Source organism: Anianabacter salinae (assembly GCF_019061145.1).
Taxonomy (GTDB): Bacteria; Pseudomonadota; Alphaproteobacteria; order Rhodobacterales; family Rhodobacteraceae; genus Anianibacter; species Anianibacter salinarum.
In genome coordinates this window covers 168,137-280,772 of record NZ_JAHQZS010000005.1, presented here as the reverse complement: position 1 = coordinate 280,772, position 112,636 = coordinate 168,137, and the positions used below count along the sequence as shown (strand labels likewise).

Sequence of the window (112,636 nt, the reverse complement as noted above, 5' to 3'; positions counted from 1 at the left end):
AAACCCAAGATAGGCGCGGTTGACGTCGCCCGCGTCCAGCGCAGCGAACCGCGTCTCCCATTCCGGGATCAGCGGATCGTCCGCGGCGAACTTGCGACCGACCGACAAGAAATAGCGGTGAGCGTCATTGCCCGCCTCGATCGCCAGCGCCTTGCGCAGCAACGGCTCCGCCTCGTCGAAACGTCCCAGCCGTTGCAGCGTCGCGGCCTTGCGGCCCAGCGGCACCCCGTGGCCCGGCGCCTTGGCGATGGCCTTGTCGTGAAAGCGCAGCGCCTCGGCGTCGCGCTGCTGTGCGCTGCGGGTCATCGCGGCATCCAGGAATAGACCGGCGCCGTGACGCTGTCCCTTGAGGCACCGCGCGAGCAGGCGGTCGGCAATGTCCATGCGGCGGGCGCGGATCAGATCCTCCAGCATCGCGGCGCGCGCGGCACTGTCCAGCCCCGCGACATCGAGCGCCTCGACCAACGCGGCGGCCCCAGCATCGTCCCGCGCCGCGACCAGCGCCCGCAGGCGGGCGACGGGTGCAGGCGGGGCAGAGGCGCGCAGCCCGTCGATGGCGCGCGCGATCTCTTGCCGTGGCGCATCCGGCAAGGCCGCACCCCTGGCGATCCCTTCAAGCGTGGCAAGCACCTCTGGCACGTCGTCCCGCCCCGCGACCCGGGGCAGCACCGCCTTCCACAGCGCGGGTTCCACCGGCTTAAGGCGCAGCGCGGCAAGGAAGCGTTCGAACGCCTCGTTCCCCTGCCCCTGCCGGACAGCGATCTGGCCAAGCTGGAACTCTGCCTCGGCGGTCTGCGGACGCACGGCAAGGATCTGCAGATACAGCGCGCGCGCCGCATCCAGTTGCCCGGCGGATTGCAGCGCCATCGCGTCGCCGTAGAGCTTTGGGATTTGCGCCGGGTTGACCGGGATCACGGGGAGCCTCGCCTCTCAAGGAGCATCGTCGATGCGTCTACCTAGCGTCCCATGCCCCCAAAAGAAAAGAGCGGGCCGAAGCCCGCTCTTTCCGTATCGAATGGTCCTGAATGGATCAGAACGACATCGCCATACCGAACGAGTAACGCTCGTTTCCGGCAGCCACACCACGTGTGGTGCCGTTCGCGTAGCCGGCCTGAAGAACCGCGCCGCCGCCGAGGTTGTAGTTCGCAACCAGCGCGTAGCCGTCCGAGTTCGCACCGGCTTCGTAGTTGTACGACCCGTAGTTCGCCGAAACGGTGATTGCGCCCATGGTGTATCCAAGGCCGAGCGCGTAGTGGCTGTAGTCAAACGCGCTGTTCACGCCGTTGCCGTCCAGACGCGAATAGTTCGCAATCGCGCGGAAGCCGCTGCCGAGTGCCGCGTCGATGCTCGCACCGTAGATGTTGATGTTACCCGAGCCCTGGTAACCGGCGCCGACGGTGATGTCGCCAGCCGAAATGCCAGAGAACGTGTACTTGGCACCAACGCCGATCACAGTCGTGCGAGCGCCCGCAGCAACAACGGTGTCGACCGCTGCAGCCGAGACAGCGAACGAGAAGCCGTTGAACGAGTAGTCATAGCGAGCGATTTGATCTTCGAAGCCGGGGGTGATCACGTAGCCACCGCCATTGCTGGCGTCGAGACCGGCGTTGCCGTTGTAGCCCGGGTGCGACGTGTGATCGTCGTTCAGCGTGCCGCCGATACCGACTTCGGACAGCGCCCAGTCGAACGCACCGTCGGTGTCACCCATGGTCAGGGTGCCGAACGAACCGGAGACGAAGATGGTCTCGCCGCCCTGTGTGGCAGGCGCAAACGCCGGCGAAGCGCCGACTGCGCCAGCACCGTCCGACTCGTCGAGATCGATCGACGCGCCGAAGGTCAGGCCACCGTCGGTGGTGCCCGACATGGTGAACGTGACATCGATGTCGGTGAAGAACTGCAGCGGGTTGTTCACGCCAGCGAAGTTACCTGCGCCACCGTAGACGCCCATTTCGGCCGAACCGGTGATGGCGACATCAGCTGCCGCGATGCCTGCGGAGCCGACCAGGGCCGTAGTAGCAAAGAGAACCTTTTTCATGGTTATCCCTCATTCATTAAAAGGTGCACCTCAACCCGGAGGCTCCGACTTGAGTATGATGCTGTGTCGCCCCAAGCGCCCCTGAATGCAAGAAAGGCCCCGGGGCGCTTGCCCGATGCCGCCGGAATTGATGCACCTATGTCACAGTAGTGCCACGCGCCTGCACCGGCTTTGCCATGAAAACTCCTTGTGGCAAAGGGTTGTGCGCGATACACCGACCCAACCTTTTGAAAGTGCTGGGGGCGCCTCATGCGGCAGAGCCTTACGATCAGACTCATGTGCGGGACGCTGGTTCTTGCGACTCTTGCGGGCTGCGGAGACCGGTTCGGTCTTCTGGAACGCTCGGACGATACCGGCGTCAGCGACGCGGTGCTGGAACAGCGCCGGAATACGCCGACAGAGATCCAGCGCCGCGAACGCGCGGAACGCGGGTCGATCTTCGATCTGTTCGCCAACAACGATGATCCCAACGTCACTATAGAAGTGAACAAGTATCTCTGGGCCGCGTCGCTGGAGGTTCTCGATTTCCTGCCCATCCAGTCGGCCGATCCGTTCTCGGGCGTTCTGGTCACCGGCTTTGGCGCTCCGCCCGGCGGCGGCACGCCTTACCGCGCGACGGTGCTGATCCAGGACCCCGCGCTGGATGCAAGGTCGCTGAACCTGTCGCTGCAGACCCGGTCGGGCGCGACGGCCAGTGCCCAGACGGTGCGTGCGGTCGAGGATGCGATTCTCACGCGGGCACGGCAGCTTCGGGTGCGCGACACCCGCCTCTGATCGCCGCACTGGACCCTTCGGGGTCCACCAAGTATCACCGCGCCGGGCCCTCTAGCCCGGCGTTTTCATGTCGTGAAGGACCACGAGGACAGATGAGCCGTTATTCCACCAAGGACATCGAACCGAAATGGCAGGCCGCCTGGGACGCGGCAGGCACCTTCACGGCGCGGCGCGATCCGGCCAAGCCCAAGTATTATGTGCTCGAGATGTTCCCCTACCCGTCGGGGCGCATCCACATGGGGCATGTGCGCAACTACACGATGGGCGACGTGGTGGCGCGCTACAAGGCGTCCTGCGGGTTCAGCGTGCTGCACCCGATGGGCTGGGACGCCTTCGGGATGCCCGCCGAGAACGCCGCGATGGAACGCGGCGGCCACCCCAAGGACTGGACCTACGGCAACATCGCCGACATGCGCGCACAGATGAAGCCGCTCGGCCTGTCCATCGACTGGAGCCGCGAATTCGCCACCTGCGATCCGGAATACTACGGCCAGCAACAGGCGATGTTCCTCGATTTCCTCGAAAAGGGCCTCGTCTACCGCAAGAACGCGGTGGTGAACTGGGACCCGGTGGACATGACCGTTCTGGCGAACGAGCAGGTCGAGAACGGGCGCGGCTGGCGGTCGGGCGCGCTGGTGGAACGGCGCGAGCTGACGCAGTGGTTCTTCAGGATTTCCGACCACGCGGGTGAATTGCTGGACGCCATCGACGGGCTGGATGCCTGGCCCGACAAGGTCAAGACGATGCAGAAGAACTGGATCGGCCGGTCGCGCGGGTTGCAGTTCGCCTTTGACGTGGTCGATGGGCCCGAGGGATTCGGACAGGTCGAGGTCTATACGACCCGACCCGACACCCTGATGGGCGCGTCTTTCGTCGGCATCTCGCCCGATCACCCGCTGGCGCGGCAGCTTGAGGCGTCGAACGCGGACATCGCGGCCTTCAACGCCGAATGCCGCCGCATGGGCACGTCCGAGGAAGAGCTGGAAAAGGCGGAAAAGCGCGGCTTTGACACCGGCCTGCGCGTGACGCATCCGTTCGACGAGACATGGCAGCTGCCGGTCTACATCGCGAACTTCATCCTGATGGATTACGGCACCGGCGCGATCTTTGGCTGCCCGGCGCATGACCAACGCGACCTTGAATTCGCGCGGAAGTATGAGTTGCCGGTCAAATCCGTCTACGTCCCCGCGATGGGCGAGGAAGGCACGTTCATCCTGCCCGAGGACGGCGGACCGGCCTACGTGCCGCCAAAGCCCGAAACCGTACGCTACATCAACGGCTTCGCGGGCGGAGAGGCGCAGACGGCAGACACCGCCATCGACGCGGCAATCGCCTTTTGCGAGGATCGCCAGATCGGGCAGGGCGTCACCAAGTTCCGCCTGCGCGACTGGGGGCTTAGCCGTCAGCGGTATTGGGGTTGCCCGATTCCCGTGGTGCATTGCGCCGATTGCGGCGTGGTGCCCGAGAAGAAGGAAAACCTGCCGATCGAGCTGCCCTATGATGAAGGCGGCACGCCGATCGACTTTTCCGTGCCGGGCAACCCACTCGACCGCCACCCGACGTGGCGCGACACTGCCTGCCCCGCCTGCGGCAAGCCTGCGCGGCGCGAGACGGACACGATGGACACCTTCGTCGATTCGTCGTGGTACTTCGCTCGCTTCACCGCCCCGCACGCACAAACGCCGACGGATAGGGCCGATGCCGACTACTGGATGAACGTCGACCAGTACATCGGCGGGATCGAGCACGCGATCCTTCACCTGCTGTATTCACGCTTCTTCGCGCGGGCGATGCACATCTGCGGCCACCTGCCGGAAAGCGCCATCGAGCCGTTCGATGCGCTGTTCACGCAAGGCATGGTGACGCACGAGATCTATCAGACCAAGGATGCACAGGGCCGCCCGGTCTATCACTTCCCCGAGGACGTGATCATTTTTAACGACGCCGATGGCGTACGAAGTGCGTTCCTTAGGAAGACAGTCGAAGACGCAGGAGTCGAGCCGACCGACGTGTTTCAACTCTCTATGCTTAAGGCGAGTATTTCCAACGAGTTCCATGCGTCGCAGGCACCTTCAACTTCATCTGCTTTGCTGGAAGTCATCCCCTCTGCCAAGATGTCGAAGTCCAAGCGCAACGTGGTGGACCCGGTGTCGATCATCGACGCCTACGGCGCAGACACCGCGCGCTGGTTCGTTTTGTCCGACAGCCCGCCCGAGCGGGATGTGGAGTGGACCGCGTCAGGCGCCGAAGCGGCGTTCAGGCATCTGGGCCGCGTTCATGCGCTGTGCTCGCGGATCAAGGACATGGAGGACGGCGCAGGCGACGGCGATGACGCGCTTCTGCGCGAGATGCACAAGACCATCCGCGACGTGACGAATGCCATCGACTCGTTCGGTTTCAACTCGGCCATCGCCAAGCTCTATGCCTTCACCGCGACCTTGCAGAAATCCAAGGCGTCCAAGGCAGCGCAGACCGAGGCGATCCGCACGCTGGCGCAATTGATGTCGCCGATGACCCCGCATCTGGCCGAGGAAATCTGGGCCGATCTGGGCGGCGAGGGGCTGATTGCAAACGCCCCATGGCCCAAGCCGGACGAGGCGATGCTGGTCGAGGATACGGTGACGCTGCCGATCCAGGTGAACGGCAAGCGCAAGTCCGAGATCACGGTGCCCAAGGACATGCCGAAGGAAGAGGTTGAAAAGCTGGCGCTGGCCGATGAAGCTGTCGTCAAGGCTTTGGACGGCGCGACGCCGAAAAAGCTGATCGTTGTGCCGGGCCGGATCATCAATGTCGTCATTTAGCCGCCGTATCGCCTGCCTGTCCCTGCTTGGCCTCGCCGCCTGCGGGTTCTCGCCGGTCTATGCGCCCGGCGGCAGCGGCACCGCGTTGCAGGCGTCTGTTGCGGCGCGCGATCCGGTGAACCGCAGCGAGTTCATCTATCTCGATGCGCTCGAAGCGCGGATCGGGCGGCCTGCAAGCCCCGAATACACGCTGGATTACGCCCTGTCGGTCACCTCGCAGAGCATCGGGATCACCGCCGCCGACGTGACGACCCGCTACACCCTGACCGGCGCCGCGCAGATCACCCTGCGCAACGAAGCGACAGGCGAAACGGTGCTTAGCGATACGGTCAGTGGCTTTACCGGATATTCCACCACCGGAACGCAGCTTGCCACCGCCTCGGCGGCGCGCGACGCGACAGAGCGGCTGATGACGATTCTCGCGGACCGCACGGTGAACCGGCTTCTGGCGCTCGACCTTCCGGGATGAAGCTGTCGGCGCGCGACGCGGGGCACTATGTCTCGAAACCCGATCCCGGTGCGACGGGCGCGCTGATCTATGGTCAGGACGCGATGCGCGTCGCGCTCAAGCGGCAGGAACTGATCGCGCGGCTGGTCGGCCCGAACGGCGACGAGGAAATGCGTCTGACCCGGATGCCTGCCGCCGAATTGCGCCGCGAACCCGCGCTCTTGCTGGACGCGGTGAAGGCGCAAGGCTTCTTCCCCGGCCCGCGCGTCGCCTTTGTCGAGGATGCGACAGACGGCCTGACCGACACCATTTCCGGGGCCCTTGCCGAGTGGAAGCCGGGCGATGCGCAGATCGTCGTCACGGCGGGCGCGCTGAACGCCAAGTCTGCGCTGCGCAAGGTGTTCGAACAGCACCGATCCGCCGTGGCCATCGGCATCTACGACACCCCGCCGACCCGCGACGAGATCGAGGCAGAGCTTGCCCGCGCGGGGCTGCGTGCGATTCCCGGTGACACCATGTCGGCGCTGACGGCACTGGCGCAGGCGCTCGACCCCGGAGATTTCCGGCAAACACTTGAAAAGATAGCGCTTTACAAGCTGAACGACAGCACGCCCTTGACCGTGGCCGAGGTGAACCTGTCCGCCCCCGCCACCATCGACGCCGACACCGACGACATGCTGAACGTCGTGGCCGAGGCGGAAACCGCAAGCATCGGCCCGTTGATGCAGCGGCTTGAGGGTCAGGGCGTTGCGCCCGTCACGCTTGTCATCATGGCGACCCGGCACTTTCGCGCGCTATACGCTGCCGCCGCCGATCCGGGCGGTCCCGCGGCGGGATTTGCGCGCGCCCGCCCGCCGGTCTTCGGACCCCGCCGCGACCGCATGATACGGCAGGCGCAACGCTGGGGCGTTCCGAGGCTGGAACAAGCGCTTCAGGTGCTGATCGACACTGACCTGCACCTGCGCTCTGCCGCGCAGCGCGCGCCGCAGATGGCGCTGGTCGAACGCAGCTTCCTGCGGCTGTCGGTGCTGGCGGCGCGCTGACGCACGACTGGACTCTTCGGGCGATCTCGCCTCACATCCCCAACATTCGGCAAACGGAGACGGCAATGTACAAGGTCATCGGCGGCAAGAAGAGCCGGACGCTTCGCGTGATGTGGATGCTCGAGGAGCTTGGGCAGACCTACGAGCATGTCGATGCCGCGCCCCGCTCGGACGAGGTTAAGGCACATCATTCGTCGGGCAAGATCCCGGTTCTGATGGTGGACGAGGTCGCGCTGACCGATTCGACGGCGATCCTGACCTTTCTGGCCGACAAGCATCAGGCGCTGACCCACGCGCCGGGCACGATCGAACGCGCCCGGCAGGACGGCGTGACGCAGTTCGTGCTGGACGAGATGGACGCGATCCTGTGGACCGCCGCGCGCCACAGCTTTATCCTGCCCGAGGATCGGCGCGTGCCCGAGATCAAGGACAGCCTGAAGTGGGAATTCGCCACCAGCGTCGAGCGCTTCATGGAAAAGCTGGGCGACAAGCCCTTCGTGATGGGCGACATGATGACCGTGCCCGACCTGATCGCCGCACATTGCGGATCCTGGGCGACAGGCGCGAAATTCCCCATCGAGAACGAGGCTTTCGCCGCCTATGTAAAGCGTCTGCAGGACCGCCCTGCTTTCAGGGCAGCGCTGGCGGCGTGAAGGGCTTTTCATGGGACTGATGCTCAAGGGCGAATACCTTGTCGATGATCCCAAGCCGGACACCGACCGCGAGGGCGAGTTTCGGCGGGCGTCCTCGGTCATTCGGCACTGGATCACGATGGATGGCCCGTTCCCTTGGGAAAAGGGGCGCTACCACCTTTACGCCGCGTGGAATTGCCCCTGGGCCCACCGCGCACTTCTGGCGCGCACGCTTCTGGGCTTTGAGGATGCGATCGGCGTGTCCTACGCCAAGCCTCGGCGCAGCGATCAGGGCTGGATTTACGACAAGCGCGGCCAGTATGCGGACCGCGCCTTGAGGGTTTCGGCCCTGCACGAGGTCTATGCCCGCCAGTCCCCCGCCTATACCGGGCGCGTCACCGTCCCGGTGCTGTTCGACAAGACCACGCAGCAGATCGTGTCGAACGAATCCGCCGATATCGTGCGGATGCTGGGCACGCTGTCCACGAAGATGGACCTGTTGCCCGCCGGGCTGGCGCCCGAGGTCGAGGACTGGAACCGGCTGATCTATTCCACCGTGAACAACGGTGTCTACAAGGCCGGGTTCGCGCGCACCCAGGACGCCTATGACCGCGCCGTCACCGCTTTGTTCGAGACGCTGGACAAGATCGAGGACCACCTTGCCACCCACGATTGGCTGGCAGGCGGCGTGTTTACCGAGGCCGATCTGCGGCTGTTCCCGACGCTGGCGCGCTTCGACGTGGCGTATCACTACGCCTTCAAGTGCAATATCCGGCGGCTGACCGACTATCCCAACCTCTGGCGCTATGCGCGGCGCATCTACCACATGCCCGGCGTCTCCGAGACGGTAAAATTCGACATCTACAAGTACGGGTATTTCTCGCCGTCCGAGCTGCGCAATCCGCTGGGCATCGTGCCGAAAGGGCCGGTGATCGACTGGTCGCTGGACTAGATCGTCGCCGAGATGCCGGTGGGCAGGCCGTCGATGCTGACGGTGTTCCGCTCTGACCAGTAGTCGCGCAGGCCGTCGTCGCCTTTCGTCTCGGCCCAGCGATCCAGCGTCGGACGATCCTCGCGGTAGTCCATGACGGGGACGCCATAGCCGCAGGACGTCTGCACGAGGTCGAAGTCGATCGTCACGATGGCGCGCGCGCCAGGGCGTTCGTCGAACTGCGGCACCAGCGCGGCGTAGCCGTCGCTGCCGCGCGCATGGACAGTGCCCCGGCCATAGAGCCGCAGGATGCGCGGCGGCCCGTCAAAGGCGCAGAACATCACCGTCAGGCGACCGTCGGCCAGCATGTGCGCTGCCGTCTCGTTGCCGCTGCCGGTCTGGTCCAGCCATCCGGCGCGGTTCGGCCCGAGAACCCGGAAATCGCGCGCTGGCCGGGGCGAGATGTTCACCCGGCTGTCCGCCGCCGCGCTGGCCGCAAAGAACACATGCTGGCGGCCGATCCAGTCGGTCAGGCCGTCGTCGAGCGCGGGAAATTGCTGGGCCATGTCAGTCTCCGGGATAGCTGGCGGCATGCTGCCCCGCCCAGCGCCCGGTCGCAAGACAGCCCGTGACAAGATAGCCGCCCGTCGGCGCCTCCCAGTCCAGCATCTCGCCTGCCGCAAAGACGCCGGGCAAGGCCTTGAGCATAAGGCGCTCGTCCAGCGCGCCCCATGCGACTCCCCCCGTGGTCGAGATCGCCTCGTCCATCGGGCGAAGGCCGGAATGGCGAAGGGGCAGCGCCTTGATCCGCGCCGCAAGCGCCGCGCCCTCGGGCAGCGGCCCGCCGAATTCACGCACAAGAGCGATCTTCACGGTATCAAGACCGGCCGCCTTGCGCAGCCAGTTGGTCAGCGACGCCTTGCCGCGCGGCCCCGCAAGACGTTCCGCCAGCTTCGCCTCGGTCCAATCGGGTTTGAGGTCGAGCGAAAGCGGTTGCCCGCCGCGCGCTTCCGGCGTGACCATGTAGACGCCGCCGCCCTCCAGCCCCTTCGACGACACGATGAACTCGCCCCGCTCGGTGCGGGTGCCGGTATGGATCGCAGCGCCCTTGACCGGCTGCCCGAAATGCCGCGCCATCTGCGGCGACCAGTCGACCGAAAGCCCGACATTCGAGGCGGCGAAAGGTGTCAGGTCCACTCCGCGGGCTGCCAGCCACGGCGCCCAGGTGCCATCCGATCCAAGCCGCCGCCAGCTTGCACCGCCCAGCGCCAGGACCGTGACGCGCGGGCGGATCAGGTGGTGCCCCTCCGGCGTGTCGAAGGCCAGCGCGTCGTCCTCGAACCCGGTCCAGCGCCAGCGGGTGCGGATCTCGACCCCCGCCGCATCCAGTCGCCGCAGCCATGCGCGCAGCAGCGGCGAGGCTTTCATTGCCGCCGGGAACACCCGCCCCGACGATCCGGTGAAGACGGGTTGTCCCAGATCCTCTGCCCAACGCATCACCGCATTCGCGTCAAAGCCCGTCAGCATCGGCAACAGCGCCGCGCGCGATACGCCGTAGGCAGCGGTCAGCGCGGCAAGCGGTTCATCCTTGGTCAGGTTCAGGCCCGACTTGCCCGCCATCAGGAACTTGCGCCCGACCGACGGCTTGGCCTCGGCGACGACCACGGAGCGGCCCGCGCGCGCCAACTCCTCGGCCGCCATCAGCCCGGCAGGCCCCGCCCCGATCACCAGCGCATCCGTCATGTGCATCTTGCCCTTATCCGTCTGAACACGGTGCGTGCTTCCGCCTTGCACAGGGCAAGACAGGCCTCCTTGCCACCCAGAAGGATCAGCACGTCATCCGCTTGATCGCCGCTACATGTGCCGGGTCGGCGGCAGCCGCGTCCGCCGTCAACTCGGCCAGCGTGGTCTCGAGGTCTTCGGTGATCCGGTCGATCAGGCCGAATGCCAGCGCTTCGGGTGCATCGAGCCGGGCGCCTGCCATCAGGATCAGCCGCGCGCGCGCCGGGCCGACCAGCGTCACCAGCCGTCCGGGATCCGACGGCTGCGGCAGGAACCCCAGTTTCATCACCGGGTAGAAGAAGCGGGCGGACGGCACCGCGATCCTCAGATCGCAGGCCAGCGCCATGCCGAAGGCGCCGCCCGCAAGCGTGCCGTTCAGCGCCGCGATGGAAAGCCCCGGAAAGGCTGCAACAGCCCCCGACAGCCGTTCCCAGACCGGATCGGTGGCCAACCCTTCGCGCGCCTGTTCCAGGTCCGCGCCCGCGCTGAACACGCGGCCCTCACCGGTCAGGATCAGCACCTGCGCCGCGCCCGCCGCGTCTTCGGCAAAGCCTGCCAGCGTCTCCAGCATGTCCCGGGTCAGGGAATTGGCCTTGTCCGGGCGGGTGATCCGCGCCGTCCAGACCGCGCCGTCGCGCTGACAGGCGATCACGCGGACAGGCCCAGCCGGGCGCGCAATCCCGGATCGCGCAGCGCCAGTTCCTCGCCCAGATGCGCGTCGGCGTCCGGGCCGCACATCCACACCAGCGCTTTCGCCACCCATTCAGGCGGAATGTGATCGGACCACTCCAGCCGCGATACCGGGTTGATGCCGGATGCCTTGATCTCTCGCTGCATCTGCGTGGCGACGGTGCCCGGCGACAGGCCCATCGCGCGCACGCCCGACGCGCGGTATTCGGTGTCCAGCATCCGGGTCAGCATCGCCGCCCCCGCCTTGGACGTGCAGTAGTGCGACCATCCCTCGACCGGGCCATGCGCGGCGCTGGATGACACTGTAAGCACCGTGCCGCCGCCCGCACCCAACATCACCGGCAGCGCGGCGCGCATCCCGTGATAGACGCCCTTGACGTTGATATCGAGAGCGTGCCCCCAGGTATCGGGATCGCTGTCCGCCATCCGCGCGATCGGTTCGATCACCCCGGCATTGTTCACCAGCACGTCGAGCCTGCCGAAGGTATCGACCGCGGCCTTGACCGCAGCCTCGACATCGCCAAAGCGGGACACGTCGCAGGGCACCGCAAGCGCGGTCTTGCCGATCCGTCCCGCAATCTCGGTGATGGCGCCTTCGCTGCGCGCGACCAGCACCACGTTCGCGCCCGCCGCTGCAAAAGCCTCGGCCGATGCCGCGCCGATGCCGCGGCTGGCCCCGGTGATCAGCACCGTTTTTCCGTTCAGGTCCGTCATGTCATCGTCTCCGCATATCGGTGCCACAGGTAACGCGCAAAGGCGGCCTGCGCCAGACGCCGCCCCTGATCCCGTGCCCGGGGTTGACCGGAATCGACATGCAACCGAAGCTGTGCGCGCTCGCTGCCCCTCAAAACCCAGGATCTGCCATGACCTATCGTCTTTTTCTCTGCGCCACGACCGCGCTTGCCGGTCTGTCCGCACCCGCCGCCGCCGATGTCTCCGCACAGGATGTCTGGACCAGTTGGCAAGAGCTGTCCGCCTCTGTCGGCCAGACCGTCGCCGCTGAAACCGAGGACATGTCCGGCGCGACGCTGACCGTGTCCGGCGTCACGATCACGCAAGACACCGACGACATGACGCTAGACGGCGCCATCGACGAGGTGACCTTTACCGAAAACGGCGACGGCACCGTCAGTATCGAGATGTCGCCGTCCTACACGATGCAGACCACGACCACCGTGGACGGCGAGACGCTGGAAACTTCCATCGCGATCGAGCAAAGCAACATGATGATGCTTGCCTCGGGCGATCCCGGCAGCATCGATTACGCGATCACCGCCGATGCGATCACCGCCAGCATCGTTCCACCGAACGAGGAAGACGGCCTGACTGATGGCCTGATCGAGTTCGGACTGACCGACGTCGACGCAGGCTACAGCACCGTTGCGGGCGATCTTACCGAACTTGCCGGAGAGATCACGGCAGGCGGCGCGCTCTTGTCCGTGACCGGCACCGATGACGGGAGCGAGTTTGCGCTGACGGGCGCCGCGGCGGACATCAACGTGACATCGGCCGCCGTGTTGCCGCAGATCGAATCGGATGACATGGCTGCGATGATCGACGCGGGGTTCGTGACGGAAACCCTCGTGACGCACGGAGAGGCGTCCTACGACATCGCGGCGACCGGGGACGAGGCGTTCCAACTGGCGGGCGCCGCCGCATCGGGCCGCTTCGAGCTGGCCATTTCGCAAGACGGGCTGGTCTATGACGTGTCCAACACCGCCGTCTCCATGACAGTATCGGGCGACGAGATTCCGTTCCCCGAGGTCACTGCCAACCTTGAGGAAATCGGCATCGGAATCTCGATCCCGGTGACCGAGACGGCAGAGCCGGAACCGTTCTCGGCGCTTGTGAACCTGTCCGGGCTGACCATCAGCGACATGATCTGGGGCGTGTTCGATCCCGCGGGCCAGCTTCCGCGCGATCCCGCGACACTGCTGATCGAGGTCAGCGGACAAGCGCGCTGGCTGCAGAACATCTTTGACACCGAGGCGATGGACGAGGCCGAAGTGCCCGGCGAATTGTCCGCGCTGAACCTCGACACCCTGACCCTGTCCCTTGCCGGTGCGGAACTGACCGGAACCGGCGGCTTTACCTTCGACAACTCGGACACCGAGACCTTCGACGGCATGCCCGCGCCGGACGGGCAGGTCGACCTGCAGCTTGTCGGCGGCGTCGCCTTGCTGGACACGCTGGTCGCCATGGGCTTTGTCCCGCAGGAACAGGCGATGGCCGCCCGCATGTTCATGGGCCTGTTCGCCCAGCCGGGCGAAGGCGAGGATACGCTGGTGTCCACAATCGAGGTGCAGCCGGACGGCAGCATCTTTGCCAACGGCCAACAGCTTCAGTGATCCAATGGGTGCCCCGAAACCGGGGCACCCGCACTCCCCAGGCCGACCACGCGTGCCAACGGCCCGTTCAGGCGTCCCCGGTTTCTCCGGCAATGGGCGCGCGTGTCGGCAGGGCCCCTGCCTTGCACGCGACCGTGGCACGGACTACCTCCACGCCATTGACCTTCCGAAAGGGCAGACATGGCCGACCGGCTGCAAGACCTTACCGCCGCACTTCTGGACGCGGCCCGCGCCGCGGGCGCCGACCAGGCAGACGCCATCGCCGTCGATGGAACGTCGCTGTCGATCGACGTGCTGAAAGGCGCGCTGGAACATGCCGAGCGGTCCGAGGGCATCGAGATCGGCCTGCGCGTGCTGATCGGGCAGCGGCAGGCCTGCGTCTCGGCGTCGGACACCCGCCCCGACACGATCCGCACCATGGCCGAACGTGCCGCCGCGATGGCGCGCGAGGCGCCCGAAGACCCGTATATCGGGCTGGCGGATCCCGGCCAGCTGTCCCGCGACTGGAACGTCGCCGCGCTGGATCTTGCAGACCCTGCGCCCGAGCCGAGCCCGGCTGATCTGGAAGACGAGGCGCGCCGCGCCGAGGCAGCCGCGCTGGTCGTGAAAGGCGTCGCGCAGGTGCAGGGCGCCTCTGCCGGGTATGGCCGCCGCAACATTTACCTTGCTGCCAGCAACGGCTTTGCAGGGGGGTATTCGCGCACCGACAGCGGGCTGTCCTGCGTCGCCATCACCGGCGAAGGCACGGGCATGGAGCGTGACTATTTCGGCGATGGCCGGATCTATCGCTCGGACATGCTGTCGCCAGAGGAAATAGGCCGCATCGCAGGCGAGCGCACCGCCGCCCGCGCCAATCCGCGCCGCCCGAAAACCGGCGCCTACCCGGTGCTTTATGACGAACGCATCTCGTCGGGGCTGATCGGGCATCTGCTGATGGCGATCAACGGCGCGTCCATTGCGCGCGGATCGTCCTGGGCGTCGGACCTGAACGGCGCGCAGGTTCTTCCCGCGCATCTGTCGCTGACCGAAGACCCGCACCGCACCCGCGCCTCGGGCTCGCGCCCCTTTGACGCCGAAGGTCTGCCGACCCGTGCCCGCGACATCGTAAAGGACGGCACGCTGACCGGCTGGGTGCTCGACCTTGCCACGGCGCGCAAGCTGGGCATGGACAGCACCGGCAACGCCGCGCGCGGGCCGTCGTCGCCGCCGTCCCCCAGCACTGGCAACATTGCCCTCACGCAAGGCACAGCCAGCCGCGAAGACCTGATGCGCGAGATGGGAACGGGGCTGCTGGTCACCTCGCTGATCGGCTCGTCGATCAACCCGACCACCGGGGATTATTCGCGCGGCGCCTCGGGCTTCTGGATCGAAAACGGAGAGATCGCCTATCCGGTCAACGAATGCACCCTCGCCGGGAACCTGCGGGACATGCTGAAGACGATCGTGCCCGCCAATGATGCACGCCTGCATCTGTCGCGCGTCGTTCCGTCGCTGCTGGTCGAGGGGCTGACGCTCGCCGGTGAATGACCTTGGCCTGCTCATCGCGGCGGCGCGCGCCGCCGCGCCGCTGGCGCTGGACCGCTGGAAGACCGACCAGACCGTCTGGCACAAGGACGACGGCGCCGGGCCGGTGTCCGAAGCCGACTATGCGGTCGATGCCGCGCTCAAGGCGCATCTGACAGCGGCGCGCCCCGACTATGGCTGGTTGTCCGAGGAAACCCCCGACGATGCCGCCCGCCTGTCCCGCCGCAGCGTCTTTGTCGTCGATCCCATCGACGGCACCCGCGCCTATGTCGCGGGCGAGGATACGTGGGCGCTGTCGTTGGCCGTCGTGACAGACGGCGTGCCGGTCGCTGCTGCCGTCTTCCTGCCCGCGAAGGACCGGCTGTTCTCGGCCGCTTCGGGTGAGGGGGCGATGCTCAACAACGCGGCGATCCGTGCCAGCACGCCGGACAGCCTGACCGGCGCCCGCGTGCTTGCCAACAAGGCCGCCTTTGAACCACACCACTGGCCCGGCGGCGTGCCGGACGTGAGCCGCCATTTCCGCCCGTCGCTTGCCTACCGCATGTGCCTTGTCGCCGAAGGTCGATACGACGCGATGATCACCTTCCGCGACGCCTGGGAATGGGACATCGCCGCCGGGGCGCTGATCGCCGCCGAGGCCGGGGCGGCGGTATCCGATCGCTTTGGCGCTGCGCTGCAGTTCAATTCGCCCGCCGCATTGACGCCCGGAGTGGTCTGCGGCGGCAAGGCAGTGTGGCAAGGCGTGGTCTCGGGGGCAAACGGCGCCTGACGGTCGATCCGGTGGTGCCCCGGCAGGGATATCCCGCGCAAGAGCCCCGCCGCGCCCCCTTTCCCCCCGGTGCGCGCTCGTCTAACGTCTTGCCCGAGCGGACCAGACCTGCGGAGCAGCCCATGACCCAGCGCCTACACCTCGTTTTCGGCGGCGAGCTTGTCGATCCCACGAAGAACCAGTTCAAGAACGTGGACGACATTCACATCGTCGGCATCTACCCGGACTATGCCACCGCCTACGATGCATGGAGAGGCGAGGCGCAGCGGACGGTGGACAACGCACACACACGCTATTTCATCGCCCACCTGCACCGCCTGCGGGACGAGGAAACGCCCGCCTCGCCCACCGAGGAGCTTGGCACCTGACGACCCCGCAGCGACCGAGCGGCCCGCTTGTCTGGATCCACACCGGGACGGTCGCCGCCCCGGGTGCGGTCGTGGAATACGCGGCGCGGCTGCGCGGTCTTCATCCCGAGATCACCGTTCTTCTGACCGGCCCGGAAGCTTCCCCCGTCGCTTTGCCGGATGGCGTCTTGTCTGCTCCGGTTCCGCCCGACAAGGACCGCGAGGTGCGTGCGTTCCTCGATACATGGCGCCCCGACATCGGGCTTTGGACCGAATGTGACCTTCGGGCCGAGTTGCTGACGATGGCGCATGACCGCCGCATTCCCCTGATCCTGGCCGACGCCCGCACCGCGCGCCCCGATCCCCGGCCATGGCGCTGGCGCAAGGGCACGGCGCGCGGGTTGATGGCAAGGTTCGCCCATATCCTGCCCGGCGACGACGCGGCGCAGGTGCTGATGAAGCGCATCGCGGGCGATGTGCCCGTGTCGCCCTCCGCAGGGTTCATCGAGGAAGGCCCGGCGCCGCTTCCGTGCAGCGACTCCGACCGCGACAGCCTGTCCCTGACGATCGCCGGGCGGCCCGTTTGGCTGGCGGCGGGTCTTGTCCCGTCCGAGCTGGACGCGGTGCAGCACGCCGTGCGCACCGGGCTGCAACGCAGTCACAGGCTTCTGACGATCATCGCCCCCGACATGGCCGGGACCGGCGCCGAGATGGCGGACACCCTGCGCGCGGCGGGCTGGGACATCGCGCTGCGCTCGCTGGGCGAAGAGCCGGACCGCGAGACCCAGATCTACATTGCCGACAGCGACGGCGAGATGGGGCTTTGGTATCGCCTCTCGCCCATCGCCTATATCGGCGGCACGCTGAGCGGCGAGACAGAGCGGCATCCCTTCGAGGCCGCCGCGCTTGGGTCGGCAATCATCCACGGGCCGAACGTGCGGGCGCACCGGCAGGCCTACAGCCGCCTTGCCGCGTCCGGTGCCACGCGGCTGGTGCGCAACGCACCGGAGTTCGGCGCGGCGGTCGAGGCGCTCTTGGCATCCGACGTCGCAGCGGCGATGGCGCAATCGGCCTGGCGTGTGGCGACCACCGGCGCGGAGCTGACGGACAGGCTCAACGATCTGATCCTGACCGCGCTGGAAGACCGCGGGGTCCTGTGAGCCCCGGGTTCTGGGACAGGCCGGGCGCGTGGCAAGCGCGAATGCTGGCGCCTTTCGCCCGCCCCGCGCCGCTGCGGCGGCTGAACGCTTCGGTGCCGGTGCTGGCCTTGGCGCCGCTTCGGGCGGGGGTCTCGCCGACGCTTCACGCTGCCGCGCTGAGCCTGCGCCTGACGATGAAGCGGCGGCGGCCCGGCGTGTGGTGGATCGCCAAGGGTCCGACGCGCCAAGTGTCCGACACCGATGCGGGTTTGCCCGATGCCGCGTTTCTGGCCGCGTTCGGCCCGTGCTGGATCGGCGCCGAGCCACCCGATGACACGATGGACCGAGATTGCCTGATCGCCGTTGCGCCGTCGGGCCGGATCAGTGGCACCGTGACGCTGCTGGCCGGGTCCGCCTCTGGTGCGGGGAACGGGCGAGTGCGCCCCGCGGGGCCGCTTTGGGCGGATGCCGACGCGCTGGCCGGGGCGGCGCACGGGCTGATCCTGTCATCGGGCGCGCGCCCTGTGGCGCTGCCGGACCCGCTGGCAAACTTGCCCGTGGCACAGGGGGTGCATCACCTGCTGCCGATGGGTGTGCCCTGGGCCGGGCGGCGGCTGCTCGCCTTTGCCGGAGGCGCCGAGGCTCACGCCATGTTCGCCGCCTTGCGGGCCGAGGGTGCCGACCTTGTCAGGGGCATCGCGGTTCCGGGTGACGGGCCGGTGCCGCCTGCCCTGATCCGGCGGCTGACCCGCGAGGCGTCACAGGCGCGCGCGCAGCTTGTCGCGCCCGAGCGGGACATGGTGCGCCTTTCGGCAGAGGCGCGGCGCGCGGTTCTGGCGCTTCCGGTGCGGTTGGATGTGGCGGACTGGTCGGCGCTCGACTCTATTCTGAGCGCGCTCTGATCTCGGCGCGGATCGCCTCGCCGTGCTCGTCCAGTTTGGGCGAGGGGCGGCCCAGCGCGATCTCGGCCTCCGAAAAGCGGAACGGAGGGCGCACCGAGGGCACGCCGCCGATCTCGACCTGCATCCCCCGGTGCACGACCTGCGGGTCGGCGAACACCTCGGCCATGTCGTTGATCGGACCGGCGGGCACGCCTTCGGCCTCGCAGGCGGCCAGAAGGTCGGCCTTGGTCCTTTGCAGGATCGCGGCGGACAGGCGCCGCGTCATGTCCTCGCGGTTGGCGATACGGTCGGCGTTGGTAAGGAATTCGGGGTCCGTCGCCATGTCCGGCAATCCCAGCAACCCGCAAAGGCGGCGATACTGGCCATCGTTGCCGGTCGCGATGATGATCCAGCCATCGGCACAGTCGAACACCTGGTACGGCGTGAGGTTCTGGTGCGCATTGCCGATCCGTTCAGGCGGGGTGCCGGTGGTCAGGTAGTTCAGGCCCTGGTTCGCAATGATCGCCGTCGCCACGTCCAGAAGCCCCATGTCGATGTGCTGGCCGCGCCCGGTCTCGTCGCGCTGCCGCAGCGCCGCGAGGATGCCGACGACCGAATAGACGCCGGTGAAGATGTCGGTGACGGCAACGCCGACCTTCTGCGGCTGGCCCGACGGATCACCCGTGACCGACATCAGGCCCGACATTCCCTGGATGATGTAATCGTACCCGGCGCGGTGCGCGTAAGGGCCATCCTGCCCGAACCCGGTGATCGAACAGTAGACCAGACGCGGGTTCACCTGCGACAGGGCGGGAAAGTCGAGCCCGTATTTCGCAAGACCGCCGACCTTGAAATTCTCGATCAGGACATCGGCATCCGCGACTAGGTCGCGCACGGTCTGCTGGCCTTCAGCCGTGCGGAAATCCACGCAGATCGACCGTTTGCCGCGGTTGGTGGAATGGAAATAGCTGGCAGAGCGGTCCTGTCCGCGCGTGATGAAGGGTGGGCCCCACTGGCGCGTATCGTCGCCAGCGGGGCTTTCCACCTTGATGACATCCGCGCCAAGGTCGGCAAGCGTCTGACCGGCCCAGGGACCAGCCAGCACGCGCGCCAGTTCGATGACCTTGAGGCCCGCGAGGGGTGCCGTCATTCGGCCTCGGCCAGCTCTGCGTTCAGAAGCTCGGCCATGTCCTCATAGCTCATGTTCTTGTAGGTGGTGCCGTCGATCACGAAGGACGGCGTCGCCTCGATCCCGTCGGCGTAGACGTTCTGCTGATACTTGGCGATCATCAGTTCGGCCTTGGCCTGATCGGACAGGCAGACATCGAGTTCAGCATCCGACAGGCCGGCAGTCTTGCCGATGGTGCGAAGATTGTTCTGGATGCCTTCCTCGTCGGCGGCGTCCAGCCAGTCGCGCTGTTTGGCGTAGATCTCGTCGACCAGCCCGAAATAGCGCATTTCGCCACCGCAGCGCGCGACCATCGCCGCCCAAAGCCCGTAGCGGTCAAAATAGACCTCGCGGTATTCCAGCTTTACCTTGCCGGTGTCGATATAGTTTTCCTCGATCTGCTTGAGCGCGCCATTGTGGAAGTTGGCGCAATGCGGGCAGGTGAACGACGCGTATTCGATCAGCGTCACCGGCGCGTCCTCGGCGCCCTTGGTGAATTGCTCGACCGACGAGGTGTCGATCGCGGCCAGTTCCGCGGGGATGTCCTGCGCGTTGGCCGCGCTGATCGGCGTGAATTCCGATGTGCCGGACGTGTTGCCCATGACGAAATAGGCACCTGCGCCGATGGCGACGACGGCGGCGGCGGTAGCGAGAAGTCTGTTCATGTGCTCTGCCTCTCCTTGGCTTTGCTGCGGGACAATACGTTCTGTCCCAGGGCTTCCAGTGCGGCCCGCAACCCCTCGTCCCTGACGGGGGCGACGGCGGCACGCGCGGTTTCGGTGACTTCGGGGTCAGGCGCCGGGCTGGCCGGAGCCTTGCGCGTCTCGAACGCGACCTGACCCTCGGCGAACCCGGTCGGCGCGGTTTGCGTGACCCGAACCCGGCTGATCGCGGCATAGCCGTAGCAGGCATTCACCCGCTCGCGGATACGCTCTTTCTGCATCTCGACGAGGGGCGCATCGGCACCGCGCACCAGCACGCTCAGCGTCGCGCCGAACCCGCCCTGCGCATAGCCGACCTTGACCGGCAGGGCCATGCGGGCAAGGTCTTCGCCGACGATCTCGGCCCAGTGCGTCAGCAGCCGCGACACCGCGAAGCCCCGCGTCTCGCCAGCCTGACGGATGCGGGTCTGCATCAGGCCCGAGGCCCGTTCCCATCCGCGCATCCGGCGTCCGCGTTTTTCCGTTCGCAAGGTCATGTCTGGCCTGTTCCGTGTTGCGGGTTAGTCTAGGGTTTGGCGGCGCCAAGGGCCAACGGAAAGCCGTGGAAAGGACCATAAACATTGCGTGACGCAGATTTCAGCACGGCACTTCTGGACTGGTATGATGTCCATGCCCGCGCGATGCCGTGGCGGGTTCCGCCAGATCGGCGCAAGGCGGGCGTTCGTCCCGATCCCTACCGCGTCTGGCTGTCCGAGGTGATGCTGCAACAGACCACCGTTGCCGCCGTGCGCGCCTATTTCCACCGTTTCACCGAACGCTGGCCGACCGTCACCGATCTGGCCGCGGCAGAGGACGGCGACGTGATGGGGGAATGGGCCGGGCTTGGATACTATGCCCGCGCCCGCAACCTGCTGAAATGCGCCCGCGCCGTGGCAGCGGATCACGGCGGTCGGTTTCCGCAAACGCGCGAGGCGCTGCTGACGTTGCCCGGGATCGGGCCCTATACCGCCTCGGCCATTTCGGCGATCGCCTTTGATGAGCCGTCCACGGTCGTCGATGGCAACGTCGAGCGGGTGATGGCGCGGCTGTTCGACATTCACACGCCGCTGCCGGGGGCCAAGCCGGACCTGACCGCACGGGCCGAGGCGCTTACCCCTGTGCAGCGCCCCGGCGACCATGCGCAGGCGGTGATGGACCTTGGCGCGACGATCTGCACGCCGAAATCGCCCGCCTGCGGCATCTGCCCGCTGCGCGATCCCTGCGCCGCCCGCGCCGCCGGAACCGCCCGCGATCTGCCCCGCAAGGACGCAAAAAAGCCCAAGCCCACGCGGCACGGCATCGCCTATATCGGCCGCCGCGCGGATGGCGCGTGGCTGCTGGAACGGCGCCCGGACAAGGGGCTTCTGGGCGGCATGCTGGGCTGGCCCGGCAGCGCTTGGACCGACGCGCCGGACCCCGCGCCGCCGCTGGCCGCCGACTGGCATGATCCGGGGGCCGAGGTGCGTCATACCTTCACACATTTCCACCTGCGCCTTGCGCTGCGGGTCGCCGACCTGCCGCAGGATGCCGCCCCGTCGTGCGGCACGTTCCTGCCGCCGCAGCAATTCCGCCCGTCCGATCTGCCGACCGTGATGCGCAAGGCCTACGATCTTGCCGCTGCGACGCTTGGTCGGAATTGAGCCGCCGGGTGCAAAGGCGTATGATCCCCCACGGGGCACAGTCGGAGAGCAGGCCATCATGATACCCGCCGCACAGGTCGCGCGCCTTCAGCGCGCCTTGCCGTTCTGGATGTCGCTTGCGCTGATCCCGCTGGCCCTGACAGGCGCGTTTGTCGGCGGCTGGACCGTGATCCTGCTGCCGCTGTCAACGTGGTGGCTGTTCGCCGCGCTGGACCAGGTGACGGGGCTGGAGCTTGAGAATGCCGATCCCGAGACGGGCGAGGATCATCTGTTCTGGTATCGCCTCATCACCCTGATCTGGGCGCCGCTGCAGTTCGTGACGCTGTTCTTCCTGATCTGGTATGTCCCGCAGGCGGATCACCTGGGCACGCTGGAACGGGTCGTGCTGTTCTTCGGGATGGGCGTCATCAGCGGGACGGTGGGCATCGTCTATGCCCATGAACTGCTGCACCAGTCCAACCGGATGGAGCGTTGGCTGGGCGATCTCTTGTTGGGGATGGTGATCTACGGGCATTTCCGGTCGGAACACCTGCTGGTCCATCACCGCTATGTCGGCACGCCGCGCGATCCGGTCACGGCCCGCTACAACGAAAGCTTCCACCGCTTCTTTCCGCGCGTTCTGGCGCAGTGCTTCCGGTCCGCGTTTCGGGCCGAAAAGGCGATGCTCGCCCGCAAGGGCAAGCCTTGGTGGGACCTGTCCAACCCGTTCTGGCGTTACTGGGGTCTTCAGGCGGCATTCATCGCGCTGGCACTGGTCCTTGGCGGCTGGACGGGCCTTGCGCTGTTCCTGTTCCAGGCTGTGTGCGCGATCTGGCAGCTGGAGTTGACCAACTACGTCGAGCACTACGGGTTGACGCGCAAGCATCTGGGCGACGGCAAGTATGAACACGTCATGCCGCGCCACAGCTGGAATGCGGCGCACAAGGCATCGAACTGGCTGCTCATCAACCTGCAGCGCCATTCCGACCACCACTACAAGCCCGACCGGCGCTTTCCGCTGCTGCAGAACTATTCGGAAACCGACGCGCCGCAGCTTCCCTACGGCTATCCGGTGATGACCGTCGCGGCACTGATCCCTCCGGTGTGGCGCCGCGTGATGAACCCGCGCGTGCGCAAGTGGCGGGCGATGTATTACCCCGAGATCACCGACTGGAAGCCCTACAGCCGCGCCGCGACCCCGATGCCCCGCTAGGCGCCGTTACCTTCGCATGTCGAAAAGCGCAAAACCGGTGTCCACTTTTGCGCGACATGCTCACGGGGTCACGGATCATCCCCCACGCGCACCAGCTGCTTGCCGAAGTTGCCGCCTTCCAGCATCGACAGGAAGGCGTCGGGCGCGTTGTCCAGCCCGTCCATCACCGTTTCGCGGTATTTGATGGTGCCATCCGCGACCATCGGGCCGACCTCGGACAGGAAGGCATCCAAGCGGTCGTAGCGGTCGAAGATCAGGAAGCCCTCGACACGCAGCCGTTTCGTCAGCACGTTGCGCCAGACCACCGGCAGCGGCGGCGCGGTGTCGGTGTTCTTGCCGTTGTACCAGGCGACCATGCCGCACACGGCGATGCGCCCGAACTCGGCCATGTTGCCGATCACCGCCGACAAAGTGCTGCCGCCGACATTCTCGAAATAGCGGTCGATACCGTCCGGCGCGGCCATCGCCATCTCGTCCCGCAAAGCGGGCGAGCGGTGGTCGAGGCACAGGTCGAACCCAAGCTCTTTCACAGCGAAATCGCATTTCTCGGGGCCGCCAGCCACGCCGATCACACGTGCGCCCTTGGCCTTGGCCAGTTGCCCCGCCATCGTGCCGACCGCACCGGTGGCCGCCGAGATCACCACCGTCTGACCCGATTGCACCTCTAGAAGGTCATTCACGCCCACGAAGGCGGTCAGCCCCGGCATCCCCAGGATGCCGAGGTAGCTTTGAAGCGGGGCGGGATTGTCCGTGGGCAGCTTGCGCAGGTCCGCCCCCGCGCTGACGCCGTGGCTGGCCCAGCCGATGCGGGCCTGCACCAGATCACCGGGCTTGAAGGCGTCATCGTGCGACTCCGTCACCTCGGCCACGACCTCTCCGGTCATCACCTCCCCGATCCCGGTGGCCGCCGCATAGGACGGGCCATCGTTCATCCGCCCGCGCATGTAGGGGTCCAGCGACAGCCAGACCGTGCGCAGCGCGACCTCGCCTGCGCCGGGCGCGGGCAGATCAAAGGATTCATGGCGAAAGTTGTCCGCCGTGGGCGCGCCCTTTGGACGTGATGCGAGAACGATGCGATGTGCGGTGGTCACGGGATGCTCCTTGCCAATGTCCAGCGCACCTAAGACCGGGGCGCAGACATGAAAAGGCCCCGCCGAACGGATCGGCGGGGCGAGGTAGGTGCCGTGAACGCAAATGGCCACAGGCACCGGCGGTAACTGGTGGGTGGCTCAGGTCATTTCCGAGCGGATCTGCTGGCGCAGAAGGTCGATGGGCACCGTCTTGCCCTCGCGGCGGAAGCACCAGTAGGTCCAACCGTTGCAGCTTGGCGCGCCTTCCAGCGCGGCGCCGACCTGATGGATCGACCCCTTGACCTTGTCGGCGATCAGCGTGCCGTCTGCGCGCACCTTGGCAGACTTGCCGTTGATCGAGGTCAGAACCTCGCCGGGGCGCAACATGCCGCGTTCGACCAGCTGGCCGAAAGGCACGCGCGGCTCGGCGCGTTTCGACGTGGACACCTCAAGCGCCGCCTTGTCGAACTTGCGCACATCGGCCAGCCGCCTGGTGGCGACCTCGATATACCCCGGATCGCGTTCGATCCCGATGAAATCGCGGCCCAGCATCTTGGCGACCGCGCCCGTGGTCCCGGACCCGAAGAACGGATCGAGCACCACGTCGCCGGGATTGGTCGAGGCGATCAGCACCCGGTGAAGCAGCGATTGCGGTTTCTGCGTCGGGTGCGCCTTGTCGCCGTTGGCGTCCTTGATGCGCTCGTGTCCTGTGCAGATCGGCAGCGTCCAGTCCGACCGCATCTGGATGCCGTCGTTCAGCGCCTTCAGTGCCTCGTAGTTGAAGGTGTATTTCGCCGCTTCGTCACGGCTGGCCCAGATCATCGTCTCGTGCGCGTTGGTCAGGCGCTTGCCGCGAAAGTTCGGCATCGGGTTCGACTTGCGCCACACCACGTCGTTCAGAATCCAGTAGCCTTGCGTCTGAAGCGCCGCACCGACCCGAAAGATGTTGTGATAGCTGCCGATCACCCAGATCGCGCCGTTCGGCTTGAGCACCCGGCGCGCGGCGGCCAGCCAGGCGTTGGTGAAGGCGTCGTAGGTCTCGAAGCTGGCGAAACGGTCCCAGGCGTCGTCCACGGCATCGACCTTGGAATTGTCGGGGCGGTGCAGTTCGGACTTGAGCTGCAGGTTATAGGGGGGATCGGCAAAGACCAGATCCACGCTGCCCTCGGGAAGACTGTTCATCATCTCGACGGAATCGCCGCACAGGATCTGGTTCAGCGGCAGCGCTTTGGCTGCACCGGTCATTGTCATCGTCATCTCTGCCTCTGTCCCTCGCGCCTTTAGCGGCACGTCTTGTTGTGGACAAAGATGAGTCAAAGGTGATTCGCGGTCAATTTCTTTTTGAATCAGTCGCTTGGAGAATGTTCTTGATACAAGATATTGTGGACCGGGCGGAACGATCGCCTATGACAGGGGGTGACACCTAGAGCCGCCAGTGCCGCGATGTGATCTTTCGTGGGATAGCCTGCGTTCCGCTCCCAGCCATAGCCGGGATGCTGTTGCGCCAAATCCACCATGATCCGGTCGCGCGTCACCTTTGCCACCACCGACGCAGCGGCGATGGACAGGCACAGCGCGTCGCCCTTCACGATGGCGGTGCCCGCGCAAGTCAGTCCCGGAGGCAGCCGGTTGCCGTCAATCAGGGCGTGATCGACCGGGGTGGCCAGCGCTTCGAGCGCCCGGCACATCGCCAGAAGGGACGCGTTGAGAATGTTGATCTCGTCGATCTCGGCCGGCTCGACGATGCCGACGCCCACATCGGCGCAGGCGGGCAACAGATCGAACAGCGCCTCGCGGCGCAGCGCCGTCAGCTTCTTTGAATCGTTCAGGCCGTCGGGGATCGCGGCAGGGTCCAGCACGACGGCAGCCGCGACGACCGGCCCGGCAAGCGGCCCGCGCCCCGCCTCGTCAACACCGGCGATCCGGCCAAGGCCGGAGGCGATCAGACGAGTCTCATGGGTGAAATCGGGAACCTCTTCCATGCCTTCCGGGATGCCGTGCCAGCGGCAAAGGGGCAAGACAAAACGGGCAGGCCGGGGTCGGGGAACCCTGGCCTGCCCTTGGCCCCCGTGACGACGGGACCCGTCACGGGGCTGCTCGGCCGGGGTCAGCCGAATTGATAGCCGCTGCGGCGCAGGCAACCGAGGCCAAAGCCGTTCGGCCCGCCGCGCACCTGGACGCGGCACTGGTTCGGCAGCGCGTTCACGCGGTAGCCCGAGTGGCGCAGGCAGGGCGCGGCGACATAACCGTTGCGGCCATGTCCGCGGATGCAGCGCGCGGGAAGAACGGCGGCGCGGTGCGGCCGCTGCGGTGCGACGTGCTGGCGCTGGGGGGCACGGTTGACGTGGCCGTAGTTGCCTTGGCGGCGCTGCTGCTCGTTCAGGATGGTGCCAAGCACGATGATCCCCGCAGCGCCAAGCGCGAAGTTGCGGAAGTTGTCATCCGCCTGCGCCGGGGTCGGGGCGACCGCACCCATCGCAAGCGCAAGCGACAGGGCGCCGGTGGCGATCAGGCGCGGGAGTTTGAAGGTCTTGAACATGGGGTTGTTCCTTTCTGGTGAACGCGGTCGGACAGGGACGTGTCCGTCATGGCGTTCAAGCTGGGCCGACCCCCGAAGTTAGGCAATAACGCCCCACTGCTATCGGATAACAAGCGGCCAAACCCCTTGCGATATTGAATATCCAGGCGGCACGCAGCATCTTCGTCGGCATGAAACATCGCATCCTCCTTCTCGCGCTTGGCCTTGCCCTCACGCTCAGCTCACCGGCCCACGCGGCCTGCATCGCGGCCTACAAGGCCAAGATGGACGACCCCCTGCGGCTCGACTACGGTGAGATGGCGGTGCCGTCGGAAACCTGCACGCGGGCCGATGTCCGGGACTATGTGGCCGGGCAACTGGCATCGCAGGGCTGGACGCTTTTGACCATCGTGTCCGTGCGAGAGGAATAGCGCGTGACGGGAGACGACATCGACACGGTGGCCACCCGCCGGTCCGCCGGGCGGATCGTGGTGGTCGGCATCGCGTCCATCGTCGCGCTGTTCGTGATCTCGGGCGCGCTTCTGTATCTCAGCCTGCCCGACGCGAACGTCTTCAACGAACGGGTCGAGCGGATCTTTGTCGAGAACGACAACCTGACCTCGGAAGCCGAGATCAAGCTGCTGGAGGTTCTGGCGCAGTCCGGCACGACCTTTGCCGAAGTCATCACCTCGTATCAGCTGGTTATCTTCATCCTGCTGGTGTTCGCGGCCGCGCTGCTGATCGCGACGCTGGTGTTTCTTCTGACCATCGTCACTCTCAACCGCCGCATGGGCGAGATCGAGCGGTCGGGCATCCAGGTGTCGTCGCTCATCATCAGCCGTGACGAGCGCAAGGTGTATCTCAACAACATGGAATTTGCCCTGACAGAGGCCGCCATCGAAACCCTCGCCGTGCTGGCCGAGGCGCGGATGGACGAGGATGTCCTGTCGGGCGCCGAGATCGAGTCGGTGATCTCCGGGCGGTCGGTCGTCGATTGCGACGAGGCGGCGGGCGCGACCCGGATCAAGCGGCTGCGTGACACGCTGGGAAACCAGATGGTCAGCGAATTGCTGATAAAGAACATCGCCCGGCGCGGCTACATGCTGTCGATCGACAAGGCCGTGATCCGCATGCTGTGACCTAGAGGGTCAGGAAATAGGGATCGACCTCGTGCCAGTAGCGCTGCAGGTCGGACACTCCGACCGGCGCGATCCCCGAGGCTTCGATAGCGTAGACGTCAGCGGCCAGGAGCGCGGCAAGCCGGTATCCGGTGCGCGCTGCGGCCCGCGATTCCGTTTCGCTGTCGAACAGGGTCTCGATCCGTGCCGCCGCATCCGTCAGTGCAAACACCAGCGCCAGCGCGCGCGTGTCGGGCCATGCCTTGGCAAGGTCGCGGACCACAGAGCGCGAGTCATCGCCGGACGACACAAGTCGTTCGACCACGAAATTCGTCCGCGCTTCGACCTCTGCGAAACTCATCGCTGTGCTGCACCCGGCCCCCGCTCGACGAATAGGTGACAAGCGGGGATTCCTCAAAAGGAAACTTTGCGGCTCGTTAACGTCGGCGGTCACACGTTGGCGCAGCGGCGGATGGCACGGTTCGTGCGTGCCGCGCACAGCGCCAGCCCCAGCACCGTCCGCGAGGCAGGCAGCCGCACCGAGGCATCTGCAATCGGCATGCGTTCGGCAGAGAAGTCATGCCGCGCGAAATCCGTCGAGCCCAGCACGACCAGAAGCTCGGGAGCCATCCGCCTCATGGCGGCAAGGTCGTCGATCAGGGATGCCCCGATGCCAAGGCCATCCACATCGACGGCGACCACACGGATCAAGCCCGTTGTCGGGCCGACAACCCTTGCGCAGTCCCCAAGGCTGTCCACGCGGCGCGCGGACCGGAACGCAGTGGAAAATTCGGTGCGGGGCGACAGGAACGGCGTGCCGCAGGGACCGACCACCGTAAGAGACGCCTGCGCCGTCCAGGGCGGCATCGGGCCGGTGTGCAGCAATGCTTGCTCTACGCCGCGCGTCGCAACTGCCTCGACCAGAGATCCGTTGTGACGGTCATGCTTTCGTGCGCTGAACAGCCCGGCAAGCGTCCGCGCCGAAGACGCAAGCTTCGATTGGTGCCGCACCGGCTCATCAAGGTAATCCTTCATTGTCTCGTCCCATTTCAAGCGCCCCCACGCTGAGAACCTTTTTTCACCCCATCGCGCCTTGGTCCCAATCCGCCGATGGGGGGGACAAACGGCCAGTCATACCGGAGGACTAAAGAAAAAACGGGCCGCCCGAAGGCGACCCGTTCCAAGGCGCGTGCGCCGCTGCGGGGTGGTTGGGGGGTATCAGCGAGCAGCTCGGGTAACGGAAGCCGCTGACACGTTCGCGGTCACTCGCCCTTGTCCGATGTCGAAGTTGCCGTTGTTGACCTGGGCACAGCGCGAGCTGCCGGTCACACTCGGGTTGGTCTGGAAGCGGAGGGCGGCAATCGACAACCCTCCCTGGATGACGGCGCCGGTGATGGTTCCAAGAACTTGGCCATCCGATCCGACAAGCGCCATGCCGTTGTAGGCGTCGGTGTTGCCACCGCCGCATCCGCCGATACCGCCGCCCATCGGACGCACGCCGTTTGCTGTGCGGAAGGGGTCTCCTCCAGTCCCGTTGAGACCGTTCATACCGGGCGTTCCAGGAGCACCGGGCGTGCCGGGAGCTCCAGGCGTGCCGGGATTACCCGGAGTTCCGGGGGTGCCAGGCGTGCCGGGAGCACCGGGTGTCCCGCTGGGCGACGTCACGTCGACATCGACCAGACCCTCAGGCCCGACGGCCTGAACACCGACGCCAAGGCCATCATCGCCGCCAAGATTGGCATTCACGTCGGCAAGGTTGCCGCTGCTGCTACCAACGTTCACGTCCGCGCCGACATTCCCGAGATCGACGCCCACGTTGAGCCCGTCACCCGTTCCGACCGAGACGATCCCAAGGTCGAGTCCACCACCGCCAAGCAGCTGTGCATCTGCCCGAAGGCCGAAGACAGCAGCCGAGGCCGCGACGCAACCAGCCAGAAGAAGGGTGCGCTTGTTGGGGAGCATGGAGCGCGCGGGGCCCCTGTTGCGAAAATCCAAAGTCATGTTCGTTTCCTCATTTGATAAGCTTCTCGCGCAGGCAAGCCCCCGGCCGGTCATGCCAAAAATCTCGGTGCGATAGTCAGTGATCTTTGGATCGAATGTTTTCCCGTTACCCACGCAAGATGAATACGATGCTTTTCAATGACCTATGGCCATCCCCCAAAGGTATGATTCACCCATAGGTATTATGAATCGTGATCAAATTAGTATTGTGCGAAAGGCTTCCCTAGGGAAAGGTGGGGATGGGGGTTGCGGTGCGCGACAGGAGCCGGGCCGATTTGGTCCGGTCAGGCTGCGCCCGCGCGAGAGAGGGAAAAATGCCACAGATGACGGGATACAGATCCATGGTCGTCTTCGCAGCGAGCCTGATGCTCGCCCCGATGGCGAAGGCGGATGACCGCCTCGATGCAACTCAGTATTGCCCCACCCCGACGGCCGAGTGCCAATACAGCTATCTGTCGATCATCGACGCCCTGGGGCGCGAGGGCTACCGGATCGTCAATGTCCGCAACACGCTGCTCAACCGGATCCAGGTCACCGCACAGAGCCCAACGGAACTGCGCGAACTCGTGATCCGCAAGTCCGATGGCAGCCTGTTGCTCGACCGGGTCACCAGAAGTCCCGATCCTTTCGAGAACACCGGCTGGAGCCTGTGGTGAAGGTGCGTGTGCCCACCTGGCCCGGCACCAGGAAAATAGCCTCTCGCAAGCTGAAATGCCGCTTGACCATCGGCGTGACGACCGCAGCGATGCTGGCCTTCATCACCGTGCAGCTCATCGCCGTGGCCGCGCTTGTCTATCGGCTTGTCGCGGACCTGTTCGTGCTGCCGTTCCCGGATGTGCCCTGGCGTCTGGTCGAGCTGATCGAGATCCTTGCCGTCATCGGCACCGTGTCCGGCCTCGCGCTCAGTAGCGTGCTGTTCTGGCTGACCGTGGCGCGGGGCAACCGCATCATGGACCAGCTGTCGGTTGCTTCGGGCCAGATCCAGGACCGCATAGACGACCAGTTCGAGATCTGGGCCCTTTCGGTCAGCGAGAAATCCGTTGCGCTTCTGATCATCAAGGGGTTCAGCAACAAGGAGATCAGCGAGATCCGGGGAACGTCTCCGGCAACGATAAAGAGCCAGATCTCGTCGATCTTCCGCAAGAGCGGATTGTCCACCCGGCAGCAGATCGTCACGTTCTTCGTCGAGGAAATCGTCGCGCAGCTGGACCTGCCGAACGTCGACACCGGGCCTGTCCCGCCGCCGCGCCGCCAGCAGGACCGTTTCGAGCTGAGCGAGGTCCCCGACGAGTGATCTGGTGACCCCGGCAGGACTTGAACCTGCAACCTATCCCTTAGGAGGGGATTGCTCTATCCAGTTGAGCCACGGGGCCACGCCGCCCTCTTTTCGCGGCTTGCGGGCGGTCTGGCAACCTCGGATTTCACGCGGCGCGCACGCAGGCGCCCGAGACCTTGGACAAGCCCGCGGCATGGCGGTAACGTCGCGCAATAAACATGCGGGATGACGCCATTGAACGACGAAACCGATCACCGCCCCCTCACCCTTCGTGACGTGTCCGAAGCGTCGGGCGTCAGCGAAATGACGGTCAGCCGCGTGTTGCGGAACCGGGGCGATGTGTCGGATTCGACGCGGCAGCGCGTGCTGGAGACTGCCAAGCGGCTAGGCTACGTGCCCAACAAGATCGCCGGGGCGCTGGCGTCGCAGCGGGTCAACCTTGTCGCGGTCATCATCCCGTCGATGTCGAACATGGTCTTCCCCGAGGTGATGACCGGGATCAGCGCGGTTCTGGACGAAACGCCCCTGCAACCCGTGGTCGGCCTGACCCATTACAAGCCCGAGCGCGAAGAGGCGGTGCTGTACGAGATGCTGTCGTGGCGGCCGTCCGGTGTCATCATCGCCGGGCTGGAACACACCGACGCCAGCCGCGCGATGCTGCGCGGCGCGGGCATTCCCATCGTCGAGATCATGGATACCGACGGCGAGCCGCAGGATGCGGTCGTGGGGATTTCCCACCGCCGCGCAGGCCGCGAGATGGCAAGGGCAATCATTGCGCAGGGCTATCGCCGGATCGGGTTCCTTGGCACCAAGATGCCGCTCGACCACAGAGCCCGCAAACGCTTTGAAGGGTTCACCGAGGCGCTGGCCAAGGAAGGCATCGAAGTCACGGACCAGGAGTTCTACGAAGGCGGATCGGCGCTCAAGAAGGGGCGCGAGATGACGGAAACGATCCTGACGCGCAGCCCGAACCTCGATTTCCTGTATTACTCCAACGACATGATCGGGGCGGGCGGGCTGCTTTACTGTCTGGATCAGGGCATCGACGTGCCGGGGCGCATCGGACTTGCCGCGTTCAACGGTGTCGAGTTGCTGGACGGCCTGCCGCGCCAGCTTGCCACGATGGACGCGTGCCGGGCCGAGATCGGGCGCAAGGCCGCCGAGATCATCGCGCGCCGCGCCCTCGACGCGGGCGGAGAGCCGCCGCCGGACCGCATCGTGTTGACGCCGACGCTCAGCTTTGGCGATACGCTGCGGCGCTAGGCTGCGTTCAGGGGGAATTGGCCCGTGACAAATGCGGCGCAGGGTGCTTTGACGCGCCGCGACATGACAAAAGACACCCCCATCACTGCGATCCCGGAACTGACGATCGTTGTGCCCACCTACAATGAGCGCGACAACGTCCGCCCGCTTGTGGCCCTGTTGGCAGACGCACTGCACGGTATCCGCTGGGAAGTCGTGTTCGTCGACGATGACAGCCCCGACGGCACCGCCGCCGAGGTTGCCTCTGTCGGGCAAGAAGACGGGCGCGTGCGCGTGCTGCACCGGATCGGGCGGCGCGGGCTTGCGGGCGCCTGCATCGAGGGGATGCTGTCCGCGATTTCGCCCGTTGTCGCCGTGATCGACGCCGACCTTCAGCACGACGAGCGCATCCTGCCCGCGATGTTCGACAAGTTCCGGGATCCCGGGACCGACCTTGTCATCGGCACCCGCAACGCCGAGGGCGGATCGGCGGGATCGGGCCTGTCGCCGCTGCGCAAGTGGGGCAGCGACATGGCGACCGGACTGGCGCGGCGATTCCTGCGGATCACCGCGACCGATCCGATGTCGGGCTTCTTCATGGTCCGCCGCGCGTCGTTCAACCAGATCGTGACCGGGCTGCAGACCGACGGCTTCAAGATCCTTGCCGACATGCTGTCGGCGTCGGGCGGCCGCTGGGGCGTCGAGGAGGTCGGCTATACCTTCCGCGAGCGCCAGCACGGCGAATCCAAGATGGACGCCGCCGTCACGCTGGAATTCCTTGGCCTCGTCGTCGCGCGGATGACCGGGGGGCTGCTGCCGATCCGGTTCATCCTGTTTGGCATGGTCGGGGTATCAGGCATCTTCGTTCAACTGCTGTTCGTGCGCCTCGGGCTTGCCGCCGATCTGGCCTTTGGCTGGGCGCAGGTCGCGGGGGTCTTCGCCGCGATGACGACCAACTTCTTTCTCAACAACGCGTTGACCTACCGCGACCGCGCGCTGCGCGGCTGGGGTGTCCTGCGCGGATTACTGAGCTTCTACGCGGTCTGTGCCATCGGCGCGGTGATGAACGTCGGCGTCGCCGAGGCGGTGTATTCGGCGGTGCCGCAATGGGCCCTTGCCAGCACTGCGGGGGCCATCGTCGGCGCGCTGTGGAACTTCGTCGCCTCGTCCTTTGCGACCTGGCGGGCACGCTAGGGGTATGGGTATCCCCCGCGCCGCATGGGTCCTGTTCGCTGCCCTGATGGCGGCGCGGGCGCTGCTTGCGTGGCTTTTGCCGCTGGGCTGGGACGAGACCTATGCCATCGCCGTCGCGCGCGACTATTCGCTCAGCTTTTCCGATCACCCGCCGCTCGGCTTCTGGGCGCCGGTGTTCGCCGCCGACCTGACGGGGATCGAACATGCGTTCGTCTACCGCCTGCCCGCGCTGGTGTTTGGGGCGGGGACGTTCTGGGGCCTCTACGGTATCGGCTATCGGCTGGGCGGCGACCGCGTTGCGCTGTGGACCGGCGCGCTGTTCGCGGTCACGCCGATCTTCACGGTGCTTTTCGGCTTCATGGCCGTGCCGGACAGCCCGCTCGGGTGCTTTGCCGCGCTGGCCGTACTCGCCCTGCTGACCCTGATCGAGCGTCCGTACGCTGGCCTCTGGCTGTGGCTCGCAGGCGGCGCGGCGCTGGGTCTGGCGCTGATGTCCAAGTATCACGCCGGGCTTTTCGCGCTGTCGATCCTTGTCTTCGCGCTGGCATCGCGCACCGGGCGCGGCTGTCTGGTGCGGCCCGGCTTCTGGCTGGCGGTGGGTGTCGCGCTGCTGGGCCTGCTGCCGGTTCTGGCGTGGAACATCGGCAATGACTGGGCCAGCTTCGGTTTTCATTCGGGGCGCACCTCGACCAGCTTTCAACCGGCGAACTTCAGCAAGATGCTGGCGATCCAGACGGTGATGCTGCTGCCGCCGGTGGCGCTGCTCTGCCTGCGCGGCCTGATCCACGCCGGGCGGCGGCGTGATCCGGCGCTTGGGCTGGTGGCTGCGGTGGCGCTGGGTCCGATCCTGGCCTTCAGCCTTGTCTTCGCGTTGACCCCGCTCAGCTTTGCGCACTGGACGATGCCGGGGTGGCTGTTCGCCATTCCCTTGGCTGCGCTGTGGCTATCGCATCAGGATACTGCGCGGGTGCGCCGGAACGCGCGCTGGGTCGCGGGCTTTGCGATCCCGTTCTGGCTGCTGGTGCCGGTCTTCCTGCTGCACGTCCACACCGGGCTTCTGACCCGCTTCACCCATGACACCGCGCCGCTGTGGGACGATACGCGCTCCGTGTTCGACTATGCCCCGCTGCGCGGCGCGCTTGCCGAACGCGGGCTGCTTGAGGGGACGGATGTGCTGGTCGCCCGTGAATGGATCGAGGGCGGCGTCTTTTCGACTGCGCTGCACGGTGCCTACCCGGTGCGCCTGATCGAAGGTGATCTGCACCACTTCCGCTATCTGCCGGGCATGACGGCAACGGGCGAGACACTGGCCCTGTCGGCGCACCTGATCCCGGATGCAGGCGCGCAGGCACAGGCCTTCCTGTCCAAGGTGCGCCAGCTTGACGCGGGCGCAACGCTGCACGAGCCGGTGATCCTGACCCGGGGCGGGCGCCCCTATCTGAACATCAGCGTCGTAAGCCTGACCCTGCGCTAGACCTCGCCTCGCTTGTCGGCGGCCTTGCGGCCCCGGTAGCGCACCGTCAGCTCCAGCGGCGCCTCGTCCTCGTCATAAACGCCCAGCAAGATGCCCTTGCGCGCGGCAGCGGTGCGCATTTCCTCAAGCTGTGCCTTGCTGCGGGTGGTGCGCTGCGACACGCGGCGCGTCCACTTGAACAGGTGCGCATACATCTCGTCGATGATGTCCGTGTGGTCGGGGCTGCCCCCAAGGTCCACCAGTTCGTCCGGGTCGTTCACCAGATCGAACAGGATCGGCCGGAACCCGCCCTCGGAATGGACCATTTTCCACTCTTTCGTGGCGACCATGAACAGCACCGCCTCGCGCACCGACACGCCAAGCCGTTCCGCCATCGGGGTGGCGGCGTAGTCGTATTCCGAGATCACGAAGTCATGCAGCGGGGCGTCTGCTGTGCCATGCAGGATCGGGCGCAGCGACTTGCCTTCGGCGACATGCGCGATCTCGTCGATGTGCCCGTCCGCGACCTCGTAGAACGTCGGCAAAAGGTCGATGCTTTGTACCAACTCGTCGCAGACCGTGCCGCGGGTGGCATCCGCCTCGGGCGATGGATCGTAGACGATCAGGGGCACGCGTGCCGAGGCGTCGTGGAAGAACTGCTTTTCGCCCATCCAGTGATCGCCCATGAAATCGCCGTGGTCCGCGGTTAGGACGATCATCGTGTCCTGCATCCGCCCGGTCCGTTCGAGCCAGTCGAACAGCACACCCATCTGGTCGTCGCACTGCTTGATGAGGCCCATGTAGGCGGGCAGCACGGCATTGCGCACGTCATCGCGTGAGAACGCCTGTCCGACCTTGCTGTCCATGAACGCCTTCATCACCGGATGCGCATTGGCGCGCTCTTCCTCGCTGCGCACCGGGCGCAGGAAATCCTGCGGGCCATACATCGAGGCGTAGGGCTCGGGCACGATGTAGGGCCAGTGCGGCTTGATATAGGACAGGTGGCAGCACCACGGCTGGTCGCCCTGCGATTCGATGAACGCCATGCCGCGCCGCGTCATGTAGGGCGTTTCGCTGTCCTCCTCGGCGATGTTCGCGGGCAGGTTGGAATTCTTCAGGAACCACGCCGACAACACGTTGCCGTCCTCGTCGATCCCTGAATTGGCATGGTCGTGCCAGGGATTCTCGCTCTGGTAGCCCTTGGATCGCAGGTAGTCGTTGTAGGCCAGCGCGCCGCCTTCGTCATACATGCCGTCCGGCCCCTCGGGGCGCATGCCGTCGTCCCTCTCGAACACGTCGAACCCGCATTCCGCGACGCGCGCGCCGATCACGCTGTCCGCCTCGATGCCCAGCCGCGCCATGCCTTCGGCATCCGCCATCATGTGGGTCTTGCCCACCAGCCAGCAGCCCATGCCCCGCGCGCGCAGGTGGTCCCCCATGGTCAACTCGCCGACCTTGAGCGGGATGTTGTTCCAGCTTGCACCGTGGCTTTGAACGTAGCGCCCCGTGTAGGTCGACATCCTGGATGAGCCGCAGATCGTGGATTGCACATAGGCCCGGTCGAACCGGACCCCCATAGCGGCAAGGCGGTCCATGTTCGGCGTCTGAAGGTGCGGATGTCCGTAGCAGCTGAGATAATCCCAGCGCAGCTGGTCGAACATGATGAACAGGATATTCTTCGCCTTGGCCATGTCGACCCTCCGCACGATGTCATTGCTTGGCGGGGCAGGCGGCACCGGACGCACACGCGTCAGTGGCTGACGCGGCGCAAAGGCTCCTCCCTCCGGGGCAACCACCCCGCCAGTGGTCACACTAGCGTGCAGGCCGCCGAGCGGAAGGCATAAATGCCCTGCGACACGCACGTCCAACCCGATCAGGAGAGATAGTGGTGAGCCGGTCGGGGCTCGAACCCGAGACCTACTGATTAAAAGTCAGTTGCTCTACCAACTGAGCTACCGGCCCACACTAGGCCGTCCGTCTAGAAAATGCGGAAACCCCCGTCAAGTGCATAACGCCCGGCGTGTTGCCCCGGTGCACAGAAAGAGGATTCCGAGCAGAAACGGCACCCTAGAAGACGAACTCGTAAGTCACACGGCCACCGATATCGGTGGTGTCGGACCGGACGCGCCCGGTGTCGAGATCTAGCGACAACGCCCCCCTGCCAACAGCCATCTGGCCGCCGACACCAAAGCGCGGGGCAAGGAACGTGTCCGTGCCGGCCAGCGTCGAACTGATCATCCGGTAGTCGAGCGCAAGGCTGACATACGGCACGATCCCGCCCGTGCCCTCGTTCGCCGTCGCGGTCAGTCGTCCGCCCATGGACAGCGTATAGCTCGTGATATCATTGGTTCCGACGGCGCCCGCCGTGCCGGTATAGGCAGGCTGCCCCTCGGTAAAGCCCTTGAACTGCGCGAAAGGTTCCAGACGGTAGAGACCGCGCTCGATCTCGCCCGTCAAATTCAGCGAGGCGGAATAGCGCGTCGCTGAAAAGCTGGCGCCGGGCACGATATAGTTGGGGAATGCAACGCTGAGATAGCCGTCGAGGTAGAGGTTCGTATCGAGGCGCGATGCGAAATACCCGCCAACCGCAGCCGCGTTCACGCTGGCCTGCGTTGTGGTCGTCGACAGCTCCATGTGGTTGTATGCCGCAAGCGCACCCACGATCATGCGCGAACCGATCAGGAAATCCACACCGCCGACAAGATCGCCGCTGAACCCGGTGACCGCGCCGGAATAGAACCGTCCCTCGGCCGAAATCCAGGCGTTGTAGTCGCTTCGCCCAACCTGGCCCGGTGTGCCTTGAGTCGAGAAGAACAGGCCGTCGCGCGTCACGGCATTCGCACCGCCGCCGCCAAGACGATTCTGGGTGTTCTTGTTGATCCCGACCTGAGTCGCGGTGGTCTGGCTGTTGCCGCTTAGAACACCCAGTGTGTTGCCCAGCGTCGTCGGGACATTCGCTGCCGCTGCCAGTTTTGGCGTACAGGTGATGACCGCATCAGTGCCTGAGTGATTGAGCTCTATTTGGCCGTCGACAGCCGCTGTTACGCTGAACGGAAGTTAGGGTGTCGAAGGTTGACCGTTGTTGACGCTGACTTCGACTGCCCCTCCTGCACCTGCGGCGCTGATAACGTCGCCCGTGCTGACATTGACCCGCAGAACTGCTAGGTTGGTCAGATTGAATGACCCGACATTCGCACAATTAAGTACTGTAAGACCAGCGGCTTGCGCAGGAGTAGCCACAACGTAGGCTGACGCACAGATGGCAAGGCTCGCAGCAAGGCGCGTGAGACGGTTCATGGCAGATCCCCAAGTCTTCGAAATGACGGCGCACGACGCCCCATCGAGTCAGCAGAATTGCGATCATCACTTGATGGTTTACGCCTGGGCAAGATCGACTTGATTGCGGTGCTGGATTCGCCCGCGATTGAGACGTATATGCCGCGGCATGCAGGAACGCGCTGACATATCAGGCCGCAGCTTCATGAAGATGCATGGGCTCGGCAATGACTTCGTGGTCTTCGACCTTCGAGACGGCGCGCCTGCGCCTTCGCTTGCCGTGATCCGTGCGCTCGGCGACCGTCACCGGGGCGTCGGATATGACCAGCTTGCGCTGATCGAGGCCGATTCCGAGGCCGCCGCGCGCCTGACCTTCTACAACGCCGACGGCTCGCTCTCGTCGGCCTGCGGCAACGCCACACGCTGCATCGCGCGGCACCTGATGGACGAGACCGGCGAGACTGCGCTGACCCTGCGCACGACCCGCGGGCTTCTGGCCTGCGAAGATGCGGGCGGCGGAATGACCCGCGTGAACATGGGCACACCGCTTTTAGACTGGCAGGACATTCCGTTGGCCGAGGCGATGGACACGGACGAATTGCCGATCGAGGGCGGCCCCGTCGCCACCGGCATGGGCAATCCGCATTGCACTTTCTTCGTGGACGATGCCGAGGCGATCCCGCTGCACCAGTTCGGCCCCCGCTATGAACATCACCCGCTCTATCCCGAACGCACCAACGTCGAGGTCGTGCAGGTGCTGTCGGACAGCGAGATTCGCCTGCGCATCTGGGAACGCGGCACCGGCATCACGCTGGCATCGGGGTCCTGTTCCTGCGCCGCCGCCGTTGCCGCCGCCCGGCGTGGCCTGACCGGGCGTCGCGTGACGGTGCACGTCGATGGCGGCACGTTGGAGATCGACTGGCGCGACGATGGCGTCTGGATGACCGGGCCGACGGCGCATGTCTTCACCGCCACCCTGACCGATGCCTTTCTCGGGGCGCTGTGACATGGACCGCGCCGTTCCCAAATTCACCACGCTCGGCTGCCGCCTGAACGCCTACGAGACCGAGGCGATGAAGGAACTGGCGACCGCCGCCGGTGTCGGCGACGCGGTCGTCGTGAACACCTGCGCCGTGACGTCCGAGGCGGTGCGCAAGGCGCGGCAGGAAATCCGCAAGCTGCGGCGCGAGAACCCGAGCGCCCGCCTGATCGTGACCGGCTGCGCCGCGCAGACCGAACCGGGCACCTTTGCCGCGATGCCCGAGGTCGATCTGGTGATCGGCAACACCGAAAAGATGCAGCCCGAAACATGGGCGCGCATGGCCCCCGACTTCATCGGGGATGCGCCGCAGGTGCAGGTGGACGACATCATGTCGGTCACGGAAACCGCCGGGCACCTGATCGACGGCTTCGGCACCCGCAGCCGCGCATATGTGCAGGTTCAGAACGGCTGCGACCACCGCTGCACCTTCTGCATCATCCCCTTTGGGCGCGGCAATTCGCGGTCGGTCGGGGCCGGCGTCGTGGTGGACCAGATCAAGCGGCTGGTGGATCGCGGCTATAACGAGGTCGTGCTGACCGGCGTCGATCTGACGTCATGGGGCGCAGATCTGCCCGGCACCCCGCGCCTTGGCGATCTTGTCATGCGCATCATGAGGCTGGTGCCCGATCTACCGCGCCTGCGGATCAGTTCGATCGATTCGATCGAAGCCGATGACAACCTGATGCAGGCCATCGCGACCGAGCCGCGCCTGATGCCGCACCTGCACCTGTCCCTGCAGCACGGCGACGACCTGATCCTGAAACGGATGAAGCGCCGCCACCTGCGCGACGACGCCATCCGTTTCTGCGAAGAGGCGCGGCGCTTGCGCCCCGGCATCACCTTTGGCGCCGACATCATCGCGGGCTTCCCGACCGAGACCGAGGCGCATTTCGAGAACGCGCTGCGGCTGGTCGAGGAGTGCCACCTGACCTGGCTTCACGTCTTCCCTTATTCCGCCCGCCCCGGCACCCCCGCCGCGCGCATCCCGTCGCGTGTCGATGGCAAGGTGATCAAGGTCCGAGCAGCCCGCCTGCGCGCGGCGGGCGCCGACGCGGAACGGCGCCATCTCGACGCCCAGGTCGGGCAGCATCATGCCTTGCTGATGGAATCGCCGCGCATGGGCCGGACCGAGCATTTCGCCGAGGTCATCTGCGACGCCGATCAGCCCGAAGGGCAGATCGTGCCCATGCGGATCACGGCGCGCGACGGGCGGCAGCTTTGCGGTGTGCCGGATGCATCCTAACCCCGCCTTCCGCACGGCGGGGGACCACCGGAACCTCGCCTTCGCCCGCTCGCGCGGCTTCGGGATGCTCGCTGTCAACGCGGCCTCCGGCCCGCTGCTGTCGCATGTCCCGTTCCTGCTCACCGAAGACGGCACCGCCGCCGACCTGCATCTGGTGCGCTCCAACCCCATTGCGCGCCTTCTGGACGCTGCAACGCCCGCCGTGATCGCCGTCACCGGCCCCGACGGCTACGTCTCGCCCGACTGGTACCGCGTCGACGATCAGGTGCCGACGTGGAACTACGTCGCCGTCCACCTGCGCGGCCGCCTCGAACGCCTGCCAGACACCGACCTGCGCCGCATCCTCGACGAGGTCTCCGATCACTTCGAGACGCGCCTCGCGCCGAAACCGGTCTGGAAGACCGCCAAGATGCCCGGCGACCTGATGGCGAAGATGATGCGCACGCTGGTGCCTCTGCGCCTGCACATCGAAACCATCGAGGGCACCTGGAAGCTGAACCAGAACAAGCCGGACGCCGTGCGCCTGTCGGCGGCCGATCACGTGGCGGCGGACGGTCTTGGGACGGACACGGCCACCCTTGCCGATCTGATGCGCGCTCCCCCCGCATAAGCCGCGCCTTCTCCATCTTTGGTCCCCAAATACCTCCGGGGGTCCGGGGGCAGAGCCCCCGGCGGGTCGGATCGCGTCAGCGATCCGAAACCGGGAATGGACGCCGCAGAATCCCCTGATACTGTCGCGCCGAACCCACCGAAAGGGACCGCCATGCTCACGCTTCACGACAACCCCGCCTCACCCTATTGCCGCAAGGTCCGCGTGCTGCTGCACGAATCCGGGCAGACCGATGATGTCGAGATCGCCTACGCGGTGGGCCACCCGCTGGCGCCCGAACAGATGCCGACATCGCAGAACCCGCTCGGCAAGATCCCGACGCTCGAGCGCGGCGAAGGACCGGCGATCTACGACAGCCGGGTGATCTGCCGCTATCTCGATGCGCGGGCCAAGGCCGGGCTCTATCCCGAAACCCGCCTCTGGGAGGTGCTGACGCTGGAAGCCACCGCAGACGGGATCATGGATGCGGCGATCCTGATGGTCTACGAATCGCGCTCGCGCCCCGAGGACAAGCGCTTTGACGGCTGGGTCGAGGCGCAGTGGGTCAAGGTTGACCGGTCGCTGCACGCGATCGAGGCGAAGTGGATGGTGAACCTCGCCGGACCGCTCGACATGGGGCAGGTCGCCGTCGGCTGCGCGCTGGGCTATCTCGACTTCCGCCACGCCGCGCGCGACTGGCGCAAGGATCACCCCGCGCTGGCGGACTGGTTCGCTGGGTTCGCCGAACGCCCCTCGATGCAGGCCACGGCGCCCAGCGCCTGAACCGCCCCCAATGACGATCCCGCTGGCGTCCTTTCTGACGGTCTGGGCGATCCTGGCGCTCAACATCCTGTCGCCGGGGCCGAACGTGCTCAACACGATCACCACGGCGATGGGATCGGGGCGCCCGGCGGGGCTTGCCTCGGCGGCGGCGGTCGGGATCGGCATCGCGCTTTGGTGCCTTGTCACCTCGCTTGGCCTGACGGCGCTGTTCCTTGTCCTGCCGGGGGCCGAGCTGGCGCTGACCCTGGTCGCCTGCTGCCTTCTGGTGTGGTTCGCCTCGCGGTTCCTGCGGCGCGCCCTGACACGCAAGGTGGGCACTTTGCGGGAACGGCGCGGCGACACGCTGGCCTCGTCCTTCCTGCGCTCGCTGTCGGTCAATGCCACCAACCCCAAGGCGCTGACCACCTGGGTGGCGATCCTGGGCATCTTTCCCACCGCCGAAGCGGGCGCCGCCGACATCGCGCTTCTGACGGTCGGGGCCTCGGCGCTGAGCGTGTCGATTCACACCTGCTATGCCCTCCTGTTCTCGACCCAAGGGGCGGCGCGGGCGTGGCTCAAGGCATCGCATGTCATCGAAGGCGCGACCGGCCTCTTCTTTCTGGGATTCGCCGCAAAGCTGGCGTTCGGCGCGATTGCCGGGCCCTGAGTCGCGAAATCAGGGGGTTTTGCGACAATCCGCCCCACATGCGCGCGTATGTCCGCTGGACGCCTATCCACGCCCCCGCTAAATACCCCCCATAGCACGGCGCGGGGATTTCCGCGCCTGCAGTCATTTGGCCGGTCCAGCCGGTCCGAAGATGGAGAAAACTCGTGTCCCACGCAGAAGATCACGAAGGCACCCGCCGGGACTTCCTCTACTATGCGACCGCCGGCGCCGGTGCTGTTGCGGCGGGGGCGGCGGTTTGGCCTCTCATCAACCAGATGAACCCCTCAGCCGACGTCCAGGCGCTCAGCTCGATCCGTGTCGATGTCGGCGGCCTGTCGGAAGGCACGCAGCTGACCGTGCAGTGGCTGGGCAAGCCCGTGTTCATCCGTCGCCGCAACGCCGCGGACATCGAATCGGCACGCTCCGTCGATCTGAGCGAGCTTCCCGATCCGATCGCGCGGAATGCCAACATCCAGGGCGATGTGCCTGCGACGGATGAGAATCGCACTCTCGACGAGGCGGGCGAATGGCTGGTGATGATGGGCGTCTGCACCCATCTCGGCTGTGTTCCGATCAACGAGGCGGGCGACTTCGACGGCTGGTTCTGCCCGTGCCACGGCTCGCACTACGACGCCTCTGGCCGCATCCGCCGCGGACCGGCCCCCGAGAACCTGCCGGTTCCGGTCGCTGAATTCGCCGACGACGCAACCATCGTCCTCGGCTAAGGGAGAGAGAAATGGCTGGAATTCCTCACGACCATTACGAACCGACGTCGGGCGGCGAGAAGTGGCTTCATCGCCGCCTTCCGATCGTCGGCCTTCTGTACGACACCCTGATGATCCCCACGCCCAAGAACCTCAACTGGATGTGGATCTGGGGCATCGTGCTGACGTTCTGCCTGGCGCTTCAGATCATCACCGGCATCGCTCTGGTCATGCACTACACGCCTGACACCGAACTGGCCTTTGCCTCGGTCGAGCACATCATGCGGAACGTCAACGGCGGCTGGGCCCTGCGCTACATCCATGCCAACGGCGCATCGCTGTTCTTCGTCGCGGTCTATCTGCACATCTTCCGCGGTCTCTACTACGGGTCCTACAAGGCCCCGCGCGAAGTGACCTGGATCATCGGGATGCTGATCTACCTCGCGATGATGGCGACGGCGTTCATGGGCTACGTCTTGCCCTGGGGCCAGATGTCGTTCTGGGGTGCCACGGTCATCACCGGCCTGTTCGGGGCGATCCCCTTCGTGGGCGAGACGCTGCAGACCTGGCTTCTGGGCGGACCGGCGGTCGGAAACTACACGCTGACGCGGTTCTTCTCGCTTCATTACCTGCTGCCCTTCGTGATCGCGGGCCTCGTGATCGTGCACATCTGGGCGTTCCACACCACCGGCAACAACAACCCCACCGGGGTCGAAGTGCGCCGCGGGTCCAAGGAAGAAGCCAAGCGCGACACCGTGCCGTTCTGGCCCTACTTCGTCATCAAGGACCTGTTCGCGCTGACGGTCATCCTGGCGATCTTCTTCGCCATCGTCGGCTTCATGCCGAACTACCTTGGCCATGCCGACAACTACATCGAGGCGAACCCGCTTTCGACCCCGGCGCACATCGTGCCTGAATGGTACTTCCTGCCGTTCTACGCGATCCTGCGCGCCTTCACCGCCGACGTCTGGATCGTGCAGCTTGCCAGCTTCGTGACCGGCGGCATCATCGACGCCAAGTTCTTCGGCGTGCTGGCGATGTTCGGCTCGATCGCGGTTCTGGCGCTGACCCCCTGGCTCGACACCTCGTCGGTCCGGTCGGGCCGGTTCCGGCCGATGTTCAAGTGGTGGTTCACCCTTCTGGTCGTCGACTTCATCGTCCTGATGTGGGTCGGCGCCCGTCCGGCCGAAGGGATCTACAACTGGATCTCGCTGATCGCCTCGACTTACTGGTTCGCGTTCTTCCTGGTCATCCTGCCGCTGCTTGGCGTGATCGAGAAACCGCTGGCACAGCCCGCGACCATCGAGGACGACTTCAAGGCGCATTACTCGGGCAAGACCGGTGGTTCCAAGACCATCGTTTCGCCGGCCGAGTGAGAAAGGAACACGGAATGCTGAAGAAACTTACCGCATCCGCACTTGCCGCGCTGGTCTTGTCGACCGGCGCGGGTCTTGCGGCGGGCGAAGGCGGTCATGTCACCGATTATTCCTTCTCGTTCGAGGGACCGTTCGGCACCTATGACCAGATGCAGCTCCAGCGCGGGCTTCAGGTCTATACCGAGATCTGTTCGGCGTGCCACGGCATGAAGCTGGTTCCGATCCGGTCTCTCGCCGCCGAGAACGGGCCGGGCCTGCCCGAGGACCAGGTGCGCGCCTACGCCGAATTCTGGGAAGTCTGGGACCCCGAGCTGCGCGACTACCGCACGGCACTGCCCACCGACAACTTTCCCGAAAGCGGGCTGGAAAGCGCCCCTGACCTGAGCCTCATGGCCAAGGCGCGGGCGGGCTTTCACGGCCCTTACGGCACTGGCCTGTCGCAATTGTTCAAGGGCATCGGCGGCCCGGAATACATCGCGTCGCTTCTGACCGGCTACACCGGCGGAGACATCGAACAGGCCGGCACGATCCTGTATGAGAACGAAGTCTTCGAAAGCGGCTACATCGCGATGGCGCAGCCGCTTTATGGCGATGACGTCGTTTATGCGGACGGCACCGAGGCCACGCTGGAGCAAGAGGCGCAAGACGTCGCCGCGTTCCTGATGTGGGCGGCAGAGCCCAAGATGATGCAGCGCAAGCAGGCCGGGTTCATCGCCGTTCTGTTCCTCGGCATCCTCGGCGTGCTGCTCTATCTCACGAACAAGCGCCTCTGGGCTCCGATCAAGCGCCGCGAAAAGGATCAACCGGCCGAGTGATCCTGCCGGACGTCACGACATAGAAACGCGCCCCAAGGGGCGCGTTTTTCGTTTGGTGAGGTCCAGGTCCCACCGCGGATCGGCGGACGTGGCGTCCGTAGGGCGGGACTTGTCCCGCCACCCGTTGCCGGATCAGCCCATCACCGCCAGCAACACCGTCAGCGTCACAAAGGCCCCCGCCGTCGCCAGCAAGAGCGCGATCGACGCGATGCCCTCGTGCCCGTAGGGCTGTGCCAGCACCGGATAGATCGACAGCATCGGCATGGCCGCCGACAGGATCGCCGCCGCGCGCATCTCGGGTGACAGGGGCAGGCCGAACGACGTGAACAGCACGGCGAACATCATCACGCACAGCGGATGCAGCACCAGCTTGCCCAGCGCGATCACCGTCGCCAGCCCAAGATCGCCCCGCACCGGCAGGCCGTACAGCGTGCCGCCAATCACCACGAGCGCCAGCGCGCTCGCCGACGCCCCCAGAAGGCTGGTCAGGCGCAGCACCGGCTCGGGAAGGTTGACCCTCAGCAAGGACACGACAAGCCCCGCGATCAGGCCGATCACGAAGGGGCGGCGTAGCGTGTCCACGAACGACGCACCGACGGCACGCAAAAGGCCCCGCCCGGTGCCCGGACGCGACAGGTCCAGCAGCGCCATGACCAGCGGCAGCATCAGGAAGCTTTCGACCAGCAGGTTCAGCGCCAGCACCGTTTCGGCCACGTCCGGCAACGCGAGGAGCAGCACCGGATACCCGACATAGGCCGAATTCGGCCCCGCCATGCCCAGCCCCGCAATCGCCCGCCGTGCCGGGCCGATCCCGGCGAGCCGCAATCCGAACCATGCGCCAAGGATGATCGTCAGCGTCGAGGCACCCATGACGATCAGGAACCCCGGTTGCAGGACGGCCCCAAGATCCCGTGTGGCCACGGCGTTGAACAACAGCGCGGGCAGGGCGATGTTGAGAACATACTTGCCCAGGATGCGCATGTCGGACGGCGCGAACGGCCCTTTCCAGACAGCGACATTGCCGATGGCGATGGCCGCGAAGATCGGGAAGGTGATCCCGAGGACGGACAACATCAGCCGATGGCGCCCCGGTTCTCGCCGATCTGGCCACGGTGCAACAGAAGGTGGTCAAGGATCACGCAGGCCGCCATCGCCTCGCCCACCGGCACCGCACGAATGCCGACGCATGGATCATGGCGCCCCTTGGTCACGATCTCGGTCTCTTCGCCTGCCTTCGTGATCGTCTTGCGCGGCGTCAGGATCGAGCTTGTGGGCTTGACCGCGAACCGCACCACGACGTCCTGCCCGGTCGAGATGCCGCCCAGAATGCCGCCCGCGTGGTTCGAGTTGTAGACCGGCCCGTCCGGACCCATGCGGATCTCGTCGGCATTGGCGCTGCCGGTCAATTCTGCTGTGGCCATGCCGTCGCCGATCTCGACGCCCTTGACGGCATTGATCGACATCATCGCCGCCGCAAGGTCTGTATCCAGCTTGCCATAGACCGGCGCACCCAGCCCGGCGGGCACGCCGCGCGCCGTCACTTCGATCACCGCGCCGACGCTGTCACCTGATTTGCGCAGATCGTCGAGATAGCGCGCCCAGTCGTTGGCCGCCTGGGCGTCGGGCACCCAGAACGGGTTTTGCGTGATTTGGCCCCAGTCGAACCGCGACCGGTCGATCTTGTGCGGGCCGATCTGCACCATGTAGCCAGTGATCTCGACCGCCGGTGCCATCATTGCCAACGCCGCACGCGCAATGCCGCCCGCAGCAACCCGCGCCGCCGTCTCGCGCGCGCTCGATCGCCCGCCGCCGCGATAGTCGCGGATGCCGTATTTCTGCCAATAGGTGATGTCGGCATGGCCCGGGCGGAACTTCTCGGCGATGTCGCCGTAATCCTTCGACCGCTGGTCGGTGTTTTGGATCATCAGCTGGATCGGCGTGCCGGTGGTCTGCCCCTCGAACACGCCCGAAAGAATTTCCACTTCATCGGCTTCACGCCGCTGGGTGGTATACTTGTTCTGCCCCGGCTTGCGCTTATCGAGCCAGACCTGGATCGCCTCGGCGCTTATCGGAACACCGGGCGGGCAGCCATCGACGGTCGCGCCCAGCGCGGGTCCGTGGCTTTCGCCCCATGTCGTGACACGGAACAGGTGGCCGAAACTGTTGAGGCTCATGGCAGGTCTCCTATCCCCAGCGGTCTACCGAGGCCCCGGAAGCGCCTCAAGGGGTTTCGGCTTGCCGACCCCGGCGGTGCGGACTACGTTCACCGGTACCTCGGGGTGGTCCTGCACGGGCCTGAGATTTGGGAAATCGCACCCAAGAACCCGTTGAACCTGAACCGGTTAACACCGGCGGAGGGAAGGTGACAGGATACGCTCCTCACTGACTTTCCGTCGCCATGGAAGGAGCATCCATATGAGATTTCCGATCATCGCAACGGCCCTTGTCGCAACCAACCTGCCCGCAACGGCGCAGGACAGGCCGACCCTGACCGTCTACACATACGACAGCTTTGTCACCGACTACGGCCCCGGCCCGCAGATCGAGACCGATTTCGAGGCGGTCTGCGGCTGCGATCTGCAATTCGTCGCCTCGGGCGATGGCGCGTCGCTCTTGTCGCGCCTGCGGCTCGAAGGCGCGCGCACCGAGGCGGACGTGGTCCTTGGCCTCGACACCAACCTGACAGCGGACGCGGCTGAAACCGGGCTGTTCGCGCAGCACGGGATGGACGACGCCAGCTATGATCTGCCGGTCGAATGGGACGATGACATGTTCATCCCCTACGATTGGGGGTATTTCGCCTTTGTCCACGACACCTCGCGCGTGTCCGGCGAAGCGGTGCCTGCGTCCTTCGAAGAGCTTGCAGGCAGCGATCTGTCCATCGTGATCCAGGACCCGCGTTCGTCCACCCCCGGCCTTGGGCTGGTGATGTGGGTCGAGGCGGCCTACCCGGACCGCGCAGGCGAGATCTGGCAGGGATTGTCGGACAACATCGTCACCGTGACCAAGGGCTGGTCCGAGGCGTATGGCCTGTTCCTCGATGGCGAGGCGGACATGGTGCTGTCCTACACGACATCCCCCGCCTACCACCTGATCGCCGAGGACGATGCGACCAAGGCGGCCGCGCCCTTCGCCGAGGGGCACTACATGCAGATCGAGGTGCTGGGCACCATCGCCTCGACCGACCAGCCGGAATTGGCCGCGCAGTTCATGGAGTTCATGACGTCCGACATGGCGCAAAGCGTGATCCCGACGACCAACTGGATGTATCCGGCAGTCACCCCCGAAATGGGCCTGCCGGACGGGTTCGGCACGCTGGTTTCACCGGACAAGGCGCTGCTGTTCCCGGCGGGAGAGGCCGCACGCGTGCGTGACGGCGCCATCGAGACATGGCGCACGGCCCTGTCGCAGTGATGCCGCGCTGGCCCGGCTGGATCGCCGTTGCGGCGATCCTGTCCCTTACCCTTGGCACGCTCGCGCTGGTCGCGTGGCGTGCCGAGGACTCGTTTGGGCTCGGGTCGGGCCTTGGCCCCGCCGACTGGGCTGCGGTGCGGTTCACGCTCTTGCAGGCGACCCTGTCGGCGGTGCTGTCCGTCGCCGCCGCGATCCCGCTGGCCCGTGCGCTGGCGCGGCGCGCATTTCCGGGGCGCGGTCTATTGATTACGCTTCTGGGTGCGCCGTTCATCCTGCCGGTAATCGTTGCCGTGCTGGGCCTTCTGGCGGTGTACGGGCGCAATGGCTTCGTATCGCAAGGGCTGTCCCTGATCGGTGCCGAGCCGATCAGCATTTACGGGCTGACCGGCGTCGTGCTGGCGCATGTGTTCTTCAACATGCCGCTTGCCACCCGGTTCCTGCTGCAAGGCTGGCTTGCCATCCCCGCCGAACGCTTTCGCCTTGCCGCCTCGCTGGGCTTTTCCGCAAGCGACACGGCAAGGCTGCTGGAATGGCCGATGCTGCGCGCCACCGTGCCGGGCGCGGCGCTGGTGGTCTTCCTGATCTGCACCACCAGCTTTGCCGTGGCGCTGGCGCTGGGCGGAGGCCCCGCCGCGACCACGGTTGAACTGGCGATCTACCAGGCCTTCCGGTTGGAGTTCGACCTGTCGCGCGCCGCGTTTCTGTCGTTGGTGCAGGTGGCGATCTGCACGCTTGCCGCCGCGCTTGCCTTTCGTTTTGCCATCCCCGCAGGCTTTGGCGCCGGGCTTGACCGGACGCGGCAACGCTGGGACGCGGCGCATTGGACCCTGCGCGCGGTGGACACCGCCGCGATCCTGGCGGCGACGCTGTTCCTGCTGGTTCCGCTTGCGCTGGTCGTGGCGCGCGGTTTTCCCGCCTTGCCCGACCTGTCATCCGCAACCTTCGCCGCTGCCGGGCGGTCGCTGTGGGTCGCGGCGATCTCGACCGCGCTGACCGGCATCACCGCCCTGTCGCTGGCCCTGCTGATCCAGTCCTTGCGGCGCGGGGCTCAGCTGGTCGAGGGCATCGGCTATCTGTCCATAGCCGCCTCGCCGCTGGTGATCGGCACGGGCCTGTTCATCGCGATCTTTCCCTTTGCCAGCCCGGTCGCGCTGGCCCTCCCGGTGACGGCCGTGGTCAACACCGCGATGAGCCTGCCCTTTGCCCTGCGCGCGCTGGTGCCCGCGCTGGCCGAGGCCGAGGCGGCGCACGGGCGGCTGGCTGACAGCCTTGGCCTGACGGGCTGGGCGCGGCTGCGGCTGGTCCTGCTGCCGCGCCTGCGCCGGCCGCTTGGCTTTGCCCTTGGGCTGGCCGCCGCCCTGTCGATGGGCGATCTGGGCGTGATCGCGCTGTTCGCCGACCCAAGCGAGGCGACGCTGCCGCTGCTGCTCTATTCGCAGATGTCTGCCTACAGGATGGACGATGCCGCCGCCTCTGGCCTCGTGCTGATCGCGCTCAGTCTGCTTGCCTTCTGGATCTTCGACCGTGGGGGGCGCGCCAATGCTCACGCTTGACGGATGCCGGATCGTGCAGGGCGATTTCGCGCTGACCGCCGATTTCGCGGTGAATGCAGGCGCGCGCGTGTCCATCATCGGGCCATCCGGCGCGGGCAAGTCGACGCTTCTGGCGGCAATCGCCGGGTTCCTGCCGCTGGCAGGCGGGCGCATCCTGTGGACCGGGAAGGACATCGCGGTTCAGCCCCCCGGAGCGCGGCCGCTGTCGATCATCTTTCAGGACAACAACCTGTTCCCGCACCTGACCGCGTTCCAGAACGTCGCGCTGGGCCTGAAGCCTTCGCTGCGACTTGCGGAAAGCGAGGCGGCGCAGGTCAGGGACGCGCTGGCACGCACCGGGCTGGCGGGTTTGGAGGATCGCAAGCCGTCCGAGCTTTCTGGCGGGCAGCAAAGCCGGGTGGCGCTGGCGCGGGTGCTGCTGCGCGGGCGGCCGATCCTGTTGATGGACGAGCCATTCGCGGCCCTCGGCCCCGCTCTGCGGGCCGAGATGCTGGACCTTGTAAAGACGCTTGCGGCCGAAACCGGCGCGACGCTTCTGATGGTCAGTCACGATCCCGCCGACGCAAAGCGGCTTGGAGGGCAGACAGTCGTGGTCGCCGAAGGCCGCGCCGAGCCACCGGTGGAAACGGGCCTGCTGTTCGCCGACCCGCCCCAGGTGTTGCGCGACTATCTAGGTGATTAGGCCGTCGTCGCCGCATTCAACGCGGTGTCCATGAGCGCCTTGATGTCATCGCGCGAGGTTTCGGCGACGATGCGCCCAAGCTCCTGGTCACCCTTCAGCACGATCAGCGTGGACCGGCGCGGCACGTTGTAGCGCGTGGTGATGGCATCGCGGCTGTAGGTGTCCCAGTCGACCTTGATGAAGCTGACGTTCTGCTCATACGCCGGGTTCTCCGACTTGAGCGCGTTGATCACGCGTTCCTGCGCGGCGCAGGTCGTGCACCAGGTCGCGGCATAGTCAAGGAACACTGTCTTGCCCGCCGCAAGCTCGGCATCGACGAGACCGGGCGTGTACATCACTTCGGCCCGCGCCATCGGGGCGAGAACAAGCGCGGCGGCGGTGGTGGCAAGGAAGGAACGGCGGTTCATGGGAATGCTCCAGTTTGGGGATCAGAGGGAAACGGACAGGTCGAGAAGCCAGGGCGGCAGGGTCTGCAGCGCCCAGATCTCGGCCATGTGGTGAACGCGCAGCAGAAGGCCGACGCCGACGACCACGAACACGACGCCAAGGATCGGCTTGGCGCGCATCGCGATGGCGCGCATCGCCGCCTGACGCTTCTGGATCGCGGCGCGGGCGCCATAGCCCAGCATCAGGATCACGGTCGACACGCCCAGCGCAAAGCCGATCATGATGAAGGTGGCATAGACCAGGCTTTCGCCCTGGCTGGCGAGAGAGATAGCGCCGCCCAGCGTCGGGCCGATACAGGGGCTCCAGACCGCGCCCAGCAGTATCCCGCCCAGGAATTGCCCGCGCAGGCCGCTGCGGTCGATCACGTCCATCCCGCCGTCCGCCCGCGCGGCCACGCCCGCGGTCGCGGTGGCGAACCCTTCGGAAAAGCGCGGCACCAGCAGCACCAGCCCGAAGCCGATCATCAGAACGGCGCCCGCGTCGGCGATCATCTCGGTCGTCAGGCCCAGCGAGCGGCCCGCAACCGTCACCAGCATGCCCAGCACGACGAAGGACAGGCTCATGCCTGCGGCAACCGCGACCGGCCCGGCCTTGTGCGCCTGCACCGCCGTTGCCAGCACGATGGGCAGGATCGGCAGGACGCAGGGGTTGATAAGCGTCAGGACGCCCGCGCCATATGCGAATATGATTTCCATGCGCCGCAAGATGCACGAGGCTGCCGCAAAGTCATCTGACGTTTGCCCCGCGCCGTTTCACATGCCCGTCAGGACGCTGAAACCTCGCACCCCGACTTGGCCTTCGCCTCGACCTTGGACATCTGCACCGCAAGGATGCCAAGCGCGATGATGGCAACGCCGACGGCGTCGATCATGCCCATGCTCTCGCCCAGCAGAAGCGCGGCTATGCCGACCCCGAACGGCGGCGTGAGAAAGTGGAAAGTCGCCGCGCGCACAGCGCCGATCCGGTTGACCAGCATGAACCACACCACCGTCGCCGCAAGGCCGGGCACAAGCGTCGTGTAGATGAAGGCCGCGATCATCTGAACGGACCAGGTGACGTCCCACGTCTCGAACAGCACCGCAAAGACGGACAGGACGGCAGCGCCGACCAGCATCTGCAGCCCGACGATCATCAACAGGTTGCCGCCCGACGACGCGCCGCGCACCGACAGCGTGGCGATGGCCAGCGCCACGACCCCTGCAATGCACAGCGTCACACCGTAGAGGTCCGCGCCGCCTGACAGCCGCGATCCCATGATAAGCGCGACCCCCGCGACACCGGCGACCAATCCCGCCAGGCCCAGCGGCCGCGTCTTCTCGCCCATCAGCGCCCATCCGGAGAAGGCGACAACCAGCGGCATGGTCGAGGCGATGATTGCCGCAAGCGAAGCCTGCACGGTCTGCATCGCGACGAAGTTCAGCCCGAGATAAAGCGCGTTCTGGCACAGCCCGAAGATCACCGTTCCGCGCCACTGCAACCTGTCAAGCCGCGCGGTCTGGCCCAGAGCCAGCGCCAGCCCTACGCCGATGCCGCCCGAGATCCAGAAGCGGATCGCAAGCGCGGTGATCGGCGGCGCATCGGCGACGATCATTCGCGCCGAGGTAAAGGCCGAAGCCCACATGACGGCGAACAGAACGCCCATGCCGATCGCGCGAATGTCCATGTGCGGTGCCCCTGTCTGTGCCGTCCGGCCACGCAACACCAAAGCATCCGGGGTTGCAATGCGGCCCCGGCAAACGGCGGCGCATAGCTGCGATGCACCCGGCGCCAGAACGAAAAAGGGCCGCCCCAAGGGGCAGCCCCAAAGGCCTTTGTCCAGCGACGGATCAGCCGTTGACGCTGTCTTTCAGCGCCTTGGCGATCGTCATCTTCACGACCTTGTCCGCCTCTTTCTTGATCTGCTCGCCCGTGGCGGGGTTGCGGACCATGCGCTCGGGGCGCTCGCGGCAATAGATCTTGCCGACGCCCGGAAGGGTCACGGCGCCGCCGCCGGCGACTTCATCGGTAATCACCTTGACGATCGCATCGAGTGCGCTGGTCGCGGTCTTCTTGTCAGCGCCCATTTCGTCGGCGAGAGCCGACACGAGCTGGGTCTTGGTCATTGGTTTGGACATACGTTCTGTCTCCTCGCACTGGCCCGTCGTCACGCGGGTTACTCGGCGTTGTCTAGCGGTCTTGGTGGGCGACAGACAACTGAATGTGACGGAAGGATGCAAGTTTTATTGCGATTTCCAAGGCGTTTCCCCTGCGTCAGAGGAATGCCGTCTCTTCAAAGCTGCGCAACTTGCGCGAATGTATGCGTTCCAGCGGCATGTCGCGCAGCTTTTCCATCGCCCTGATTCCGATCAGCAAATGCCGCGACACCTGCGTCTTGTAGAAATCAGACGCCATGCCCGGAAGCTTCAATTCGCCGTGCAGCGGCTTGTCGGACACGCACAGAAGTGTCCCGTAAGGCACGCGAAACCGGAACCCGTTGGCGGCGATCGTCGCGCTTTCCATGTCCAGCGCGATGGCGCGCGACTGCGACAGACGTTGCACCGGGCCGGACTGGTCGCGCAGTTCCCAGTTGCGGTTGTCGATGGTAGCGACGGTGCCGGTGCGCATGATGCGTTTGAGCTCGTAGCCTTCGAGCGCCGTGACATCCTCGACCGCGTCTTCCAGCGCGATCTGGATCTCGGCCAGCGGCGGGATCGGAACCCAGATCGGCAGGTCGTCGTCCAGAACGTGATCCTCGCGCAGATAGGCGTGGGCCAGCACGAAATCTCCCAGCCGCTGGCTGTTGCGAAGGCCGGCGCAGTGCCCGACCATCAGCCACGCATGGGGCCGCAGCACCGCGATATGATCGGTCGCCGTCTTGGCGTTCGACGGGCCGACGCCGATGTTGACCAGCGTGATCCCGGCGCTGTTCGGCCGCTTGAGGTGATAGGTCGGCATCTGCGGCATCTTTTGCGGCGCAAGAACCGGCGCATCGGGATCGGTGATCTCGACGTTGCCCGGCCCGACAAAGGACGTGTAGCCGCTGTCTGGATCGCGCAGCATCGCACGGGCGACGGCCTCGAATTCCTCGACGTAGAACTGGTAGTTGGTGAACAGGACGTGGTTCTGGAAATGCGACGGATCGGTCGCGGTGTAATGCGCAAGCCGCGCCAGCGAATAGTCCACGCGCTGCGCGGTGAACGGCGCCAGCGGGCTGGCCCCGTCGCCATAGGCAAAGCCGTAGCCGTTCACGATGTCATCGTTCGTGGTCGCAAGGTCGGGCACGTCGAAGACATCGCGCAGCGGGAAATCCAGCGCGCCCTCTTGCGGCACCGCGATGCCAGAGCCGACCGCGAAATGCACCGGCATCGGCGTATCGGACGGGCCGATCACGACCGGAACACGGTGGTTTTCGAGCAGAAGGGTTATCTGCTGCTCCAGGTAGTTGCGAAACAGGTCAGGCCGCGTGACCGTGGTGCAATAGGTGCCGGGCACCGCGACATGACCAAAGCTGAGGCGGCTGTCCGTCTCGGCATAGGTGGTGGTGGTGATCCGCACCTCTGGGTAGAAGGCGCGAAAGCGGGCGTCCGGGCGCCCCCCTGTCAGCGTGTTCTGGAACCGGTCCTTGAGAAAGGCGGTCGCCGCCTCGTAAAGCTCGTGAAGCCGCGCGACCGCCGCCGCCGCATCGGTGAAACTTTCCGGGCCGTGCGTATCAGGCGACTCGATCGGAAGATTGCGATTTGCGGTCATTGTGTGCTGAGGCCTTGAGCGGTCTGGGGTGCTGTGCTGTGTCATGCGCCATTTCGCGCATTCGCCCCCCTTGGTGCAACCCGCTTTCGCGCCCGCCCTCTGCCTTGCGTCCCGCGTCCCGGGCCGTCATCTAGAAGGCCATGACACACACGCTTCTCTCCTTCGGCCACGGGTATTCCGCCCGCGCCCTTGCCCGCCGCCTCATGCCGCTTGGGTGGACGGTGATCGGCACCACCCGTAGCGCCGACAAGGCCGACCGTTTGCGCGCCGAGGGCACCGAGGCGCTGGTCTGGCCCGGTGACGACCTTGCGCCCGCGCTGGATCGCGCGACGCATATCCTGATCTCGGCAGGTCCGACCGAGGATGGTGACCCCGTCCTTGCGGCCGCGCGCGACCAGATCGCGGCGGCGGCGCCGCACATCAGCTGGGCCGGATACCTGTCGACAACCGGGGTCTACGGCGACCACGAAGGGGACTGGGTGGATGAGGATACGCCGCTGCGCCCGTCCACGAAACGCGGCGCGCTGCGGGTGCAGGCCGAGCGTGACTGGCGTGCGCTGGCGTCGGAAACCGGGCTGCCGCTGCACATCTTCCGCCTTGCGGGCATCTACGGCCCCGGGCGCGGCCCGTTTGAAAAGGTGCGCCAAGGCACCGCGCGCCGGATCATCAAGGAGGGGCAGGTGTTCTCGCGCACTCATGTCGACGACATCGCGCAGGTGCTGCACGCCTCGATCGACCGCCCGAACCCCGGCGCCGCCTACAACGTCTGCGACGACGATCCTGCCCCGCCGCAGGATGTGATCGCCCATGCTGCCGAACTTCTGGGCTTGCCGATCCCTGAGGCGGTGGCGTTCGAAGATGCCGATATGACCGCGATGGCGCGCAGTTTCTATGCCGAATCCAAGCGGGTGACGAACGACAGGATCAAGACCGATCTGGGCGTGCGGCTGATCTATCCCGACTACCGCGCCGGGCTGCGCGCGCTTTTGGCGGAAGAAACCGCGTAACGGGGTTTCTACCGCGCGACGGCCGCCACCGCTGCCGCAAGCGCCAGAAGAAGCACCACCCAGGACTGGTCCGCCGTGGCTGCGGCCTCATGCCGGATGATCGCGGGTTCCATGATGATCGTCGCGCCGGGTCCGTCGGCAGATGCGGTCAGCGGACACAGCGCGCACAGAAGAACCGATACTACAGTTCGCATTCTCGTGCCTCCCGATACCATATCTGGAGGGTAGCACCAAATATGCGCAACGCTAACTGATTTATGCGCGCTTGCCCGCGATCTTGGCCACGCCCATGACGCCAAGCACCTTCGCTTCGATGTCTTCGGCGTTCAGCTTGGCCACGGCATACATGTCGCGCGGCCCGGCCTGGTCGATGAAGATGTCCGGTAGGACCATCGAGCGGAATTTCAGCCCGTGGTCAAAGACGCCCTCTTCCGCGAGCAGATGCGCGACATGGCTGCCAAAGCCGCCAACCGCACCTTCCTCGATGGTGATGAGCGCGTCATGCCCTTCTGCCAGCTTCAGGATCAGGTCGCGGTCGAGCGGCTTGGCGAAACGTGCGTCGGCCACCGTGGGGGAAATCCCCTTTGCCTCAAGTGCTTCGCAGGCGGTCAGCACCTCGGACAGACGGGTGCCGAAGGACAGGATCGCGACGCCCTTGCCATCCCGGATCATCCGGCCCTTGCCGATCTCAAGCACCTCGCCGCGTTCCGGCATCGTCACGCCCGACCCTTCGCCGCGCGGATAGCGGAACGCGATGGGGCCGTCGTCATGGGCGGCCGCGGTGGCGACCATGTGCACCAGTTCCGCCTCGTCCGCGGCGGCCATCACCACGAACCCCGGCAGGTTGGACAGGAACGCCACGTCGAAGGCGCCCGCGTGCGTCGCACCGTCGGCGCCGACAAGCCCCGCACGGTCGATGGCGAACCGCACCGGCAACCGCTGGATCGCCACGTCATGCACCACCTGGTCATAGCCGCGCTGCAGGAACGTCGAATAGATCGCGGCAAAGGGTTTCATCCCGCCCGCCGCCAGACCGGCAGAGAACGTCACGCCGTGTTGTTCCGCGATGCCAACGTCGAAACACCGTTTGGGAAAGCGTTCCGCAAACAGGTTCAGTCCGGTGCCGTCGGGCATCGCCGCCGTGACCGCGACGATCCTGTCGTCGCGCGACGCCTCGTCCATCAGCGCGCGGGCGAAGACCTTGGTGTAGGACGGCGCGTTCGACGGCGCCTTCTTCTGCTCGCCGGTCACCACGTCGAATTTGGACACGCCGTGGCCCTTGTCGGCGGCGCCCTCGGCGGGAGCATAGCCCTTGCCTTTTTTGGTGATCGCGTGGATCAGAACCGGCCCGGTCGCCCGCGCCTTGACGGTGCGCAGGATCGGCAGAAGCTGGTCCATGTCATGCCCGTCGATGGGGCCGATGTAGCTGAACCCCAGTTCCTCGAACAACGTGCCGCCCACGGTCATCGTCTTGAGCATTTCCTTGGCCCGGCGCGCGCCTTCCTGGAACGGCATCGGCAGCAGCGACACCGCGCCCTTGGCGGCGGCCTTGAGTTCCTGAAACGGGGCACCGGCATAGAGCCGCGACAGGTAGGACGACATCGCCCCCACCGGCGGGGCGATGGACATCTCGTTGTCGTTCAGGATCACGATCAGCCGCTTGCCAAGGTGCCCGGCATTGTTCATCGCCTCATAGGCCATCCCTGCGCTCATCGCGCCGTCGCCGATCACCGCGATGGCGTCGCCCAGACCGGTCTCGGGCGCGCCGCCCAGATCGCGCGCCACGGCAAAGCCCAGCGCCGCGCTGATCGAGGTCGAGGAATGCGCAGCACCGAAGGGATCGTAGGGCGACTCGGATCGCTTGGTGAACCCCGACAGCCCGTCTTTCATCCGCAGGGTACGGATGCGATCGCGGCGCCCGGTGAGGATCTTGTGCGGATAGCACTGGTGGCTGACATCCCAGATCAGCTTGTCACGCGGGGTGTCGAAGACCGCATGAATGGCAACGGTCAGTTCCACCACGCCAAGGCCCGCACCCAGATGCCCGCCGGTGGTGCTGACCGCGTCGATGGTCTCGGCACGCAGCTCGTCGGCCAGCCGGTGCAGGTCATGGTCCGAGAACCGTTTCAAGTCGGCAGGGCTGGCGACCGTATCAAGAAGGGGCGTCGCGGGACCAGTCGTCATGGGGGCACCCTCCGGGGCGGGATTTCACATCTCGCGCGAGATAACGAAGCGCGCGGCCTCTCGCAAGGTTTCGGCCCTGGGGCCAAACGGCGCAAGCGCGTCGCAGGCTTCATCGACCAACGCGGCGGCGCGCTGTTTGGCTCCGTCCAGACCCAGCAGCGACACGAAGGTCGCCTTGCCCGCGTCGCCATCCTTGCGCAGTCGCTTGCCCGCCTTGGCCGCGTCGCCTTCGACGTCGAGAATGTCGTCGGCGATCTGAAACGCCAGCCCTAGCGCCGTCGCATAGCTGGTCATCGGCGCAAGGTCCGCCCGTGCGAGCCGCGCGCCCGCCTCGGCGGACCACTGGATCAACGCGCCCGTCTTGTTCGCCTGAAGCGCGGTGATCTGGTCCAGCGTCAGCGGTGCGGCAGAGGTTTCGGCGGCGATGTCCTGCGCCTGGCCCAGCACCATCCCCTCGGCCCCTGTCCCGCGCGCAAGCGACGCGATCAGGTCGATCCGCACGGCGGGGTCCGGGTGCGTGTCATCCCGCGCCAGAAGATCGAACGCCAGTGTCTGGAGCGCGTCGCCGACCAGAACCGCCGTCGCCTCGTCCCATTTGACATGAACTGTCGGCAGTCCGCGCCGAAGCGCGTCGTCGTCCATGCAGGGCAGATCATCATGGACAAGGCTGAAGGCGTGCAGAGCCTCGATCGCGGCGGCGGGCCAGATCGCGTGCGCGGCGTCCACATCATGCAGCGCGGCGCTTTCCAGCACGAGGAAGGCGCGCAGCCGCTTTCCGCCCGACAGGGCATGCGCCATGCCGTCGCGGATCACGCTGGGGGTCGTGGCCGAAAGCACTGTGTCAAGGCAGGCCTGAACGCTGTCCGCCCGAGCCGCCAACAGGTGCCGAAAGCTCACGGCGTGTCGAAGGGCTGGGTGCCTTTCGGCGCGCCGGATTCGTCGAGCGTAATCGCTGCGACCTTCTCCTCGGCTTCCTTGAGCTTGGTCTCGCACCGCTTTTTCAGCGCCGCGCCCCGCTCGTACAGCTTGATGGAATCCTCTAGCGGCACATCGCCGGACTCAAGGCGCCCAACCACGTCCTCCAGAGCCTTCATCGCTTCTTCGAAGCTCATTTCCTCGACCGGTTTGTCGCTCATGCGCCCCGCTCCATCAGAACCCTCACGTGTGCCGCGGCACTCGCGGCCAAGGCTTGAAGATCATAGCCGCCTTCGAGTGTCGAGACCACGCGCCCGTTGCAATGCCGCTCGGCGATGCCGCACAGCTTGCGCGTGAGCCAGATGAAATCCTCGGTCGACCATTCAAGCTGGGCCAGCGGATCGGCGGCATGGGCATCGAACCCCGCCGACAGGATCACCAGTTCCGGCGCGAAGGCGTCGAGCGCGGGGAAGACGGTGTTCTCGTAGGCGCGGCTCATCTCCTGCCAGCCGCTGCCGGGCTTCAGGGGCACGTTCAGGATCTGGCCATGCGCGCCCTTTTCCGCCGCAGCCCCGGTGCCGGGATAGAGCGGCATCTGGTGCGACGACACGAACAGCGCGCGCGGCTCGTCCCACAGCAGGTCTTGCGTGCCGTTGCCGTGATGCACGTCGAAATCCACCACGGCAACGCGGCTCAGCCCGTGGTGATCGAGCGCGCGTTTGGCGGCGATGGCGGCATTGCCGAAAAGGCAGAACCCCATCGCAGTCTCGCGCTCGGCATGGTGACCGGGCGGGCGCATCGCGACGAAGGCGTTGACGATCTCGCCCGACAGCACCGCATCGACGGCGGCGCAGCAGGCCCCCACGCCGCGCCGCGCCGCCTCCAGCGACGCGGGCGAGACATGCGTATCGGCATCCAGCGTAACCTGACCCTCGGACGGGATCGCCGCCGCGATGGCGTCGAGATACCGCTGCGGATGGCAACGCAGGATATCGGCATCATCGCACAAGGGCGCCTCGCGCCGGTCCAGAGCGGCGAAATCGTCTTGCTCCAGCGCGGCCATGATCGCCTGCCAGCGGGCCACCTGTTCTGGATGGCCGGGCGGCGTGACATGCTCGCCGGCCATGGCGTGGGTATACAACGCGGTGGCCATTCATCGCTCCTTCTTGGGCTTCTTCCTGGCCCAGATACTCCGTCCGCCGCTGGCCGTCAGTCGGGCTGCAACAGATAGCCCGCGCCGCGCACCGTCTGCAGGTAACGCGGAACCTTGGGGTTCGGCTCCAGCTTGCGCCGCAGCCGCGTCACCTGAACGTCGATGGCGCGGTCCTGAGCCGCATCGCCGGGACGCCCCAGCCGTTCGACCAGCGCGGCGCGGGCCATCGCCTCTCCGGGTTGGGCGGCAAGCAGACGCATCAGCGCCGATTCCGTCGCGGTCAGACGCACCATCGCCTCGCCATCCCACAATTCGCCGCGATCGAGGTCATAGCGCAGCGGTCCCAGGTACAGCAGGCGCGGCGTAGGGGTCGAAGCCTCGGGCGGCTTGCGGTCCAGCACGCGGTTGATCCGGTCGAGCAGGAACGCCGGTTCGAACGGTTTCTTGAGCGCCGCCTCGGCGCCGGCAGCGCGCGCGGCGTCACAATCCGCCTCGGACGAGGACAGCGCGATGATCGGCGCGGCGGTCTCATCCCGCAGTTCGGCGACGAGCGCGTCAGTCAAGGCATCGGGCAGCGGCGTGTCGATCACGATCAGGTCGAAGTCCAGCCCCGACAAGACGCGCCGCGCGTGGTCTGCACCCTTGCCGTTGGTGACGTAGAACCCGTTGCGCACGAAATATTTGCGCAAGAGCCCGCGAAACTGGTCGTCGGGCACCACGAGAAACAGATGCGCATCGGCGGGAACGGCCATCAGCCCTGATCCTTCAATGTGGTGAAATGCGAGCGCATCTCGGGGTCCATCATCGCCTCGAGGACACGGCGAAATCCGACGACGGCGTCGGGCCCTGCCAGGCGATACGCCTGCCGCATCCGGGCGCGCTGGGCATCGGACAGCTTCTGTTCAAGTTCGCTTCCCTGCGCGGTCAGGAACAGGTGCCTTTCGCGCTTGTCCCGGTTGCCGACGCGGCTGTCGACCAAGCCATCCTCGACCAGCGTGCGCAGCACGCGGTTCAGCGATTGCTTGGTCACGCCCAGCAGCGACAGCAGGTTGTTCACGGTGGTGCCGGGGCTGCGGTTGATGAAGTGGATGGCCCGGTGATGCGCACGGCCATAGCCGTAATCGGCAAGGATGCGGTCGGGATCGGCGGTAAAGCCGCGATAGGCGAAGAACATCGCCTCGATCCCCTTGCGCAGTTGTTCGTCGGTCAGGAACAGCAGCGTTTCACCGCCGCCGGCCCCGGCCCCGCCACTGTCCGCCATGCGCCTTGGCCTCCCTGTCGTGCTGACGTGACTTTATGTCAGCCTTGTTGACATTCCAACCCCCGACTGCTAGCGATTCCGCGAATTGGCGAAAGATAATGTCCGATTTGGACCTATCTGACGCAACTTTGCGCAACGCGCCGGAGGGGAAGACATCATGGCAGGTTCATACGACGATCGCGACGGCTTCATCTGGCTCGACGGCAAGCTGGTGCCCTGGCGCGAAGCGAACGTGCATATCCTGTCCCACGCGATGCACTACGCCTCATCCGTGTTCGAGGGCGAGCGCTGCTACAACGGCAAGATCTTCAAGAGCCGCGAACACTCCGAGCGCCTGCGCTTTTCGGGCCGCGAGCTGGACATGGAGATCCCCTACACCGTCGACGAGATCGAGGCGGCGAAATACGAGACGCTGAAAGCCAACAACCTGACCGAAGCCTATGTGCGCGCGGTCGCGTGGCGCGGCGCGGGCGAGGACATGGGCGTGTCGTCGGCGCGCAACCCGGTGCGGATGGCCGTCGCCGTCTGGGGCTGGGGCAACTACTACGGCGACGCCAAGATGAAGGGCGCCAAGCTGGACATTTCCAAATGGAAACGCCCGTCGCCCGAGACGATCCCGGTCCATGCCAAGGCCGCCGGTCTCTACATGATCTGCACCACCTCCAAGCACGCCGCCGAGGCCAAGGGCTGCTCGGACGCGCTGTTCATGGACTATCGCGGCTACATCGCCGAGGCGACCGGCGCCAACATCTTCTTCGTCAAGGACGGCGAGGTCCACACGCCCAAGCCCGACTGCTTCCTCAACGGCCTGACCCGCCAGACCGTGATCGGCATGCTGAAGGATCGCCAGATCACCGTCCACGAACGTCACATGGACCCCGGCGAGATGGAGGACATGCAGCAGTGCTGGCTGACCGGCACCGCCGCCGAAGTCACCCCCGTCGGCCAGATCGGCGACTACACCTTCGAGGTGGGCGCCCTGACGCGCGAGATCGCGGAAGGCTACGAGACGCTGGTCAGGAGCTAGGTGGTCTTCGGGGTTTGATCGCCAGGTAGACAGCAAACCTGTTCCGCAGAGTCTGGGATTTTGACTGAAACCTGTTCAAGGCGTCCTCCGTCTGTTGGATGTCTTGTCTAACGGTTGAAATGGCGAATGTGGCGAGCGGATCGTAGTCCGCTTGCTCTCGCTTGTTCTTCATCTCGATGAAGCGCCTTGCGAACCTCTTCAGGTCGTCATCCAAAGCCAGATGAAGCGCGGCCTCACATTGTTTCGAAATCTGCATGTGATCTGTTTGCCGGTAGACGGCCACATACATATCCCTATTGGCGGGTGCGGCCGACTCCTCGTCAAGCGGGCCAGAGAGAGCTTCGCATAGGCAATGGAACAACGCGTAGTAAAGGTCGCTGGTCGCCCGCCGCAGATCAGCCTCCGACTTGGACTTCGGGTCTGAAATCCGGGACCGCGCCGTGGTGACAAGCTGGTTACTCAGCAGCGACTGGCACTCCTGCGTCGAATTCGGAGACAAGGACCGGGACGGGAAGGCCTTTGATGTCACCGGAGGAATGAAGAGTCCAAAGGCGGTCCGAAACTTGGGCGGCCTTTTCCACATCCAGCGCGCCGGAGGTGGTCCGGTAGACGATAGTGACCCAAGTCACCAGCTCCTGGTCAGAATTCAACCGGTCTTCGATATGAACATCGACGACCGTGTCTTGGCCCAGCACCACTTCAACAGCGTCTCTGATGACCATTGGCCAACCCTTTCAAGTGATAATTGAAAGTATAGATTGGAATTCTAAAAAGACAACAAATTCAATGCAATGTAAGTGATTCAAAAGAATCGCTTTTCTGAAAATTACTGTATCCCCTTCGCCCGCACCTTGCGTTCGGCGGCGGTGCGCAGGCCAAGCTGGCGCTCTCGCAGAACGATCGCCACGCCTGCCGCGATCACCAGAGCCGCGCCCAGTAGCATTGGCACGGTCGGCACTTCGTTGAACCAGAAATACCCTACGATGATCGCCCAGATCATCGAAACGTAGGTGAACGGCGCCAAGACTCCGGCATCGGCAAAGCGATAGCTCGAGGTCAGAAGGATCTGGCCGATGCCGCCGATCACGCCCGCGCCGATCAGCCAGACCCATTCGATGCCTTGCGGCATCACCCAGCCGAACGGCACTGTGAACAGCGACAGCGTCGCGGCCGTCAGGGTGAAATAGAACACGATCGCCGCCGTGTTCTCGCGTGCGGACATCGACTTGACGAAGATCTGCGCCAGCGCGGCAAGCGTCGCCGAGCCCAATGTCACGATGGCGCCGAACAACGCGCCCTCGCCGCCCTCAAGCGACAGGCGCGGCCACATCACCACCATGACCCCCACGAGCCCGACCAACACAGCGGACAACCGGATCAGCCGCAGACGCTCTCCCAGGATCAGCGCCGCGAACAGCACGATCAGGATCGGCGTCGCAAAGCGGATCGCCGTCACCTCGGGCAGAGGCAGATAGCGCAGACCGGCAAACCCAAGCCCCATCGCGCAGCTGCCCGCGATGCCCCGCACGGCGTGGCCTTTCCAGTTTGCCGTCCGCAACCCGGCAGGAAAATTCCCCAGCCAGACCAGCCAGACGATCACGACCGGCAAGGAGGCGGCAGAGCGAAAGAATACCGCTTCCCCTGCAGGTATCCGGCCCGCCTCCTTGATGAAGGCCGACATGACGAGGAACAGCGACACGGCTGATATCATGAGAAGAATGCCGCGCAGGGGCTGCATGACCAGACCTTTCCGAAGGGACTGTCACAGCCATAGCGCGGCATTTCGGCAAGGGACAGGGCCCGTCAGGCCCTATCCGTTCGGATCGGCGACAACCGCCGCAGGATGGCGTCAGGCGAGGTGCCCGCGCTCGATCCGCAGGAATTGCTTGATCCGCGATCCATCGCTTTCGCCCTTGCGGCGGCGCAGCAGCATCTCGATCTTGGGATGCGCTGCCTCGTCGCCCGTAAGACGCTCGAGCGCGGCGTAGCGCACCACGCGCGACGTGTCCGAGGGGCGTTGATGGTCGATCAGGTGCCGGGTCATCTGGACCTCCTTTTCCGTCATGCTCCTATGGGGTCAGGATAGCACGGCTCGTCCCGTGCCCCCAAACCTCAGTTCGACATCTCTTCCGGCGTCATCCGCAGGACCGCGCCGTTCGGATCGTCCCACAGCGCCAGAAGAGCGCCATCCGGGGCGACGGCGATGTCGCGGATGCGGCGCTCGCCCATCATGAACCGCTCTTCTCCGGTCACCGTGTCACCGTCGAGCGACAGCCGAACGATGCCACCGGGCGACAGCGATGCGATCAGCAGATCGCCCTGCCAGTCGCCGAACATCTCGCCGTCGTAGAACACCATGTCGCCGGGCGCGATCACCGGGTCCCAGTAATAGCGCGGCTGTGCCATGCCGTCCTGAACCGCGTCGCCGGTGCCGACCTCGTTGCCGTTGTAGTTGACCCCGTAAGAGATCACAGGCCAGCCGTAGTTGGTGCCCGGCTCGATCCGGTTCAGCTCATCACCGCCCGCAGGTCCGTGCTCGATGGTCCAAAGCTGCCCGGTCTCGGGATGGATCGCCGCCCCCTGGACGTTGCGATGGCCGTAGGACCAGACCTGCCGCGCGGCGTCGCTGCGGGCCTCGCCGGTGTAGGGATTGCCCTCTGGAACCGTTCCGTCCAGCGCCACGCGCACGACCTTGCCGTAGGTGGTATCAAGATCCTGCGCGAACTCCCGTTCTTCCTGGGTGAAGTGCTCGCCGGTGGTGATGAAGGCATGGCCCTCGCCGTCAAAGACGATCCGGCTGCCATAATGCATCGGGCTGGGCGAAGACGGAGACTGGACGAAGATGTCCTCGACCTCTGTCACCTCGGTGCGGTCCTCGCTCAGAACGCCGCGCGCGGCTGCGGTGGCGCTTTCGCCGTTCTCCATCGGCTTAGCGTAAGTCCAGTAGATCATCCGGTCTTCGGCGAAATCGGGTCCGACCTTGACGTCCAGAAGCCCGCCCTGACGTTCCGCCAGCACCTCCGGCAGACCTTCGATGGGATCCGACAGCGTGCCGTCCTCGGACATCACGCGCATCCGGCCCGGGCGCTCGGTCACCAGCCAGCCGCCGTTCGGCAGCGCGTCGATGCCCCAGGGATGGACCAACTCGCCCGAGAACTCGCTGGCGGTCAGCGTGACGCCCGAGTCCATCGCGGGCGCGCGGGTCTGGTTTTCGAACGCAGGCTCGAAGCCTGCGTTCGGGGCGCCTTGCTCGACGGGGTCCTGCGCGACCGCGGGCGCGGCGATCAGCGAAAACAGCGCGCCGGCGAAAAGCGAAGTCTGACGGGTCATGACGGTCCTCCAGTCGTTGCAAACTCATGGGGGAAACTAACCCGCCCGGCGCGGCGTTCCATTCACGCCTTCGACAGGCGCGCCGCAGCCCAGCGCGCGGCATCCGCCACAGCAGGATCCGGATCGTCCAGCTTCGCCTGCGCCTCGGCCAAAAAGGCGGGCGCGCCCGAGTTGCCGATGGCATAAAGGACATTGCGCACGAAGCGGTCTCGCCCGATGCGCTTGACCGGGCCCCCCGAGAACCGCGCCCGAAACCCCGCATCGTCCAGCCGCACCAGGTCGGCCAGTGGCGGCGCGGTCATCCCGTCTTGCGCCAGAAGGCGCAGATCGCGCGCGTTCACCGCGAACTTGTTCCATGGACAGACGGCAAGGCAGTCGTCGCAGCCATAGATGCGATTGCCGAGCGCAGGGCGCAGCGCCTCGTCCACCGGCCCCGCGTGCTCGATCGTCAGGTAAGAGATGCAGCGCCTTGCATCCAGTTGGAACGGTGCGGGAAAGGCATCCGTCGGGCAGATGTCCAGACAGCGCGTGCAACTGCCGCAATGCTCCGCCTCGGGCGCGTCCGGCTCCAGCGCGATGGTGGTAAAGATCGCGCCCAGGAACACCCAGTTGCCAAAGTCCCGCGACAGAAGATTGGTGTGCTTTCCCTGCCAGCCCAGCCCTGCCGCCTGCGCCAGCGGCTTCTCCATCACCGGCGCGGTGTCCACAAAGACCTTGATCTCGGCGCCCGGAGCCTGATCCAGCAGCCAACGCCCGACCCGCTTGAGCCGCTTCTTGACCACGTCGTGATAGTCGCGCCCTTGCGCATAGACGGAAATCGCGCCGCGATCGCGCAACTCCAGCACGTCCAGCGGATCATGTTCGGGCGCATAGCTTTCGACCAGCATGACCACCGACCGCGCCTCGGGCCACAGCGCCGCAGGATCGCCGCGCCAGCCCATCCGTTCTGCCATCCATCCCATCTGTCCATGGCGCCCCGCGCCGACAAACGCCGACAGGCGCGCCGCCGCCTCGGGGATCGCATCGGGCGTCGTCACCCGGCAGGCGATGAACCCCGCCTCCAACGCCTCGACCGCCAGCCGTGATTTGAGATCATCCGCCAGGCCCGCGCCCCCTCATCTTTGGTCCATAAATACCTCCAGGGGGGTCTGGGGGGACAGCGTCCCCCCAGCCTCTCCGCCTAGAAATCCAGGTCGGCATAATGCGGCGGCGGCAGAAAGCCCGGCACCGCGTCCGCCAGGATCGACCGGAACGCCGGGCGCGACTTGATCTTGGCGTACCATTCCTTGACGTTCGCGCTGCGGTTCCAGTCCACATCCGAGATGTAATCGAGCGACGACAGATGTGCGGCGGCGGCAAAATCGGCCAGGGTCAGCACGTCGCCCGCCAGCCAGCGCCGCTTGTCCAGAAGCCAGGCCATGTAGTCGAGGTGATACTTGATCCGCTGCGCGCCCGATTTCACGTTCTTGGAATCCGGATAGCCGCGTCCCATCACCTTCTTGTTCACCCGCTCATACAGCAGCTTCGATGTCACCTCGTGGTGGAACTTGTCGTCGAACCACGCCACCAGCCGCCGCACCTCGTAGCGCGCTTCGGGCGCGCGGGGCAGCAGCGGCGGCTCGGGGTGCAATTCCTCGATCAGCTCGCAGATCGCGGTCGACTCGGCCAGCGTCATCGACCCCAGCTTGAGGACCGGCACCTTGCCTGCGGGGTTGCGGCGCAGGAAATCGGGCTCGGGATCCCAATAGCGTTCCTCGACCAGCTCGACCTCGATCTTCTTCTCGGCAAGCGACAGCCGCACCTTGCGGCAGAACGGGGACAGGGGAACATGGAACAGGCGGTTCATGGGGGCTCCGCGAACGAGGGACTGCGGGACACTTAGCGCCTTGGACGGGGCGGCTTCAACTCTCGAAACAGGATGCGCGGCCATCGGCGGCGATTGTCGCCGCCCCGTCGGCGATCCCGGCGGCGCGTTGCCGAAGCTGAGCGGACGGCTGCGAGGCAGAGCGGTCCTTGGGGTTCGGAAGCACAGCGGCCAGCCGCGCGGCCTGAACCGGGGTCAGATCGGCGGCGGCGACGCCGTAGTAATGCAGCGCGGCGGCGCGCACGCCAAAGACGCCCTCGTCGAACTCTGCGACGTTCAGATACACCTCGATGATCCGGCGCTTGGACCAGACCAGTTCCATCACCGGGGTCATCAGCGCCTCGAGCGCCTTGCGCAGCCAGCTGCGCCCCTGCCAGAGAAAGGCGTTCTTGACCACTTGCTGGCTGATGGTCGAGGCGCCGCGGGTGGCGCCGTCTTCCAGCGCCGTGCGGATGGCGCCCATGTCGAAGCCCCAGTGCAGGCAGAAATTGGCATCCTCTGCCGCGACCGCCGCACGGGCCATCACCGGAGCGATGTCTTCAAGATCGGCCCATTGCCGATCGACGCCGCCCAGCCGCGCGGCCTCGGACCGGATGTAGGGCGTCGTGGGCGGGTCGAGGACGGTGTAGACCGATATCCAGATCAGCAGGAGGGTCGCCACGACCACGACGCCGCGCGCGGCCCAGCGCAGCACCCAGGCCGCGCCGCGCCGCACGGGCCCTGCCCTGGTCCTTCGCCGTCTGGTCGATGTCCGCTTTGCCATGGAAGTGTCTTAGGACAGCGGCGGGTGCGCGGAAAGCCCGATCCTGATCCCGCGTGATGCGAGACCGGGGCGGCCGTTGGTGCCATCCTTCAGACGGAGCGCTTGCCGGGGGGCCGAGGCCGGGGGAGGCGCTGCCTCCCCCGGACCCCCTCCGGAGTATTTACGGACCAAAGATGCGATGATCCGGCCCGTCTGTCATTCCGCCGGGATTGCCTCCTTGGGCAGGACGACGGGCACGTCGAGCTTGCCCAGCATCTCGCGCGGGACGATCTGCAGGAAACGCGATTTTTCGCTGTCCCAATGCTGCAGGATGTCCTTGGCCTTGACCGAGTGGGTTTCGGACGCGTGCCGTTCGATCATCGCCTTCAACTCGTCCTCGTAATGGCCCTCGTTCACCGGGCAGGTGACGATGGTTTCCATGTTGAGGACCGCCTGCGTATCGCCCGTCTCGTCATAGAGATAGGCCATGCCGCCGGTCATGCCCGCGCCGAAGTTGGCGCCGATCGTGCCGAGGATCACGGCGAGACCGCCGGTCATGTATTCGCAGCCGTTCGAGCCGCAGCCCTCGACCACCACCTTTGCGCCCGAGTTGCGCACGCAGAACCGCTCGCCCGCGCGGCCTGCCGCGAAGAGGTAGCCGTCTGTTGCGCCATACAGCACCGTATTGCCGATGATCGTATTCTCGGACGCCTTCAGCGGCGAGGCCATCGGCGGACGCACGACGACGGTGCCGCCGGACAGGCCCTTGCCGACATAGTCGTTGGCATCGCCCGACACTTCCAGTTTCAGCCCAGGTGCCGCGAAGGCGCCGAGCGACTGGCCGGCAGACCCCGACAGCTTGATCGTCAGGTGATCGGGCTGCAGGTCGTTGCGCATCCCGAAGCGTTTGACGATGTGGCTGGAGACCCGCGTGCCGATGGTCCGGTCGGTGTTGCGCACCGCGTAGGACAACTGCATCTTCTCGCCATCTTCAAGGAAGCGCGCGGCGTCCTTGACGATCTCGGCGTCGAGCGTGTCGAGCACCTCGTTGCGGGGCTTGTTGCGGTCATAGCGGATCGAGCCCGCGCCATCGACGGTGATCAGCAGCGGGTTGAGGTCGAGGTCATCCAGATGCGCCGCGCCGCGGCTGACCTGCGCCAGCCGGTCGGCGCGGCCGATCACCTCGTCGAGCGAGCGGGCACCGATGGACGCCAGCACCTCGCGCACTTCCTGCGCGTAGAAGGTGATGAGGTTCACGACCTTGTCGGCGTTGCCGGTGAACTTGGCGCGCAGCTTGTCGTCCTGCGTGCAGACGCCCACCGGGCAGGTGTTCGACTGGCACTGGCGCACCATGATGCAGCCCATCGCGATCAGCGCGGCGGTGCCGATGCCGTATTCCTCGGCGCCCATCATCGCGGCCATGACGATGTCGCGGCCCGTGCGCAGACCACCATCGGTGCGCAGCGTGACGCGGCCCCGCAGGTTGTTCATCGCAAGAACCTGATGCGCCTCGGTCAGGCCCATTTCCCACGGCAGGCCGGCATACTTGATCGACGTCGCGGGCGAGGCGCCGGTGCCGCCGTTGTGCCCCGAGATCAGGATGACGTCGGCCTTGGCCTTGGCCACGCCCGCCGCGATGGTCCCCACGCCCGAGGACGCCACCAGCTTGACCGTGACCTTGGCGCGCGGGTTGATCTGCTTGAGGTCGTAGATCAGCTGCGCGAGGTCTTCGATCGAGTAGATGTCGTGGTGCGGCGGCGGGGAGATCAGCGTCACGCCGGGCGTCGAATGGCGCAGGCGCGCGATCAGCGCCGTGACCTTCATGCCGGGCAGCTGGCCACCCTCGCCGGGCTTGGCGCCTTGCGCGACCTTGATTTCAAGTTCTTCGCAGTGGTTGAGGTATTCGGCGGTGACGCCAAAGCGCCCCGAAGCCACCTGCTTGATCTTGGCCGACGGGTTGTCGCCATTCGCCTCGGGCGTGAAATGCGCCGGGTCTTCGCCGCCCTCGCCGCTGTCGGACTTGGCACCGATGCGGTTCATGGCCACGTTCAGGGTCTTGTGTGCCTCGGGCGACAGCGCGCCCAGCGACATGCCGGGGGTCACGAACCGCTTGCGGATCGAGGTGATCGATTCGACTTCTTCCAGCGGGATCGCGGGGCCAAGCGGCTTGATGTCGAGAAGGTCGCGCAGGTGGATCGGCGGTGCAGAGCGCATCTTGGCTGAATACTGCTTCCACATCTCGAAGGACGCGCGGTCGCAGGCGGCCTGCAGAAGGTGCATCGCCTGCGCCTCCCAGGCGTGGGTCTCGCCAGAGCGGCGCGCCTTGTAGAAGCCGCCGATGGGCAGCACGTCCGAGCCGCCGCGCCAGCCGAGCGCATGCACCGACACCAGCTTTTTCTGGATGCCGCTGACACCGATGCCGGAAATCCGGCTGTGCATGCCGGGGAAATATTCCGCGCACATCGCACGGCTCAGGCCGACCGCCTCGAAGTTGAGGCCGCCGCGATAGGACGACACCACCGAGATGCCCATCTTGGACATGATCTTGAGGATGCCGAGGTCGATCGCGCTGCGATAGCGGCTGACGGCCTCGGTCAGGCCACCGTCGACCAGGCCGCGTTCGATGCGGTCGGCGATGCTGTCCTCGGCCAGATACGGGTTCACCGTGGTGGCGCCGCAGCCGATCAGGACGGCGAAATAATGGGGGTCGATACATTCCGCCGAGCGCACGTTGAGCGAGCAGAAGGTGCGCAGGCCCTTCTTGGTCAGCCATGAATGCACCGCCGATGTCGCAAGGATCATCGGCATCGGCACCTTGCCCTCGTCCTGCATATGGTCGGTCAGAACGAGATGCCCGGCACCAGAACGCACGGCGTCCTCGGCCTCGGCGCGGATGCGGGCCAGACCGTCGCGCAGCGCCTGGTCATCGGCATCGACCGCGAAGGTGCAGTCGATCTCGACCATGTCGGCGTTGAAATGCGTCTTCAGCTCGTTGAACTGCGCGTTGCCGACAAAAGGGCTTTCCAGCACGAGGATCTCGGTCTGGCTGCTGTCCTCGTCGAGCACGTTCTTGAGGTTGCCGAACCGCGTCTTCAGCGACATCACCCGGTGTTCGCGCAAGCTGTCGATGGGCGGATTCGTCACCTGGCTGAAGTTCTGCCGGAAGAAATGCGACAGCGGGCGGTATTTCTCGGACAGGACGGCGGGGGGCGTGTCGTCGCCCATCGAGGCGATCGCCTCTTTCCCGTCCTCGGCCATCGGCGCGAGGATCGATTCCAGTTCCTCGACCGAGTATCCGGCGGCGACCTGCCGCTTGCGCAGCTCTGCCCCGGAGAACAGCGGCTTTTCCGTCACGCCCGACAGGAAGTCGTCAAGCTCGTTGATCTTGCCGACCCATTCGCCGAACGGCTGGGCGGCGGCCAGCTTGTCCTTGATCTGTGTGTCGTGGAACAGCTTGCCGTCCTTCATGTCGACAGCCAGCATCTGTCCGGGGCCAAGCGCGCCCTTCTCGATCACGCGGGATTCGTCGACGGGAACCATGCCCGCCTCGGACCCGGCGATCACCAGCCCGTCGCCGGTGACGACATAGCGCATCGGGCGCAGGCCGTTGCGGTCAAGCCCGGCGCAGACCCAGCGGCCATCGGTCATGGCAAGCGCGGCGGGGCCGTCCCACGGCTCCATCACGGCGTTGCAGTAGGCGTACATGTCGCGCCACGCCTCGGGCAGTTCGACCCGCTGCTTGGACCACGACTCCGGCACCAGCATCGTCTTGGCCATCGGCGCGTTGCGGCCCGCGCGCACCAGCACCTCGAACACGGAATCGAGCGCGGCGGAGTCCGACGATCCGGCGGGGACGATCGGCTTGATGTCCTCGGCCATGTCGCCGAATGCGCCCGAGGCCATGCGAATCTCGTGGCTTTTCATCCAGTTGACGTTGCCCTTGAGCGTGTTGATCTCGCCGTTGTGGGCCAGCATGCGGAACGGCTGCGCCAGCCACCACTGCGGGAAGGTGTTGGTGGAATAGCGCTGGTGGTAGATCGCAAAGGCGGATTCGAAACGTTCATCCTGAAGGTCGGGATAGAATTCCGACACGTCCTGCGCCAGCATCATGCCCTTGTAGATGATCGAGCGGCACGACAGCGACGCAAGATACAGCGTAGGCACCTGCGCGGCGGCGGCGGCCTTCTCGATGCGGCGGCGGATGACATACAACTCGCGCTCGAAGGTTTCTTCGTCGACGCCCTTGGAGTTGGAAATCAGGATCTGCTCGATCTCGGGGCGGGTGGCGTTGGCCTTTTCGCCCAGAACCTCGATGTTCACCGGGACGTGGCGCCAGCCGTAGATGTAATAGCCCATCCGCAGCACTTCGGATTCAACGATGGTGCGGCAGGTTTCCTGCGCGCCGAAATCGGTGCGGGGCAGGAAAACCTGTCCGACGGCGATCATCTCGTCCTTGCGGGGCGCGTGGCCAGTGCGGGCGACCTGGTCATAGAAGAACGGCACCGGGATCTGCACATGGATGCCTGCGCCGTCGCCGGTCTTACCGTCAGCATCGACAGCGCCGCGGTGCCAGACGGCTTTCAGCGCGCTGATGCCATGTTCGACCACCTTGCGCGACGGGGTTCCGTCGACCGACACGACAAGGCCCACACCGCAGGACGCATGTTCGTCCTCGGGCTTGTAGAGACCGTTCTCGGCCATGAAGGCGCGCTTGGCTTCTTCGCGGGCGACCCAGGCGGCGTCATAGGTGGTCATGGTCGTGATCCTTCCCTTGATGTGGGGGACTCGCCGGTCTCAGGGCGGTCCTGCGGAAAATCTTGGATGGCTGGGCGGCGGCCTATTCGGCTGCGACCGCCGTGCCTGCATTCAACTGTGCAAGGATGGCCTGCGCCGCCTCGCGTCCGTCGCGGATCGCCCAGACGACAAGGGACGCGCCGCGCACGATGTCACCGACGGCATAGACACCCGGCAGACTGGTCTGGTGCGTCTTGAAGTCCGTCTTGATGGTGCCCCAGCGGGTCACTTCAAGCGCGTCCACGCCCCAGAGCGCCGGGATTTCCTCGGGCTCGAACCCTAGCGCCTTGATGACAAGATCGGCGTCCTCGACATAGTCGGCACCCTCGATCACCTCGGGGGCCTGACGGCCCGTCGCGTCGGGCGCACCAAGCCGCATCTTGCGGACCATGACGCCTGCAACGGCCTCTTCGCCAGTGCCCTCGATGGCCACGCCCTTGACCGCGCCGGTGTGCGATCCGCCTGCGGTGAACCCGTGCGGCGCGGACAGCCAGACGAAGTCCACGCCTTCTTCCTCGGCGTTGGCGACTTCGCGCTGCGAGCCGGGCATGTTCGCCCTGTCGCGGCGATAGAGGCATTTCACACTGGTCGCGCCCTGCCGGATTGCGGTGCGCACACAGTCCATCGCGGTGTCGCCGCCGCCGATGACGACGACGCGCTTGCCTTGGGCGTTGAGCGCGCCGCTGGTGAACTCAGGCACGTCATCGCCGAAGTTGGCAGCGCGGTTGGAGGCGGTGAGATAGTCGATGGCGCGCACGATCCCGTCCGACCCGGCGCCCGGACCCGTCAATTCGCGCGATTTGTAGACACCCGTGGCGATCACGACGGCATCGTGACGCGCGCGGATGTCCTCGAACGAGATGTCTTCGCCGACGTTACAGTTCAGCTGGAACGTCACGCCGCCCTCTTCCAGCTGGGCGATCCGCTTCATCACCACGTCTTTCTCCAGCTTGAAGCCGGGGATGCCGTAGGTCATCAGCCCGCCCGCGCGGTCATAGCGGTCATAGACGGCGACCTGCACGCCCTGACGGCGCAGCATGTCGGCAGCGGCCAGCCCGCCCGGCCCCGCGCCGATCACCGCAACGCTCTCGCGGCGTTCCTGCGACGGCTTGATCGGCTTGACCCAGCCTTCTTCCCAAGCGGTGTCGTTGATGTATTTCTCGATCGCGCCGATGGTGACGGTGCCGTGCCCCGACTGCTCGATCACGCAGTTGCCTTCGCACAGCCGGTCTTGCGGACAGATGCGGCCACAGATTTCGGGGAAAGTGTTGGTCTGCTGGCTGATTTCGTAGGCCTCTTGCAGACGGCCCGATGCGGTCAGGTTCAGCCAGTCGGGGATGTTGTTGTGCAGAGGACAATGCGACTGGCAATACGGCACGCCGCACTGGCTGCAGCGGCCCGCCTGCTCGGCGGCCTTTTCACGGGCGAATTCGCCATAGATTTCGGCAAAGTCGCGCGCGCGCAGGTCCGGCGGACGCTTGTCCGGCATGGTCCGCTCGACATCGACGAATTGCAGCATCTTTTGCTTGGCCATGGGTCGTGTTCCCCGCTGGGAGTCCTGTGTTTCGCGTGACTTACTTCGATCGCGCGAAAAAGAAAAGGCATAATAGCTGACCTATTTCCAGAATATTTTGGTCAATACGCTGACCCAGCACCGCTCACTGACACAATTTATGTATCAAACCGGCCCTATCATCCGGGATTCCATATTCCGCGCCAGCGGATAGGGTCGCGCAAACGAATCTCTCGGAAACCCTGCCATGCCCATCCTGCATCTTCTTCTCGTGGCCGTGATCCAAGGCCTGACCGAGTTCCTTCCGGTGTCCTCCTCTGGCCACCTGATCCTCCTGCCGAACCTGACCGGGCTGGCCGACCAGGGCCTTGCCATCGACGTCGCGGTGCATCTGGGGACGCTGGGCGCCGTGGTGCTGTATTTCTGGCGCGATGTCCGCGCCGCCGTCGCCGGTGTGCCCAAGCTGATCCGCTGGCAGATCGACGACCAGAACAGCTGGCTCGCGCTCTGCCTGATCGTGTCCACGATCCCCGTCGTGATCCTTGGCCTTGTCATCAAGCTGACAGGGTTGGACGTGGCGATGCGGTCGGTGGCGATGATCGGATGGACGATGATCCTGTTCGGCATCTTACTGTACTGGGCCGACCAGAAAGGCCCGACGATCAAGACCGGCGAACATTGGTCGCTGAAGGACGCCGTGACCATGGGCCTGTGGCAGGCCGTCGCGCTGATCCCCGGCACCTCGCGGTCGGGCATCACCATCTCGGCGGCGCGCTGGCTGGGGTACGAGCGGCACGGCGCCGCGCGGCTGTCGATGCTGATGTCGATCCCGACCATCCTCGCTTCGGGCGCGGTGCTGTCGCTGGACGTGATCGGAGAGGCCGACTGGGCGCTGGCCCGCGACGCAGGCATCGCCGCGGTCTTCGCCTTCGTCTCGGCGCTGCTGGCGCTGGCGCTGATGATGCGCCTGCTGCGCAGCGTCAGCTTCACGCCCTACGTCATCTACCGGGTGATCCTGGGGATCATCCTCTTGGCCATCGCCTATGGCTGACGGTCAGGTGCGCAGGTTCTTGGCCGAGGCCTTGATCGCCGCATACTGACCGGACGGGCGGAACGGCCAGAGGTATTCCGGCAGGATCGCCTCCATCGCCTGGGGGTCAATCGACAGGTCGGCAAAGGTCCGGACGCTGACACCCACGACATTGTCGCGGCGCAGCTGGCGCACCTGGTCCACCGTCACCGGCCCCTCGATCAGCCCGAAACTGGCCCAGGTCACTGCGCCGAACGCACGGCCCATAAGGCGCGCGGCGAAGAACGGCACGTTCACGATCAGCTTGCGGCGGTGGATCACGGTCAGCATCTCGGCCATCAGCGCGCGGAAGCTGCGCACGTCGGGGCCGCCAAGCTCGTAGACACCGCCCTTTGCCGCGCCGATGGCGCCCTTGACGGCGGCCAGCGCGACATCATCCACATAGACCGGCTGGAACTTCGTGTTCGCGCCGATCACGGGAAGGATCGGACCAAAGCGCGCCATCGACGCGAAGCGGTTGAAGAACTCGTCCTCCTGCCCGAAGATGATCGACGGTCGCAGGATCACCGCATCCGGCATGTGCTGCAGAACGCCCGCCTCACCTGCGGCCTTGGTGCGCGCATAGGCGCTGTCGCTGCCGTCGTCCGCGCCGATGGCCGAGATCTGGACCATCCGCGCGACCCCTTCCTCGGCGGCGATGCGGGCGATGCGCTCGGCGCCTTCGGCCTGCACGGAAGCGAAGGTGTTGCGCCCGGCCTCGGCAAGGATGCCGACGCAGTTGATGACCGCGCTTGCACCCTTTGTGACGGCGCGCACGCTGGCATCGTCGCGGATGTTGCAGAACACCGGCTCGACCTGGCCAACCACACCGTAGGGCCGCACGAAATGCGCATCCGCAGGGTTGCGCACCGCGACGCGCACCCGCCAGCCCAGTTTCGCCATCCGCCGCGCGACATAGCGCCCGACAAAGCCCGAACCGCCGAATATGGTCACAAGTTGGGTCATCGATCTCTCCCGATGCTTTGCTGCGTTGACTAGCCGCCGGGGCGCTTCGGGGCAAGCCGGAACGCAGGCACGAGAATCCCCGAAACTGCCCGTTGACTTGCCTCCGAAGCGGTTATATCAGCCGCTTCCACGCACCTGTGCCCAGGTGGCGGAATTGGTAGACGCGCTGGTTTCAGGTACCAGTGATTTAACGGTCGTGGAGGTTCGAGTCCTCTCCTGGGCACCATTTCATCCCAAAGCTGCAGCGCATCCTGAAAAACGACCCTTTCGGTCGTTCTTGCTCCTTTGCGCGAGCGCTGCAACCGCAGACCGTCTTCTGTCCATCGGCAGGCGAGAGGGTCAGATTGCATATCCGCAAATCCCTGCAATTTTCACAGAGATTTCGCACGGGTTCTCTTTGCTACTACGGCCCTGGTCGGCTCCGCGGGAGTCGCTGCGGCTGATGTTGCCGTCACTGGTCTCGCCGAGATGGGTATCATGGGCGGTACCACGATTGGTAACGACCTCGAGTTCTTCACGGACATCGACGTCACTTTCACCATGTCGGGCACCACTGACGGTGGCCTGACCTTCGGCGCGTCGATCGACCTCGATGAGTCTGATGGAGCGAACTCGCCCTTTATGTTGAGCGAGGCAGTTGTCGGTATTGACCTCAACAATGATGGAGATCAAATCGATACGTTCCCAGTTCCTACGTCTGGTGAGTCAAACGCTTTCAACCCTCGTAGGCAGGGCGGTGAAAGTATCTTCATCTCAGGCGCTTTCGGTACCCTGACGATGGGCGATACCGATGGTGCGCTTGATTTTGTGATGCGTGAAGTGAACACTGGCCTCGGTGGATCGCTGAACGACGACGAAACGAGCCATCCCGGTTTCAACGGCAATTCGGTGATGGACGGGTTCAATAACGGCGATGGTCAGATAGCCCGTTACGATTACACGTTCAATAGCGTCACCTTCGCCGCATCCGCCGAAATCGTCGATACCCCGGCGGGCTCCGAAGGTCCGACCTACGGCATTGGTGTGTCTTATGCGGCAGCTATGGCTGGTGCCGATCTTACATTTGGACTTGGTTATCAGGCATACAGCCAGAATGGTGTTACTTCCAGCACCGTCGGTGTGTCTGCGAGTGCCGAACTCTCCAGCGGCTTGGTCTTGAATGCCAATTACTCATCGTTCACAAACGTATTCAGTGGTTTCGGCAACCAAGGCGTACGCACCCAGTACAACAACCACATCGGTGTCGGCATCGGTTATACCATGGGCGCCATCACTGTCGGCGCAAACTATGGCGTATACGACGCGACCGTTGCGGGTGAAGCGAACCGCGAAGGCTTCGGCCTGACGGCAAACTACGATCTTGGGGGCGGTGCTATCCTCCAGGCTGGTTATGGCAACGGTACCTATGCGGACCGCTCTACCGCAGCGGTCGGAGACACGCTTCGCCAAGAGACCTACACGTTCGGTCTCGCTATGACCTTCTGATCCCTCTGATCAGCACACTCTCCAACTGGAGCGGGCTTCGGCCCGCTCCTTTTCGTTCAAGGAGAGTAAATACACGCCTCCGTTGCAGCTTAACAACATTTAACACGTTAATTATTATCCCTTGGGTTGCGTAACACACCTTCTGTTGTGCTCGATTTTCAGTTCGAAAACGACACAAGGTGACGGGGGGCCTGATGGGCCGAAACGAAAGCTTGATTCAGTCGGAGTGGGCGCTGCCACCGGAAGACATCACCTTGGATGTTTTCTTCGACCAGCACTTCTATCCCTATATAGAAGTTAGAAAAAAACGGCCTGAACATGATCGCCAGCAGTATGACAAGCATATCCGCAAATCGATCGGCGGGATGCCGGTGCGTGATCTGGGGAATCAGGTGCTTGATGCGTGGACGCGGCAACAAATTGTCAAGAGGCTAAAGCCAAGCACGATAAATAAACATATTTTTCTACTCAACAGGATCCTGAATGTCGCCACCCGCTGGGGCATTGTGCGGCAGAATGTGTTCCACGACCGGACCCTGCAAAAGCTCCCGACCGGCGACTACAAGCAGCGGTTCCTGACCGAACGCGAGGTGATCGCACTGCTCGACGAGGCGCAGAAGGACAAGCACCCCTTCGTCTACCTGTTCGCGAAACTTCTGATCCTGACCGGGGCCCGCAAGGGCGAGGCGCGCACGGCGCGCTGGCGCGACATGGACCGGGCGAACCGGATCTGGACGGTGCCGGTGTCGAAAAGCGGCCGGTCCCGGCGCATCGTGCTGAGCGATTCGGCAGATGCGCTTCTGGACGTGCTGGCAGAGCGGAACATGAACCTCGACATCCCGGTCGGGCCGAACGATTTCCTGTTTACCAATCCGCGCACCGGCACCTGCTATGACAGCTTTTACGCCGCCTGGCACCGCATCCGCGACGAGGCCGGGCTGCCCGAGGTGCGTATCCACGACCTGCGGCACAGCTTTGCCAGCTTTCTCATCAACAAGGGCGCGTCGATCTACGAGGTGCAGCAACTGCTGGGGCACCACCATATCTCGATGACGCAGCGCTATGCGCATCTGTTGCCGAACACGCTGCGCAACCGCGTCGAGATCGTGAGCAGTGCGCTGAACAAGGCCAGCGCGACCCTGTTCGACTGAGTCCCGACGCGGATTGTCCCGCGCACGGGGCTCGGCTATGCGTGACGCCAAGCTGGAGATTGCACATGGCCAACCACCTCTATCAGAACGACCTGCCCGACGGGCTGGACCTTGGGCCCGTGGTGGCCATCGACTGCGAAACGATGGGCCTGAACCCGCACCGCGACCGGTTGTGCGTCATCCAGATGTCGGGCGGCGACGGTCATGCTCATATGGTTCAGGTGGCCAAAGGGCAGACCGAGGCGCCGAATCTCTGCCGGATGCTGGCAGACCCCAAGGTATTGAAACTGTTTCATTTCGGGCGCTTCGACATCGCCGCGATGCACAACGCCTTCGGCACGCTGGCCGCGCCCGTCTATTGCACCAAGATCGCGTCAAAGCTGATCCGCACCTACACCGACCGGCACGGGCTGAAGCAGCTGTTGCAGGAATTGCTCGACGTCGACATCTCGAAGCACCAGCAGATGAGCGACTGGGGCGCCGAGACGCTGACCGACGCGCAGCTCGACTATGCGGCGTCGGACGTGCTGTATCTGCACCGGCTGCGCGAGGTGCTCGACCAGCGGCTGGCCCGCGAGGGGCGCACCGATCTGGCACGGGCATGTTTCGGTTTCCTGCCCGCGCGTGCACTGCTCGACCTCGAAGGCTGGCCCGAGATCGACATTTTCTCGCACTGACGGTGGTGTGATGTGCTGCACCGCTTAGGTGGTGCATCGCGCACCTGCCCCGCATAGGATGCGCACAGAGTGACCAAGGACTGACCCGATGCGTGCCGCCTGTCTTGCCCTTCTGATTGCCCTGTTGCCTGTCGCCGCCGCCGCACAAGGCGCCGCTGTCGATCTCGGCCAGCACGACTCGAGTCAGCCGATCGAGGTCACGTCCGACGAATTGCGGCTGGATCGCTCGCGCAACACCGCCATGTTCGAGGGCAATGTCGTCGCCACGCAAGGCGCGCTGACCCTCACCTCTCGCCAGCTTGAGGTCGATTATGGCGCCGAGGGCACGGGCGGCTCATCCATCCGGATGGTCACGGCCATCGGAGATGTTGTAATGGTCAACGGCGAGGACGTCGCGCAGTCACGCCGCGCGGTCTATACCGTCGGCGACTCGCTGATCGTCATGACCGAGGACGTGATCGTGATCCAGGGCGAGACTGTGCTGACGTCGGACCAGCTGACCTATGACCTTGCCAGCGGCGAGGGCCTGATGGAGGGCCGTGTCACCACCCTGCTTGTCCCCGAGGAGGAATGATGGACGGCGCGCCCGGCGCAGCGGAACGGTCCGAAACCGGGCTGCGCGTTCGCAACCTGCAAAAGGCCTATCGCAAGCGGGTCGTGATCCGTGATGTCAGCATGGATCTGAACCGGGGCGAAGTGGTGGCGCTGCTTGGCCCGAACGGATCAGGCAAGACGACGACCTTCTATGCCATTGCCGGACTGATTACGCCCGAGGCCGGACAGGTCGCCATCGACGGGCGCGAGGTGACGTTCCTGCCGATGTATCGCCGCGCCAAGCTGGGCATCGGGTATCTGCCGCAGGAAATGTCGATCTTTCGCGGCCTGAACGTCGAACAGAACATCATGGCGATCCTCGAGATCGTCGAGAAGGACCGGACCAAGCGGCAAGAGCGGCTGGAGCAGCTTTTGTCCGAGTTCTCGGTCGAGCATTTGCGGAAATCTCCGGCGATGGCGCTGTCGGGCGGCGAACGGCGCCGCGTCGAGATCGCGCGCTGTCTTGCATCCAATCCGAAATACCTTCTGCTCGACGAACCCTTTGCCGGGGTCGACCCGATCGCGGTGGGCGACATCCGCGCGCTGGTGGCGGATCTGAAAACGCGCGAAATCGGCGTTCTGATCACCGACCACAACGTGCGCGAGACGCTGGGCATCGTCGACCGGGCCTATATCCTGCATGACGGAATGATGCTGATGAACGGCACCGCCGAGGAAGTGACGGCGAACGAGAACGTGCGCCGCGTCTACCTCGGCGAGAATTTCCGCTACTGAGGCGACAGCCGCCGATGCAACGGGCAGCGCAGAGATACAGTTGACACGTCCTGCGCAAGCGCGTCCAAATGGGGGTAATGAAGGACTGGTCGCGCCACGCTTCGGACCCTTTGTTCTGCTCCCCTTCCGCAGAGACAGATCGTTCGCACCCGCCGTTCCCGGCGGGGCGCAGGCGCGTTCACGCCCGTCATTCCAGTAAGCCAGAGGAGGTACTATGCGTTATCAGGTCACCGGCAAGCAGATCGATATCGGCGAAGCGCTGCAAACCCATGTCGTCACGGAACTGGGGGGCATCGTCGAGAAATATGCCGGTCGCCCGACCGACGCGAACGTGATTTTCTCCAAGCATGCGCATGAGTACGCCTGCGAGACGATCGTGCATCTTTCGACTGGAATGACCGCGCAAGCCATGGGCCGCGCACCTGAAATCTACGCCGCCTTCGAAAGCTGCGCCGAGAAGATGGACAAGCAGCTTCGGCGCTACAAACGGCGACTCAAGGACCATCACAAGGAGCGTACGACCCCGGTTGAATTGTTCGGGGCGTCCTCGTATATCCTCGCCTCATCTCAGGACGGGGAAGATACCGAACCGGAAAGCCTTCAGCCGATCATCGTGGCAGAGATGGAAACCAAGATTCCGTCCCTGTCGGTTGGCGAAGCGGTGATGCAGATGGAACTGCACGGCGCCAAGGTGCTGGTCTTCCGGAATGAACGGCATGACGGGGTCAACGTGGTCTACAAGCGCGATGACGGAAACATCGGCTGGATCGACCCTGCCGAAACAAGCTGACCCGCGCCGAGGTGCGGGGCTTTCAGTGAAGCGGGACACATGAACCTTAGTACACTTCTGCAACCTTCCGCCGTGAAGGTCGCGACCGCCTTGACCAGCAAGAAGCGCCTGTTCCACGCGCTTGGCGATCTGGCGCATGCAGCCTACGGGCTGGATGCCGCCATCGCCGTAAGCGCCCTGCAGGAACGCGAAGCGCTGGGGCCCACCGGCGTTGGCAACGGCGTCGCCCTGCCCCATGCGCGGATTGACGACCTGACCTGTGTGCGCGGCGTGTTCCTGCGGCTGGAAAAACCGATCGACTTCACGGCGGTAGACCGTCAGCCCGTCGATCTGGTGTTCGGCCTGTTCGCGCCCGAGAATTCGGGCGTCGACCATCTCAAGGCGCTGGCGCTGGTATCGCGGACGCTGCGCGATCCGGGGGTTTGCGCCAAGCTGCGCGCGAATGCCGATCCCTCGATCCTGCACGCGATCCTGACCGAAGGCCCGGCGATCCAGGCGGCCTGACCCTTGCGTCAGGCCCAGGCTTCGTATCCGAACATCATGTAATCACGCTGAGCGGCGGCCCGCGCGGCCGCCTCGACCGAAGCGTCGTAGATCGCGGACAGCGGCAGCGGATGCTCGTCCGGGATTTCGCCCAGCGGCGGCGGGGCCAATCCAAGCTGATCGGTGAGCTGGCCAAGCCCGGCATCCAGCGCCTCGGCCCGAAGGATCATGTCGGGCAGGCGGAACTGTCCCAGCCCCTGAATCACCATGTCCTGCGTCGCCCAGACGGGATCGACACGCACGCTGGTCTGCCCGCCAAGGTTGCCCTTCACGAACCCAAGGAACCCAAGGAACGCTTCTCGCATATCAGAGACCGGATACGACGCATCCGGCGCCTTCTCGGGGATCGGCACCTTGTAGGTCGTGCGCAAGAGCTCTCGGATTTCGGGATAGGCTTGCGGGCCGGTGGCCAGGATGTAGGTGCAGAACGCATGATAGAGGCGCGGCACCGGATGCCGCACGACGGTAAAACTGCGGTGGCGCCCCGCCTGCCGCTTCCACTGACGCAGGGTCTTCTGGTTGAAGCCGGTCAGCACGGCATCACGCTTTTTCCCGTCAAGCGCACCAAGCCAGTCGGCCACCACGTCCTCGACCCCGCAGCGCACCGGCTGATAGAGCACCGGCGAAGATGGCGCGGCCATGTAGCCCGGCACCACCGGCCCGCGCCGAGGCTCGAAATTCGGCGTGCGGCCCAGATCGAACCGGTCCATCCGCGCCAGCGCCTTTTCGATCTCGGCGTAGTTCGTGACCTTGCTTTCCAGCGGCGCCGGGTTTTGCACCTTGGTCGCTTTCACCGTGCGGTCACGTCGCTGGTCCAACCCCAGGAACGCGGCCATTCCGTTCAGGACATCCATGTCGTTGATGTCGTCATAGCCGATGTAGAACGCCGACTGCCCGGTGGTCTGCAGCGTCCGCAAGACGCGCAACTGAAAGGCTTGCAGCGCGTCGACATGGGCCAGGAATTCGTCAGCGTCGAATTCCACCTTGGCACTGCGCGCGAACTTCATGTCGCGCAGGCGCCACTGCCCCGTCTCGCCCGCGATCTTGAGCGAGACATAGCTGTCCAGCGGATTGCGCGTCAGGATGATCTTGGCCCGGCGCGGATCGGTCAGCAACCCGTCCAGAACGCGGGGGTCATGGTCGTGGAAGAACCGGAACCCCGGCAGCCCGTCGGTCTGCGCCGCCATCGCCCGCAAGAGCCGCGTCGGGTCTTCCTCGCGGTCGGTCATGCCGAGGCCCAGCAATTCATACTGGTTCGCGTGGCCGATAAAGTGCGGATTGAACACCTCGCCGTAGCAGGTCAGCCCGTCATAGGCGTTGATGTTCTCTTCCAGAAAATTCGATCCGGTCCGCATTTCGGCCAGCATCACGAAGCTGTCGAAAGGCCGCGTCACCGGATCACCTCCTTGCGGACGAGATAGGGTTTCGGCGCGCGGCTGGGCGAGGTGTCGTCGCCGTCATTCGCCGGGAAGTCGCCCATCAGGTGCGGATGCATCCCCTCGTTCTTGAGGTTCTGCAGGAACTGGCCAAATCCTGTCAGGTCGACCATGCGCGGCGCTTCGTTCAGGCGGCGCAGAGACCGCGACCCGATCTCGTCGATGATGGTCTGAAGCGGCTCCATCGGCTGCTCGACGAAATCCGCCATCGACCAGATCCGCACCCGCGCCTTGGTATAGGCCGAGCGCAGCACGTCCAGATGCCGCGCCTCGATCTTCTGGAGCAGCGCAGCCTCGCGGCGGATATCCTGAAAATCGCGCGGTGAGCGGAACAGCGGCACCGCCCAAGCACCCGTGATGACCGAAATCTGCGCATTGGTGTCACGCGCCATGAAGGACGAGACCGCCTGATTGTCGCGCGGGCCGAACTGGAAACACTGCCGCTCGCCTCGGGTGTTCCAGATCAGGTTCGACAGAAACGAATTCGGGTTGTAGTCGCGCAGGTTGGCCGAATCCGACAGCGCCCCCGCATAGGTCGCCTGCCGGCCGACGAATTCCGCGCGGGCGGGCGCGAACAGATTGCCATGCACCCGCGCCCCGGTGACGCGGGCCAGCCAGGGCTCGAAATCCTCGAACAGGTCGCTGAAGCCCTCGAAGACCGAATACGGCGCGCAGGTGCGCCCGTTCTCCCAGCCCTCGTTCGGATAGCGGCTTTGCATGTAAAGCCCCGCGCGCCCGCGTGTGCGCCGTTCGACCGCCTTGGCGAAAATGCGGTCGATCTTGCCGGGGTTCGGCTCTGCGCCCGACGAGTTCGCGTCGCCGGGGGCAAGGAAGGCATCGTAAAGACGATCCGCATGATGCCAGATCTTGCGCGCGACAAAACAGTCGGACCGCCGCAGAAGCTGCAGGTGATCGTCGTAGAAGATGTGCGGCTTGCCCTGAAAATCGAACTTGGACAGCGTCAGGGACCGCGACTCGATCCGACGCGAATACAGCCGCGCGAGGGTCTGATAATAGCTTTCGTCCGGAATCCACACCTTTGAGAAATAGGCATCGTGGCGGGCGCGGCCGGGGTCTTGCAGGATCGCCGACAGCGTGGCCCGCGTCAGGCACCACCACTGGCTTCCAAGATGGGGCACCAGCCCCTCGGGAACGCTGCGGCGATAGCCGACAAGGCGCTGCAGCCGGACATAGCGGTCGAACAGGAAGCGCTGTTTCTTCCACGAGAACGGAAACCGCAGCGTGAAGCGTTCGCTGTCGAGCCCGCCGACAGTCCAGGGCACATCCTCGGTGGTGACGGATTCGATGAAATCGGTATCGGGGCGGTCGCCGAGATAGGCTTTCATCTCTTCGACCGGACGAAGCGGCAGGCAGGACCCTGATGCAAGATAGACGTGGCTGACCTCGGGGAATTTGGCCAGCATCATCTCGCCCGCGGCCTGCGATGCGGCGACAAGCGACCAGGTGCCCCATTCACAGCTGCGGCGCGCGCAGAACAGCACGTTGTCCAGGTCCGAAAGGCTTTCCGTGAACGCCTTGAACTCGGCCTTGGGCACGCGCCGGTCGGCGTGGATCACGACCGGGCAGCCGTGGCTTGCCCAATGCCGGGCCACCTGTTCCGCGCGGTTCAGCGCCTCGTGGACCAGCATGCAGAACCCGACGGTCACGCCCAGTTCCCCCGGCTCATGATCCCCAGAATCTCAAGCTGGCGCCAGTTGATGTATTTCTCGGACCAGCGACACCAGAGGTTCAGCTTGCCGGCCTCGCCCTTGTTGTAGGCGCGATATTCATAGCTGTTGGCGTAGTGCTGGCGCCGGCCGAGCTCTTCCTGCGATTTTTGCGGAAATGTGTGCAGGAACTTGGCGTGCAGCAGGCAACCCGACGCTTTCTCGCCGCCCCACTCGTCATAGACAAGGTTCAGGCCCCGGGGCAGCAGCGAATGGGTGGAGCTGAAATAGACATAGCTGTTGTGCCATTTCACCAGCGGAATCTTGTTCAGTGCAGGGGCGCGTTCCGGCTTGTCCTGAAAGAACGCGCGGGCACGCGGGCCGCCCTGAATCCACAGGTTCCCGAACCTCTTGTTCTTGGTGATGGTGTAGTTGCCGCTGTCGAACCAGTTGGCGATTTCCAGCGGGTCCTGACCGGGCAGGTATTCGAAGGCGTTGATCGGCCCCTTGGGATACATGTCCAGCAGCATCGCGCTGAAGGTGCGGATCGAGGACGCGTCAAGCCAGTCGGTCAGGGCACGCAAGGGCCGGGTGTCGCAGAACGGATAGACGAAGAATTCGTCCACATCGACGGTCAGGCACCAGTGCCCGTGAGCATACTTGCGCTGCAGCCAGTTCAGCCAATCAGCCCCGAAACGGGCGCGCTTGTAGCTCTTGTGGCTGACCCAGACCGAGGCATCCGGCTGGTCGGCGAGAAACTCGCGCGTGCCATCGTCAGAGCCATTGTCGACGAAAAAGAAATGCCGGACCCCGAGCTTGCGGTAATAGTCGAGGAAATAGTCGAGCCGGATGCGTTCATTCCGGACGGTGGCGAAGCACAGGATGTCGCCCGGCCGCACCTGCTCGGTCCGCAGTGCCACGGGCTTCAGTTCGCGCCGCTTGCGAAAAGCGCGCACGCCCAGACGTTTTCGCTTCAGGCGTAGCCTGTATGAGCGAATGAAACTCACGTACTCCCCTTTTCGACGCGCAAGACAGCAGCCACGCGCACAAACAAGACGAACATTCAGGGGGACAGGGCAAGCTCGAAATGTGTCTGCCAGGTCAGTCTGTCCAAGATCGCTGCCGCTTCCCCAGCGGCGCGATCAACCTGCATGTTCGTTGCCCAACTCATTATTCTTTGTTTCCAAAAATACACATCGTCAGGGTCAGCGTAAACGCAATAATCGCTCAAGATTTCCCGGAACACCGGCAATTTCGTTGCCAGCACCCGTACGCCAAGGCGCGCGGCCTCGACTGCGGGAAGACCGAAGCCCTCGGCATGCGACGGGAACAGCAATCCGGCGCTGCCTTGAAGCAGGGCCGTCACCTGCCGGTCACTCAGTCCGGGGCGCTCGAGGATCAGGTCGTCGCGTCCGCGTTCGGCGTCGAGGCGTGCGAATACCTCCTCGTTCCGCCACCCGCGTGACCCCGCGACGACCAGTCTTGGCGGCCGGTCCATGTCAGCGCGCAGTTCATCCCAGACATCCAGCAACAGCGCGTGGTTCTTGCGCGGCTCGATGGTGCCGAGGATGACGAAGTAGGGCCGGTCGGTAGGAATATCGGGTGGCAACACGCTCGCTTCGACCGGATCGACCCCAAGCGGCGCGGTGACGATGGGCGGACAGCGCCCGAAATCCGCACTCCACCGGGTCACATCGCTGGCGGTCGCGCCAGAGTTGGCGATGATCCGGTCGGCATGGCGGCAGACCCGGCCCAGCACCCCGCGAAACCGCGCCACGCTTTCGGGACGCTGGAACTGCGGATGATCCAGCGGGATCGTGTCGTGGATCAGCACGTCGATCCGCGCCTCTGGCACCGCGCGCCACGCAGTCAGCGTGCGATCCGTCAGGTTGCTGTGGCCGACATTCAGATACCGCGTGCCGCGCGGCATCACCTGCCGCAAGCGCGAGGCCAGCCCGGCCCGCAGCCCCCCGGCGATGGCAAGACGGCGCAGGTCCGCCTCGGCCCTCCGCCGCTCTGGCGTCAGCTTGCGCGAGAGCAGCGCGATCAGGTCAGCGCGTCCGTAGGGCACGCGGCCTTCGATCCGGTCCAGCATCGCCTGCCCGCCGTCCCGTCCCAGGATCGAAAATCCCGCCGATGTGCGTGCAAGGAACCAGACCGGATCGCCTCGGCGCAAAAGCTCGCGCAGATAGGCCAGTTCCACGCGGTCGACGCCCGTCAGGGTGCGCCCGCTGCGCGAGATCAGGCGGGTGATGTCCAGACAGCGCGGCGCGGCATCATCGGTCATAATGGCCGGACTGATGCCAGCGCCAGGCGTCGGCGATCATCGTCTGCAAGGTGGACCGATGCGGCTGCCAGCCCAGTTCCTGCGCAGCGCGTTCGGACCCCGACACCAGCCTGGTGCAGTCACCGGCCCGGCGCGGGCCAATCTGATGCGGAACCTCGCGGTTCGTCACGCTGGCGGAATGGGCAAGCACCTCTTTCACCGAATAGCCGCGCCCGGTGCCAAGGTTGAACACCCGGCTGCCCTTGCCGTCCTGCAACCATTTCAGGCCAAGGACATGCGCGTCCACAAGGTCCATGACATGCACATAGTCGCGGATGCACGTGCCGTCGGGCGTGTCGTAGTCGGTGCCATAGACCGTCAGCGCGGCGCGCTTGCCCTCGATGGCGTCCAGCATCAGCGGGATCAGGTGCGTCTCGGGCTGGTGGAATTCGCCCACCTCGCCCTCTGGGTCGGCGCCCGCGACGTTGAAGTAACGAAAGATCACCGCGTTCAGCCCGTAGCTTTGGCCAAAGTTCGCCAGCATGTCCTCGATCGCGCGCTTGGACGCGCCATAGGCGTTGATCGGTTCCTGCGGGCAGAATTCGTCGAGCAGCACGTTGTCCTGTTCACCGTAGGTCGCGCAGGTGGACGAGAAGACGAAGTTGCGCACCCCGGCCTTCACCGTCGCCTCGATCAGCGACAGCGACCCGCAGACATTGTTCGACCAGTAAAGCCCCGGGTCCGACATGCTTTCGCCGACCTGGCTGAGCGCGGCAAAGTGCATCACGGCGACGGGCGCATAGTCGGCAAAGGCAGCATCCAGCGTGGCGCGGTCGGTCAATTCGCCCTCGACCAGCGGGCCGAACTTTACCGCGTCGCGCCAGCCGGTGCACAGGTTGTCATAGGTGACGGGCACATACCCGGCGGCGCGCAGCGCCTTGCAGGCGTGCGAGCCGATATATCCGGCGCCGCCGGTGACAAGGACATGAGCGTTCATGCCGCTGTTCTACTGCGCGGCTTTCGACATGGCGACAGCTTCGTGCAGGTATTGCGTGAATTCGTCCTTCAGGTCGTCGCGCGACATGCCGAAGGCGACCGTGGCCTGCAGGAACCCGGCCTTGGACCCGCAATCGAACCGCTGGCCCTGAAAGCGAAAGCCGTAGACGCCTCGCTCTTCCCGGATTTCCTGCGCGATGGCGTCGGTCAGCTGGATCTCTCCGCCCGCGCCGGATTTCTTCTTGTTGAGGTTCGACAGCACGTCCGGCGTCAGGATGTAGCGCCCGATCACGGCAAGGTTCGATGGTGCATCTTCGGGCGCAGGTTTCTCGACCATGCCGCGCACCTTGACCATGTGGCCCATGTCCTCGGACACGTCGAGAACGCCGTAGGATTTAACCTTGTCCTTCGGCACCTCCATCGCGGCCACCATGCAGCCGCCGGTTTCCTCATAGGCCTCGGTCATCTGCTGAAGGCACGGCTTTTCGCCCGCGATCACGTCATCGGGCAGCATCACGGCGAAGGGTTCGTTCGGCGCGATCAGGCGGCGGGCGCACCACACCGCGTGACCAAGGCCCAGCGCCTTGTGCTGGCGGATATAGGCAATCGCGCCCGAATCCATGTTCGTCGTCTTGAGCGTTTCCAGAAGCTCGGTCTTGCCCTTTTTGCGCAGCGAGCTTTCCAGTTCCGGCGCGTGGTCGAAGTAGTCTTCCAGCGCGGATTTCCCGCGCGAGGTGACGAAGATGAATTCCTTGATCCCGGCCGCCCGCGCCTCGTCGATGGCGTATTGGATCAATGGGCGATCCACGAGCGTCATGATCTCTTTCGGGATGGCCTTGGTCGCAGGAAGAAAGCGGGTTCCAAGTCCTGCGACCGGGAAAACGGCTTTTGTCACCTTGCGTTTCATCTATTGCCTCGCCTTAAAAATTTACGCCGCAGTCCTCGATACCGTCCTAACACCGTCAGCGCTAAGGTGGTTTCGTGGCCACTCTATGGTGTCGAGTGTAGCGGCGATAATCTGCACGTTCCATGAACAATGCCTAGTATTCCGGCAGATTGCGCGCTGACAGACGCGCAATTTCGGCCGTGAGACGGCGATCATAGGTAACTGCCTGAAAGATAGGCATATTGCGGTCGGACCGGCCGAACTGTCCGCCGGATTGCTCCCACACTCCGGCATGGGTGAACCTCACGCGGTGATACAGCCCGGTGCGGCCGAACAGGAACAGTGACGCGCGGCCACCTTCGGCGACATGACGCTCTGCCTCCTGGCGCAGGCGGGCTACGTTGCCCGGTCGGCCAGCAAGAACACGGGTTTCGCCGGGCGCCGTCTTGAACCTCAGGAAACCGGCCTGTGGTTCTGGCAGAGGCGCGAGCGAGTGCAGGGGCCGCGCCATCCCGTCGGCCCACCCGGCATCGAAGCTGGTCAGCACATCGGAGTAATGGCGCGGCTCGGCGGTGCCCTGCACCAGATGGCGGGCCAAGCGCCGTTCCTGCGCCTGCCTGCGAAGGCGGAACTGGGCCGCCATGTCGGCCTCGGGCGCGTGCTTGCGCAGCAGGATGGCAACGCTGGCCGCCTCTTCGTGCAAGGTGGTGGGCCGCCGTGCAGCCGTGCGCCGCCCCGACGCTGCAAAGCCGTGATGCACCTCGGCGCCCGGAACGACGGCGATGCGCGCGCCGGTCCAGGCAAGCCGAAGATCAAGCTCGGTCTCGTCCAGGAAGAAGCGGATCGCGGGGTCGAAGCCGCCGTGCCGCCTAAGCACATCCGAACGGAACGCGCAGTTGGTGCCGACCGTCTTGACCGCGTCGCCGGGGCGGGTGTCCAGCACCTGCACCGCGTCGCCGGGCATCGGCACGGGATGATCCCAGCCCAGCGCATCGACACGCGCACAGCGGCTTTGAAAGCTGATGCCATTGCGCCCGCGCACATAGCCCGTCGCGGCGGATACCTCCGCAGCGTCGAAAGGCGCGGTAAGGCGCGACAGCCAGGTCGGTTCCGGCACGGAATCATCGTCGATGAAGGCGATCACCTCGCCTGCGGCCTGTGCGATGCCCAAATTCCGTGCAGCCGAAATGTTCGCCTGGTCGAACGCGGCCAGCTTGACCCGGCCCGCGAACGGCGAGGCATCGATCGCGGCACGTCCGGCCGCATCGGCCACCAAGACCACCTCGAAGGCGGTATGATCGAGTTGGGAAAGCCCCAGCAGCGTGCGCAGCAGTAGGCGCGGGCGATCGCGGCTCACCACGACCACGCTGACGATGCGGGTCATTCGATGCCCAGTTCCGCCAGCATCGCCTCGATGCGGGGGACGTCTTGGGGGTTGTTCAGCTCCCAGAACGGGCGGCCACGTCCGTCGACCTTGACGCACAGCACCGGGCGCCCCTGTTCGAGGAACCGCAACTGCTCCAGGGCCTCCAGCCGTTCCAGCGGGCCGACCGGCCATCGGGGATAGGCGGCAAGCGCTGCGGGGCGGTAAGCATAGACGCCGACATGGTGGAACACCGGCGTCGAAGCCTCGGGATCATATCCCTGATGCGTGTAGGGGATGACCTCTTTCGAGAAATAGAGCGCGCGGTTCTCGGCGTTGAACACCACCGTCGTCGCCCCCACGCGTCCGGCGCGGCGGTCTTCCAGGAACCCGTCCAGCGCCCGACCGGAACAGCGCAGCACGGGCGTCGCCACCTCGGCGGTCTGGTGCGCCTTGAGCGCCGCCACGAGTTCTTCGACGAACCAGGGCGGGGTCAGCGGCGCGTCGCCTTGCAGGTTCACGACGATCTGATAGCCGCCGCCAAGCTGGTCCAGCGCCTCGGCGCAGCGTTCGGTGCCGTTCTGGCAATCGGGCGAGGTCATCAGCACCTCGGCGCCGAACCCCTCGGCCTCGGCGCGGATAGAATCGTCGTCGGTAGCGACCACGACCCGGTCCACGCCGCCCGCCGACGTCGCCGCATTCCAGGTGCGCCGGATCAGGCTGCAGGCCAAGCCGGAGGCCCCCCGCAGCGGCACAAGCGGCTTGCCCGGGAACCGGGTCGAGGCGTGGCGCGCCGGTATGACGATCAGGACGCCCATCAGGCCGGCTTCAGTTCGACCCCGGGTGCGGCGGCGATGAAGAACGGGTTCTCATAGCCGGGCTTGCCGTAGGTGAACGCCGCATGATCCTCGAACCGCACCATACGTCCGCCAGCACCGCGCAGAACGGCATCGCCCGCTGCGGTATCCCATTCCATCGTGCGGCCTAGCCGGGGGTAAAGATCCGCCTCTCCCGCCGCGACAAGGCAGAACTTGAGCGACGATCCCGCGCTGACCAGATCGGCCACGTCATAGCGCGCGATGTAGTCATCCGTCGCCTGATCCCGGTGCGACTTGGACGCAACGACGCGCAGCGCACCATCGGGGGACGAGACGGACAGGGGGGCAAGATCGCCCGCGACATCCTTATGCAGCGCGCCGGTCTCCTCGACCGACCGGCCATCCGCATCGGTGTAGAACAGGCGCCCCTTCGCCGGGGCAAAGACGACACCGCGCACAGGCACCCCGTTCTCGACCAGCGCGATATTCACCGTGAAATCGCCCCGGCGCTGAACGAACTCCTTGGTCCCGTCCAGCGGATCGACGATCAGGAACCTGTCCGCCGTCTCGGCGTGGGTGGCTGCCTGTTCCTCTGTCACCAGCGCGATGTCGGGAAACGCGGCCCGCAGCCCGTCCGAGATCACGCGGTCGGCGGCAAGGTCGGCGCGCGTCACGGGGCTGTCGTCGGCCTTGGCCTCGACCCCCATGTCGGCGCTTTCATAGACGTCCATGATCGCGTCGCCTGCTTCCAGCGCAAGGCGGCGGATCACCGTCATCAGTCGGGCATGGTCCACGTCGTTCCTCCGGCTGCTCGTGTTCGTCACGGAAATGTTCAAGACGGGCTGATTTCCTTATGGATATGTTGTAAGACTTGGGCAAGGCACTCTGGGATAAGGGTGTGGGGCGCTTCAGACGCTGCAGGCAGGCACGACCATGTTCGAACCCAGAGTGAAAGAACGCTCGACGCTGGAATCATCCTTCCGGACGTTGGAGCTTATCTATCACGCCACCGTCCGCAGCCTGCGCAAGAGCCACGGCAACGCCGTCATCGGCCTTGTGATGAGCGTGCTGATGACCTGCGTTCTTGTCGGCGTGTTCTATGTGATGTTCACGGTCCTGGGCGGCCGAGGCATGGCGATCCGCGGCAATTTCATCCTGTTCCTGATGTCGGGCATCTTTGTCTTCATGGTGCATAACGCGGCCGTGCAGGCCGTCATGGGCGCCGAGGGGCCGACGTCGGCGATGATGCTGCACGGTCCGATGAACCCGGCCATCGCCATTTGCGCGGCTGCGATCAGCTCTCTCTACACCCAGACTCTCAGCATCATCGTGATCCTGTTCGCAGCGCATGTGCTGCTGGAACCGATCGTGATCGAACAGCCTGTATACGCCTTCGGCATGGTGATGCTGGGCTGGGCGTCGGGCTGCGCGATCGGGCTGGTGTTCCTTGCGCTCAAGCCCTTCATGCCAAGCGTCGTGGCGATCGTGTCGCAGATCTATCGCCGCATGAACATGATCTTCTCGGGCAAGATGTTCGTGGCGAATTCCCTGCCCGCCTACATGCTGCATTTCTTTACCTGGAACCCGCTGTTCCATGCCATCGATCAGGGGCGCGGCTTCATCTTCATCAACTACACGCCGCACAACACCAACCTGACCTATCCCATCACCCTGACCTGCATCCTGTTCGCTCTGGGGATGATGGGCGAGTTCTATGCGCGCAAGAACGCCTCAGCCTCGATGGGCGCGCGCGGCTAATCCACGACCCGCAGCGTCAGATTGATGCGCCCGCCCTTTGGCAGCAGGGTCGAGCTTCCGGTGCGCAGCTTGTCGATCCCGTGATAGGCAAGGCGCGCCTCGCCGCCCATCACGGCGACATCGCCGGACTGCAACCAGACCGAAGACGTGCTGCCGCCGCGTTCGGTCCCGCCGATTCGGAACCGCGCGTCATCGCCCAGCGAGATCGAGACGACCGGCCAGGCGAAATCGGCTTCGTCCCGGTCCTGGTGCAGACCCATACGCGCGCCTTCTTCGTAAAAGTTCACGAGACAGCAATCGGGCAGGCGTTCTGCCCCGGCCACGGCCTGCCACACCGCCAGCGCCCCGCCCGGGATCGGCGGCCAGTCCACGCCGCTTGGGTGTTGCGGCTCGTAGCGGTATCCGCGCCTGTCGGAATACCAGCCATAGCGCCCTGCCGAGGTCATGCGCACCGACATCGTCTTGCCCCAGCGCGTCTCGGGCGAGAACAGCGGCGCGGCACGCACGACAGCGCGGATTTCCTCGACCAGCCGCGTCTGGTCCTCGGGGGTCAGTAGCCCCTTGTGGATTTCGACCCCGCGCACGGTGACGGGTGCGGTGCCTGACATGACGCATCCTCTCGAATTCGCGACTTTGGCCCCATGGGGCAGCTTGCAGGGGTGTGACCCCCTCCTTATATACGCCGAGAAGCCGCGTCGGGTGCAAACCCGGCCATTTCAAATTGGGATCGCGGGGCGGGTGCCGGACCGGGCCCATTCCGCAAAACATCGCCGAAAGAAGAGAGGATTTTGAGCATGGCCAAAGTCATCGGTATCGACCTTGGGACCACCAACTCCTGCGTCGCCATCATGGACGGCGCACAGCCGCGTGTCATCGAGAACTCGGAAGGCGCGCGCACAACGCCTTCGATCGTCGCGTTCACGGACGATGAGCGCCTCGTGGGTCAGCCCGCCAAGCGTCAGGCCGTGACCAACCCGGAACGCACGGTGTTCGCCGTCAAGCGCCTGATCGGTCGCCGCGTCACCGACGCCGAAGTGACCAAGGACCAGAAGAACGTCCCCTTCAACATCGTCGACGGCAACAACGGCGACGCATGGGTCGAGGTCCGGGGCGACAAGTATTCGCCTTCACAGATTTCCGCCTTCATCCTGCAAAAGATGAAGGAAACCGCCGAGAGCTATCTTGGCGAAGAGGTGACGCAAGCCGTCATCACCGTGCCCGCCTATTTCAACGACGCCCAGCGTCAGGCCACCAAGGACGCCGGCAAGATCGCCGGTCTCGAAGTGCTGCGGATCATCAACGAACCGACCGCGGCCGCGCTGGCCTATGGCCTCGACAAGAAGGAATCGAAGACGATCGCCGTCTATGACCTTGGCGGCGGCACCTTCGACATCACCATCCTCGAGATCGACGATGGCCTGTTCGAGGTGAAGTCGACCAACGGCGACACGTTCCTTGGCGGCGAAGATTTCGACATGCGGATCGTCAACTACCTCGCCGACGAGTTCAAAAAGGAACACGGCGTCGACCTGACGGGCGACAAGATGGCGCTTCAGCGCCTCAAGGAAGCGGCCGAGAAGGCCAAGATCGAGCTGTCGTCTTCGAGCCAGACCGAGATCAACCAGCCGTTCATCTCGATGGGCGGAAACGGTCAGCCGCTGCACATGGTCATGAAGCTGACCCGCGCCAAGCTGGAAAGCCTTGTCGGCGATCTGATCAAGAACTCGATCAAGCCCTGCAAGGCCGCGCTCAAGGATGCGGGCCTGTCCACCAGCGACATCGACGAGGTCGTTCTGGTCGGCGGCATGACGCGGATGCCCAAGGTCGTCGAGGAAGTGACCAGCTTCTTCGGGAAAGAGCCCCACAAGGGCGTGAACCCCGATGAGGTCGTCGCGATGGGCGCCGCCATCCAGGCGGGCGTTCTGCAGGGTGACGTCAAGGACGTCGTTCTTCTGGACGTCACGCCCCTGAGCCTTGGCATCGAGACGCTGGGCGGCGTGTTCACCCGCCTGATCGACCGCAACACCACGATCCCGACGAAGAAATCGCAGATCTTCTCGACCGCCGACGACAACCAGTCGGCCGTGACGATCCGCGTCTTCCAGGGCGAACGCGAAATGGCGTCCGACAACAAGATGCTTGGCCAGTTCAACCTTGAAGACATCCCGCCCGCGCCGCGCGGAATGCCGCAGATCGAGGTCACCTTCGACATCGACGCCAACGGCATCGTGCACGTCGGTGCCAAGGACAAGGGCACCAACAAGGAGCACAAGATCACGATCCAGGCGTCGGGCGGCCTGTCCGACGACGAGATCGAAAAGATGGTCAGGGATGCCGAATCAAACGCCGAATCGGACAAGAAGCGCCGCGAGTCGGTCGAGGCAAAGAACCAGGCCGAAAGCCTGATCCACTCGACCCGCAAGGCGCTGGACGAGCATGGCGACAAGGTCGACCCGACCACCGTCGAAGCCATCGAGCTGGCGATCGCCAACCTCGAGGAGCAGATCGAGTCCAACGATGCGGGCAAGATCAAGTCGGGCATCCACAACGTGACCGAAGCGTCGATGAAGCTGGGCGAGGCCATCTACAAGGCCGAGCAGGCGAAATCGGGCGAAGGGTCCGACGGTGATGACGGCCCGCGCGGTGTCGACGACGACATCGTGGACGCCGACTTCGAAGATCTCGACGACAACAAGCGCGCCGGCTAAGCGCGAATCTCTGACGCCATGAACCGGCCGGTCCCTGGCTGGCCGGTTCACGCGTTTCCGGAGGGTATGAACACTCATGGCAAAGCGCGACTATTACGATGTGCTGGGCGTGGCCCGGGGCGCGTCTGCGGACGAGATAAAGAAAGCCTATCGCACCAAGGCGAAAGAGCTTCACCCGGACCGCAATTCGGACAATCCCAACGCAGAAAACCAGTTCAAGGAAGCGAACGAGGCCTATGACGTCCTGAAGGACCCCGAGAAAAAGGCCGCCTACGACCGCTTTGGACATGCCGCATTCGAAGGCGGCGGCGGACGGCCCGGCGGCTATGGCGGCGGCGGGGCCGGTGGCCCGGACTTCGCCAGCGCCTTCTCGGACGTATTCGACGACCTGTTCGGCGACTTCATGGGCGGGCGCCAGGGCGGCGGGCGGCAACGCGCGACGCGCGGGTCTGACCTGCGCTACAACATGCGCGTGTCGCTGGAAGACGCCTTTGAGGGTATCCAGAAAACGATCAACGTGCCGACCTCGGTCGCTTGCTCGGTCTGTTCCGGCACCGGCGCAGAAGGCGGATCGGAACCGCAGACCTGCCCGACCTGCTCGGGCATGGGCAAGGTCCGCGCGCAGCAGGGCTTTTTCACCGTCGAACGCACCTGCCCCACCTGTTCGGGGATCGGCCAGATCATCAAGAATCCCTGTTCCGCCTGCGGCGGCGCCGGGCGCACCGAAAAGAACCGCTCGCTTTCGGTCAACGTGCCCCCGGGCGTCGAAACCGGCACCCGCATCCGTCTGGGCGGTGAAGGTGAGGCGGGACTGCGCGGCGGGCCGTCGGGCGATCTTTACATTTTCATCGAGGTGGAACCCCACGCCCTGTTCGAACGCGACGGCGCGGAGCTGCATTGCCGCGTTCCGGTCAGCATGGCCAAGGCCGCGCTTGGCGGCGACATCGAGGTGCCGACCATCGACGGCGGCCGCAGCCGCGTGAAGATCCCGCCGGGCAGCCAGTCGGGCCGCCAGATGCGCCTGCGCGGCAAGGGCATGCCGCACCTGCGTGGCGGCCAGCATGGCGACATGTTCATCGAGATGGCCGTCGAGACCCCGGTGAACCTGACCGCGCGGCAAAAAGAGCTGCTCGAGGAATTCGAGAAACTGTCCAAGGACAACAACCCCGAATCCTCGTCCTTCTTCTCGAAGGTGAAAAGCTTCTGGGACGGGATGACCGGCTAGGTCTTAACCCTGTCTTTACCCGATCTGTGAGAGCGTCGTGCCATCATGGCCCGGCGCTCTTCCTTTTCCGATGGACAGGTTCCCTTGTTCGATGCCGCCCCTCCCGGCGCGGTGCTGCCGCAAGGCGCGCGAGTGCCGTCCTATATCGAAGGCCACCGCGACCGCTTGCGCGACCGGTTCTCGAACGGCGGCGCCGACGCGATGCCGGACTACGAGCTTCTGGAACTGATCCTGTTCCGCAGCGTCCGGCGCGGCGACGTCAAGCCGCTGGCGCGTCGCCTGATCGACCGCTTCGGCGATCTGAATGGCGTCCTGTCTGCCGCGTCCGCGCGGCTGGCAGAGACCGAAGGCGTCGGCCCCGCGATCCTGCACGACCTGCGCCTGATCGAGGCGGCGGCGCACCGCATGGCGCGGGGGCGCGTGATGCGGCGACCGGTCCTGTCCAGCTGGCAGATGCTTCTCGACTATTGCCAGACGGCGATGGCCCACCGAGAGACGGAACAGTTCCGGGTCTTCTACCTTGACCGCAAGAACGTGCTGGTGGCCGACGAGGCGCAGGCGCAGGGCACGGTCGATCATGTGCCGGTCTACCCGCGCGAGATCCTCAAGCGGGCGCTGGAACTGAACGCCTCGGCGTTGATCCTGGTGCACAACCACCCGTCGGGCGATCCCACGCCGTCAGAGGCCGACATCACCATGACCCGGCAGATCGAGGCGGCGGCAGCTGCGCTTGGCCTGACGCTTCACGATCACCTGGTCATCGGCAAGGGGCGCGAGGTCAGCTTTCGCTCGGAAGGCTATCTTTGATCGATCCAGACCTCGACCCGCCGGTTGACCTGGCGGCCCCACTCGACGGTGTCGCAGGCCATCGGCATCACCTCGCCGAAGGCATCGACGCGCAGGTCCAGCCGGGCACGGTCCGCCGTCGGCGCGGCGGCCAGAACCGCGTCGCGCACCACCTCGGCCCGCTTGCGCGACAGGCCAAGGTTTGCCCGCGCGGCGCCGTCGCTGTCCGAGAACCCGACAAAGGTGATCCGCGTGCCGTTGTAGCGCCCGCTTTCCAGCATCTGCGCAAGCAGTTCCACGTTGGATTCGGACTGCGCATCCAGCGTGCTTGACCCGCCCTGGAACCGGAACGTGACGGACAACCGCGCGCTTCCCCGCATCGTCCGGACAAGCCGCTGAACATCGCTCAGCCTGATCCCGTCACCATCGACGCGCGCGATGGCGTTGGCCAGCCGCTCGCCCTGCGCATCCAGAGGTATCCGTTCAAGAAACAGGTTCACGAACCCCGCGCGCGCGATAACCGGCTGCGCGGCGGGGCTGCGGATATAGCCGATGAACTCGCGGGCCAGAAGCGGCAGGCGCTTGGCAGGCGTATACAGGAACAGCGGCGTCGTCAGCGGGTAGTCCTCTGATCGCAGGGTCGCGGCACTGGCGACATTCAGGATGCCGCAGCCCCCCGACACCGCCAGAACCTTGCCGTTCCCGATCTCGGAATAGTTGGCCACGCCCAGCGCCAGCGGGTCACGCGCGACGGCATCGGCCAGATCCTCGTTCGAGGCATGGCGCTGAATGCTGGCGGCCAGGGTCAGGTCGGCGGGGACCATGACCCGGCTGACAAAGCCCTGCGCCAGGCCGGACGCCGCATCGCGCAGGTGCAAGCGGATCGGCGCATCGGGACCGCCCAGCGCCGCCCAGTTGTCGATTTCGCCCGCGAAGGCGCTTGCCAGCTGTTCAAGCGTGATCCTCTCGAGCGGGCTTGAGGGCGAGACAAGCGGAACCAGCGCATCCAGCCCGACAATCCGGCGTCGGCGAGCGTCGGTCAGGTCGGCGACACCTGCGGCGCGCGCGCGGTCGACCTCACTGGCAAGCGGCTCGCGCACAGACAGGACGATGTCCGCTTCTTGCGCCACCAGATCGGCAAAGCCCTCGGCGGTGCTGGTCACGCGGAACCGGATGTCGGCGGACAGCGCGCCACTGCGCTGGTCATACAGTTCATAGCGAAAGTGCGAATCGTCGGTGATCTTGCGCTCGACCCGATAGCCGCTGCGCGCAGCGAAGGATTCGACAAGCGCCGGCAGGAGCACGGCGCCCATGGTGCGCGCGCCCGAGATGTTGAATTCCGCGACATAGGCGGTCAGGTCGGGGCAGCCGGGGCCTTCGCAGTTCACCCCGCTGCCATCCACGGTCAGCGCGCCATAGACGGTTTCGACACGGTAGAATTCGCCGTCATATCCTAAAAGCGTGCCCTCGATCGTCACGCCGCCATCGCGCGAAGTAAGGGTCACGTCGTTCGCAAGGACGGCGAGGGTCGAGAAAAATAGACAAACCGCAGCGAGGGCCGCCGCACGCAAACCTATCATACCCCCCGAAGTCCCCTCGTCAGTTGGAGGCGACCTTCATGTCTCGCAGGAGGTTTTTCAAGACGAGATATTCCCCGACCGCATCACATCCCGGCATCGACAAGGTAATGGTCATCGGCTGGAACACACCGTTCTCGTCGCGTTGAAAGCTTTCGCCCGAAACATCGCGGCCACAGGACTGCAAGGTGACTTCCGCCTCGACGGACAGGCGGATGACACCGTCCTGAACGGCCATGTCGGCGGGATAGGTGTAGATGTTGACCGTCTTCGGGGTCAGGCCCGTGCCGTCGCCAAGGGCGGTGAAGAACCCGCCGCGTCCGCCAACGGCATGGTCCGCGTCCCGCGCATTCTCAATCCAGACGTGGCCCGCATCATCATATCCCGCACCAAGTTCGAACGCATGCAGCGACAGGCCGGTTTCGCCGCTCCATTGCAGGGCGACCCGGTCGATGCTGCCAAGGTCCGGCACGTCCAGAGTAACGTCGGTCTGCTCACCGTCCGGGAAGGTGATGCGGATTTCGGCGGGCGAGGACAGGACCGGCAGGCGCACGGAATAGGTGCCAAGGTCGCTCGTCCGGTCTGAATAGGTCAGGCCAGCATGCTCGACGGTGATCGGCTGGCTTTCATGGCAAGGCGCGCTGAGGGTCAGGGCGGCGATCCCGGCGGGGCGCGCATCTGCGGTCAGCACGGGCGCGCACATCTCGGCCTCGGTCATGTTGGGCGCGGGGGTTTCCGTCGTCACCACCGGCGGCGCATCGGGTGCTGCGATGCTGGTGTCCAGCGTTGCCATGTCTTCGGGCGCGGGGTCGAGAACCGGCGCCAGGGCTGTCTCTGGTCTCTGCGGAACGACCGACGCGGGTTCCAGCGAGGCCAGGGTCACGGTCGGTGCGGGTTCTGGTGCAGGGGCCTCTTGCACCAGGATCGACGACACCGACGGCAACAATGTCGCTTGCGCGGGCGGGGGCGCGGCGGTTTCGGATGCCTCGCCAATGGCGTCGTAGCGGGACGCCTGCGCCTCTTGCCAGACCATCAGCCCGACCGTTGCGACAGAGGCCAGGATCGTGCCCCCGGCGGTAATCATTTTTGTCGTGTCCATGCCTGTCTCCGGGATCGCTTGCGATCTCTTTCCGGAAACAGTGGCACCGAATTGGGCCGATCTTGTGGCAAACAGGCAAAAACCTGTTTGCCGAGTTGGCTCAGGCGAGCTGACCGTGACAGTGCTTGAACTTCTTGCCAGATCCGCAAGGGCAGCTGTCGTTGCGGCCCGGATTTCCCCAGGTCGTCGGGTTGGTCTCGTCGAAACCGGCGACGGCAGAGGACGGATCGGCGGGGGCAGCGGCACCCGCGCCAACGGGTTCAGGCTGGGCCGGTTCAGCGGCGCGGCGCATCTGCTCCTGCTGGTCGGAAATCTGCTTGAGCATCGCAGCGCGTTCTTCTTCCGTCATCGGACGGATCTGCGACAGCTTGGTCGAGACATCCACCCGCAGCCCGTCGAGCATCGACTCGAACAGCTGGAACGCCTCGGTCTTGTACTCGTTCAGCGGATCACGCTGCGCATAGCCGCGGAAGCCCACGACCGAGCGCAGATGCTCCAGCATCTTAAGGTGGTCCTGCCACTTCTGGTCGATGGTCTGAAGGATGATCTGCTTTTCGATGTTGCGGAACGTGTCGGCGCCGAACTGTTCGGCCTTGGCGGCCATCATCTCGTCGGAATGCGCGCAAAGCCGTTCCTTGATCTCGTCCTGATCGACGCCCTCTTCTTCGGCCCAGGCGTTCACGTCCGCTTCCATCGACAGCTTTTCGATGAGCGCGCCGCGCAGGCCCTCGGCATCCCACTGGTCAGCGTAGGATTTCGGCGGGCAGTAGGCATCGACGAAATCGTCGATCACCTGATGACGCATGTCCTCGACGATCTCGGTGGTGTCGGCTGCTTCCATGATCTCAAGCCGCTGGCCAAAGATCACCTTGCGCTGGTCGTTCATCACGTCGTCGAACTTCAACAGCTGTTTGCGGATGTCGAAGTTGCGCCCCTCGACCTTGGCCTGCGCGCGCTCGAGCGACTTGTTCACCCAAGGGTGTTCGATCGCTTCGCCTTCCTTGAGGCCCAGCGTCGTCAGCATCTTGTCCAGCCGTTCAGACCCGAAGATCCGCATCAGGTCGTCTTCGAGCGACAGGTAGAACGACGACCGCCCCGGATCGCCCTGACGGCCTGAACGACCGCGCAGCTGGTTGTCGATGCGGCGACTCTCGTGGCGTTCGGTAGCCAGAACGAACAGGCCGCCCGCCTCCAGCACCTTCTTCTTGTCGTCCTCGTGCTCTGCCTCGATCCGCTTGCGCAGCTCTTCGGGGTTCGCGTTCGGATCGGCGGCCAGCGCCTCGAACACCTTCATCTCGACGTTGCCGCCAAGCTGGATGTCGGTGCCGCGCCCGGCCATGTTCGTTGCGATCGTGACCATGCCGGGCTTGCCCGCGTCAGCGACGATCTGCGCCTCTTTCTCGTGCTGGCGCGCGTTCAACACGTTGTGCGGCACGCCTTCCTTGGTCAGAAGCGCCGACAGCATCTCGGATTTGTCGATGGACGTGGTGCCGACAAGAACCGGCTGGCCCTTTTCGTTCGCCTTGCGGATCTGTTCCACAATCGAGGCGAACTTCTCGGCTGCGGTGCGGAACACAAGATCGTTGTCATCCTGCCGTGCAATGGGGCGGTTCGTCGGAACCTCGACCACGCCAAGGCCGTAAATTTCCATGAACTCCTCGGCCTCGGTCGATGCCGTGCCGGTCATCCCCGCCAGCTTGGAATAGAGGCGGAAATAGTTCTGGAAGGTGACAGAGGCGAGCGTGACGTTCTCGGGCTGGATCTTGCAGTCTTCCTTGGCTTCGATCGCCTGATGCAGACCGTCGGACAGGCGCCGTCCGGCCATCATCCGGCCAGTGAACTCGTCGATCAGCACGACCTCGCTGTCGCGGACGATATAGTCCTTGTCCTTCTGGAACATCTTGTGGGCGCGCAGGCCCTGGTTGACGTGGTGGACGATGGTGGTCGATTCCGGTTCGTAAAGCGACTGGCCCTCGGGAAGGATGCCCATCTCGTGCAGGCGCTGTTCGAGGAACTCGTTGCCCTCGTCGGTGTAGGTGACGTTCCGGGTCTTTTCGTCGAGGGTGTAGTGTTCTTCGGTCAGCTCGGGGATCAGCTTGTCGATGCTGACATACAGATCGGACTGGTCTTGTGACGGGCCGGAAATGATGAGCGGCGTGCGCGCCTCGTCGATCAGGATCGAGTCCACCTCGTCGACGATGGCATAGTGATGCCCGCGCTGGCTCATGTCCTCGAGCCGGGACTTCATGTTGTCGCGCAGGTAGTCGAACCCAAGCTCGTTGTTCGTCGCGTAGGTGACATCGCAAGCGTAGGCCTGTTTCTTCTCGGCCTCGGGCTGCTGCGGATAGACGACGCCGGTGGTCAGGCCCAGCGCGCCGTAGACCTTGCTCATCCATTCCGCGTCGCGTTTCGCCAGATAATCGTTCACCGTGACGATGTGGACGCCGCGCTTGGTCAGCGCGTTCAGATAGGCGGGGAAGGTCGCAACCAGCGTCTTGCCCTCGCCCGTCTTCATCTCGGCGATGTTGCCTTCGTGCAGGCAGATGCCGCCGACAAGCTGCACGTCAAACGCGCGCAGGCCCAGCGCGCGGCGCGCGGCCTCGCGGCAGTTGGCAAAGGCTTCGGGCAGGATCGCGTCAAGGCTCTCGCCGTTCGCGATGCGGCCGACGAATTCCTCGGTCTTGTCCTTCAGACCCTGATCGCTCAGCGCCTCGAACTCGGGCTCCAGCGCGTTGATCTTCTCGACGAGCGGCCGGGTCGACTTGATCTTGCGGTCGTTCGGGGTGCCAAAAACCTTTTTGGCGATCGTTCCGATACCCAGCATGTTTTCTCCGCGCGAATGCGATCTGACAGGTTCGTGTCGGCAGATGGCTTGCGGCCCTACCGGCAGACCCATAGGTAGGGTCCGGAATGCGGGCCCGTTGCGTCGCTTTGCGATGTAAGGGGCGCCTGAAACAGTGTCAACGTCGCGCACCGACGCGGCCCAACCGTAAGGAAATCACGATGCCCATCCGCACCGCCCTGAAGCTGGGAACCGCGCTTGCGCTTGGCCTTGCCACGCCGACCTTTGCCCAGGACACCGCCACCGAAGCGGCCACCGCCGATCCTGCGATGGTTCTGGCGACCGTGAACGGCACAGACATCACGCTGGGGCACATGATCGCCCTGAAATCGCAACTGCCGCAGCAGTATCAGGAGCTTCCCGATGACGTCCTGTTCGACGGGGTTCTGGAGCAGCTGATCCGCCAGACCGCGATGGCTGATACCGTGACCGAGGCGCCGCGCGCCGTCGAGTTGCGCGTCGAGAACGAGCGCCGGGCGCTTCTGGCACAAGATGTCGTGAATGACGCCGCCGAGGGCGCTGTGACCGACGAGGCGGTGCAGCAGGCCTATGAAGCAGCTATTGCCGAGTTCGAAGGCAGCACCGAATACAATGCCGCGCACATCCTCGTCGAGACCGAGGAAGAAGCGCAGACGCTGGTCGAGCAGGCCCAGGGCGACGCCGACTTTGCCGAGCTGGCGAAAGAGCATTCGACCGGACCCTCCGGCCCCAACGGCGGCGCGCTTGGCTGGTTCGGCCCCGGCATGATGGTGCAGCCCTTTGACGAGGCCGTTCAGGGTATGGAGCCCGGCGATGTCGCAGGCCCCGTTCAGACCCAGTTCGGCTGGCACGTCATCAAGCTGAACGAGACCCGGACCGCCGAAGCGCCGTCGCTGGACGAGCTGCGTCCCGAGATCGAGGCGCAATTGCGCGAACAGGCCGTGGCCGCCAAGGTGGAAGAGATCACTGCCGCAGCAGAGGTGGAGCGTGCCGAAATCGGCGATCTCGACCCGTCGGTGCTTTCCAATCTAGAGTTGCTGTCGCAGTAACCCTTTACGGAGCCCCGGGCGATGGCCAAGAAATCCGAGACGATCAAGACGCTTCAGAAGAAGCTGAAGAAGACGAAGAAAAAGCTTGGATCGGTGGTGGCCTCGCCGCTCGCGGACATGGCGGCAGCGCCTGCCAAGAACACCAACATCTCGCCGCTCGCCCCGGAAAAGTTCCCGGATCTTCCGGTGATCCGGGGCGCGCGCTTTGCCAGCGGATCGGCTGGCGTGCGCTACAAGAACCGCACCGATGTCACACTGATGGAACTTGCGCCCGGCACGGTGATGGCGGGCACCTTCACCCGCTCGGCCACACGCGCCGCGCCGGTTCTCGACTGCGAGGCCAAGATCGGCGGCAAGGGCGGTGACGGGGCGGCGATCATCGTCAACTCCGGCAACGCCAACGCCTTTACCGGCGCTGGCGGCGTCGATGCTGTGCGCGCCGTCACCGGTGCTGTTGCGGACACGCTCGGCTTGCCCGAGGCGCGCGTCTTCTCATCCTCGACCGGCGTGATAGGCGAGCCGCTGCCGCATGACCGCATCACCGCGAAAATCGAGGACCTCAAGGCCGGGCTGACCGACGGCGGCATCGCCGACACGGCCCGTGCCATCATGACCACCGACACCTTCCCCAAGGGCGCCTCTGCGACGATCGACGTGGACGGCGAGACCGTCAGCATCGCGGGCATCGCCAAGGGGTCGGGCATGATCGCGCCCAACATGGGCACGATGCTGGTCTACATCTTCACCGACGCGAAGATTCAGCGCGCCGCCCTTCAGCGTGCGGTGACCCAGCTGACCGACACGACGTTCAACTGCATCACCGTGGACAGCGACATCTCGACCTCCGACACGCTGCTGGTTGCGGCGACCGGCGCCGGGGCGCAGATCGGCGACGGGCGCAGCGCGTCGTTCAAGGCGTTCAAAGGCGCGCTGGGCGAGGTGATGATGAACCTTGCGCATCAGGTTGTGCGCGACGGCGAAGGCGCGACCAAGTTCGTGGAAATCCGCGTGACCGGCGCGGCAAGCGCGGCGGACGCAAAGACCGTCGGTCTGTCCATCGCAAACTCTCCGCTGGTCAAGACCGCCATCGCGGGCGAAGACCCCAACTGGGGCCGCATCGTCGCCGCCGTCGGAAAATCCGGAGCCAAGGCTGACCGCGACACGCTGTCGATCCGCTTTGGCGACATCCTGGTTGCCGAAAAGGGCTGGCGGTCGCCCGACTACGCCGAGGCGGACGGCGCGGCCTACATGAAACAACAAGAACTGGTGATCTCGGTCGATCTTGGCGTCGGCAACGGCAAATCCACGGTCTGGACCTGCGATCTGACGCACCGCTACATCGACATAAACGCCGATTACCGGTCGTGAAGATCGTTCTTGTCGCGGCCGTCGCGCTGATCGACGCGGACGGCCGCGTTCTTCTGGCGCAGCGCCCCGAAGGCAAGTCGATGGCGGGTCTGTGGGAGTTTCCGGGCGGCAAGGTCGAAGCCGGAGAGACGCCGGAACACGCGCTGATCCGTGAATTGAGGGAAGAACTGGGGATCGACACATGGTCATCCTGCCTTGCCCCGCTGACGTTCGCCTCGCACGCCTACGAGACGTTTCATCTGCTGATGCCGCTGTTCGCCTGCCGAAAGTGGCAAGGCATCCCCGAGCCACGCGAAGGCCAGACCCTCGCCTGGGTGGCGCCGCAGCGTCTGCGCGACTACCCCATGCCGCCTGCGGATGTGCCGTTGATCCCGATTCTGCGCGATTGGCTTTAGGGCACATCATACTTTCGGGCGAAATTGCGGCGAGCCAGACAAAAGTCTGATGAAAATGCGGACTATTTGTGTATGACTCGAATCTCATCAACTTACGCGGGAGTCGCTGCTATGGTTCGGACTGTTGTAATCGGTAGTTGTATCTCAGTTCAGGGCCAGTTCGTGCGCGCCCTTCCGGACGGACGGATCGTGGTCCGGCTGGACAACAAGACGATCGCCGGACGTCCTGCGGGTCAGGTCAGCGCCGCCTGATCGCGTATCCTGCATCGCCAGCAGACATGAAAAAGGGGGCGCGCTGCGCTCCCTTTGTTCGTTTGCGGTTTGCTGAACTCAGAGCGAGCGCTCGACCTCTTCGCGGGTGAATATCTCGATCACGTCCTTCGGGCGCACGTCGTCGTAGTTCTCGAACGCCATGCCGCATTCCTGACCGGACTGAACCTCGGCCACTTCGTCCTTGAAGCGCTTGAGCGTCTTCAGCGTGCCTTCGTGGATCACCACGTTGTCGCGCAGAAGCCGGACACCGGCGGACCGTCGGGCGACGCCCTCGGTGACGAGGCACCCGGCGACCTTGCCAACTCCCGACACCTTGAAGACTTCGCGGATCTCGGCGTAGCCAATGAAGTTCTCGCGGATCTCATTCGACAGCAAGCCGCTGGCCGCCGCCTTCACGTCATCCACAAGATCGTAGATCACGCTGTAATAGCGGATTTCCACGCCCTTCTGGTTCGCCGTGTTCCGGGCCGTCGCATTGGCGCGGACGTTGAATCCGAACACCGGCGCACCCGACGCTTCGGCCAGTCCGATGTCGGATTCGGTGATCGCGCCGACACCCGAGTGCAGCACTCGGACGCGCACCTCGTCGTTGCCGATCTTCTCCATCGCCTGGACGATCGCCTCGGCCGAGCCTTGCACGTCCGCCTTGACGACAATCGGCATCTCGGAAACCGTCTGGTCGTCCTTGGCCTTCTGCATCAGCTGTTCAAGCGACGTCGCGGCACCGGCTGCGGCGCGCTTGTTCTTCGACTGCTGATGACGATACTCGGCGATCTCGCGGGCCTGCGCCTCGGTCTCGACGACGTTCAGAACGTCGCCCGCCTCGGGCGTGCCGTTGAGGCCAAGCACCTCGACGGGAACCGAGGGGCCAGCTTCCTTGACGCGGGCGCCCTGGTCGTTCTCCATCGCGCGCACCTTGCCCCACTGTTCGCCGACGACAAAGATGTCGCCCTGGCGAAGGGTGCCGTGCTGCACGAGGACCGTCGCGACGGGGCCGCGGCCCACGTCAAGCTGCGCCTCGATCACCGCGCCTTGGGCGGCACGGTCGGGGTTGGCCTTGAGCTCGAGGATCTCGGCCTGCAGAGCGATCGCTTCAAGCAGGGTATCGAGGCCGTGGCCGGTGAGAGCCGAAACCTCGACGTCCTGCACGTCGCCGGACAGTTTCTCGACGATGATCTCTTGCTGAAGAAGGTCCGTGCGCACCTTGTCGGGATTCGCGGCGGGCCTGTCGATCTTGTTGATCGCAACGATCATCGGAACCTTGGCGGCCTTGGCGTGATTGATCGCCTCGATGGTCTGCGGCATCACCGCGTCATCGGCGGCAACCACCAGAACGACGATGTCCGTCACCTGTGCACCGCGCGACCGCATCGACGTGAACGCCGCGTGGCCGGGGGTGTCGAGGAACGTCAGCGTCGCGCCGTTGTCGGCCGTAACCTGATAGGCGCCGATGTGCTGCGTGATCCCGCCCGCTTCGCCCGCGACGACCTTGGTCTTGCGGATCGCATCCAGCAACGAGGTCTTGCCGTGGTCGACGTGACCCATGATCGTGATGACCGGCGGACGCGGCTTGAGATCGTCTGCCCGGTCCTCGGTCGCCTCGATCACCTGCTCGACGTCCGATTCGGACACGCGCACGACGCGGTGGCCGAATTCCTCGATGATCAGTTCCGCCGTATCGGCGTCGATCACCTGGTTCTGGGTGACCATCATGCCGTTCTGCATCAGTGCCTTCACGACATCCGCAGACCGTTCGGCCATGCGGTTGGCCAGCTCGGACACAACGATGGCTTCGGGCAGCTGAACGTCGCGCACGACCTTCTCGCGCTCGGCATGGCCGCCCATCGCCTTCTGGCGCTGGCGTTCCTGCTTGCGCTTCATCGCGGCCATCGACCGCTGGCGACCGCCTTCGCCGCCCGCAAGCGCCTGGTTCAGCGTCAGCTTGCCGGAACGGCGGTTGTCACGCTCGCCGCCCTTGGCGGTCTTGGCGTCGCGCTTGTCATCCGTCCGCTCGCGGTCGGGTTTGCGCGCAGGCTTGAGGCCACCGCGCTCTGCAGCGGCCTGGGCCTCTGCGGGATCGGCGGGCTTGGCTTCGGGTGCGGCGGGCGCGGCGGCCTTCTTGGCGGTCGCTGCCTTGCGCTCTTCAGCTTCGCGCTTTTCGCGCTGCTCTTCCTCGACCTTGGCCTTCAGCGCCTCTTCGCGCTCACGCTCTTCGCGTTCCTTGGCTTCGATCTCGTCGCGGCGACGCTGGCGCTCTTCGTCGCGCGCCTTTTCGTCTGCGGCACGCTGAACGGCTTCATCCGCTTCGCGCGCTTTGGCGAGCGAAAGTGCCTTCATGCGGCGTTCGAGTTCCGCGTCGGAAATGCCGGCGGGACGCTTGGACGGATCACCACCCTGCGTGCCGCCACCGGCCCCGGGCTTGGAGCCGCTGGGCTTTGGCACGACCACGCGCTTGCGCTTCGTTTCCACCACGACGTTCTTGGTCCGTCCGTGGCTGAAACTTTGCTTCACGTTACCGGAACGCGGGCCGCCACGAAGGCCGAGGGTTTTCTTGCCGTCTGTATCGCTCATGAAGTCTTCGTATCCTTCCCGGCGGGTTTCGACCCGTCCGATGCGCGCAAGCCCTTGAGCCGCGCGGCTTCCTCTACAACACGTTGGGTGAGTCCGCCAGCCGCAAGCGCGCCATGTATCACATGATCGCGCCCGAATGCCAAACCCAATTCCGAGGCCGTCAGGACCCCGATGAACACGCCCTTGTAAGGCGTGCTCAACTTGCTCTTTCCACGCTCCGATCCGTCGGAGGCCTGGATCAGGACACGGGCTTCTTCCTTGCCTAACCAGTCCTTTACCTTTTCGTACCCGGCCACCGCGCGGCCCGACTTGCGGGCCAGCGAGATCAGGTTGATCAGCCGCGACGTCACCAGTCTTTCGACCAGATCGACCAGACCGTCCGGCACCTCGACCGCCTTTTTGGCACCGCGCGCGAACAGCTTGCGCTTGACCGCCAGCTCCAGCGCGGCGCGATCCGCCGCGACCCAGATGCCCCGACCCGGCAATTTGCCGGCAATGTCGGGGACGATCGAATTGTCAGGGCCGACCACGAACCGGATCAGCCCGGCCTTTGGCTGGACCTCGCCGGTGGCGATGCAGCGACGTTCCGGGTCGTCCGTCTCTTTCGTGCGTCCGCCTCTGGTCATGATGCCGCCTTACTCGGCGACCTCCTCTTCGGTGCCTTCCTCGGTTTCGCCTTCGACCGCCAGATCAGCAGGATCGACCCAGCCCAGTTGAATCCGGGCGGTCATCACCATGTTCTGCGCTTCTTCAAGCGAAACCTCGAACTTTTCGAGAAGACCGTCGTCCTTGACCCGCTGACCGTCGACCGAGGTCCAGCCTCCGGCAAGTTCCCAGTCGGCGCAGGTGGCGAAGTCTTCAAGCGTCTTCACGCCATCCATCGCCAACGCTTCGATCATTTGGGGTGTCAGGCCCTCGAAGTCAACAAGGCTGTCCTCGACACCCAACTCGCGGGCGTGTTCCAGCGCCTTGCGGCTTTGTTCTTCCAGGTGGTCGCGGGCACGGGCCTGCAACTCGCTTGCAGTGCTCTCGTCGACACCGTCGATCACCAAAAGCTCGTCCGCCTCGACATAGGCGACTTCCTCGAGGTTGGTGAAGCCTTCGGACACCAGAAGCTGGGCGAAGAATTCATCCAGATCGAGCGTGTCCATGAACAGCTGAGTGCGCTGGGCGAACTCGGCCTGACGACGCTCGGACTCTTCGGCCTCGGTCATGATGTCGATGTCGAGAGCGGTCAGTTGCGACGCAAGCCGCACGTTCTGGCCGCGGCGGCCGATGGCCAGCGACAGCTGCTCGTCGGGAACGACCACCTCGATCTTGCCGGCTTCCTCGTCGATGACGACCTTGGACACCTCGGCAGGCTGCAACGCGTTCACGAGGAACGTCGCCTGATCCTCGTTCCACGGGATGATGTCGATCTTCTCGCCCTGAAGCTCGTTCACGACGGCCTGAACGCGGCTGCCGCGCATGCCGACGCAGGCGCCCACGGGGTCGATGGACGAATCATAGGAGATCACCGCGATCTTGGCGCGGCTGCCGGGATCGCGGGCGACGGCCTTGATCTCGATGATGCCATCGTAGATTTCCGGCACTTCCATCTTGAACAGCTCTGCCATGAACTGCGGATCGGTGCGCGACAGGAAGATCTGCGGCCCGCGCGGTTCGCGGCGCACGTCCTTGATGTAGACGCGGATGCGGTCATTCGGACGATAGCTTTCGCGGCCGATCTTCTCGTTCCGGCGCAGCACCGCTTCACCCCGGCCCACGTCGACGATGATGTTGCCGTATTCCTCGCGGCGGACGATGCCGTTGATGATCGTCCCGGCGCGGTCCTTGAATTCCTCGTACTGGCGATCCCGCTCGGCTTCGCGGACCTTCTGAAGGATCACCTGTTTGGCAGACTGCGCCGCGATTCGGCCAAGCTCGACGGGCGGAACCTCGTCGATGATCTCGTCGCCGATCTGCGGGTTCTCGAGATAAGGCTTCGCCTGCTCGACCGTCACCTGCGCCTGATAGTTCTCAAGCTCTTCTTCGGCCACCACGGTGCGGACGCGGGTGAACGTCGCCTTGCCGGTCTTGCGGTCGATGGACACGCGAATGTCCATCTCGGCGCCGTAGCGCGACTTCGCGGCCCGGGCGAGGCTTTCCTCCATCGCGTCGACCACCAGACCGGGGTCGATCATCTTTTCCCGCGCGACCGCTTCGGCGGTCTGGAGAAGCTCAAGCTGGTTTGCAGAAGTGATGGCCATTTACTCTTCCTCCTCGGACCCGTCGTCGGTCTCGATCTCGTCAAACTGTTCTTCGTTCACGATCCCAGCGGCCTTACGCTGGCGCAGCATTTCGCGGATAAGCTCTTCGGTCAGGACCAGCTTGGCATCGGACAGCCAGTCGAACTTGAGCCCGATGGTCACCTCGGCGCCCTTCTCGTCAGGCACCTCGATCAGGATCTCGTCGTCCTCGACGCCCTGAAGGATGCCCTTGAACCGGCGGCGGCCGTCGATCATCTCGGTCGTCTCGATCTTGGCCTCGTACCCTTCCCAGACGGCGAAATCCTTGAACCGGGTCAGCGGGCGGTCGATCCCGGGCGAGGACACCTCAAGCGTGTAGTTCTCGTCGATCGGGTCCTCGACATCCAGAACCGCGCTGACCGCCTGGCTGATCTGCGCGCATTCATCGACCTCGATCCCGCCCTCGGGACGCTCGGCCATGATCTGCACGGTCTTGGTCCTGCCGCCCAGGAGCCGCACGCGCACCAACTCGA

Annotated in this window: 108 protein-coding genes, 3 tRNA genes and 1 riboswitch (2 of these 112 cut by a window edge); of the genes, 50 read left to right on the top strand and 61 right to left on the bottom strand. The window is 65.2% G+C overall.

Annotation, left to right across the window (positions count from 1 at the left end):
- Both KTJ87_RS14835 and KTJ87_RS14830 read right to left on the bottom strand, forming a co-directional pair.
- Positions 1–915 carry the 5' end (the start) of a tetratricopeptide repeat-containing sulfotransferase family protein gene (locus KTJ87_RS14835; protein ID WP_267139918.1) on the bottom strand. It extends 915 nt beyond the left edge of the window, so only the first 915 of its 1,830 coding nucleotides appear in the window; the start codon lies at positions 913–915; its stop codon lies beyond the left edge, outside the window.
- 115 nt (positions 916–1,030) lie between these two features.
- The gene (locus KTJ87_RS14830) at positions 1,031–2,035 is read right to left on the bottom strand and encodes a porin (protein ID WP_267139917.1); all 1,005 of its coding nucleotides are present in this window, start codon (positions 2,033–2,035) and stop codon (positions 1,031–1,033) included.
- Positions 2,036–2,284: 249 nt separating this feature from the next.
- On the opposite strand from KTJ87_RS14830, the gene KTJ87_RS14825 reads away from it, so the two are divergent.
- From KTJ87_RS14825 to KTJ87_RS14800, 6 genes are all read left to right on the top strand, one after another.
- On the top strand, positions 2,285–2,809 hold the full coding sequence (locus KTJ87_RS14825) for a DUF3576 domain-containing protein (RefSeq protein WP_267139916.1): 525 nt from the start codon (positions 2,285–2,287) through the stop codon (positions 2,807–2,809).
- A 92-nt stretch (positions 2,810–2,901) separates the two neighbouring features.
- A complete protein-coding gene (leuS, locus tag KTJ87_RS14820) occupies positions 2,902–5,610 on the top strand; it encodes a leucine--tRNA ligase (RefSeq protein ID WP_267139915.1) in 2,709 nt (902 codons plus the stop codon).
- Positions 5,597–6,079 (top strand): LPS assembly lipoprotein LptE, encoded by a 483-nt coding sequence (gene lptE, locus KTJ87_RS14815; protein ID WP_267139914.1) that lies wholly within the window; start codon positions 5,597–5,599, stop codon positions 6,077–6,079. Before leuS ends, lptE begins: the two co-directional genes overlap by 14 nt.
- On the top strand, positions 6,076–7,101 hold the full coding sequence (holA, locus tag KTJ87_RS14810; RefSeq protein ID WP_267139913.1) for a DNA polymerase III subunit delta: 1,026 nt from the start codon (positions 6,076–6,078) through the stop codon (positions 7,099–7,101). The genes lptE and holA overlap by 4 nt, the downstream gene beginning before the upstream one ends.
- Before the next feature lie 65 nt (positions 7,102–7,166).
- A complete protein-coding gene (locus KTJ87_RS14805) occupies positions 7,167–7,754 on the top strand; it encodes a glutathione S-transferase family protein (protein ID WP_267139912.1) in 588 nt (195 codons plus the stop codon).
- Positions 7,755–7,764: 10 nt separating this feature from the next.
- A complete protein-coding gene (locus KTJ87_RS14800) occupies positions 7,765–8,685 on the top strand; it encodes a glutathione S-transferase family protein (RefSeq protein WP_267139911.1) in 921 nt (306 codons plus the stop codon).
- On the opposite strand, the gene KTJ87_RS14795 is transcribed toward KTJ87_RS14800, so the two are convergent.
- From KTJ87_RS14795 to KTJ87_RS14780, 4 genes are all read right to left on the bottom strand, one after another.
- Positions 8,682–9,230, bottom strand: coding sequence for a pyridoxamine 5'-phosphate oxidase family protein (locus KTJ87_RS14795; RefSeq protein WP_267139910.1), 549 nt, complete (start codon positions 9,228–9,230; stop codon positions 8,682–8,684). The two genes, KTJ87_RS14800 and KTJ87_RS14795, sit on opposite strands and share 4 nt — an antisense overlap.
- 1 nt (position 9,231) lies before the next feature.
- Complete coding sequence (locus KTJ87_RS14790; protein WP_267140028.1) at positions 9,232–10,407, bottom strand: TIGR03862 family flavoprotein; 1,176 nt, start codon at positions 10,405–10,407, stop codon at positions 9,232–9,234.
- Between the two features lie 85 nt (positions 10,408–10,492).
- Entirely contained in the window at positions 10,493–11,098 is a 606-nt protein-coding gene (locus KTJ87_RS14785) for an enoyl-CoA hydratase/isomerase family protein (RefSeq protein ID WP_267139909.1), read from the bottom strand.
- A complete protein-coding gene (locus KTJ87_RS14780) occupies positions 11,095–11,850 on the bottom strand; it encodes an SDR family oxidoreductase (protein ID WP_267139908.1) in 756 nt (251 codons plus the stop codon). Before KTJ87_RS14780 ends, KTJ87_RS14785 begins: the two co-directional genes overlap by 4 nt.
- A 149-nt stretch (positions 11,851–11,999) precedes the next feature.
- Here KTJ87_RS14780 and KTJ87_RS14775 point away from each other — a divergent pair, with 149 nt between their 5' ends.
- The 6 genes from KTJ87_RS14775 to KTJ87_RS14750 all read left to right on the top strand — a co-directional run bounded on the left by KTJ87_RS14775 (position 12,000) and on the right by KTJ87_RS14750 (position 18,165).
- Entirely contained in the window at positions 12,000–13,484 is a 1,485-nt protein-coding gene (locus KTJ87_RS14775) for a DUF2125 domain-containing protein (RefSeq protein WP_267139907.1), read from the top strand.
- A 180-nt stretch (positions 13,485–13,664) separates the two neighbouring features.
- Complete coding sequence (locus KTJ87_RS14770) at positions 13,665–15,011, top strand: TldD/PmbA family protein (RefSeq protein ID WP_267139906.1); 1,347 nt, start codon at positions 13,665–13,667, stop codon at positions 15,009–15,011.
- On the top strand, positions 15,004–15,777 hold the full coding sequence (locus KTJ87_RS14765; RefSeq protein ID WP_267139905.1) for a 3'(2'),5'-bisphosphate nucleotidase CysQ: 774 nt from the start codon (positions 15,004–15,006) through the stop codon (positions 15,775–15,777). The genes KTJ87_RS14770 and KTJ87_RS14765 overlap by 8 nt, the downstream gene beginning before the upstream one ends.
- A gap of 122 nt (positions 15,778–15,899) precedes the next feature.
- Positions 15,900–16,145 carry a DUF4170 domain-containing protein gene (locus tag KTJ87_RS14760; protein WP_267139904.1) on the top strand — a complete coding sequence of 82 codons (246 nt, stop codon included), beginning with the start codon at positions 15,900–15,902 and terminating at the stop codon, positions 16,143–16,145.
- Entirely contained in the window at positions 16,142–17,284 is a 1,143-nt protein-coding gene (locus KTJ87_RS14755; protein WP_267140027.1) for a 3-deoxy-D-manno-octulosonic acid transferase, read from the top strand. The genes KTJ87_RS14760 and KTJ87_RS14755 overlap by 4 nt, the downstream gene beginning before the upstream one ends.
- A 41-nt stretch (positions 17,285–17,325) precedes the next feature.
- Positions 17,326–18,165: a tetraacyldisaccharide 4'-kinase gene (locus tag KTJ87_RS14750; protein WP_267139903.1), complete on the top strand. Its 840-nt coding sequence runs from the start codon at positions 17,326–17,328 to the stop codon at positions 18,163–18,165.
- Here KTJ87_RS14750 and KTJ87_RS14745 read toward each other — a convergent pair.
- From KTJ87_RS14745 to KTJ87_RS14735, 3 genes are read right to left on the bottom strand one after another with little or no spacing between them, the layout of a single operon-like run.
- Positions 18,146–19,294 carry a CaiB/BaiF CoA transferase family protein gene (locus tag KTJ87_RS14745; RefSeq protein WP_267139902.1) on the bottom strand — a complete coding sequence of 383 codons (1,149 nt, stop codon included), beginning with the start codon at positions 19,292–19,294 and terminating at the stop codon, positions 18,146–18,148. The genes KTJ87_RS14750 and KTJ87_RS14745 overlap by 20 nt on opposite strands.
- Complete coding sequence (locus KTJ87_RS14740; RefSeq protein ID WP_267139901.1) at positions 19,291–19,977, bottom strand: DsbA family protein; 687 nt, start codon at positions 19,975–19,977, stop codon at positions 19,291–19,293. The genes KTJ87_RS14745 and KTJ87_RS14740 overlap by 4 nt, the downstream gene beginning before the upstream one ends.
- On the bottom strand, positions 19,974–20,510 hold the full coding sequence (locus tag KTJ87_RS14735) for a DUF721 domain-containing protein (RefSeq protein ID WP_267139900.1): 537 nt from the start codon (positions 20,508–20,510) through the stop codon (positions 19,974–19,976). The genes KTJ87_RS14740 and KTJ87_RS14735 overlap by 4 nt, the downstream gene beginning before the upstream one ends.
- 84 nt (positions 20,511–20,594) lie before the next feature.
- Between KTJ87_RS14735 and mutY the strand changes: the two genes are divergently transcribed.
- Together mutY and KTJ87_RS14725 are read left to right on the top strand one after the other, a co-directional pair.
- Positions 20,595–21,653, top strand: coding sequence for an A/G-specific adenine glycosylase (gene mutY / locus KTJ87_RS14730; protein ID WP_267139899.1), 1,059 nt, complete (start codon positions 20,595–20,597; stop codon positions 21,651–21,653).
- A 58-nt stretch (positions 21,654–21,711) separates the two neighbouring features.
- The gene (locus tag KTJ87_RS14725) at positions 21,712–22,845 is read left to right on the top strand and encodes an alkane 1-monooxygenase (protein ID WP_267139898.1); all 1,134 of its coding nucleotides are present in this window, start codon (positions 21,712–21,714) and stop codon (positions 22,843–22,845) included.
- 68 nt (positions 22,846–22,913) lie between these two features.
- Here the strand turns inward: KTJ87_RS14725 and KTJ87_RS14720 are convergent, their stop codons facing one another.
- The 4 genes from KTJ87_RS14720 to KTJ87_RS14705 form a co-directional block, all read right to left on the bottom strand.
- Positions 22,914–23,936 carry an NADP-dependent oxidoreductase gene (locus tag KTJ87_RS14720; RefSeq protein WP_267139897.1) on the bottom strand — a complete coding sequence of 341 codons (1,023 nt, stop codon included), beginning with the start codon at positions 23,934–23,936 and terminating at the stop codon, positions 22,914–22,916.
- Positions 23,937–24,074: 138 nt separating this feature from the next.
- The gene (locus KTJ87_RS14715) at positions 24,075–25,172 is read right to left on the bottom strand and encodes a site-specific DNA-methyltransferase (RefSeq protein WP_267139896.1); all 1,098 of its coding nucleotides are present in this window, start codon (positions 25,170–25,172) and stop codon (positions 24,075–24,077) included.
- 89 nt (positions 25,173–25,261) lie between these two features.
- Entirely contained in the window at positions 25,262–25,897 is a 636-nt protein-coding gene (locus tag KTJ87_RS14710; protein WP_267139895.1) for a ribonuclease HII, read from the bottom strand.
- Positions 25,898–26,022: 125 nt separating this feature from the next.
- Positions 26,023–26,454, bottom strand: coding sequence for a hypothetical protein (locus KTJ87_RS14705; protein WP_267139894.1), 432 nt, complete (start codon positions 26,452–26,454; stop codon positions 26,023–26,025).
- A 170-nt stretch (positions 26,455–26,624) separates the two neighbouring features.
- On the opposite strand from KTJ87_RS14705, the gene KTJ87_RS14700 reads away from it, so the two are divergent.
- Positions 26,625–26,864, top strand: a complete 240-nt coding sequence (locus KTJ87_RS14700; RefSeq protein ID WP_267139893.1) for a hypothetical protein — start codon at positions 26,625–26,627, stop codon at positions 26,862–26,864.
- 3 nt (positions 26,865–26,867) lie between these two features.
- Positions 26,868–27,572, top strand: a complete 705-nt coding sequence (locus KTJ87_RS14695) for a winged helix-turn-helix domain-containing protein (RefSeq protein ID WP_267139892.1) — start codon at positions 26,868–26,870, stop codon at positions 27,570–27,572.
- Position 27,573: 1 nt separating this feature from the next.
- Here the strand turns inward: KTJ87_RS14695 and KTJ87_RS14690 are convergent, their stop codons facing one another.
- The 3 genes from KTJ87_RS14690 to KTJ87_RS14680 all read right to left on the bottom strand — a co-directional run bounded on the left by KTJ87_RS14690 (position 27,574) and on the right by KTJ87_RS14680 (position 29,552).
- A complete protein-coding gene (locus KTJ87_RS14690) occupies positions 27,574–27,912 on the bottom strand; it encodes a hypothetical protein (RefSeq protein WP_267139891.1) in 339 nt (112 codons plus the stop codon).
- An 89-nt stretch (positions 27,913–28,001) separates the two neighbouring features.
- Entirely contained in the window at positions 28,002–28,586 is a 585-nt protein-coding gene (locus tag KTJ87_RS14685) for a hypothetical protein (RefSeq protein ID WP_267139890.1), read from the bottom strand.
- Between the two features lie 183 nt (positions 28,587–28,769).
- Positions 28,770–29,552, bottom strand: coding sequence for a hypothetical protein (locus KTJ87_RS14680; protein ID WP_267139889.1), 783 nt, complete (start codon positions 29,550–29,552; stop codon positions 28,770–28,772).
- A gap of 341 nt (positions 29,553–29,893) precedes the next feature.
- On the opposite strand from KTJ87_RS14680, the gene KTJ87_RS14675 reads away from it, so the two are divergent.
- Entirely contained in the window at positions 29,894–30,208 is a 315-nt protein-coding gene (locus KTJ87_RS14675) for a hypothetical protein (protein WP_267139888.1), read from the top strand.
- Positions 30,205–30,846 (top strand): helix-turn-helix transcriptional regulator, encoded by a 642-nt coding sequence (locus KTJ87_RS14670; protein WP_267139887.1) that lies wholly within the window; start codon positions 30,205–30,207, stop codon positions 30,844–30,846. Before KTJ87_RS14675 ends, KTJ87_RS14670 begins: the two co-directional genes overlap by 4 nt.
- A 2-nt stretch (positions 30,847–30,848) precedes the next feature.
- Here KTJ87_RS14670 and KTJ87_RS14665 read toward each other — a convergent pair.
- Positions 30,849–30,925: transfer RNA gene (locus KTJ87_RS14665), tRNA-Arg, on the bottom strand.
- 137 nt (positions 30,926–31,062) lie between these two features.
- Here KTJ87_RS14665 and KTJ87_RS14660 point away from each other — a divergent pair.
- The 3 genes from KTJ87_RS14660 (at position 31,063) to KTJ87_RS14650 (ending at position 34,738) form a co-directional block, all read left to right on the top strand.
- Entirely contained in the window at positions 31,063–32,091 is a 1,029-nt protein-coding gene (locus tag KTJ87_RS14660; protein WP_407650500.1) for a LacI family DNA-binding transcriptional regulator, read from the top strand.
- A gap of 63 nt (positions 32,092–32,154) precedes the next feature.
- The gene (locus KTJ87_RS14655; protein ID WP_267139885.1) at positions 32,155–33,264 is read left to right on the top strand and encodes a glycosyltransferase; all 1,110 of its coding nucleotides are present in this window, start codon (positions 32,155–32,157) and stop codon (positions 33,262–33,264) included.
- Between the two features lie 4 nt (positions 33,265–33,268).
- Positions 33,269–34,738, top strand: coding sequence for an ArnT family glycosyltransferase (locus KTJ87_RS14650; protein ID WP_267139884.1), 1,470 nt, complete (start codon positions 33,269–33,271; stop codon positions 34,736–34,738).
- Here the strand turns inward: KTJ87_RS14650 and KTJ87_RS14645 are convergent.
- From KTJ87_RS14645 to KTJ87_RS14635, 3 genes are all read right to left on the bottom strand, one after another.
- A complete protein-coding gene (locus KTJ87_RS14645; RefSeq protein WP_267139883.1) occupies positions 34,735–36,408 on the bottom strand; it encodes a sulfatase-like hydrolase/transferase in 1,674 nt (557 codons plus the stop codon). The two genes, KTJ87_RS14650 and KTJ87_RS14645, sit on opposite strands and share 4 nt — an antisense overlap.
- Positions 36,409–36,603: 195 nt before the next feature.
- Positions 36,604–36,679: transfer RNA gene (locus KTJ87_RS14640), tRNA-Lys, on the bottom strand.
- Positions 36,680–36,784: 105 nt separating this feature from the next.
- A complete protein-coding gene (locus KTJ87_RS14635; RefSeq protein WP_267139882.1) occupies positions 36,785–37,549 on the bottom strand; it encodes an autotransporter outer membrane beta-barrel domain-containing protein in 765 nt (254 codons plus the stop codon).
- A 649-nt stretch (positions 37,550–38,198) separates the two neighbouring features.
- Between KTJ87_RS14635 and dapF the strand changes: the two genes are divergently transcribed.
- The 8 genes from dapF (at position 38,199) to KTJ87_RS14595 (ending at position 45,191) form a co-directional block, all read left to right on the top strand.
- Positions 38,199–38,999, top strand: coding sequence for a diaminopimelate epimerase (dapF, locus tag KTJ87_RS14630; RefSeq protein ID WP_267139881.1), 801 nt, complete (start codon positions 38,199–38,201; stop codon positions 38,997–38,999).
- Position 39,000: 1 nt separating this feature from the next.
- Positions 39,001–40,278 carry a tRNA (N(6)-L-threonylcarbamoyladenosine(37)-C(2))-methylthiotransferase MtaB gene (gene mtaB / locus KTJ87_RS14625; RefSeq protein WP_267139880.1) on the top strand — a complete coding sequence of 426 codons (1,278 nt, stop codon included), beginning with the start codon at positions 39,001–39,003 and terminating at the stop codon, positions 40,276–40,278.
- Complete coding sequence (locus KTJ87_RS14620) at positions 40,268–40,888, top strand: FMN-binding negative transcriptional regulator (protein ID WP_267139879.1); 621 nt, start codon at positions 40,268–40,270, stop codon at positions 40,886–40,888. Before mtaB ends, KTJ87_RS14620 begins: the two co-directional genes overlap by 11 nt.
- Before the next feature lie 153 nt (positions 40,889–41,041).
- Positions 41,042–41,650 carry a glutathione S-transferase family protein gene (locus KTJ87_RS14615; RefSeq protein ID WP_267139878.1) on the top strand — a complete coding sequence of 203 codons (609 nt, stop codon included), beginning with the start codon at positions 41,042–41,044 and terminating at the stop codon, positions 41,648–41,650.
- Positions 41,651–41,660: 10 nt separating this feature from the next.
- Entirely contained in the window at positions 41,661–42,296 is a 636-nt protein-coding gene (locus KTJ87_RS14610) for a LysE family translocator (RefSeq protein WP_267139877.1), read from the top strand.
- 164 nt (positions 42,297–42,460) lie between these two features.
- Positions 42,461–43,021: a ubiquinol-cytochrome c reductase iron-sulfur subunit gene (gene petA / locus KTJ87_RS14605; protein ID WP_267139876.1), complete on the top strand. Its 561-nt coding sequence runs from the start codon at positions 42,461–42,463 to the stop codon at positions 43,019–43,021.
- Positions 43,022–43,032: 11 nt separating this feature from the next.
- Positions 43,033–44,376 (top strand): cytochrome b, encoded by a 1,344-nt coding sequence (gene petB / locus KTJ87_RS14600; RefSeq protein ID WP_267139875.1) that lies wholly within the window; start codon positions 43,033–43,035, stop codon positions 44,374–44,376.
- 14 nt (positions 44,377–44,390) lie between these two features.
- Positions 44,391–45,191: a cytochrome c1 gene (locus KTJ87_RS14595; RefSeq protein ID WP_267139874.1), complete on the top strand. Its 801-nt coding sequence runs from the start codon at positions 44,391–44,393 to the stop codon at positions 45,189–45,191.
- A gap of 132 nt (positions 45,192–45,323) precedes the next feature.
- Here KTJ87_RS14595 and KTJ87_RS14590 read toward each other — a convergent pair whose 3' ends face one another.
- Together KTJ87_RS14590 and aroC are read right to left on the bottom strand one after the other, a co-directional pair.
- Complete coding sequence (locus tag KTJ87_RS14590; protein WP_267139873.1) at positions 45,324–46,265, bottom strand: AEC family transporter; 942 nt, start codon at positions 46,263–46,265, stop codon at positions 45,324–45,326.
- Positions 46,265–47,365 carry a chorismate synthase gene (gene aroC / locus KTJ87_RS14585; protein ID WP_267139872.1) on the bottom strand — a complete coding sequence of 367 codons (1,101 nt, stop codon included), beginning with the start codon at positions 47,363–47,365 and terminating at the stop codon, positions 46,265–46,267. The genes KTJ87_RS14590 and aroC overlap by 1 nt, the downstream gene beginning before the upstream one ends.
- A gap of 91 nt (positions 47,366–47,456) precedes the next feature.
- A riboswitch (TPP riboswitch) is annotated at positions 47,457–47,568 on the top strand.
- Positions 47,569–47,606: 38 nt separating this feature from the next.
- Between aroC and thiB the strand changes: the two genes are divergently transcribed.
- The 3 genes from thiB to KTJ87_RS14570 are packed head-to-tail and all read left to right on the top strand — an operon-like array spanning position 47,607 to position 50,840.
- Positions 47,607–48,605: a thiamine ABC transporter substrate binding subunit gene (gene thiB, locus KTJ87_RS14580; protein WP_267139871.1), complete on the top strand. Its 999-nt coding sequence runs from the start codon at positions 47,607–47,609 to the stop codon at positions 48,603–48,605.
- Entirely contained in the window at positions 48,581–50,158 is a 1,578-nt protein-coding gene (locus tag KTJ87_RS14575; protein WP_267139870.1) for a thiamine/thiamine pyrophosphate ABC transporter permease ThiP, read from the top strand. Before thiB ends, KTJ87_RS14575 begins: the two co-directional genes overlap by 25 nt.
- Entirely contained in the window at positions 50,145–50,840 is a 696-nt protein-coding gene (locus tag KTJ87_RS14570; RefSeq protein WP_267139869.1) for a thiamine ABC transporter ATP-binding protein, read from the top strand. The genes KTJ87_RS14575 and KTJ87_RS14570 overlap by 14 nt, the downstream gene beginning before the upstream one ends.
- On the opposite strand, the gene KTJ87_RS14565 is transcribed toward KTJ87_RS14570, so the two are convergent.
- The 5 genes from KTJ87_RS14565 to KTJ87_RS14545 all read right to left on the bottom strand — a co-directional run bounded on the left by KTJ87_RS14565 (position 50,837) and on the right by KTJ87_RS14545 (position 55,013).
- Positions 50,837–51,247 (bottom strand): thioredoxin family protein, encoded by a 411-nt coding sequence (locus KTJ87_RS14565; protein WP_267139868.1) that lies wholly within the window; start codon positions 51,245–51,247, stop codon positions 50,837–50,839. The two genes, KTJ87_RS14570 and KTJ87_RS14565, sit on opposite strands and share 4 nt — an antisense overlap.
- A gap of 21 nt (positions 51,248–51,268) precedes the next feature.
- A complete protein-coding gene (locus tag KTJ87_RS14560) occupies positions 51,269–51,982 on the bottom strand; it encodes a cytochrome c biogenesis CcdA family protein (RefSeq protein WP_267139867.1) in 714 nt (237 codons plus the stop codon).
- 68 nt (positions 51,983–52,050) lie between these two features.
- On the bottom strand, positions 52,051–52,950 hold the full coding sequence (locus KTJ87_RS14555) for a DMT family transporter (protein WP_267139866.1): 900 nt from the start codon (positions 52,948–52,950) through the stop codon (positions 52,051–52,053).
- A gap of 163 nt (positions 52,951–53,113) precedes the next feature.
- Positions 53,114–53,401, bottom strand: a complete 288-nt coding sequence (locus tag KTJ87_RS14550; RefSeq protein ID WP_267139865.1) for an HU family DNA-binding protein — start codon at positions 53,399–53,401, stop codon at positions 53,114–53,116.
- A gap of 136 nt (positions 53,402–53,537) precedes the next feature.
- Positions 53,538–55,013, bottom strand: a complete 1,476-nt coding sequence (locus KTJ87_RS14545; protein ID WP_267139864.1) for an AMP nucleosidase — start codon at positions 55,011–55,013, stop codon at positions 53,538–53,540.
- Between the two features lie 140 nt (positions 55,014–55,153).
- On the opposite strand from KTJ87_RS14545, the gene KTJ87_RS14540 reads away from it, so the two are divergent.
- Complete coding sequence (locus KTJ87_RS14540; protein ID WP_267139863.1) at positions 55,154–56,020, top strand: SDR family oxidoreductase; 867 nt, start codon at positions 55,154–55,156, stop codon at positions 56,018–56,020.
- 8 nt (positions 56,021–56,028) lie between these two features.
- Here the strand turns inward: KTJ87_RS14540 and KTJ87_RS14535 are convergent, their stop codons facing one another.
- The 7 genes from KTJ87_RS14535 to KTJ87_RS14505 all read right to left on the bottom strand — a co-directional run bounded on the left by KTJ87_RS14535 (position 56,029) and on the right by KTJ87_RS14505 (position 61,533).
- Positions 56,029–56,214 carry a hypothetical protein gene (locus tag KTJ87_RS14535; protein ID WP_267139862.1) on the bottom strand — a complete coding sequence of 62 codons (186 nt, stop codon included), beginning with the start codon at positions 56,212–56,214 and terminating at the stop codon, positions 56,029–56,031.
- 61 nt (positions 56,215–56,275) lie between these two features.
- A complete protein-coding gene (gene dxs, locus KTJ87_RS14530; protein WP_267139861.1) occupies positions 56,276–58,204 on the bottom strand; it encodes a 1-deoxy-D-xylulose-5-phosphate synthase in 1,929 nt (642 codons plus the stop codon).
- Positions 58,205–58,228: 24 nt separating this feature from the next.
- Positions 58,229–59,101: a polyprenyl synthetase family protein gene (locus KTJ87_RS14525; protein WP_323371817.1), complete on the bottom strand. Its 873-nt coding sequence runs from the start codon at positions 59,099–59,101 to the stop codon at positions 58,229–58,231.
- On the bottom strand, positions 59,098–59,340 hold the full coding sequence (locus tag KTJ87_RS14520) for an exodeoxyribonuclease VII small subunit (protein ID WP_267139860.1): 243 nt from the start codon (positions 59,338–59,340) through the stop codon (positions 59,098–59,100). The genes KTJ87_RS14525 and KTJ87_RS14520 overlap by 4 nt, the downstream gene beginning before the upstream one ends.
- Entirely contained in the window at positions 59,337–60,272 is a 936-nt protein-coding gene (locus tag KTJ87_RS14515) for a histone deacetylase family protein (RefSeq protein ID WP_267139859.1), read from the bottom strand. Before KTJ87_RS14515 ends, KTJ87_RS14520 begins: the two co-directional genes overlap by 4 nt.
- A 56-nt stretch (positions 60,273–60,328) precedes the next feature.
- On the bottom strand, positions 60,329–61,024 hold the full coding sequence (locus KTJ87_RS14510) for a winged helix-turn-helix domain-containing protein (RefSeq protein ID WP_267139858.1): 696 nt from the start codon (positions 61,022–61,024) through the stop codon (positions 60,329–60,331).
- Entirely contained in the window at positions 61,024–61,533 is a 510-nt protein-coding gene (locus KTJ87_RS14505) for a MarR family winged helix-turn-helix transcriptional regulator (RefSeq protein ID WP_267139857.1), read from the bottom strand. The genes KTJ87_RS14510 and KTJ87_RS14505 overlap by 1 nt, the downstream gene beginning before the upstream one ends.
- A 157-nt stretch (positions 61,534–61,690) precedes the next feature.
- Here KTJ87_RS14505 and KTJ87_RS14500 point away from each other — a divergent pair, with 157 nt between their 5' ends.
- Positions 61,691–62,560 carry a branched-chain amino acid aminotransferase gene (locus tag KTJ87_RS14500; RefSeq protein WP_267139856.1) on the top strand — a complete coding sequence of 290 codons (870 nt, stop codon included), beginning with the start codon at positions 61,691–61,693 and terminating at the stop codon, positions 62,558–62,560.
- 455 nt (positions 62,561–63,015) lie between these two features.
- Here the strand turns inward: KTJ87_RS14500 and KTJ87_RS14495 are convergent, their stop codons facing one another.
- The 9 genes from KTJ87_RS14495 to KTJ87_RS14455 all read right to left on the bottom strand — a co-directional run bounded on the left by KTJ87_RS14495 (position 63,016) and on the right by KTJ87_RS14455 (position 74,824).
- On the bottom strand, positions 63,016–63,282 hold the full coding sequence (locus KTJ87_RS14495) for a hypothetical protein (RefSeq protein ID WP_267139855.1): 267 nt from the start codon (positions 63,280–63,282) through the stop codon (positions 63,016–63,018).
- A 104-nt stretch (positions 63,283–63,386) separates the two neighbouring features.
- Positions 63,387–64,298: a DMT family transporter gene (locus KTJ87_RS14490; protein WP_267139854.1), complete on the bottom strand. Its 912-nt coding sequence runs from the start codon at positions 64,296–64,298 to the stop codon at positions 63,387–63,389.
- A gap of 111 nt (positions 64,299–64,409) precedes the next feature.
- Positions 64,410–64,604, bottom strand: coding sequence for a hypothetical protein (locus KTJ87_RS14485; RefSeq protein ID WP_267139853.1), 195 nt, complete (start codon positions 64,602–64,604; stop codon positions 64,410–64,412).
- Positions 64,605–64,672: 68 nt separating this feature from the next.
- Complete coding sequence (locus KTJ87_RS14480; RefSeq protein ID WP_267139852.1) at positions 64,673–65,890, bottom strand: PQQ-dependent sugar dehydrogenase; 1,218 nt, start codon at positions 65,888–65,890, stop codon at positions 64,673–64,675.
- 62 nt (positions 65,891–65,952) lie between these two features.
- Positions 65,953–66,954, bottom strand: a complete 1,002-nt coding sequence (gene queG, locus KTJ87_RS14475; protein WP_267139851.1) for a tRNA epoxyqueuosine(34) reductase QueG — start codon at positions 66,952–66,954, stop codon at positions 65,953–65,955.
- A gap of 116 nt (positions 66,955–67,070) precedes the next feature.
- Positions 67,071–67,736 (bottom strand): FtsZ-binding protein FzlA, encoded by a 666-nt coding sequence (gene fzlA, locus KTJ87_RS14470; protein ID WP_267139850.1) that lies wholly within the window; start codon positions 67,734–67,736, stop codon positions 67,071–67,073.
- Between the two features lie 55 nt (positions 67,737–67,791).
- Entirely contained in the window at positions 67,792–68,517 is a 726-nt protein-coding gene (mtgA, locus tag KTJ87_RS14465) for a monofunctional biosynthetic peptidoglycan transglycosylase (protein WP_267139849.1), read from the bottom strand.
- A 195-nt stretch (positions 68,518–68,712) separates the two neighbouring features.
- On the bottom strand, positions 68,713–73,251 hold the full coding sequence (gene gltB, locus KTJ87_RS14460) for a glutamate synthase large subunit (protein ID WP_267139848.1): 4,539 nt from the start codon (positions 73,249–73,251) through the stop codon (positions 68,713–68,715).
- Between the two features lie 82 nt (positions 73,252–73,333).
- Entirely contained in the window at positions 73,334–74,824 is a 1,491-nt protein-coding gene (locus tag KTJ87_RS14455) for an NAD(P)-dependent oxidoreductase (RefSeq protein ID WP_267139847.1), read from the bottom strand.
- A 226-nt stretch (positions 74,825–75,050) separates the two neighbouring features.
- Between KTJ87_RS14455 and KTJ87_RS14450 the strand changes: the two genes are divergently transcribed.
- On the top strand, positions 75,051–75,854 hold the full coding sequence (locus KTJ87_RS14450; RefSeq protein WP_267139846.1) for an undecaprenyl-diphosphate phosphatase: 804 nt from the start codon (positions 75,051–75,053) through the stop codon (positions 75,852–75,854).
- Between the two features lie 3 nt (positions 75,855–75,857).
- Here the strand turns inward: KTJ87_RS14450 and KTJ87_RS14445 are convergent, their stop codons facing one another.
- Positions 75,858–76,838, bottom strand: coding sequence for a complex I NDUFA9 subunit family protein (locus KTJ87_RS14445; protein WP_267139845.1), 981 nt, complete (start codon positions 76,836–76,838; stop codon positions 75,858–75,860).
- A 139-nt stretch (positions 76,839–76,977) separates the two neighbouring features.
- Here KTJ87_RS14445 and KTJ87_RS14440 point away from each other — a divergent pair.
- The 8 genes from KTJ87_RS14440 (at position 76,978) to KTJ87_RS14405 (ending at position 82,774) form a co-directional block, all read left to right on the top strand.
- A tRNA-Leu gene (locus tag KTJ87_RS14440) sits at positions 76,978–77,064 on the top strand.
- A 59-nt stretch (positions 77,065–77,123) separates the two neighbouring features.
- The gene (locus tag KTJ87_RS14435) at positions 77,124–78,323 is read left to right on the top strand and encodes a porin (RefSeq protein ID WP_267139844.1); all 1,200 of its coding nucleotides are present in this window, start codon (positions 77,124–77,126) and stop codon (positions 78,321–78,323) included.
- Between the two features lie 518 nt (positions 78,324–78,841).
- A complete protein-coding gene (locus KTJ87_RS14430; RefSeq protein ID WP_267139843.1) occupies positions 78,842–79,474 on the top strand; it encodes a site-specific integrase in 633 nt (210 codons plus the stop codon).
- 65 nt (positions 79,475–79,539) lie between these two features.
- The gene (locus KTJ87_RS14425; protein ID WP_267139842.1) at positions 79,540–80,151 is read left to right on the top strand and encodes a ribonuclease D; all 612 of its coding nucleotides are present in this window, start codon (positions 79,540–79,542) and stop codon (positions 80,149–80,151) included.
- An 88-nt stretch (positions 80,152–80,239) separates the two neighbouring features.
- Positions 80,240–80,725: an LptA/OstA family protein gene (locus KTJ87_RS14420; protein WP_267139841.1), complete on the top strand. Its 486-nt coding sequence runs from the start codon at positions 80,240–80,242 to the stop codon at positions 80,723–80,725.
- Entirely contained in the window at positions 80,725–81,480 is a 756-nt protein-coding gene (lptB, locus tag KTJ87_RS14415) for an LPS export ABC transporter ATP-binding protein (protein WP_267139840.1), read from the top strand. The genes KTJ87_RS14420 and lptB overlap by 1 nt, the downstream gene beginning before the upstream one ends.
- A gap of 214 nt (positions 81,481–81,694) precedes the next feature.
- A complete protein-coding gene (hpf, locus tag KTJ87_RS14410) occupies positions 81,695–82,270 on the top strand; it encodes a ribosome hibernation-promoting factor, HPF/YfiA family (protein WP_267139839.1) in 576 nt (191 codons plus the stop codon).
- Between the two features lie 39 nt (positions 82,271–82,309).
- The gene (locus KTJ87_RS14405; protein ID WP_267139838.1) at positions 82,310–82,774 is read left to right on the top strand and encodes a PTS sugar transporter subunit IIA; all 465 of its coding nucleotides are present in this window, start codon (positions 82,310–82,312) and stop codon (positions 82,772–82,774) included.
- An 8-nt stretch (positions 82,775–82,782) separates the two neighbouring features.
- Here the strand turns inward: KTJ87_RS14405 and KTJ87_RS14400 are convergent, their stop codons facing one another.
- From KTJ87_RS14400 to cysQ, 9 genes are all read right to left on the bottom strand, one after another.
- Positions 82,783–84,207: a nodulation protein NodH gene (locus tag KTJ87_RS14400; RefSeq protein WP_267139837.1), complete on the bottom strand. Its 1,425-nt coding sequence runs from the start codon at positions 84,205–84,207 to the stop codon at positions 82,783–82,785.
- The gene (locus KTJ87_RS14395; RefSeq protein WP_267139836.1) at positions 84,204–85,916 is read right to left on the bottom strand and encodes a DUF5927 domain-containing protein; all 1,713 of its coding nucleotides are present in this window, start codon (positions 85,914–85,916) and stop codon (positions 84,204–84,206) included. Before KTJ87_RS14395 ends, KTJ87_RS14400 begins: the two co-directional genes overlap by 4 nt.
- Positions 85,913–86,923 (bottom strand): glycosyltransferase family 2 protein, encoded by a 1,011-nt coding sequence (locus KTJ87_RS14390; RefSeq protein WP_267139835.1) that lies wholly within the window; start codon positions 86,921–86,923, stop codon positions 85,913–85,915. The genes KTJ87_RS14395 and KTJ87_RS14390 overlap by 4 nt, the downstream gene beginning before the upstream one ends.
- 56 nt (positions 86,924–86,979) lie before the next feature.
- The gene (locus KTJ87_RS14385) at positions 86,980–88,203 is read right to left on the bottom strand and encodes a glycosyltransferase family 4 protein (protein WP_267139834.1); all 1,224 of its coding nucleotides are present in this window, start codon (positions 88,201–88,203) and stop codon (positions 86,980–86,982) included.
- The gene (gene galE, locus KTJ87_RS14380) at positions 88,193–89,179 is read right to left on the bottom strand and encodes a UDP-glucose 4-epimerase GalE (protein ID WP_267139833.1); all 987 of its coding nucleotides are present in this window, start codon (positions 89,177–89,179) and stop codon (positions 88,193–88,195) included. Before galE ends, KTJ87_RS14385 begins: the two co-directional genes overlap by 11 nt.
- A gap of 9 nt (positions 89,180–89,188) precedes the next feature.
- On the bottom strand, positions 89,189–90,085 hold the full coding sequence (gene galU, locus KTJ87_RS14375; protein WP_267139832.1) for a UTP--glucose-1-phosphate uridylyltransferase GalU: 897 nt from the start codon (positions 90,083–90,085) through the stop codon (positions 89,189–89,191).
- A gap of 133 nt (positions 90,086–90,218) precedes the next feature.
- Entirely contained in the window at positions 90,219–91,448 is a 1,230-nt protein-coding gene (locus KTJ87_RS14370) for a glycosyltransferase family 2 protein (protein ID WP_267139831.1), read from the bottom strand.
- Positions 91,445–92,245, bottom strand: a complete 801-nt coding sequence (locus KTJ87_RS14365) for a 3-deoxy-manno-octulosonate cytidylyltransferase (protein ID WP_267139830.1) — start codon at positions 92,243–92,245, stop codon at positions 91,445–91,447. The genes KTJ87_RS14370 and KTJ87_RS14365 overlap by 4 nt, the downstream gene beginning before the upstream one ends.
- Positions 92,245–93,021 (bottom strand): 3'(2'),5'-bisphosphate nucleotidase CysQ, encoded by a 777-nt coding sequence (cysQ, locus tag KTJ87_RS14360; protein ID WP_407650501.1) that lies wholly within the window; start codon positions 93,019–93,021, stop codon positions 92,245–92,247. Before cysQ ends, KTJ87_RS14365 begins: the two co-directional genes overlap by 1 nt.
- A gap of 157 nt (positions 93,022–93,178) precedes the next feature.
- On the opposite strand from cysQ, the gene KTJ87_RS14355 reads away from it, so the two are divergent.
- Entirely contained in the window at positions 93,179–94,003 is an 825-nt protein-coding gene (locus KTJ87_RS14355) for an ABC transporter permease (RefSeq protein WP_267139828.1), read from the top strand.
- On the opposite strand, the gene KTJ87_RS14350 is transcribed toward KTJ87_RS14355, so the two are convergent.
- A complete protein-coding gene (locus tag KTJ87_RS14350) occupies positions 94,000–94,611 on the bottom strand; it encodes an alpha-ketoglutarate-dependent dioxygenase AlkB family protein (RefSeq protein WP_267139827.1) in 612 nt (203 codons plus the stop codon). The two genes, KTJ87_RS14355 and KTJ87_RS14350, sit on opposite strands and share 4 nt — an antisense overlap.
- A 186-nt stretch (positions 94,612–94,797) precedes the next feature.
- Here KTJ87_RS14350 and dnaK point away from each other — a divergent pair, with 186 nt between their 5' ends.
- From dnaK to radC, 3 genes are all read left to right on the top strand, one after another.
- Complete coding sequence (gene dnaK, locus KTJ87_RS14345; RefSeq protein ID WP_267139826.1) at positions 94,798–96,711, top strand: molecular chaperone DnaK; 1,914 nt, start codon at positions 94,798–94,800, stop codon at positions 96,709–96,711.
- A 76-nt stretch (positions 96,712–96,787) separates the two neighbouring features.
- Positions 96,788–97,936 carry a molecular chaperone DnaJ gene (gene dnaJ, locus KTJ87_RS14340; RefSeq protein ID WP_267139825.1) on the top strand — a complete coding sequence of 383 codons (1,149 nt, stop codon included), beginning with the start codon at positions 96,788–96,790 and terminating at the stop codon, positions 97,934–97,936.
- Positions 97,937–97,981: 45 nt separating this feature from the next.
- Positions 97,982–98,743: a RadC family protein gene (radC, locus tag KTJ87_RS14335; RefSeq protein ID WP_267139824.1), complete on the top strand. Its 762-nt coding sequence runs from the start codon at positions 97,982–97,984 to the stop codon at positions 98,741–98,743.
- Here the strand turns inward: radC and KTJ87_RS14330 are convergent.
- The 3 genes from KTJ87_RS14330 to secA all read right to left on the bottom strand — a co-directional run bounded on the left by KTJ87_RS14330 (position 98,734) and on the right by secA (position 104,222).
- Positions 98,734–100,227: a phosphate ABC transporter substrate-binding/OmpA family protein gene (locus KTJ87_RS14330; protein WP_323371814.1), complete on the bottom strand. Its 1,494-nt coding sequence runs from the start codon at positions 100,225–100,227 to the stop codon at positions 98,734–98,736. The genes radC and KTJ87_RS14330 overlap by 10 nt on opposite strands.
- A 94-nt stretch (positions 100,228–100,321) precedes the next feature.
- Positions 100,322–101,398 (bottom strand): hypothetical protein, encoded by a 1,077-nt coding sequence (locus KTJ87_RS14325; protein WP_267139822.1) that lies wholly within the window; start codon positions 101,396–101,398, stop codon positions 100,322–100,324.
- A gap of 100 nt (positions 101,399–101,498) precedes the next feature.
- On the bottom strand, positions 101,499–104,222 hold the full coding sequence (gene secA / locus KTJ87_RS14320; RefSeq protein ID WP_267139821.1) for a preprotein translocase subunit SecA: 2,724 nt from the start codon (positions 104,220–104,222) through the stop codon (positions 101,499–101,501).
- Between the two features lie 179 nt (positions 104,223–104,401).
- Between secA and KTJ87_RS14315 the strand changes: the two genes are divergently transcribed.
- The 3 genes from KTJ87_RS14315 to mutT are packed head-to-tail and all read left to right on the top strand — an operon-like array spanning position 104,402 to position 107,031.
- Positions 104,402–105,268, top strand: a complete 867-nt coding sequence (locus tag KTJ87_RS14315; RefSeq protein WP_267139820.1) for a peptidylprolyl isomerase — start codon at positions 104,402–104,404, stop codon at positions 105,266–105,268.
- Between the two features lie 21 nt (positions 105,269–105,289).
- Complete coding sequence (argJ, locus tag KTJ87_RS14310; protein ID WP_407650499.1) at positions 105,290–106,636, top strand: bifunctional glutamate N-acetyltransferase/amino-acid acetyltransferase ArgJ; 1,347 nt, start codon at positions 105,290–105,292, stop codon at positions 106,634–106,636.
- Positions 106,633–107,031 carry an 8-oxo-dGTP diphosphatase MutT gene (gene mutT / locus KTJ87_RS14305; RefSeq protein ID WP_267139819.1) on the top strand — a complete coding sequence of 133 codons (399 nt, stop codon included), beginning with the start codon at positions 106,633–106,635 and terminating at the stop codon, positions 107,029–107,031. The genes argJ and mutT overlap by 4 nt, the downstream gene beginning before the upstream one ends.
- A 330-nt stretch (positions 107,032–107,361) precedes the next feature.
- Here mutT and infB read toward each other — a convergent pair whose 3' ends face one another.
- The 4 genes in view from infB to rimP are tightly spaced (at most 9 nt apart) and all read right to left on the bottom strand, a layout consistent with a single transcriptional unit that may run on beyond the window.
- The gene (gene infB / locus KTJ87_RS14300; RefSeq protein WP_267139818.1) at positions 107,362–109,875 is read right to left on the bottom strand and encodes a translation initiation factor IF-2; all 2,514 of its coding nucleotides are present in this window, start codon (positions 109,873–109,875) and stop codon (positions 107,362–107,364) included.
- Positions 109,872–110,501: an RNA-binding protein gene (locus KTJ87_RS14295; protein WP_267139817.1), complete on the bottom strand. Its 630-nt coding sequence runs from the start codon at positions 110,499–110,501 to the stop codon at positions 109,872–109,874. The genes infB and KTJ87_RS14295 overlap by 4 nt, the downstream gene beginning before the upstream one ends.
- Before the next feature lie 9 nt (positions 110,502–110,510).
- Entirely contained in the window at positions 110,511–112,124 is a 1,614-nt protein-coding gene (gene nusA, locus KTJ87_RS14290; protein ID WP_267139816.1) for a transcription termination factor NusA, read from the bottom strand.
- Positions 112,125–112,636, bottom strand: the 3' portion of a protein-coding gene (rimP, locus tag KTJ87_RS14285; RefSeq protein ID WP_267139815.1) for a ribosome maturation factor RimP. The gene runs 79 nt beyond the window's last position; 512 of the gene's 591 nt are visible here — the last part of the coding sequence; the start codon falls outside the window, past its right edge — the gene reads right to left on this strand; its stop codon occupies positions 112,125–112,127.

What these genes read in the sequence shown, in the direction of transcription:
- KTJ87_RS14830 (WP_267139917.1), bottom strand. Translation starts at nt 2,035, where the DNA reads ATGAAAAAGGTTCTCTTTGCTACTACGGCCCTGGTCGGCTCCGCAGGC.
- KTJ87_RS14825 (WP_267139916.1), top strand. Translation starts at nt 2,285, where the DNA reads ATGCGGCAGAGCCTTACGATCAGACTCATGTGCGGGACGCTGGTTCTT.
- leuS (WP_267139915.1), top strand. Translation starts at nt 2,902, where the DNA reads ATGAGCCGTTATTCCACCAAGGACATCGAACCGAAATGGCAGGCCGCC.
- lptE (WP_267139914.1), top strand. Translation starts at nt 5,597, where the DNA reads ATGTCGTCATTTAGCCGCCGTATCGCCTGCCTGTCCCTGCTTGGCCTC.
- holA (WP_267139913.1), top strand. Translation starts at nt 6,076, where the DNA reads ATGAAGCTGTCGGCGCGCGACGCGGGGCACTATGTCTCGAAACCCGAT.
- KTJ87_RS14805 (WP_267139912.1), top strand. Translation starts at nt 7,167, where the DNA reads ATGTACAAGGTCATCGGCGGCAAGAAGAGCCGGACGCTTCGCGTGATG.
- KTJ87_RS14800 (WP_267139911.1), top strand. Translation starts at nt 7,765, where the DNA reads ATGGGACTGATGCTCAAGGGCGAATACCTTGTCGATGATCCCAAGCCG.
- KTJ87_RS14795 (WP_267139910.1), bottom strand. Translation starts at nt 9,230, where the DNA reads ATGGCCCAGCAATTTCCCGCGCTCGACGACGGCCTGACCGACTGGATC.
- KTJ87_RS14790 (WP_267140028.1), bottom strand. Translation starts at nt 10,407, where the DNA reads ATGACGGATGCGCTGGTGATCGGGGCGGGGCCTGCCGGGCTGATGGCG.
- KTJ87_RS14780 (WP_267139908.1), bottom strand. Translation starts at nt 11,850, where the DNA reads ATGACGGACCTGAACGGAAAAACGGTGCTGATCACCGGGGCCAGCCGC.
- KTJ87_RS14775 (WP_267139907.1), top strand. Translation starts at nt 12,000, where the DNA reads ATGACCTATCGTCTTTTTCTCTGCGCCACGACCGCGCTTGCCGGTCTG.
- KTJ87_RS14770 (WP_267139906.1), top strand. Translation starts at nt 13,665, where the DNA reads ATGGCCGACCGGCTGCAAGACCTTACCGCCGCACTTCTGGACGCGGCC.
- KTJ87_RS14760 (WP_267139904.1), top strand. Translation starts at nt 15,900, where the DNA reads ATGACCCAGCGCCTACACCTCGTTTTCGGCGGCGAGCTTGTCGATCCC.
- KTJ87_RS14750 (WP_267139903.1), top strand. Translation starts at nt 17,326, where the DNA reads ATGCTGGCGCCTTTCGCCCGCCCCGCGCCGCTGCGGCGGCTGAACGCT.
- KTJ87_RS14745 (WP_267139902.1), bottom strand. Translation starts at nt 19,294, where the DNA reads ATGACGGCACCCCTCGCGGGCCTCAAGGTCATCGAACTGGCGCGCGTG.
- KTJ87_RS14740 (WP_267139901.1), bottom strand. Translation starts at nt 19,977, where the DNA reads ATGAACAGACTTCTCGCTACCGCCGCCGCCGTCGTCGCCATCGGCGCA.
- KTJ87_RS14735 (WP_267139900.1), bottom strand. Translation starts at nt 20,510, where the DNA reads ATGACCTTGCGAACGGAAAAACGCGGACGCCGGATGCGCGGATGGGAA.
- KTJ87_RS14725 (WP_267139898.1), top strand. Translation starts at nt 21,712, where the DNA reads ATGATACCCGCCGCACAGGTCGCGCGCCTTCAGCGCGCCTTGCCGTTC.
- KTJ87_RS14715 (WP_267139896.1), bottom strand. Translation starts at nt 25,172, where the DNA reads ATGACGATGACAATGACCGGTGCAGCCAAAGCGCTGCCGCTGAACCAG.
- KTJ87_RS14710 (WP_267139895.1), bottom strand. Translation starts at nt 25,897, where the DNA reads ATGGAAGAGGTTCCCGATTTCACCCATGAGACTCGTCTGATCGCCTCC.
- KTJ87_RS14705 (WP_267139894.1), bottom strand. Translation starts at nt 26,454, where the DNA reads ATGTTCAAGACCTTCAAACTCCCGCGCCTGATCGCCACCGGCGCCCTG.
- KTJ87_RS14700 (WP_267139893.1), top strand. Translation starts at nt 26,625, where the DNA reads ATGAAACATCGCATCCTCCTTCTCGCGCTTGGCCTTGCCCTCACGCTC.
- KTJ87_RS14690 (WP_267139891.1), bottom strand. Translation starts at nt 27,912, where the DNA reads ATGAGTTTCGCAGAGGTCGAAGCGCGGACGAATTTCGTGGTCGAACGA.
- KTJ87_RS14685 (WP_267139890.1), bottom strand. Translation starts at nt 28,586, where the DNA reads ATGAAGGATTACCTTGATGAGCCGGTGCGGCACCAATCGAAGCTTGCG.
- KTJ87_RS14680 (WP_267139889.1), bottom strand. Translation starts at nt 29,552, where the DNA reads ATGACTTTGGATTTTCGCAACAGGGGCCCCGCGCGCTCCATGCTCCCC.
- KTJ87_RS14675 (WP_267139888.1), top strand. Translation starts at nt 29,894, where the DNA reads ATGGTCGTCTTCGCAGCGAGCCTGATGCTCGCCCCGATGGCGAAGGCG.
- KTJ87_RS14655 (WP_267139885.1), top strand. Translation starts at nt 32,155, where the DNA reads ATGACAAAAGACACCCCCATCACTGCGATCCCGGAACTGACGATCGTT.
- KTJ87_RS14650 (WP_267139884.1), top strand. Translation starts at nt 33,269, where the DNA reads ATGGGTATCCCCCGCGCCGCATGGGTCCTGTTCGCTGCCCTGATGGCG.
- KTJ87_RS14645 (WP_267139883.1), bottom strand. Translation starts at nt 36,408, where the DNA reads ATGGCCAAGGCGAAGAATATCCTGTTCATCATGTTCGACCAGCTGCGC.
- dapF (WP_267139881.1), top strand. Translation starts at nt 38,199, where the DNA reads ATGAAGATGCATGGGCTCGGCAATGACTTCGTGGTCTTCGACCTTCGA.
- mtaB (WP_267139880.1), top strand. Translation starts at nt 39,001, where the DNA reads ATGGACCGCGCCGTTCCCAAATTCACCACGCTCGGCTGCCGCCTGAAC.
- KTJ87_RS14620 (WP_267139879.1), top strand. Translation starts at nt 40,268, where the DNA reads ATGCATCCTAACCCCGCCTTCCGCACGGCGGGGGACCACCGGAACCTC.
- KTJ87_RS14615 (WP_267139878.1), top strand. Translation starts at nt 41,042, where the DNA reads ATGCTCACGCTTCACGACAACCCCGCCTCACCCTATTGCCGCAAGGTC.
- KTJ87_RS14610 (WP_267139877.1), top strand. Translation starts at nt 41,661, where the DNA reads ATGACGATCCCGCTGGCGTCCTTTCTGACGGTCTGGGCGATCCTGGCG.
- petB (WP_267139875.1), top strand. Translation starts at nt 43,033, where the DNA reads ATGGCTGGAATTCCTCACGACCATTACGAACCGACGTCGGGCGGCGAG.
- KTJ87_RS14595 (WP_267139874.1), top strand. Translation starts at nt 44,391, where the DNA reads ATGCTGAAGAAACTTACCGCATCCGCACTTGCCGCGCTGGTCTTGTCG.
- KTJ87_RS14590 (WP_267139873.1), bottom strand. Translation starts at nt 46,265, where the DNA reads ATGTTGTCCGTCCTCGGGATCACCTTCCCGATCTTCGCGGCCATCGCC.
- aroC (WP_267139872.1), bottom strand. Translation starts at nt 47,365, where the DNA reads ATGAGCCTCAACAGTTTCGGCCACCTGTTCCGTGTCACGACATGGGGC.
- thiB (WP_267139871.1), top strand. Translation starts at nt 47,607, where the DNA reads ATGAGATTTCCGATCATCGCAACGGCCCTTGTCGCAACCAACCTGCCC.
- KTJ87_RS14575 (WP_267139870.1), top strand. Translation starts at nt 48,581, where the DNA reads ATGGCGCACGGCCCTGTCGCAGTGATGCCGCGCTGGCCCGGCTGGATC.
- KTJ87_RS14570 (WP_267139869.1), top strand. Translation starts at nt 50,145, where the DNA reads ATGCTCACGCTTGACGGATGCCGGATCGTGCAGGGCGATTTCGCGCTG.
- KTJ87_RS14565 (WP_267139868.1), bottom strand. Translation starts at nt 51,247, where the DNA reads ATGAACCGCCGTTCCTTCCTTGCCACCACCGCCGCCGCGCTTGTTCTC.
- KTJ87_RS14560 (WP_267139867.1), bottom strand. Translation starts at nt 51,982, where the DNA reads ATGGAAATCATATTCGCATATGGCGCGGGCGTCCTGACGCTTATCAAC.
- KTJ87_RS14555 (WP_267139866.1), bottom strand. Translation starts at nt 52,950, where the DNA reads ATGGACATTCGCGCGATCGGCATGGGCGTTCTGTTCGCCGTCATGTGG.
- KTJ87_RS14550 (WP_267139865.1), bottom strand. Translation starts at nt 53,401, where the DNA reads ATGTCCAAACCAATGACCAAGACCCAGCTCGTGTCGGCTCTCGCCGAC.
- KTJ87_RS14545 (WP_267139864.1), bottom strand. Translation starts at nt 55,013, where the DNA reads ATGACCGCAAATCGCAATCTTCCGATCGAGTCGCCTGATACGCACGGC.
- KTJ87_RS14540 (WP_267139863.1), top strand. Translation starts at nt 55,154, where the DNA reads ATGACACACACGCTTCTCTCCTTCGGCCACGGGTATTCCGCCCGCGCC.
- KTJ87_RS14535 (WP_267139862.1), bottom strand. Translation starts at nt 56,214, where the DNA reads ATGCGAACTGTAGTATCGGTTCTTCTGTGCGCGCTGTGTCCGCTGACC.
- dxs (WP_267139861.1), bottom strand. Translation starts at nt 58,204, where the DNA reads ATGACGACTGGTCCCGCGACGCCCCTTCTTGATACGGTCGCCAGCCCT.
- KTJ87_RS14520 (WP_267139860.1), bottom strand. Translation starts at nt 59,340, where the DNA reads ATGAGCGACAAACCGGTCGAGGAAATGAGCTTCGAAGAAGCGATGAAG.
- KTJ87_RS14515 (WP_267139859.1), bottom strand. Translation starts at nt 60,272, where the DNA reads ATGGCCACCGCGTTGTATACCCACGCCATGGCCGGCGAGCATGTCACG.
- KTJ87_RS14510 (WP_267139858.1), bottom strand. Translation starts at nt 61,024, where the DNA reads ATGGCCGTTCCCGCCGATGCGCATCTGTTTCTCGTGGTGCCCGACGAC.
- KTJ87_RS14505 (WP_267139857.1), bottom strand. Translation starts at nt 61,533, where the DNA reads ATGGCGGACAGTGGCGGGGCCGGGGCCGGCGGCGGTGAAACGCTGCTG.
- KTJ87_RS14500 (WP_267139856.1), top strand. Translation starts at nt 61,691, where the DNA reads ATGGCAGGTTCATACGACGATCGCGACGGCTTCATCTGGCTCGACGGC.
- KTJ87_RS14495 (WP_267139855.1), bottom strand. Translation starts at nt 63,282, where the DNA reads ATGGTCATCAGAGACGCTGTTGAAGTGGTGCTGGGCCAAGACACGGTC.
- KTJ87_RS14490 (WP_267139854.1), bottom strand. Translation starts at nt 64,298, where the DNA reads ATGCAGCCCCTGCGCGGCATTCTTCTCATGATATCAGCCGTGTCGCTG.
- KTJ87_RS14485 (WP_267139853.1), bottom strand. Translation starts at nt 64,604, where the DNA reads ATGACCCGGCACCTGATCGACCATCAACGCCCCTCGGACACGTCGCGC.
- KTJ87_RS14480 (WP_267139852.1), bottom strand. Translation starts at nt 65,890, where the DNA reads ATGACCCGTCAGACTTCGCTTTTCGCCGGCGCGCTGTTTTCGCTGATC.
- fzlA (WP_267139850.1), bottom strand. Translation starts at nt 67,736, where the DNA reads ATGAACCGCCTGTTCCATGTTCCCCTGTCCCCGTTCTGCCGCAAGGTG.
- mtgA (WP_267139849.1), bottom strand. Translation starts at nt 68,517, where the DNA reads ATGGCAAAGCGGACATCGACCAGACGGCGAAGGACCAGGGCAGGGCCC.
- gltB (WP_267139848.1), bottom strand. Translation starts at nt 73,251, where the DNA reads ATGACCACCTATGACGCCGCCTGGGTCGCCCGCGAAGAAGCCAAGCGC.
- KTJ87_RS14455 (WP_267139847.1), bottom strand. Translation starts at nt 74,824, where the DNA reads ATGGCCAAGCAAAAGATGCTGCAATTCGTCGATGTCGAGCGGACCATG.
- KTJ87_RS14450 (WP_267139846.1), top strand. Translation starts at nt 75,051, where the DNA reads ATGCCCATCCTGCATCTTCTTCTCGTGGCCGTGATCCAAGGCCTGACC.
- KTJ87_RS14445 (WP_267139845.1), bottom strand. Translation starts at nt 76,838, where the DNA reads ATGACCCAACTTGTGACCATATTCGGCGGTTCGGGCTTTGTCGGGCGC.
- KTJ87_RS14425 (WP_267139842.1), top strand. Translation starts at nt 79,540, where the DNA reads ATGGCCAACCACCTCTATCAGAACGACCTGCCCGACGGGCTGGACCTT.
- KTJ87_RS14420 (WP_267139841.1), top strand. Translation starts at nt 80,240, where the DNA reads ATGCGTGCCGCCTGTCTTGCCCTTCTGATTGCCCTGTTGCCTGTCGCC.
- lptB (WP_267139840.1), top strand. Translation starts at nt 80,725, where the DNA reads ATGGACGGCGCGCCCGGCGCAGCGGAACGGTCCGAAACCGGGCTGCGC.
- hpf (WP_267139839.1), top strand. Translation starts at nt 81,695, where the DNA reads ATGCGTTATCAGGTCACCGGCAAGCAGATCGATATCGGCGAAGCGCTG.
- KTJ87_RS14405 (WP_267139838.1), top strand. Translation starts at nt 82,310, where the DNA reads ATGAACCTTAGTACACTTCTGCAACCTTCCGCCGTGAAGGTCGCGACC.
- KTJ87_RS14385 (WP_267139834.1), bottom strand. Translation starts at nt 88,203, where the DNA reads ATGACCGATGATGCCGCGCCGCGCTGTCTGGACATCACCCGCCTGATC.
- galE (WP_267139833.1), bottom strand. Translation starts at nt 89,179, where the DNA reads ATGAACGCTCATGTCCTTGTCACCGGCGGCGCCGGATATATCGGCTCG.
- galU (WP_267139832.1), bottom strand. Translation starts at nt 90,085, where the DNA reads ATGAAACGCAAGGTGACAAAAGCCGTTTTCCCGGTCGCAGGACTTGGA.
- KTJ87_RS14370 (WP_267139831.1), bottom strand. Translation starts at nt 91,448, where the DNA reads ATGACCCGCATCGTCAGCGTGGTCGTGGTGAGCCGCGATCGCCCGCGC.
- KTJ87_RS14365 (WP_267139830.1), bottom strand. Translation starts at nt 92,245, where the DNA reads ATGGGCGTCCTGATCGTCATACCGGCGCGCCACGCCTCGACCCGGTTC.
- cysQ (WP_407650501.1), bottom strand. Translation starts at nt 93,021, where the DNA reads ATGACGGTGATCCGCCGCCTTGCGCTGGAAGCAGGCGACGCGATCATG.
- KTJ87_RS14355 (WP_267139828.1), top strand. Translation starts at nt 93,179, where the DNA reads ATGTTCGAACCCAGAGTGAAAGAACGCTCGACGCTGGAATCATCCTTC.
- KTJ87_RS14350 (WP_267139827.1), bottom strand. Translation starts at nt 94,611, where the DNA reads ATGTCAGGCACCGCACCCGTCACCGTGCGCGGGGTCGAAATCCACAAG.
- dnaK (WP_267139826.1), top strand. Translation starts at nt 94,798, where the DNA reads ATGGCCAAAGTCATCGGTATCGACCTTGGGACCACCAACTCCTGCGTC.
- dnaJ (WP_267139825.1), top strand. Translation starts at nt 96,788, where the DNA reads ATGGCAAAGCGCGACTATTACGATGTGCTGGGCGTGGCCCGGGGCGCG.
- radC (WP_267139824.1), top strand. Translation starts at nt 97,982, where the DNA reads ATGGCCCGGCGCTCTTCCTTTTCCGATGGACAGGTTCCCTTGTTCGAT.
- KTJ87_RS14325 (WP_267139822.1), bottom strand. Translation starts at nt 101,398, where the DNA reads ATGGACACGACAAAAATGATTACCGCCGGGGGCACGATCCTGGCCTCT.
- secA (WP_267139821.1), bottom strand. Translation starts at nt 104,222, where the DNA reads ATGCTGGGTATCGGAACGATCGCCAAAAAGGTTTTTGGCACCCCGAAC.
- KTJ87_RS14315 (WP_267139820.1), top strand. Translation starts at nt 104,402, where the DNA reads ATGCCCATCCGCACCGCCCTGAAGCTGGGAACCGCGCTTGCGCTTGGC.
- argJ (WP_407650499.1), top strand. Translation starts at nt 105,290, where the DNA reads ATGGCCAAGAAATCCGAGACGATCAAGACGCTTCAGAAGAAGCTGAAG.
- infB (WP_267139818.1), bottom strand. Translation starts at nt 109,875, where the DNA reads ATGAGCGATACAGACGGCAAGAAAACCCTCGGCCTTCGTGGCGGCCCG.
- KTJ87_RS14295 (WP_267139817.1), bottom strand. Translation starts at nt 110,501, where the DNA reads ATGACCAGAGGCGGACGCACGAAAGAGACGGACGACCCGGAACGTCGC.
- nusA (WP_267139816.1), bottom strand. Translation starts at nt 112,124, where the DNA reads ATGGCCATCACTTCTGCAAACCAGCTTGAGCTTCTCCAGACCGCCGAA.